The following is a 114,903-nucleotide window of genomic DNA, read 5'->3' as shown; positions in this document are numbered from 1 at the left end:
CCCTCGTCGTCGGCGACATCGGCATCCCCCTGCCCGCCGATGTCCTGAAGCAGCTCGACGCGAAGCTCAAGGGCAAGAACGTCACCATCCCCACCGAGCTGTGGCTCAACGCCGACCAGCTGCCGGTGCAGGTCGTTTCGGACCAGACCGCGTTCGTGAAGGCCATGGGCGCCCCCGGTGACGGCGTCGCCAAGACCACGGTCAAGTACACCGACTGGGGCAGCCCGGTGAACATCACCGCCCCGCCCGCCGACCAGGTCGGCGACCTGGCGGAGATCATGAAGAAGGCCGGCGGCCGGTAGGTGCGTGCCACCTTCAAGTTCGTCGCGGTGGCCGCGGCCCTGACCCTCGTGGTCACGGGCTGCGGCACCCGTCCGGAGGCGACCCCCGAGAACACCAAGGGCGGCGGCGAACTCGCGCTGGCCAGCCCGTTCACCGACGCGCTCGGCCTCGTCGAGGCCGCTAAGCAGGGGACTCAGAAGGCGAAGTCCTCCACGACGATCATCGACGGCATGCTCGGGGCCCAAGCGGTCACGGGCACGGTGAAGGCGTTCTACGACGGTCCCGCCACGAAGCTCGAGGCGAACATGACCGTCGACGGCGAAACGGTCGGGATGCGCCTGGTGGACCGGATCCTGTTCATCAAGCTGTCCGGCGACCAACGGGCCGAGCTCAAGACAGCCAAGACCTGGGGAAAGATCCCGTTGGACAGCGAGGAACCCCGGAGGAAGGCCATCGGGAAGGCCATGCAGCGGTCGTTCGAGATGGGCGACCCGGCGAAGCAGCTGGAGATGGTCGAAAAGACCGGCAAGATCATCAAGTCGGAACAGACCCAGCTGAACGGCGTGCCGGTGAACCACTACTTCGTGGAATTCGACATGCGGAAGCAGTTCGACCTGTTCCTCGGCGACGACCTGCCCGCGGACCAGCGGGCAGAGGTCGAGAAGCGGCTCGAAGGCAAGGACCTGCGGGTTCCGGCCGAGCTGTGGATCAACGCCGAGCAGCTTCCGGTGAAGATGACCATGGACATGACCTCGCTCATGAAGGGGATGGGGGCACCCGAGACGGTCGAGGCCAAATCGACCTACACCTACAGCGACTGGGGAGCGGCCGTCGATGTCTCCCCGCCGCCCGACGGGGAGGTCGCCGACTACATCGAGCTGATGGGCGGCTAGACCTTCACGCGCTTCCGGACCATCGGACGGTGGAAATTCACGCGATAGGCGCTACGGTAGTGGTACAGACCATTCACCCGAGGGAGTCCCATGCGTGCCACCGGATTCGCCGTCGTCTGTACCGCTCTCCTGCTGCTGGGCGGCTGCTCCGGGGAAGGGAAACCGGCGGCACAGCCGGTGAACGACGCGGCGCAACTGGCCTCGGCCGCCGCCGCGGGCACGCAGAAGGCCCGCTCGTCCAAGATCGCGCTGGAGACCACCACTGAGGACGGCCGCAAGGTCGTGGTCACCAGTTCCGGGCTCTACGAGGGCCAGAACAGCAAGTTCTCCATGGTCGCCGAGGTCGCGGGTGAGAAACGGGACCTGATCTTCGCCGACGGCGTCCTCTACTACCACCTGTCGGACACTCAGGTCCGGGAATTCAAGACCGACAAGGAATGGGTCAAGATCACCGCCGGCGGCAAGGATTCGCTCTCCGCGGCCAACGGCGTGTTGCTGACGAACGTCGTCGAGACGATGGATCCGACGCGGACGATCGACCGGATCTCGAAGTCGGGCAAGGTCACCAAGTCCGAACAGGCCGATGCGGACGGCACGGCCGCCACGCGGTACGTCCTCGACCTCGGCGGTGCCCCGGCCGAGCTGTGGCTGGACGGCGAGCAGCGCCCGGTGCGGGTCACCATCGGCAAGGCCACGGTCAAGTACGACAGCTGGGCTTCGGACGTGGTGATCATCGCGCCGCCGCCCGAGGCGGTCGGCGACAGCCGCTGAGCCGTCCCCCGATCGGGGTGCGGGCCACCGCTGTGTTTCGCTTGGGCGCCCGCCTTTGAAAGCAGGTCCTCATGCGGAGAACGGCCCTGTCCACCGTCGTGCTCGTCGCCGGCGCGCTGCTCGGCGCGTGCGACGGCGGAGCCGTGTCGTTCGCCGACGCCCGCGCGCTCGCCGACGGAGCCACGTCCGCCATGGACGGCAAGGCCGCGAAGTTCGTCACCGAGGTCGCCGCGGGCACGATGCGGTCGAAGAGCCAGGGACAGGCGAGGGTCGCGGGGGCGGGCACCGCGCTGGCCATGTCCACGGACTTCCTCGGCGAACCCCTCGAACTCCGACTCGTCGACAAGATCGTCTTCGCCAAGGTCCCGGAAGCCGCCCGCGAGGACGTCCCCGGCGGAAAACCCTGGGTGAAGGTCTCCCCCGACGGCGCGGATCCGTTTTCGCAGGTCGCCGGCGGCAGCATCGACCAGCTGGCGAAGCAGAACGACCCCGCCCGCGCGCTCGACCAGGTGCGGAAGGCGGGCACGCTCACCGAATCCGGGTACACCGAACTCGACGGGATGCCCGCCGAGCACTACCGGCTGGACGTCGACCTGGCCGCGCTGGGCGGTGATCTGCCCGCCGGGTTGTCGGCCGAGGCCGTCGGCGAATTGCGGGGGAAGGTCGGGAAGATCCCCATGGAGGTCTGGCTCGACGACACGCACCGGCCGGTGCGGATCGTGCTCGACCTCGCGCCGGTCCTCGCCGCTTCGGGTGTCCCGGACAGCGCGACGGCCCGGATCGTCACGCGTTACGGCGAATGGGGCACGCAGGCCGACATCCAGGCGCCGCCGCCGGAGGAGATCGGGGAGATCCCGGCGGGCTGACCCGTCACGTTCCCCGCGCGCGTCTCGTCCCTCTCGTGAAGGCGGGACAGGAGGAGCGGACATGCGGGTGATGGTGATCGGGGCGACCGGGGTGCTGGGGCGCCCGCTGGTGCGGCGTCTGCTGGCCGAAGGCCACGAGGTGAGCGGGCTGGCCCGCGGGGTGGACCGGGTCGCGGCGGTGCGCGCGACCGGGGCGAAACCGGTGCCGGGTTCGCTGTTCGACGTCGATTCCCTGGCAGGCGCGCTGAACGGGCACGACGCGGTGCTGAACGTCGCGACCCGCATCCCGGACGCGCGCCACGCGATGACGTTGTCCGGCTGGGCCGAGAACGACCGGGTGCGGATCACCGGCAGCAGGACGCTGGCGAATGCCGTGCGCCGGGTCGGTGAGGTGGGAATCGTGGTGCAGGAAGGGATTTCGTTCGTCTACGCCGACGGCGGTGACCAGGAACTGGACGAGGACGCGCCCCTCGAGCTGCGCGGCAACATCGCGTCTTCGACGGTGGCGCACGCGAACATCGCGGAACTGGCGGACGAGGGGCGCACCGCGATCCGGTTGCGGATCGGGCTCCTGGTCGCCGACGATCCGATGACCACGACGATGCTGGCGGCCGCGCGGCGCGGTTCGCCGCTGATCTTCGGCCGCCGGACCGACTGGACCGCGGCGATCCATCCGGACGACGCGGCGGCGGGCGCGATCGCGGCGCTGCGGGCACCGAGCGGCGTCTACAACCTGGCCGCGGATCCGGTGCGGAAGCAGGAACTCGGCGAGGCGATGGCCGCGGCGGCCGGTGTCCGCCGTCCGCGCGCGCTGCCGAAGTGGCTGGCGAACCGCCTGGGCCTGATGTCGGTGCTGGCGCGCTCGCAGCGCGTCGTCTCGGCCCGGCTCACCGAAGCGACCGGCTGGCGCCCCGAGCGCCCGGTTCCCGGCCCGTCCTGGTTCTGACGCGTTTCGTCCTCTGAATGCGGTAGTTGCGCGTGCAAGGATCGCATTCAGAGGACGAAACGCGGAGGGGTTACAGGAGTTCCAGCAGGAACGGGAGTTCTTGAGGCGCGTACCAGGCGAGTTCGTGGTCTTCGGCGTCGCCGAGGGTGAACTCCGCGTCCGGGTCGCCGAGGTCGGCTTGGTCGATCACCGCGGCGGCGGCCTGCACGGTCTCGGCGGCCTCGGCCGCGTCGACGTGGATCGCGGCGACGCCGGCGATCTTCACCGGCCCGGACAGCCGGACGACGGCGGCGTCGAGATCCGGGCGCAACGTGACCTCCTCGACGTCTGCCGAGATCACCACGCGCCGCGGCTCGGGCTTCTCCTCGGCCGCGATCAGCCGGAGCGACGCCCTCGCGGCGTCGAGCAGCGCGGCGTATTCGAGTTCTTCGTCGGAACCGCTGGCGTAGGACTCCCGCAGCGCCGGGGTCAGCGCGAATCCCGTGCCACTCCGCGCCCGGAACTCGCCGGTGGTTTCGAGCTCACGGAGCATCGCGATCGTCGCCGGTAGATAGACCCTCACCAGTGCGCACCCTTCAGCTCTTCCAACGATTCCTCGATCATCCCGGCGAGCAGGTCCACATCGGACACGGCCTTGCGGTCGCCGTTCAGTCCGAAGTAGACACCGCCGTGATACGAGGTGACCCCGATCGCCAGCGCCTGATTGCGCACCAGCGGCATGACCGGGAACATCTCCACCATCTTCGCCTGTCCCGCGTAGAGCGGCACCTGCGGGCCCGGTGAGTTGGTGATCAGCACGTTGAAAATGCGCCCCGACATCGACCCGGCCGCCCGCGCGCCCAGCGAATGCAGCGTCGCCGGGGCGAAACCGCCGACCGTCAGCAGCCCGCGCGCGGCGACCGAACGGCCGGAGTCGAGGTGGTCCGCCATCGCGTGGCCGATGTGCTGCAGCCGCAGGACCGCGTTCGGCTCCCCGACCGGGAGATCGACCAGATAGGCGTCGACCTGGTTCCCGACCAGTGCCGGCGTCGAGAACTCGGCCGTCTCGGCGTCGCGGACGGCCATCGGCACCAGCGCACGCACGGTGGTCGTCGCGGTCAGGTTCGAGCCGCGGGAGAGCAGCCATTCCCGCAGCGCGCCGGTGATCGCGGCAAGCACGACGTCGTTGACCGTCCCGCCGTGCGCGGCGCGGACCTTGCGGAAATCCTCCAGCCGCGTACGGACCACGGCGAACACGCGGCCGCCCGAGGTGCGGACGTTGAGCGGCCCGGACGGCGCCGGATTCACCATGGTCTTCAGCGCCGACGCGACGTCACCGACCGTTTCGGTGACCTTGCCCGCCATCGCGGTGGCGTCGTGGGCGATGGAGCGGACGTTCTCCACCAGCTCCGTCGGCCGCTGCACGGTCTCGGCGACCGCGTCGAGGATCAGCTGCGTACGGCTCGGTTCCCGGCGCGGATGCCAGGTGTCGTCGAACGGTTCCGGCTCCTGCGGGGTGGCGTCGAGGATCAGCTGCCCGAGCTCGATGGTGCCGATCCCGTCCACGACGGACTGATGCGTCTTGGTCACCAGCGCGACGCGGTCGCCCGCGAGGCCCTCGACGAAATACGCCTCCCAGAGCGGCCGTCCCGGGTCGAGCCGCCGCGACATCAGCCGCGCGACGAGGTCGAACAGCCGGCCGTCGGAACCCGGCTGCGGCAGCGCGGACCGGCGGACGTGGTAGTTCAGGTCGAAGTCGACGTCGTCGACCCACACCGGCCTGGCGAGATGCCCCGGCACCTCCAGCACCCGCTGCCGGTAACGCGGCAGGAAGGCGAGGCGCTGCCCGATCAGGTCCAGCAGCTGCTCGTGGGTGAAGCCGTCGCGCGGCCGCTCGAAGATCGCCACACCGCCGACGTGCATCGGGGTCGAGTGGTCTTCCACGTACAGGAACGAGGCGTCCAGCGCGGAGAGGCGGTCGGGCATGAGCCGATCCTTACACAGTGGGACACTCGCCGGTGTGGGTGATGAGTCGGTGATCTCGCCGAAGGACCGGTTCCTGACGGTGTACGGGCGCAAACCGGTGCTCGAGGCCTTGGACGACGCGGCGCTCGAGGTGGACAAGGTGATCCTCGCCGACACCGTGCGAGGGCCGAACGCCGCCGAGATCCAGCGTGCCGCCAAGGCCGCCGGGGTACCGGTACAGCGCGCGAGCGCGCATCGCGTCAAGGTGCTGGCCGGCAACGGCAAACAGGACCAGGGCGTGCTGGCCGACGTCGTCGCCCCGCGGATGCGCTCCCTGCACGCGGCCCTGTCCGACGGCAGGCCGCCGTCGCGGGTGCTGCTGCTCGACGGCATCACCACCCCGGCGAACGTCGGGATGATCCTGCGCACGGCGACCGCGGCCGGGCTGGACGGGGTCGTGGTACCGCGGCGCGGCGTCGCCGCCCTCGACCCGATGGTGGTCAAGGCTTCGGCCGGGGTCGCGTTCCGCGCGCCGGTGCTGCGATGCGGCAGCGCGCGCGAGGCGGCCGAGATGCTCACCGAGGCCGGCTACGGGATCTTCGCGATGGGCGCTTCCGCCCGAAGCTCGGTGTTCGACGTCGAGCTGCCGCAGCGCGCGGCCTTCGTGCTGGGCGGGGAGACGAACGGCGTCGGGGCCGAGGTCGGCGAGCTGGTCACGGAGTGGGTGTCGATCCCGATGCCGGGCGAGGTCGAGTCGCTGAACGTGTCGGCCGCCGCGGCGGTGCTGTCCTTCGAGCTGGTGCGGCGCGCTAAGGCGCCGGGAACAAGGCGCTGAGCTCGGTCAGCGTCTCCTCGACGTAGGTGTGGTGCACCCCCGCCATCCCGGCCGCCACCGCCGCGCGGACGTTGTGCGCGGCGTCGTCGACGAACACGCACCGGCCGGCGGGCAGGTCGAGCAGTCCCGCGGTGAGCAGGTAGACCTCGCGTTCGGGTTTGGCCACGCCGACCTCACCGGAGAAGACGAGGGCGTCGAAGAACGGGCCGAGCGACCGTTTGGCCTCGTCGGAGGCGCCGGGAGCGTTCGAGAGCAAGGCCGTTTTGATGCCGCGCTCCCTCGCCGCCCGCAGGAAGCCGTACAGCTCGTCCGCGCCGGCGTCCGTGAGCACCCCGACGTAGTCGATGACCAGCCCTTTCAGCACGGGCCCACCGTACACAAGCGATCGCCGCCCGGTTCATCCTCTCGGGCGGTCCTTGTCGCGGTTCCGCCCGCCATCTGCCCCTTAGTTGCTGGGCGCGGCCGAGGGGGCCGCGGAGGGGGACTGTCAGATGAAGTCGTACGTACTGAGACGGCTTGAACCGTGTGAGCCGCCGTACCGGGTCGCCGGCAGGCCGGACGGCCTGGTGCACCGGGCCGCGGCGCCGGACAACCAGCTCGTGCTGGACCTGCCGCTGTTCGGCGAAGCCGTCGTGGAGGAACCACGGCCGCGACCGGACACCCCCGACGGCCGGCAGGTCGGCAGGCTGCTGACCACCATCCTCGAAGCCTGTGACGGGCGCCGTCCCGCGGTCCAGGTGCGGCCCATCCTCGACCCGGCGCTGCACAGCGCGCTGCTCGACAGCGGCCGCCGCCGTCCCTCGGGCGGCTACCGGCCGAAGTCGGTCCACCTGGGGCATCCGGCGGACGGCGTCGTCGAAGCCTGCGCGACCGTCGAACAGAACGGACGCTGCCTCGCGCTGGCCGCCCGCTTCGAGCGGACACCGTCGGGCTGGGTGTGCACCCGCTTCCACCTGCTGAAGCCGCCGAGACGGGTCTCCGCGCTCGCGGCCTGAAGCGCGTGAAGGCCCCTTCCCTCGGCTGGTCATTCGAAACCGTGGCCGAGGGAAGGGGGCCTTCACGCGCCTTGGGGCCTTTAGCGGCGCGGGCCCTTCTTGCCCTTCTTCTGGGATGCGCGCTGCGCGGCGCGACGCTCCCGGCGGGTTCCGCCCTGGTCGCCACCGGCACTGCCGGCACTGTCCGAATGCGACTCGACGCCGCCGTCCTCGGACGGGCCCGACATCGTCAGCCCGGACCGCGAACCGCCGCCGAGTCCCTTGCCCCGCAAGGCGGACGGCACGGACTCGGTGTCGGTCGCCGGCGCCTGCGGAGGCGTCGGGCGGGCGTGCCGTCCGTCGCCGTTGGCGGCCTGGCCGTTCCCGGAGCCGACACCGGCGGGCAGCGCGGACGCCGACTCCGGCGCCGGGGTGGTGGGCTCGGCCTGCTCGACCTGGAGGTTGAACAGGAAACCGACGGCCTCCTCCTTCAGCGACTCCAGCATCGCGCGGAACATGTCGTAGCCCTCGCGCTGGTACTCGATGACCGGGTCGCGCTGCGCCAGGGCCCGCATGCCGATGCCCTCCTTGAGATAGTCCATCTCGTAGAGGTGCTCACGCCACTTGCGGTCGAGCACGGTGAGCATCACCTGGCGCTCCAGGCTGCGCATCGCGCCTTCGCCGACCTTCGCGTCGATCTCGGCTTCGCGCTCGTCGTACGCGCGGTGCGCGTCTTCGAGCAACGCCTCACGAAGCTTGTCGGCGTCGAGGTCGTCGTCCTCGGTGAGCTCTTCCCAGGTGACCTTGACCGGGTACAGCTGCTTCAGCGCCGTCCACAGCTTCTCGTGGTCCCAGTCCTCGGCGTAGCCCGTGGCGGTCTCTTCGGTGACGTACGCGTTGATGACGTCGACCAGCATGTGCTCGATCTGCTCGCGGAGATCCTCGCCTTCGAGGACGCGCAGGCGCTCGGCGTAGATCACCTTGCGCTGCTCGTTCATGACCTCGTCGTACTTGAGGACGTTCTTGCGGATCTCCATGTTCTGCTGCTCGACCTGCGTCTGAGCGCTCTTGATCGCCTTGGAGACCATCTTGTGCTCGATCGGCACGTCGTCCGGCAGCCGCATGGTGGTCATGACCCGCTCGACCATCGTCGCGTTGAAGCGGCGCATGAGCTCGTCACCGAGCGACAGGTAGAACCGGGACTCGCCCGGGTCGCCCTGACGGCCGGAACGACCGCGGAGCTGGTTGTCGATCCGGCGCGACTCGTGCCGCTCCGTGCCGAGCACGTACAGCCCGCCCGCCGCGCGGACCTCCTCGGCCTCGGCCTTGGTGTCGGCCTGGACCTCTTCGAGCACCTTCGGCCAGGCGGCCTCGTACTCCTCGGAGTGCTCCACCGGGTCGAGGCCGCGGTCGCGCAGCACCTCGTCGGCGATGATGTCCGGGTTGCCGCCGAGCACGATGTCGGTACCGCGGCCCGCCATGTTGGTGGCGACCGTGACCGCGCCCTTGCGCCCGGCGCGGGCGACGATCAGCGCCTCCCGGTCGTGGTGCTTGGCGTTGAGGACCTCGTGCGGGACACCCAGCTTGAGCAGCAGCTTCGACAGGTGCTCGGACTTCTCGACACTCGTGGTGCCGACCAGCACCGGCTGGCCCTTCTCGTGCCTCTCGGCGATGTCCTCGGCGACGGCCTCGAACTTGGCCTGCTCGGTCTTGTAGATCAGGTCGGCCTGGTCGGCGCGGACCATCGGCTTGTTGGTCGGGATCGGCACCACACCCAGCTTGTAGGTCTGGTGGAACTCGGCCGCCTCGGTCTCGGCGGTACCGGTCATGCCCGCCAGCTTGTCGTAGAGCCGGAAGTAGTTCTGCAGCGTGATCGTGGCGAGCGTCTGGTTCTCGGCCTTGATCTCGACGCCTTCCTTGGCCTCGATCGCCTGGTGCATGCCCTCGTTGTAGCGGCGGCCGTGCAGGATGCGGCCGGTGAACTCGTCGACGATGAGGACCTCACCGTCACGGACGATGTAGTCCTTGTCGCGCTTGTAGAGCTCCTTGACCTTCAGCGCGTTGTTCAGGTAGCCGACCAGCGGCGTGTTCGCGGCCTCGTAGAGGTTGTCGATGCCGAGCTGGTCCTCGACGAACGCGACACCCTTCTCGGTGACACCGACGGTGCGCTTGCGGATGTCCACCTCGTAGTGGACGTCCGGCTTCATCAGCGGGGTCATCCGGGCGAACTCGATGTACCAGCGCGAGGACTGGTCGGCCGGGCCCGAGATGATCAGCGGCGTCCTGGCCTCGTCGATGAGGATGGAGTCCACCTCGTCGACGATCGCGAAGTTGTGGCCGCGCTGCACGCAGTCTTCGAGGCTCCACGCCATGTTGTCGCGGAGGTAGTCGAAGCCGAACTCGTTGTTCGTGCCGTGCGTGATGTCGGCGGCGTACTGCTGGCGGCGGACCTCGGGCGTCTGGTCGGCCAGGATGACCCCGACCTCGAGGCCGAGGAAGCGGTGGATGCGGCCCATCCACTCGGCGTCACGTTTGGCGAGGTAGTCGTTCACCGTGATGACGTGCACGCCCTTGCCGGAGACGGCGTTCAGGTACGCGGGGAGGACCTGGGTCAGGGTCTTGCCCTCACCGGTCTTCATCTCGGAGACCTGGCCGAGGTGCAGCGCGGCGCCGCCCATCAGCTGGACGTCGTAGGGCCGCTGGCCGAGCACGCGCCAGGCCGCCTCCCTCGCCACCGCGAAGGCCTCCGGCAGGAGGTCGTCGAGGGACTCGCCGTCCGCGTGCCGTTTACGGAACTCGTCGGTCTTGGCCCGCAGCGCGGAGTCCGACAGATCCTTGACGTCGTCTTCGAGGGTGTTGATGTGATCGGCGATGTGTCGCAGCCGCTTCACCATTTTGCCCTCGCCCGCGCGGAGCAGGCGGTTCAGCACCATCCGGTCGACCTCACTAGCTGATTGTGATCGCACCCGAGCCGGTCCCGGGCAATCTCGTACGCGGTGGCGCCTGGTAACGCACCACCGTCCGCCCCCATCGTAGGGAACACCTCGGTGTTCGCGCACGCACCGTCGGTCGGTAACTGACGGGACGAGGCCGCGTCCCGCCTGATCCGGACATGACGGCGGCCCGCACGGGACGCGTGCGGGCCGCCGTCTGGACGTGGGGCCGGCTAGCTCAGCCGGATGACGCCGTAGTCGAAGCCTCGCCTCCGGTAGACGACGCTCGGGCACCCGGCGTCGGCGTCGTTGAACAGGTAGAAGTCGTGACCGACCAGTTCCATCTCGTAGAGAGCCTGGTCGACCGTCATGGGCTCCGCGTCATGTTTCTTCTCGCGGACGACGCGACCGGGCTGGTGTTCGGTCACCCCGTCGTCCCAGCGCTGCTGCTGGGGCATCTCGAAGTCACCGCCCTCGACAGCGAAACCGTTGGCCATGGGTTCGGCCTCAGGCGCTTCGAGTACAGCGGTACCCGCCAGATGTCGGGTGTCGGTGGTCATTCCACCGGCGGCCGCCATCGAAGTCGCCTCGGCGACGGATTCCGGGCGGCTGCGGCCGTAGTGCACGCGCCGGCGGTCGTGTGTCTTCCGCAACCTGTTTTCGAGCTTGTTCAGTGCGGAATCCAGCGCTGCGTAGAAGTCGCCGGCACACGCTTCGGCGCGTACGGCGGGGCCTCGGCCCTTACCGGTGATTTCGACGCGCTGGCAGTTCTTCGACTGCCGGCGATTGGGCTCGTGGAAGAGCTCCACGTCGTAACGGATGACCTTCTTGTCGTAGCGCTCTAGCCGGGCCAGCTTTTCGCTGACGAGTGCCCGATAGTGGTCGGGCACCTCCACGTTGCGGCCCTTAACGACGATGTCCATACACGACCTCCCTCGCTGAAATGACTGCGAGCTGTAGATGTGTTCACTAGGGCGCCGGTAATGCGGGGACGAAGCCCGGATCGCGGGCGGTGAGGGAACTCGGCATACGGTCACGACGTCTCGTGTCGGATGTCCGAGCGCGGACTCAGCGCGGCTCCGGCGCCAGGGACATGGGCTGGTCACCTCCCTGCCTGCCGGGATTGCTGATAGCGCTGCACGTTAGCTGCATCACGCCGCGAGCAACAGCCCCCGAGCCGGGGGATATCAGGACGTGAGACCTCGTCACCGCACGCGACGAAGATCGTGCGGCCAGCGCGACAATCCGGCCTGTCGGGCGTCGACCCCGTGATTTGTTTTCACGCGGACGGCGCAAGCCTTCGGACAGGAAAATGCGGAGGGTGCCTAGGACACCGTCCCCGAGGGAATCCGCCGCCACCCCGGTGGAGTGGCGGGCCGTCGGAGTGTTCCCCTCAAGCTCCCTCATATCCCGTCAACGCCCTTGTACCCATTCGCGTTCCCGATCATTCATCACTCTTGTAGGTGACAGCACGATCACCCGGCGGCGGCCAGCGCCACCACCGCGGAAACGTGAATTCCGCTTATGTCCAAAAAACGCGTACAAGCGGCGGCGGTCGCTCCGGTTGTGATGACGTCGTCAAGGAGAACGACCTTCTCCCGGCAGGCTCCGGGAGCGAGGCGGATCCGGCCGTCAAGGTTCGCCGACCGCTCGGCCCGGCTGAGTCCCACGGCGTCGCGAACTCCGGACCTCAGCTTGAGGACCGGCGCCACTGTCGCGACTTTTCCCTTGCCTCTCAGTACTTTCACGCATTCTTCGGCAACCCGCCGGACGTGCGGCCCGCCGCGCACACGGGAGGCGTGCCGCCGCGAGGGCACCGGAACGAGACAAGGTTCCGGCTCCGGATCGGGCAGCTGGGCGAGGGCTTCGGCGATCGCCCGCCCCAGGGAAGGCGCGAGGTCGCGGCGGCCGCGTTCCTTGTAGGCGAGGATCAGGCGGCGGGCCTCGCCGGCGTAGGGGGCCAGGGCGTACACGGGCACAAGCCCGGCCGTCGGGCCGCGGATGATCTCGCTGAGCGAACCCCAAGCGGTCTGACAGGTGGCACAGCAGGGCGCGCCCGGTGCTCCGCAGGACGCGCAGCGGGCGGGGATGAGGAGATCAAGGAGCTTGGACATGGGGCGAGTGTCGGCCAGGGCTCCGACAGTTCCAGGGCACGTCGTGTCGTGAGAGGTCCGGTTTGGACCCTTTTCGTCCTAAGGGGACCAGTCAGGACCGCAGTTGGGGAGAAGGCTTCCGGGCGGCTTGGCTTCTGTCCGTGAAGGACTCCTTGCCTACACTCAGGGTAGTGAAGGAGGCCTTCACGGACTTCTGCCGCCACGGATCGCTAGCGCCGCCAGGAAAGCTAGCGGTACTAAAGGTCCCTTGCTCCCCACCGCAAGGGATGGCGCGTTGCGAAAGTGGCTTTCGCGACATGCGGGCGCCCCGAAGTAAGCGAAGTGCTCAGCCTGGGTAGAACGGGTCCGCGTCGGTGACGGTGTGCGCCTGCGGCCGCCAGACTTCGCCCAGCTCGGAGGCGACCCACAGCCCGCCCGCGTCCGCGACCAGGTTCTGCCTGCTCGGCGCCGCGGTGACGCCGTGCACCGGCGGGGTCAGGTTCGAGCTGTTGAACGCGTCCATCCGCTGCCCGTCCAGCGGCACCTTGACCACCGGCAGCGAGGTCGACGACGTCGCGGCGATCAGGTGGTCCTGGGTCGCCCAGTCGACGTCGACCACGTCCTTGAGGTCGCGTTCCTGCAGTTTCCGCGGCGCCCGCAGGGCCACCGAGTCCGCCGTCCGCACGATCGAGGCGACCACCAGCTGCCCGTTGACCACGGCGGCCAGCCGCGATCCGTCGCGCGAAAGGCGCAGTTCGGTGATCTGGCCGAGGCCGGTGAGCATGGTCGCGTCGACGCCGGCCTTCACCCAGCGGCCGTCCGCGGCCAGGGTGACCCTGGCGACGGTGTTGTGGTCGACGACCGTCCAGACCTCGCCCGAGAGCCCGCCGCCACGGGCGACCGGGCGCCAGGTGGGACGGCTCAGGCTGCCGCCGAACAGGTCCACCGAGGCGAGGTCGTGCCCGAGGTCGCCTACCCGGAGCCACTGCCTGCCGTCGCGTTCTTCGACCACCGCGAGCCGTTTCCCGTCGACGGACTGCGCGGCGCTGACCACCTTGTACCCGCCGTTGCCCGCGGGACCACCGACCGGCTGTCCGTCGCCGAGCGACCGGACCCGCCCGTTCACGGTCATCAGTCCCAGCAGTTCCGAGTTGGGCGCGATGTCCACGTTGTAGTTGGGCAGCTCGCTGGCGCGCCAGTATTCGTGGTCCGGCACCAGCGCGGTGCCGTCGGCCAGCAGCCGGATCCGGCTCAGCGTCACCGTCTGCAGCGAGAGGACGATCTGCGCGGCGATCAGGTTGCGGTCCGCGAGGCTGGCCCCGCCGACGCCGGTCAGGTTGATGTCCAGTGTCCCGTCGTCCGTGCTGCGGACGTTGCTTTCGGTGGTGACCTGGTCGCCGAGCAGGTCCTTGACCGCGCCCTTAAGCCCTTCGGACGGTCCCTGCAGCACCAGGTCCATCACCCGGCCGGGCAATCCGGCCTGCGGTTTCGCCGCGACATAGCGGAGGTCGGGGACGAAGGCGCCGGAGTCGGGCGAATAGAAGCTGATCGGCACCCGGAAGTAGTTGAGCGCGAAATCCTCGTCGGTGACGGCGAGTTCCTGCGGCGGGTCCACGATCCGCCACTGGCCGTTCGGCTGCTTCCGCAGTTTGAATTGCTGCGAGTACTCGGCCTTCACCGGGATGAACGCGCTGTCGGGGCTCAGGTTGCCGAGTTTGAACCCGCGGACGTTCACCACCTGCTCGTCCGGGTTCCCCGACGACGACGATGTGTCGTAAACGGTGCCGAAGGTGTCGTCGATGATCGTCAGCCCCGGCGACGGCTTCCAGTTGCGCCGGCCTTCTTCGTCGAGGTAGACCCGCGCGTCGGCGTTCGCCGTGCCCGGGGTCGCGGAGTTGCGGATGAACTGGCGGGTGACGGTCAGCGGGTCGATCCCGGCCGCCGGTTCGGCGACGTCCGCCGGCGCCTGCCCGGCTTTGTCCCCGGAGACGACGGCGGGCTGGGATTCGAGCGGGATGTTCGCGCAGCCCGCGAGCAGCAGCAACACCGCGAGCAGGGGCAGGAGCCGTTTCACCGGCCGACCTCCTCTGGCTCGGCGAGGATCGCGTCGGGGGCGGGGCGGACTTCGAGCAGCCCGGAGGACCCGTGCGTGTCCGTCGGAGTGTGATCGGGCGGGGGCAGGACCAGCGGGCTCTCCCCCATCGGCGTGTCCTGCCGCCGCGGCAGCACGAGCCGGAAACAGGCGCCGTGACCGGTCTCGCCCCACGCGTCGAGCACGCCGCCGTGCAACCGGGCGTCCTCCTGGCTGATCGCGAGGCCGAGCCCGGTGCCGCCGGTCCGGCGGTTACGGGACGGGTCGGCGCGCCAGAACCGGTTGAACACCAGTTCCGCTTCGCCCGGCCGCAGGCCGACACCGTGGTCCCGCACGGTGACGGCGACCGCGGTCTCGTTGACCGCGAGGGTCAGCACCACCGGGTTCCCTTCGCTGTGGTCCACCGCGTTGGCCAGCAGGTTGCGCAGGATCCGCTCGACGCGGCGCGCGTCGACCTCGGCGTGCGCCTCCTCCTCCGGCAGCACCAGTTCGACCGAGCTGCCCGCGTTGCCCGCGATCACCCGGACCTGCTCGACGGCCCTGGTCGCGATCGGCCGGACGTCGATCAGCTCGGCGGAAAGCTCTTCGACGCCCGCGTCGAGCCTGCTGATCTCCAGCAGGTCGCCGAGCAGGGCCTCGAACCGGTCGAGCTCGTCGACCAGCAGTTCGGTGGAGCGCGCGAGCCCGGCCGGGAACTGCTCGCGCGACGCGTGCAGCACGTCGGCGGCCATCCGGACGGTGGTCAGTGGGGTGCGCAGTTCGTGTGAGACGTCCGAGGTGAACCGGCGTTGCAGGCCGCCGAACTCCTCCAGCTGGCGGATCTGCCGCTGGATGCTCGCGGCCATTTCGTTGTAGGAGACGGCGAGTTTGGCCAGGTCGTCCTCGCCGAGCACGGCGAGGCGCTGGTCGAGGTCTCCGCCCGCGAACTGTTCGGCGGCCGCGGCGGCCTGCCGGACCGGCCGGACCACCTGCCTGGTGACCAGGTTCGTGATCCCGGCCAGCAGGAGCAGCAGCACGAGACCACCGACGAGCAGCGTGTTCTGCACGGTCGAGACGGTGTTCTGCTCGCTGGTGAGCGGATACAGCAGGTAGAGCTGGAGCGGGTTGATCATCGTGCTCACCGGGGCACCGACGATCAGGTACGTCGTCTTGCCGCCGTCGGCGTCGGTGACCGTGTGGATCAGGTGGCTGACCTGTTCGGTCTCCACGAACTGGCGTAGCCGCTCCGGGACCCGGTCGTAGGGGCCGGCGAACACCGGTTTGCTCGACTGATCGCGGCCGCCGGCCGCCAGCACCGGTTCGAAGGTTCCGGCGGCCGATCCGGCGCTGTCCTGCGAAGTCGTCGTGCTGGTGATCTTCTTCAGGGCGTTCTTCATCCGCGCGGTCAGCGCTTCGGGGCTTTCGGTGCCGACGCCGATCAGTTCGCCCGCCGCGGTCTCGACGACCGCCCTCGTCTGCGCGATCGCCGCGTTCTGCTTGGTCTCCAGCAGCCGTTCGGTGATCTGGTTCTGCAGCACCATGCCCAGCACGAACACCACGGCCGACGACAGCGCCAGTGTGGACACCGTGACCCGGAACTGCAGCGAATGCCGCCACAGTTCGTTGAACGAGACGGCCTTGCGGCGCACGAAAACCACGATGCGCCGGAAGTGGCGCATCGTGGTCTGGGCAAGCCTTCGCAAGCGTCCGCTCATGGGGTGATCACGGCGGGCCGGCCTTGTACCCGACGCCACGAACGGTCAACACCACCTCGGGGTGTTCCGGGTCCTTCTCCACCTTCGAACGCAGCCGCTGGACGTGCACGTTCACCAGCCGGGTGTCGGCGGCGTGGCGATATCCCCACACCTGCTCGAGGAGCACCTCGCGGGTGAACACCTGACGCGGCTTGCGGGCGAGCGCGACCAGCAGGTCGAACTCGAGCGGGGTCAGCGGGATCGCCTTCCCCTCGCGCGTCACCTCGTGGCCGGGGACGTCGATCGCGAGGTCGCCGATCGTCAGCGACTCGGCGGGCTCGGCCTCGGTGCGGCGCATCCTGGCGCGGACGCGGGCCACGAGCTCCTTCGGTTTGAAGGGCTTGACCACGTAGTCGTCGGCCCCCGACTCGAGCCCGAGGACGATGTCCACGGTGTCGCTCTTGGCGGTGAGCATCACGATCGGCACGCCGGACTCGGCCCGGATCGCCTTGCAGACGTCGATGCCGTTCATCCCGGGCAGCATGAGGTCGAGGAGGACCAGGTCCGGTTTCAGCTCGCGAAGCGCGGGCAGCGCCCGTGAGCCGTCGGCCACGACCGCTGTGTCGAACCCCTCCCCACGCAGCACGATGGTGAGCATCTCCGCGAGAGCAGGGTCGTCGTCGACGACCAGAACACGTGCCTTCATAAACCTATGTTCGCACTAGTTTCCCCGCGCGAGCGCGCGACCCGGCGATGTGACCACCAGAAAGATCATCGAATCGGGCAAATTGCTCCATCCGAGTAGGGTCTTCGGGCCCTAGAGCGCACGTCGGAGCCTGGTGAACGGCCTCGGCGAGTCGATCGCGAACACACCGGCCAGGACGTCGCCGCGGTGATAGGTCGCGACGAACCGCTTCGAAGCGACGTCCCCTTCGGCGATCCGCACGTCTTCCGTGGCCACTCCGGCGAATTGGAGCCGCCGTCCGTACTGATCGGACCAAAAGTAACCGTGTCGTGCGAAATGCGTGACGGTCGATCCGGCGAGCAGATTCGCGACCGCGACGCCCGGCTGTTCCGAGGCCGCCGTCCAATGCTCGGCGCGGACCCGCCCGCCGCGCAGTGGACAGCGGTACCGCGCGACGTCACCCACCGCGATCACTCGGGGATTCGCTGTGACACAGCCGGAATCGACCAGCACCCCGTCGTCGACGGCGAGCCCGGAGCCGGTCAGCCATCCGGTGGCGGGCCGCGCCCCCACTCCGGCGACGACGAGATCGGCGAGAAGCCCGCGGCCGTCGGCGAGCCGCACGCCGGTGACGCGACCGTCACCGTCGAACCCTGCGACAGGCACGCCCGTGATCAGCCGGACGTCGTTCTCGGCGTGCAGTTCCCCGCACACCGCGCCCATCCGCGCGCCGAGGACCGAGGCGAGCGGCACGGGCGTCGCCTCGACCACCGTCACTTCGTGCCCGAGCAGGCGGCACGCGGACGCGACCTCCGCGCCGATGAATCCCGCGCCGATGACGACGACCGAGGAAGGCCCCGCCGCGAGAGCGGCTTTCAGCGTGACCGCGTCGCCGAGGGTCCGCAAGGTGTGAATGCCGGACAGATCCCTTGCCGCGTCGAGGGTTCTGGCCACAGCCCCGGTCGCGATGACGTAGCCGTCGGCGGCGATCGTGGTGCCGTCGCCGAGCGTCACGCCTTCGCGGCCGAGCTTCTCGGCGCGGACACCGAGATGCCATTCGGCGGCCAGCGCGTCGAGATCGTCCTGCCCGGTGAGCGCGAGATCATCGGCGGAAACCTTGCCCAGCAAGAAATCCTTCGACAGCGGCGGCCGGTCGTACGGCGGTTCGGCGCCGATCATCACCAGCCGCCCGTCGAAACCCCGCCCGCGCAACTCCTGTGCCGCGCGAAGTCCCGCCAGCGAGGTGCCGACGACGGCGATCGTTCTCAAGCCACTTCCTGGCGCGCCTCGGTGTCCACGTAGATCACGCCGTCCGCGATCACGACCGGGTATGTGCGCACGGCGTTCTTGGCCGGCAGGCAGTCCGGGGCGCCGGTCCGCAGGTCGAATCGCGCGGCGTGCAGCGGGCATTCGACGTAGCAGCCCTCGATCCAGCCGTCCGCGAGCGACGCGTCCTGATGGCTGCAAGTGTCGTCGAGGGCGTAATAGGCGCCCCCGGCATGGAAGACCGAGACGGGAACGGGGCCCGGCAGGCGAAGGGCTTCGCCTTCGGCCAGTTCGGAGACGGAGCAGGCACGGATCATCGGGGCCTCCGGGGAAAGGACCGACGGTGGTTGATGTTGCGTATTACGAGACAGGATGTGCTCTGCGCAACAATCACCCCGGAGGGACCGGTACGTCAAGGGATTCGCCCACTCAGCCGAGCGAATGCGGGCGAAACGGCTACTGTTGCGTCATGCGGAACCAGGACGCGGGGAACGCAACGCCCAGTCAGGTGCAGTCCGTCGACCGCGCGATCAGCGTGCTGGAACTGCTGGCGCGCAACGGGGAAACCGGGATCACCGAGATCGCGGGCGAACTCGGCGTGCACAAGTCGACGGCGTCGCGCCTGCTGAGTGTCCTGGAGAATCGCGGTCTCGTCGAGCAGCTCGGCGAACGCGGGAAGTACGCGATCGGCTTCGGTGTCGTCCGGCTCGCCGGCGCCGCCACCGGCCGGATGGACCTGGCGAAACTGGGCAGGCAGACCTGCCAGGGCCTGGCGGAGACGCTCGGCGAGACGGTCAACATCGCGATCGCCGACGACGGCGTCGCGATCAACGTCAGCCAGGCCCGCGGCTCGGCCGCGATCACCACGCAGAACTGGACCGGGCAGCGCACTCCCCTGCACGCGACGTCCAGCGGAAAGGTGCTGCTCGCGTACATGGGCGACGTCGAGCGCAAACGTTTACTCCGGCGGAAGCTCGAACGGTTCACGCCGCGGACCACGGTCGATCCTGAGGAGCTGGCCGCCGAGCTGGAGCGGGTCGCCGAGGACGGGTACGCGGCCTGCTTCGAGGAGCTGGAGCTGGGGATGCACGCGGTCGCGGTGCCGGTGCGCGGCCCCGGTGGCGACGTCGTCGCGGCGATGAGCGCTTCCGGCCCGTCGTACCGGCTGTCGAAACAGCGGGTGCGGCAGATCGTCCGGCCGCTCACCGAGGCGTCGGCGGATCTTTCGGCGCAGCTGGGGTACTTCACCGAGTGAAGAGGCCGACCTCTTCGGGCTCTTGACAGCGCGCCCGCACGTGCCGCACTTTGTTGCTGAAGACGGAACAACGTGCCTCATCCGCAACAGCGCCTGTCACCCCGATGCCCTCGTGTCCTTTGTGGATTCTCCAGGGCAGGCAGGAGGTACCCCGCATCATGCCCCCAGGACCCCGCGTCGTCGTGATCGGCGCAGGCATCGTCGGCTGCGCCCTCGCCGACGAGCTCACCGAACGTGGCTGGACCGATCTCACCGTGCTGGACCAGGGCGACCTGTTCACCACCGGCGGGTCGAGTTCGCACGCACCCGGTCTGGTCTTCCAGACCAACTCCTGCCGCACGATGACCGAGTTCGCCGCGTACACCGTCGCGAAGTACGGCGCGCTCGACCTCGACGGGAACCCGTGTTTCCACACCGTCGGCGGGCTGGAGGTGGCCACGACGGCGGAACGGCTCGCCGATCTCAAGCGGCGGCACGGCTGGGCCACCGCGTCCGGCGTCGAAAGCAGGCTCGTCGAGCCGGACGAATGCGCCGCGCTGCATCCGCTGCTCGATCCGGCCAAGGTGCTCGGCGGGTTCCACATCCCCTCCGACGGCCTGGCCAAACCCCTGCGTGCCGCCGAGGCGCAGGCACGCCGCGCGATCGCGCGCGGCGCGAAGTTCCTCGCGCACCAGAAGGTCGTCGGGATCGAAGGGTCGGGCGGCCGGGTCACCGGCGTCACCACCGAGACCGGGAGCTTCCGCGCGGACATCGTGCTCTCGTGCGCCGGGATGTGGGGGCCGTTGCTCGGCGAACTGGTGGACCTCGCGATCCCGCTCGTTCCGATGGCGCACCAGTACGCGCGCACCAGCCCGCTGCCGTCACTCGCCGGCGTGACCGAGGAGGCCACGCGGCCGATCCTGCGGCATCAGGACGCCGATCTCTACTTCCGCGAGCACGTCGATCGGATCGGCATCGGCGCGTACGGGCACCCGCCGATGCCCTTGCCTCCCCACGAAATCGGCGCCGGCGAGGGGATGCCGTCGGAACTCGCGTTCACCCCCGCGGATTTCGAGCCGTCCTGGGCCGCCGCCGTCGACCTGCTGCCGTCGCTGGGCGAGACCAAGGTCGAGGAAGGCATCAACGGCCTGTTCTCCTTCACCCCGGACGGGATGCCGTTGCTGGGCGAACACCCGGAGCTCGACGGGTTCTGGGTCGCCGAAGCCGTCTGGATCACGCATTCGGCGGGAGTCGCCAGGGCCATGGCGCGGTGGCTGGTCGACGGCCAGCCCGGCGTGGACCTGCACGGGTGCGACCTCGCCCGGTTCGAGCAGGTGCAGCTCGCCCCGGACTACGTCATGGCCCGTAGCTGCCAGAGCTTCACCGAGGTCTACGACGTCGTCCACCCCTTGCAGCCCATGGAAGATCCGCGACCGCTGCGAACGAGTCCCTTCTACGAAAGGCAGCAGGAGCTCGGCGCGTTCTTCCTCGAAGCGAGCGGTTGGGAGCGTCCGCACTGGTACGAGGCGAACGCGGACCTTCCGGAGGTCGCTCTCATCCCGGAGCGCAACGACTGGGCCGCGCGGTACTGGTCGCCGATCGGCGGCGCCGAAGCGCTGGTCGCGCGGCAACGGGTCGCGATGTTCGACATGACCTCGCTGAAACGGGTGGAGCTCACCGGCCCCGGCGCGTTGCCGTTCCTGCAGACGATGACCACGAACCAGCTCGACAAGAAGCCCGGTTCGGTCACCTACACGCTGTCGCTCGACGAGGACGGCGGCGTGCGCGGCGACCTGACCGTCGCCCGGCTCGGCGCCGAAAGGTTCCAGGTCGGCGTGAACAGCGCGATCGACATCGACTGGCTGCGGCGGCATCTCCCCGGCGACGGTGCCGCGCAGATCCACGAGACCACGCCGGGTACCTGCTGCATCGGCCTGTGGGGACCGCTGGCCAGAGCGGTACTGCAGCCACTGTCCACAACGGACTTCTCGCACAAGGCGATGGGCTACTTCAAGACGAAGCAGGCGTACGTCGGCCAGGTGCCGGTGACCGCGATGCGACTGTCCTATGTGGGCGAACTCGGCTGGGAGCTGTACACGAGCGCGGACCTCGGCCGCCGTCTGTGGGACACGCTCTGGGAAGCCGGGCAGGCACACGGGATCATCGCCGCCGGCCGGGACGCCTTCTCCAGTATGCGGCTGGAGAAGGGATACCGGCTGTGGGGAACGGACGTCACCGCCGAGCACGATCCATACGAGGCCGGGCTCGGCTTCGCCGTGCGGATGGACAAGGGCTACTTCATCGGGCGGGACGCGCTGGCCGGTCGCTCGGAGGAAACGGTGACCAGGAAACTGACCTGTCTCACCGTCGACGATCCGTACTCCGTCGTGCTCGGCAAGGAGCCGGTGTTCGCCGACGGGCGTCCCGCCGGGTACGTCACGAGCGCCGCGTACGGCTACACCGTCGGCAAGAACATCGCGTACGCCTGGCTTCCGCTGGAGTTCGCCCAGCCGGGCAGGCCCCTGGAGATCGAGTACTTCGGCGAGCGGATCCCCGCCGTCGTCGCGCGTGAACCGCTGTTCGACCCCGGCATGAACCGGATCAGGAGCGCCGCATGAGCCACTACGACGTCATCGTCATCGGCCTCGGCGGGATGGGCAGCGCCGCGGCGTACCGGCTCGCCCAGCGAGGTCAGCGCGTGCTGGGCATCGACCGCTTCGCGCCCGTGCACAACCTCGGGTCCAGCCACGGCGGCTCGCGGATCACCCGGCAGGCGTACTTCGAGGATCCCGCGTACGTCCCGCTCCTGCTGCGGGCGCACGAACTGTGGGACGGGGTCGAACGCGACTCCGGCCGGAAGATCTTCACCCGGTGCGGCGGGATCATGCTCGGCGGCCCCGAGTCCAGGACGGTGTCGGGAAGCCTTGCCAGCGCCCGGAAATGGGAGCTGCCGCACAAGCTGCTGGACGCGGCGGAGATCCGGCGCCGGTTCCCGACGATGAACCCGGACGATCACGAGATCGCGCTGTACGAGGAGAACGCCGGGTTCGTGGTGCCGGAAAGCAGTGTGGCCGCGCATCTCCAGCTCGCCGCGCGGGCCGGGGCGGAGCTGCACCACGAAGAGGAGGTCCTTTCGTGGCGGGAGACGTCCACCGGTGTCCGGGTGGGGACGTCACAGAACTTCTACACGGCGGGACAACTGGTGATCTGCCCCGGCGCGTGGGCGCCGGAACTGCTCGCCGAGCTCGGCATCGTCTTCACCGTCGAACGCCAGGTCCAGTACTGGTTCGCGCCGTCGGGCGGGGCGGAGCCGTTCCGCGCCGGACGGCATCCGATCTACGTCTGGGAAGGCGCGAACGGCCGCCAGTTCTACGGTTTCCCCTCGCACGACGACGCCAGGAGCGTGAAGGTCGCGTTCTTCCGCGGCGGTGAGACCTGCACACCCGAGTCCATCGACCGGACGGTGCACCCCGAGGAGGTCGGCGAGATCTCGGAGTTCGTCCGGCGAAAGATGCCGGCGCTGCCCGGCACCTTCCTGCGCGGGGCGACCTGTATGTACACGAACACGCCCGACGAACATTTCGTCATCTCCCGCCATCCCGCGCACGAACGCGTGGTGGTCGCCTGCGGGTTCTCCGGGCACGGCTTCAAGTTCGTCCCGGTGGTCGGTGAGATCCTCGCCGACCTTGTCGTGGACGGCGCGACCGGGCATCCGGTCGCCCTGTTCGATCCCGCCCGGTTCGCCGGAGTCCCGAGATGACGAGTCTCATTCCCACGCTGAGTGGCGGCTACTACACCGATCCCGCGATCTTCGCTGCCGAGCAGGAAAAGATCTTCGAACGTCAGTGGTTCTGCGCGGTCCGGGCGGCGGATCTGCCGTCGGCCGGCGACTTCCGGACCGTCCAGGTCGGACGGGAGAGCGTGCTCGTCAGCCGCGGACGGGACGGCGGACTGCGGGCGTTCCTCAACGTCTGCCGCCATCGCGGGGCCCGGTTGTGCACCGACGAGTCCGGCACGGTGAAACGCGCGTTCCAGTGTCCGTACCACGCGTGGACGTACGGGCTCGACGGCGAGCTGATCGCGGCGCCGAACCTGGCGAGCCTTCCCGGCATCGACCGTTCCGAATACGGGCTGCACGCCGTCCGCCTGCGCGAATGGCTGGGTTACGCGTGGGTCTGCCTCGCCGCGGACCCGCCGTCGTTCGAGGACGACGTCGAAGGCGCGGTGCGGGAACGGCTGGGCGACCTGGAATCGATCGAGCGGTACGGTCTCGACCGGCTCTCGGTCGGGCGCCGGATCACCTACGACGTCAAGGCGAACTGGAAACTGATCGTCGAGAACTTCATGGAGTGCTATCACTGCGCGACCATCCATCCGGAGCTGACCGAGCTGCTGCCGGAGTTCGCCGACGGCTACGCGGCGCAGTACTACGTCGGGCACGGCGCCGAATTCGGCGAGGCCGTGGACGGCTTCACCATCGACGGCACGACGGGCTTCGACCGGCTCGACGGTGTCGCGGACGAGCAGGACAGGCGGTACTACGCGATCACCATCCGGCCGCAGGTGTTCGTGAACCTGGTGCCGGACCACGTGATCTTCCACCGGATGTACCCGCTCGCGCCGGACCGGACGGTCGTCGAATGCGACTGGCTCTATTCCGAGGAGGTCGTGGCGTCGGGCCGGGACGTGTCCCGGTCGGTGGAGTTGTTCCACCGCGTCAACGAGCAGGATTTCGACGCCTGCGAACGCTGCCAGCCCGCGATGGCGTCCCGCGCCTACCGCGGCGGCGGGGTGCTGATGCCGTCCGAACACCACATCGGCGAGTTCCACTCCTGGCTGCTCACGCGTTTAGAGGACTGAATGCGGTAGTTGCGCGAGCAAGTACCGCATTCAGAGGACTAAGTGCGGAGGAGGGAGGTGGCGAGCGCCGGGGTGTCCACGCCGGCGACGCCGTCGAGGACGTGCCAGGGCGCGAGCCAGCCCGTCGCGGCGAGCTCGTCGTAGACCACCGAGCACCGCTTCTGGAGCGCGTCGTCGGTCTCGAAGGAATCCCGCGCGCGGTCGGCGTCGCTCTCCGCGCGCCGCTGCGCGCGGTCGGCGGCGACGTCGGCGGTGACCCGGAGCAGCAGATGCGCGACGGGCACCGGCAGGCCGAACCGGTCGATCTCCAGCTCCTTGAGCCAGCGCACGAACTCGCCGTCCGCGCCCTGGTGGAGCCGGGCGGCGCCGTACGCCGCGTTCGACGCGACGTACCGGTCGAGCAGCACGACGTCGTGATCGCCGAGACGAGCGCGGATCTCGTCGGCCGCGCCCCGCCGGTCGAGCGCGTAGAGCATCGCCATGCCGTAGACGGAGTCGGCGAGGTCGCCGTGGCCGCGGTGCAGCGCTTCCTTCACGAGGTCGGCGTGCACGCTTTCGCCGTACCGCGGGAAAGCGATGGACGTGACGCTCGCCCCGGCCGCGTTCAGCGCGCCGGTCAGCGCGTCGGCGAGGGTGCGCTTGCCCGCACCGTCCAGACCTTCGATCACCACGAGTCGTCCCACGCGCTCAGAATATGACCAGCACCGCGAAGCGGTTCCGTTGAGGGCGGTGGCGGGGGCATGGATGACGAGGTGGTCGACCGGCGGGCCAGACGGGTCAGCTCACGTCCGGCCCACCGGTCCGCTAGGGGACGCGCCTCTTCGAGTGCAGGAAAAAGCCGGCGACACCGATGAGGAGCAAGCCGCCGAAGATCAGCAGCGGCACGAAGCCGGTGTCCTGCGCGTCGGGCGCGGGGCCGCCGTCGCCGCGCGGCATCACTTGGGCGTTGTAGCCGCCTGCCTTGCCCTCCTGGGCATACGGCGAGTTCGCGAGCATGGCGCCGTACCGGCCGGAGACGGTCTTCTGGTACTCCGCGAGGGTGGCCGAGGCGCCGCTCGCGTAGCCGCTGGCACCCGAGTCGAGCAGGGTCACCCGCCCGTCGCGCAGCGCGTACCAGGCGTCGACCTGGGGTTCGTGGAGCAGCGTCGCACCGGCGGGCAGCCGCCGGGCCAGTTCGCTTTCCCGGTCACCCGACGCGATGTTGCCGACGCGCCAGACGCCGTCGTCGCCGCGGACCGACCAGACGGTCGCGGTCCGCCCGTCGGACGCCGCCACCGGTACCGCGACGTAGGCGAGCCGCCCGGCGACCGCGCCGTCACCGGCGACGAAATCCCTCGAAAGCTCGTAAACCGGGAAGGATTCGTCGACGACGCTCACCGACGGCGCAGTGCCCGAACCACCCGTCTGTGTGAAGAAGCGGCCGATTTCGACACGCAGCGTGGGGTCGTCGGCAGCCGCCTTCGCGGCCGCGAGATCTTCACCGGACAGGTGATCCGCGCGCGCTCCGGGCGCCGAGACCAGCAGTGCGACCGCGACCAGCCCGGCGAGCCCGAGGAACTTCCGCGCGCTCATCGCCGGATCCCGGTGAGCGTATGGGTCCAGGTGAAGGACTTGTTCGCCGAGTAGAAGTCGTAGGTCGACCAGTTGTAGCGGTTGCCGGTGGGCAGTGGATCCCCCCACGAGATCCACTTCCGGCCGGCGTCGTGGCCGTAGAGAACGTGCATGTGGCCGCCGCCCGCGGCCCAGCCGACCCGCGTCTGGACGGGCTTGCCGTCGCCGGTCTGGGCCTGGACGGCGGCGAAGGGGATGCGGCTCTTGAGGTAGTTCCCCGGGGCCGCGAAGCCGAGCTTGCCGAAGGCGCGCCGGACGTCACCCAGCGTTCCCGGCTCGTCGGCGCACTCCCGGCGGCGCTCGTCGTGGGCGATCCGGCAGAATTCGTTCTGAGTGACGGTCACGCCGTGGTGTGCCGCGATGGTGTTGCCGGAAGCCACCCAGCACCACTGGGACTTCTCCTGCGTCTGCATGGCGATGGGGTTCTGGCGGGCAGGCGGCGAGGGCAGCGCGCTCGCCGGGGTCTGGATCGCCAGCCACGCCACGAGACTCGCGGCGCCGGCGGCGCAAAACCTCCTCGAGAACACAGGCACGACGGGCCTCCTGGTCACCATGGCGAACCAATGTGGTCACAACGGTGAACAGCAGGCTCACACAGAGCAAGATGGGCACTCGGCGGAACGGACCGTTCCGGGGCGTTTCCACACCCCGGAACGGTCACTCTTCCGGGGTCAACCACCCCGAACGGGGGACGTAGTGTTCACAGTGCGCTGCTAACGTGAACGTTCCGCGGTGTTCACGCTCAGCGCACACACTGGTCTGGTGAAGGGACGAGCGGTGACACGAGACGGTGCCGATACGTTCTCGGCGGGAAAGCTCGCCTCGACTCGAGCTGACGCGTCCTCGGCGGGAGGGCATGCCTCGAACGACGACACCCCGACGATCATCGACGGCACGCGCCGTCAGCCGCTCGAAGCCTTGCCCAAAGAACTCGTCGAGGCCCTCCGCAGCGGCGAATTCCACCACGCGCTCCGGCAGGCGATCGCCTACCGGGGCCTGTCACTCGCCCGGCTCCGCGCCCACCTCGGGCTCCGCGGCGTCCAAATCGGACAGTCGACGTTGAGCTACTGGCAGCGCGGATTGCGGCAGCCGGAGGTGCCCAAGGCGCTGCCCGCGGTGCGTGCGCTGGAATCGGTGCTGCAACTGCCCCCGGACGCGCTCGTCGTGCTGATCGGACCGCGGACGGCGCGGGCGCGCGGACACCAGATGGCCGCGTCGTTCCACGACATCCGGTCCGGCGACATGGGCTCGATCGTCGACCAGCTGCTGGCCGAACTGGGCGCGTACCCGTCGTCCAATCGCTACAACGCCGACCTCGAGATGCTCTCGGTGCACGACACGATCACCTTCGACGCCGCGCACCGGCAGGTCGGCCTCCAGACCCGGCTGGTGTGCCGGGCCCGGCGGCACGGCCCGGACCGGTACGTCACCGTCTACAACGGCGACCCGGGCTGCAACATCGGCGACGTCGAGCTGATCACCGCCGAGGGTTGCCGGGTCGGCCGGATCCGGCGCAACGCCGGGGCCGAGACGATGGCCACCGAACTGCTCTTCGACCGGAAGCTCGCCGAGGGCGAGATCCACGTGTTCTGCTTCGAGGTCCGCGACGACTCCGGCACCGCGTCGCCGGGGTACTTCCGGATGCTGCGGGACCAGTGCTCGAGCTACCTGGTGCAGCTGAAGTTCGCGCTCGGCGCGCTGCCCGCCCGCTGCACCCGGCAGTTCCGGACGCGCGACGACGCCGTGCCCGTCGAGTCCGAGGAGCTGCCCCTCGACATGGGCGGCGTGACCAGCGGTTTCTTCAGCGACGCCGGGCCGGGGCTGGCCGGCATCGAGGTCGAGTGGCGCTAGCGCGTGCGATGAAAGGCCCCTTCATTGCAAATTTTGCAATGAAGGGGCCTTTCATGGCAGCCGTCAGTACCGGTAGTGGTCGGTCTTGAAGGGACCTTCGACGTCCACGTCGATGTACTCGGCCTGCTCCTTGGTCAGCTTCGTGAGCTCACCGCCGAGCGCGTCGAGGTGGATCTTCGCGACCTTCTCGTCGAGCTTCTTCGGGAGGCGGAAGACCTCCTTGTCGTACTCCTCGTGCTTGGTGAACAGCTCGATCTGCGCGATCACCTGGTTGGAGAAGCTGTTCGACATCACGAAGGACGGGTGCCCGGTCGCGTTGCCCAGGTTCAGCAGGCGGCCCTCGGACAGCACGATGATGCTCTTGCCGTCCGGGAACACCCACTCGTCGACCTGGGGTTTGATGGTGATGCGCCGGATGCCCGGGTAACGCTGCAGGCCCGCCATGTCGAGCTCGTTGTCGAAGTGGCCGATGTTGCCCAGGATCGCCTGGTGCTTCATCTTCGCCATGTGCTCGACGAGCACGACGTCCTTGTTGCCGGTCGTCGTGATGATGATGTCGGCCTCGCCGAGGACGTTCTCCAGCTTCTTGACCTGGTAGCCGTCCATCGCCGCCTGCAGCGCGCAGATCGGGTCGATCTCGGTGACGATCACCCGCGCGCCCTGGCCGCGCAGCGATTCCGCGGCGCCCTTGCCGACGTCGCCGTAACCGCAGACGACCGCGACCTTGCCGCCGATGAGGACGTCGGTACCGCGGTTGATGCCGTCGATCAGTGAGTGCCGGATACCGTAGCGGTTGTCGAACTTCGACTTGGTCACCGCGTCGTTCACGTTGATCGCCGGGAACAGCAGCTCACCGGCCGCGGCGAGCTGGTAGAGCCGCAGCACGCCGGTCGTGGTCTCCTCGGTGACCCCGCGGACGCCTTCGCCGATCTTGGTCCATTTGCCGGTGTCGGCCGCGACGGAGGCGCTCAGCAGCTGCAGGAACACGCGGAACTCGTCCGAGGTGTTCTCGTCCGGGGCGGGGACGACACCGGCCTTCTCGAACTCCGTTCCCTTGTGCACCAGCATGGTGGCGTCACCGCCGTCGTCGAGGATCATGTTGGGACCCTCGCCGTCCCAGGTCAGCATCCGCTCGGTGCACCACCAGTACTCCTCCAGCGACTCGCCCTTCCAGGCGAACACCGGGACACCCTTGGGCTCCTCGGGGGTGCCGTGCGGGCCGACGACGACCGCCGCGGCGGCGTGGTCCTGGGTGGAGAAGATGTTGCAGGAGGCCCAGCGCACCTCCGCCCCCAGCGCGACGAGGGTTTCGATCAGGACCGCGGTCTGTACGGTCATGTGCAGCGAGCCCGAAACCCGGGCTCCCCGCAGGGGATAGACCTCGGCGTACTCGCGGCGCAGCGCCATCAGGCCCGGCATCTCGTGCTCGGCGAGGCGGATCTCCTTGCGGCCGAACTCGGCGGCCTCGAGATCGGCGACGGCGAACTCGATGCCGTTGCGGGTGTCGTGCCGCTTGGCAACGCTTTCGGGGGTCATATGCGCGCTTCCTCCAAGGTTGGATGACATCGGAACAGTACCGTTGTCGGCTCAAAGCCCACTGGAACGGTTTGGAGGCCTTCACCGTGGTCATGCCGGGTCCCGATACCCGCGTCGTCGAAATACGCGTACCCGGGCTAGTGGGCACGAGCGGTGAAAGCCTGCTGGATTCGACGTCGGTGGTCGACGTCGCGGGCGATGGGATCGGCAGGCTGATCCGGCCGTCGGACCGGCTGCGCCGTCCCGCTCCCGGCCCGGTGCTGCCCGCGCTCGGCCGTTCGATCCCGCGCATCCTCGAAGGCTACCTGTGGAGCGGGATGACCTCCGGGGGCGCGGCGAAGGCGACCTGGGCGCTGCTGTTCCCGTTCTCGCTGGCGAACGTCGCGCACTGGATGCTGCCGCCGGTCCCGGAGGGCAGGCGGTTCGCGGCGCTGCTCGGCGCGGTTTGCCGAGGTCTGCTGCGGGTGGCGTCACTGCTGCTGACGATGCTGCTGATCAGCCAGCTCGCGGTGGTCTCGCTCGACCTTTTCGCCGCGCAGTGCCTCGCGCCGGGCTCGACCTGTCTCGAAGGCGCGCCGTCGTTCCTGCGGGAGTTCGCGCCGCTGCGGACGGCGATCGGGGTGCTGCCGCTGCTGGCGCTGATCTTCGTGCTCGACCGGATCCCGTCGTCGGACTGGCGCTCGCGGAACAGGCTGCACCGCGTCCCCAGTTCGAGCCCGCTGCAACCGCAGGACCAGCCGCGGACGCCCGGCCTGCGCACCCTCCACACCGTCGCCGCCTTGACCTGTGTCGCGCTTCCGCTGCTCGGCGGGCCGTTCCGGCTGCCGTCCGCGACGTTCGACCTGATCGTCTGGATCTGCGCGCTGGCGCTCGTCCTCGCCACGCTGGTGGCCTCGACGGTCGGCTTCTCGGCCGGGCCGGTGATCCGGGGCGGGCTGATCGGGGTCGCCGTCGTCCTGGTCGGCATCGCCGTCGTGCGCCGGACGCCGCTGCCCGCGGGGCTCCCTGGCGGTGGGCTCGGTGGAGCGGACGGGACGGTCGAGGCGCTCGGGGCCGCGATGGTCGCGGTGACCGTGCTGTTCGCGCTGATCCTCGTCCCGGCGGCCCTGCTCGGACGGCCGGCGTGGAAGCACCTGCCGCACCGGCTGCGGCCGTGGCTCGGCGGGTGGGCGGCGGCGCCGGTCGTCGCGCTGGCCGGTCTGCTCGGCGGCGGCTTCGGCGCGGGGCTCGCGGTCGCGCTGCGGCAGCTGGTCGGCGCGAACGAACTCCGGCTGCCCGACACCTACGCGCTCGTGACCGTGTTGTGGGGTGCCGGTCTCGCGCTCGCCGTCGTGCTCGGTGTGCTGGGCTTCGCGGTCGCCGTCCCGCTGCGACGGCTGCGCCGCGGCATCCCGAAGATCGTCGCGCTGATGGAGATCGACAAGGCACAGGAAGAGGAAGCCGCGAGTGCCTGGGCGCGTGCGTCGTGGGAACGCAAGCATCTGCACCATCTCGCGCTCACGGTGGCGCTGGCGATGGCGGCGGGCGGCGGGGCGCTCCTGGTGCTGCGCTTCGGTTTCGGCCCGCTGCCGGGCTGGTTCAAGCCTCTCTCCGCGATCGGCGTGTTCGCGCTGGGCGCGATGGCGGCCGGGCTGCTGCGCGTCGTGTTCGCCGCCGCGACGACCCCCAAACGCAGCCGTCACCTCGGCGCGCTGGCGGATCTCGTCTGCTTCTGGCCGCGTGCCGCCCATCCGACCGTTCCGCCGAGTTACGCGCTCAAGGTCGTGCCGGAACTCGCGGACCGGGTCAAGGAACATCTGGCCGATCCGGGCACCAGGGTCGTGCTTTCCGGATACAACCTCGGCAGCCTGCTGACCGTGCTCGCCGCGGCACGCGTGATCGCCGATCTCCCGCCGGAGGACCGCGACCGGGTCGGGCTGCTGACCGCGGGGTCACCGCTGCAATGGGGTTACCAGCGTGCCTTCCCCGCCATGCTGCCGCAGGCGCAGCTGGCCGGACTGTTCGAAGGCCTCGACGGCCGCTGGCGTGCGCTGTGCCGCGGCACGGACATCTTCGGCGGCGGCGTCACGACGTGGCGTCATCGCGTGGTGGCCGGGAAACTGCTGGGCGACGGCTACCTGCCCGGCGGCGGGACCGGACCGCTGGCCGCCGAGGCCGACGATCAGGGCGTCCTGGTCCTCGGCGGCGACCACTGGCTGCCCGACCCGATGCGCGGGCCGACCGGGCGGCACCGCTGGGCACCCGGGGTCCTCAAGCACACCGACTACGTCGTCGACGCCGAATGGGACAACGCCGTCGCGATGGCCGCCGGCCTCGGCAGGCCACGCCCGAAGAACCCTTGGGGCGAGCAAGGATCGCTGTTCGGGGACTTCCCGCAGATGCGCTGAAGGCCCCCTTCACGAGGAAGAGGGCCTTCAGGCGTCAGCTAGCTTCAGTTGGCCTTGCGGCGCAGGCGCAGCAGGACCAGGACGCCGGCACCGGCCAGGACCAGCAGGCCACCGGCCCACAGCAGCCAGGCGTTGTCGAAACCGGTGTCCGCGAGGCCGCCGCCGTTGCCGCCGTTACCGTCGACCACCGGGGCCGGGGCGGTGGTGGTGCTGCTGGGGGCTTCCGACGTCTGGGACGGCTTGTCCGGGGAAGTCGGGGCCGTCGTCGGCGGCTTGGCCGTGGTGGTCTTCGTCGGCTCGGTCGGCTTCGTCGGCTCGGACGGCTTGGTCTTCTCACCGCAGACGAACCAGTGGCTGATGTCCGCCTGCTGGTCACCCTTGTTCAGCGGCGAACGCAGCTGCGTCCACGGCGGGTTCTCGGGCAGCCCCTTCTCCCCGGGCACGTAGACGTTGTAGCCATGGCCGCCCTTGACCACGATCGCCGTGACGGTGACGCCCTTGGCGACCGCGGTGATGTCGAGGTACTTGTCCTGCTGTGTGCCACCGGTGAAGGTCAGGTCCGAGGTGGGCAGGACCTTGCCCGGGACCTTGGCCCCCTCGCAAGTGGTGGCGTTGCGATCCACGACCTGGGTCGCGCGGTCGTCGCTGCGGGTCGCGAGGGCGGTGCCTGCGGTCCCGACGAGGGCCACGGCGGCGAGGGCGACGACGGTGACGGCGGAACGAACACGCCGTCTGGGCTTGGTCTGCATTCGGAGCTCTCCTGTACCGATCGGGGGAACAAACGAGCGAAGCGCGGCGCCACCTCCGAGGGAACGCGGTCAACTCGCGGTACTTCTGCAGGAGTCGCGTTAACCCATCAGGGGGGAAGCAAGGTCCCGGACGGTATCGCACACGGATTTTACGGCGGCACCGGGACCCCGGGTGTTATCACTCCGAGACCGGACGGGCCAGGGACGAAAACGGCCCACCATCCACAAAGGAATGGTGGGCCGCCGAAACGAGAATGATCAGTCCGAAACGGACGTCGGCACCTCGCCCTTGTCCTGCTTGCCGAGCAGTGATCGGCGACGGCTGTAGGCGAAGTAGATGACGACGCCCAGCGCCATCCACGCCAGGAAGCGCAGCCACGTGAGCACGGTCAGGTTCAGCATCAGCCACAGGCAGGCGACGATCGCCAGGATCGGGATCACCGGGACCCACGGCACCCGGAAGGCGCGGGGCAGATCGGGCCGGGTCTTGCGCAGCACCAGCACGCCCGCCGAGACCAGGACGAAGGCGAACAGCGTTCCGACGTTGACCATTTCCTCGAGTTTGTCCGCCGGGAAGAACGTCGCCGCGACCGCGACCAGCCCGCCGACGACGACGGTCGCGCGCTTCGGGGTCCCGTTCGAGCCGGTCTTCGCCAGGCCGCGCGGCATCAGGCCGTCACGCGACATCGCGAAGATGATCCGGATCTGGCCGAGCATCAGCACCATGACGACGGTCGTCAGACCGGCGAGGGCACCGACGGAGATGATGTTGGCCGCCCAGTCGACGCCGTTGGCCGCGAACGCGGACGCGAGCGTCTTCTTGCCGCCGTCACCCGCCGAGGTGGCGAGATCCTTGTAGTTCACCATGCCGACGACCACGAGCGACACGGCGACGTACAGCACCGTGACGATGGCGAGCGAGCCGAAGATGCCGCGGGGCACGGCCTTCTGCGGGTTGCGGGTCTCCTCGGCGGTGGTCGCGACGATGTCGAACCCGATGAACGCGAAGAAAACCAGCGACGCGGCGGCCAGCAGCCCGAAGACGCCGAACGCGCTGCTGCCGCCACCGGCGATCAGCGAGAAGAGCGACTGGTCGACGCCGGTCGACGCCGACTCCGCGGCGGGCTGGGCGTCCGGGACGAACGGGGTGTAGTTCGATCCCTTGATGTAGAAGATGCCCAGCACGATCACGAACAGCACCACCGCGACCTTGATCCCGGTGATCACCATGGAGAACCGCGAAGACAGCTTCGTGCCGACGGCGAGCAGCGTCGCGAGCACCAGCACCACGAGCAAGGCGCCCCAGTCGACCGGGATCGGGCCGAGCTCGAACGTCGTCTTCGTGCCCTTGCCGAAGATGTAGGAGAGCACGGTTTCGAGGTACGCGGACCAGCCCTTCGACACCGCAGCCGCGCCGACCGCGAGCTCCAGGATGAGGTCCCAGCCGATGATCCACGCCATGAACTCGCCGAACGTGGCATAGGAGAACGTGTACGCGCTCCCGGCCACCGGGACGGTCGACGCGAATTCCGCGTAGCAGAGGGCTGCCAGTGCACAGGCGATGGCCGCGAACACGAAGGCGAGCGAGACCGACGGCCCCGCGAAGTCACCGGCCGTCCGCGCGGTGAGGGTGAAGATACCGGCACCGATGACGACGGCGACCCCGAAGACGGTCAGGTCCCACGCGCTCAGGTTCCGCCTGAGCTTGGTCCCCGGCTCGTCGGTGTCCGCGATGGACTGCTCGATGGATTTCGTACGCCACAGACCGTTTCCGGGCACCCTGGACCTCCTACACCTGACTGCGGTTCAAGGGACCCTATCCTCCGCCCGGATCGCCAGCGCGGTGGGAGAGCAACGAAGTACCGGGAGGTCTTGGCGGTGATCGCCGGAGCAAGGAGGGTTGCTCCGGATGGCGGCAGGCGGTTTCCTCTCGCGAGCAGCCGCTCAGTCCGGCACGCGAGCGGCGATTCGGTACTGGTTGACCGGTATTCGAGTCCCGCACCATCGGCCGATCATGGCCGGGACCAGGGCTGTCCGTGTCGATGAAGAATTTGGGACGTTGAGTGTCCTAAATCCTTCATGGACAACTCCGCGCCGGCGACCCCTCACTTTCGTGCGGGTCAGCAGTGAGTCGGCACCTGGCCGGCTCAGACCAGCGCGCGGTCCAGGTCCGGCTCCAGGTAGATCAGCTTCGCCGTCGGCACCTTCGCCCGCACACGCGCTTCGGCGTCGTCGATGGCCTGCGCGATGTCCGCGGTCTCCAGCCCCGGCACCAGCGCGAGCTTCGCGGCCACCAGCATCTCGTCCGGGCCGATGTACAGCGTCCGGATGTGGATGACCCGCTCGACCTTGCCCGCGGCGAGTTCGTCGACGATCACGTCGAGGTCGGACTCGGAGGCGCCTTCGCCGATCAGCAGGCTCTTCATCTCGATGATCAGGATGATCGCGATGATGCCGAGCAGCACACCGATCGTCACGGTGCCGATGCCGTCCCACACCGGGTCGCCCGTGATCACCGAAAGCCCGACACCCGCGAGCGCGAAGACCAGACCGAGCAGCGCGCCCGCGTCCTCCAGCAGCACCACCGGCAGTTCTGGCGTCTTGGCCTGGCGAATGAAGGCCCACCAGCCCGCGTCACCCTTGATCTTCTTCGACTCCTGGATCGCGGTGTAGAAGGAGTAGCACTCCAGCCCGATCGCGACCACGAGGATGCCGACCGCCACCAGCGGCGAGGTCAGGGCCTCCGGCTCGCTGATCTTGTGGATGCCCTCGTACAGCGCGAACACCGAGCCGAGGCTGAAGAGCATCAGCGCGACGATGAACGAGTAGAAGTACCGGTCCCGCCCGAAGCCGAACGGGTGGGTGCGGGTCGCCTTGCGCTGCGAGGTCTTCTGACCCAGCAGCAGGAGCCCCTGGTTCGAGGTGTCCGCGAGCGAGTGCACGGACTCGGCCAGCATCGAGGACGACCCCGTGATGAGGAAGCCGGTGAACTTCGCGGCCGCGATTCCGGCGTTCGCCACGAGCGCGGCGATGATCGCCTTGGTTCCGCCACCTGCAGACACGTGCAACTCCCCATTGGTGTCCCGATATGCCGGGTTCGAAGGCTAGCAGTGCGGATGAGCCCGGACACGGCGGGCGGGACAGGTCGCAGAATTGTCGGGCCTCCTCGCTAGTCTCGCCCCTCTCATGACCTGGGGAGGTGCCCGTGCCGCGATTCGGCGTGCTCGGACCGCTGACGATCGAGAGCCCGCCCGGGCGGCGCACGACGCCGCGCGGCGATCACCAGCGCGCCCTGCTGGCCGTCCTGCTGCTGAACGCGAACTCGTCCGTCCCGGTCGACGCCCTGGTCGAGACCCTCTGGCCGGACACGCCACCGAAGTCGTATTCCTCGAATCTGCACACGTACGTCTCCCGCCTGCGGGCCCGGTTCGAGGGGCTGGAGATAGAGCGGGATCCGCACGGCTACCGGCTGGTGGTCGAGCCGGCCGACCTCGATCTGCTGTCCTTCCGCGAAGCCGCCGCGGCGGGGAAGGCGGCGGCGCGAGCGGGCGATCCGGCGGCCGCCGCCGGGCACTACCGCCGGGCGTTGGCGGAATGGCGCGGGCCGGTCCTTTCCGGACTGCACGTCCCCCGGCTCGACGCGGACATCGCCCGCCTCGAGTCGGAACGGCTCGCCGCCTTCGAAGACTGTGTCGACGCCGAACTGTCCGACGGCAGGCATGGCGAACTCACCGGTGAACTCCAGGCGATGATCACCGAACATCCCCTGCGCGAGCGGCTGGCCGCACAGCTGATGATCGCGCTGCACCGCGCCGGACGGCAGGCCGATTCGCTGGCCGTCCACCGTGATCTGCGCGCCACCCTCGTCGAAGAGCTCGGCGTGGAGCCCGGCGCCGAGGTCCGCCGGGTCCACGCCGCCGTGCTGCGCGGTGAGGATCCGGTGCCCTCGGCCAAGGCGGCGCCGGTCTTCCCGATCTGCCAGCTGCCGCCGGACATCGCGGATCTCGCCGGCCGCGAGAGCGAGATCGCGAAGCTCTCCGCGCTGCTCGGCGACGGCAAGGGCGTCCCGGTCGCGGTGATCACCGGCGAACCCGGCGCGGGCAAGTCGACGCTCGCGGTCAGCACCGCACACAGGCTCCGCCGGTCCTTTCCGGACGGTCAGCTGTTCGTCCCGTTGGCAGGCGCCTCAGACCCCCGCGAACTCGCCGACGTCCTCGGCGACCTGTTGCGCGCGCTCGGCGTCACCGGTCCGGCCATCCCGGACGACGTAGAGGCCAGGGCGGCGGTCTATCGCGGCCGCCTCGCCGATCGGCGGGTCCTCGTGGTGCTCGACGACGCCGCGAGCCCCGACCAGGTTCGCGCGCTGCTGCCGGGAACGCCGGGCAGCGCGGTGCTGATCACCAGCAGGCAGCGGCTTTCCGGGCTCGCGGGGGCGGATCGGCTCCATCTCGCGCCGCTGTCCGGCGCCGAGGCGATGACCCTGCTGGCGCGGCTGGCCGGGCCGGACCGGGTCGGCGCCGAACGCGCGGACGCGGAACGCATCGCCAAGGCCTGCGGCAATCTCCCGCTGGCGTTGCGGATCGCCGGCAGCAGGCTCGCGATGCGGCCTGGTCTTCCGCTCGGGAAACTCGCCGGGAAACTGGAGGACGAGGTCTCGCGCCTCGACGAACTCCAGGTCAGCGATCTCCAGGTCCGCGGCAGTATCGCGTTGAGCTATCAGGCGCTGAGCCCGGCGGCGCGGCGCGCGTTCCGGCTGATCGGTCGCTGCCGCACCCTCGATCTGCCCGCGTGGGCGGTGTCGACGCTGATCGACAGTGCCGACAGCGAAAACGCCGACGAGGCCATCGACGAACTCGTCGAGGCCAGCCTGCTCGAAGCCACCGGTCTCGATCCGACGGGCGAGCAGCGGTTCCGTGTCCACGATCTCGTGCGCTTGTTCGCCACGGAACTCGGCCGGGCGTTGGAGACCCACGCCGAGCGGGTCGCGACGGTCGCGAAGGTGTCGGACGCGGCGCTGTGCCTCGCCGACACGGCGGCCCGCCGCTTGCCGAGGACGGTGCCGATGCCGTTGTCGGATCACGACGTGCCCGCGCAGCCGTTGGCCGGCGAGCTGGTCGAGCGGCTGCTGCGTGACCCCGGCACCTGGTTCTCCGTGGAGCGGGCCAACCTGGTCACCGCCGTCTCGTCGCTGTGCGCCGTCGGCTGGCGGCGGAAAGCGTTGCGGATACTGGAAAGGCTGAGCGCGTACCTGTACTTGCACAGTCATTACACCGACATGCGGACGGCGTACGAGACCTTGCGCGACGCCGCCCGCGAGGCCGGTGACAGGCACATCATGGTCATCGCCGAGGCGAACCTGGCGGTACTGCTGCACGTTCGCGGCGAGTACGAGCTCGCCGCCGAGGGCTACCGCGTGTGTTCGAAGGAATTGGCGGAGCTGGGCGACATTTCCGCGCAGGCGTGGGTCGAGACGAACCTGGCGCGCTGCCTCGTCGGGCTCGGCAGGGCGGGCGAATCCCTGCACGCCGCGACCCAGGCCCGCGAACTGTCCACTGTGGAGGAAAGTGGGGCATACGCGCGGCAGGCGGAGTCCGCGGCGTTGCACCGCCTCGGCAAGATCTCCGAGGCGCTGGAGATCGACAGGCGTAGTCTCGCGCACGCGCGCGAACGCGGCGACGAACGGCAGCTCGGTGTTGCCCTGCAAGGACTTTCGTGGTCGCTGATGCTCGACGGCCGCCCGGAGGAGGCTTTGGCGACGATCGAGGAATCGGTCCGTGTGCTGCGCCGGACGACGGCGAAATCGGCGCTGGCGAAGTCGTTACGCACCCAGGGTGCGATCCTCGCGGGCGCCGGACGGCGGGACGACGCGGTGAAGGCCTACGAGAACGCGCGACGGCTGGCCGGAGCGCTCGAAGAACGACCGCGAGAGCTTTCGTGCACGCGCGCGATCGCCGCGAGCTGGATCGGCGACGGGCGGGCCGATCGCGCGATTCCCGTGCTGCGCCAGTGCCTTGACGAATTCCGCGCCATGGGCGGGAAACCCGCGACGGCCCTCACCCTGCACGTGTTGCGCAGGGCGTACGAGGCCGTCGGGGAAACGAACGCGGCCGAGGCGGCGGGCGAAGAGGCGAAGCGATTGGAAGTCCCCCACGACGCCAACGCTTCGACCCTCGTCCGGTTGCTGTTGTCGCTCACCGAACCCGCCCCGGCCTGACCGGGGGGTGCCCGACCCCTCAGACGGGCACCACCCGGAAATCACCATCAGTCCGGAATCACACCGCGGCGAGCCGTGGTTCTCGCCGTCCGGCGGAGAACCAGGCCAGCACGATCACCAGCACGCCGTTGGCCGCGGCGTCCCACACCGGCGGCGCGGCGGGCCCGAGGCGCGCGACCGCGAACACGTTGATCAGCCCGGCGACGGTCAGCATCACGCGGACGGGCTGGCTGCCGGTCACCACCAGCGCGGCCGTGAGCAGCACCTGCGCGCCGAGCGAGACGAGCACGACCAGCGGAAGGCTCAGCCTGCTCTCCGCGCCGGCGGCGAGTCCGTGCAGGCCGGAGCCCGCGGCCTTGACGGACTCGATCGTTTCGCCCGCCAGCCCCGACAGCGCCTGCGCGGAGCCGACCAGGTCCTGGCCGCTCGGCAGCGGGAGCACCAGGTCGACGACCGGGACGAGCACGGTCACCACGGCGGCTCCGAGCGCGGCGAGGAGGGCGGTGGGGCGCGCGGAGACCGGCACCCGGTAAGCGCGTCCGCTCGCCGTGTCGGGATGGGAAGTCACTACTACTGCTCCTTGGCTATCGACATCCGGGACGAGCCGACGCCAAGCGCCGGGTCACCCCTTCGGGCGATAGTTGCGGAACCCACCACACGGAACGCACACACTTCGGCAAGCGCGCACGCATTCAGTCCTCTGGATGCGGTCCTTGCACACGCAAGTACCGCATCCAGAGGACTGAACGCGAGGAATCAGCAGGTGCCGGCGGTGGCGCGGAACACCTGGGTGCGTTCCCCGGACAACGGACGCACACGGACCTCCGGATCGGCGGCCGGGAGCCACACCGACTGGCCGCGGCGGAGTTCGACCTGCTCGCCGTCGTCGGCCGTCACCAGCAGGCCACCGGCGGTGCACAGCAGGATCTGCGGCCCGACGTCGTGGACGGCGACCTCGCCGCCGTCCCCAGCGTCCCATTCGATCCGCGACAGCTCGAACTCCGGCGCGTCGGTGCGATACACCGACATGCGCTCCTCGCGTTCTCCGCTCTGGACCGGCATCTCGCCACACGCGAAGTCGACGACGCGCAGCAGCTCCGGCACGTCGACGTGCTTCGGGGTCAGCCCGCAGCGCAGGATGTTGTCCGAGTTCGCCAGGATCTCGACGGCGGTGCCGTGCAGGTACAGGTGCAGGTTGCCGGCGGGCAGGTAGATCGCCTCGCCCGCGCTGAGGGTGAGCCGATTGAGCAGCAGCGCCGCGAGGACCCCCGCGTCCCGGGGATGCGATTCGCCGAGCTCCAGGATGGTCCGGCATTCGACGCCGAACTCGCCGCGTTCCTGGACGTGCTTCACACACGAATCGAGGACCTCGGGCAGCAGTTCGTCGAGCGCGGCCTGCGGCAGGGTGATCCACGTGGTGAACAGCGCGCGCAGCCCGGCCGGATCCGGCTGGGCCTCCAGCAGCACCGCGTACTTCGCCAGCCCGGGCGTCTCGATCGCCTTCAGCAGCGCGATCGTGCGTTCCGGGTCGCGGAAGCCCGCCAGCGCGTGGAACTCCGTCAGCGCGCAGACCAGTTCCGGTTTGGCCGTCGGGTCCGGGTAGTTGCGGTTCGAGGCGTCGCGCGGGATCCCCGCCGACTCCTCGCGCGCGTACCCCTCCGCCGCCTGCGCGGCCGACGGGTGCGCCTGCATCGAAAGCGGCTCTTCGGCCGCGAGGATCTTCAGCAGGAACGGCAGCCTGCCGCCCCAGCGGCCGGCGCAGGTCGTGCCGAGCTGACCGACGGGATCGGCTTCGACGAGCTCCAGCAGGCTCCGCTCGGTGCCGTCGGGGCCGATGACGTGGGACGGGTCGCCGGGGTGGGCGCCCATCCACAGTTCCGCCTCCGGATGCGGCGCCGGCACCGGGCGCCCCAGCAGCTCGGGGATCGTCGTTCTGGACCCCCACGCGTAGGGCCGCACGGCATTGCGCAGCAGCTCCACTGTCACCTCAACTCCTCGCCGGGCACGGGTGGTGTCGGCCCTCATTGCTTACGTCGCGCTCGGGACTCACGCCGTTGCAGGCGTGTACCTCCCGGCGCCGCCGATGCTGCCGACGGCCAGCCCCAGGTAGACCGCGGCCAGCTCGAAACGCAGCGCGAGAACGGCCGCACGCACGATCTCGTCCGTTTCGATCTCTTCGGCCGGGGCGATCACGTCGCTGCCGGGCAGCAGGTCTTCCGCCTGATAGCGGGCGGCCTCCGCGGCGGGCCCGGTCCGAACCGAGAGGAGCAGCACCCTCGGCGTCGCGCCGTCCCCCTCCTCAGGGTCCGCGAAAATATCGCGATCCACGCCGCCGGACAACGCCGCCCGCCGCAAAGCGGGCCTGGCCAGTGCCTGGCGGTAGTCCTCCACGTCACAGACGACGGCGGCGTGCGCGGCGAACGCGTGGGCCGCGTGCTCGCCGACGGCGACCGCGACCGGGTCCAGCCCCCACAGCAGCGGCTGGCGCTCGGCCAGCTTCAGCGCCATCGCCTTGGCCGGGTTCGCGAACGAATCCCTGGCCAGGTAATCCTTCTCGGCCTCCGCGTCGAGCTGGTCCGCGAGCTGCTCCAGGTCGGCCACCAGCAGGCCGAGCGCGTTCGCGGTGAGCAGGGCGGCGGCGAGCCCGCGCGGGAACGCCATCTCCGGCGGGACCGGGAGCCTCGGCGCGAGCAGCAGCCCCTTGCCCGCGACGGCGGCCGCGACGGGGCCTTCGCCGGGCGCGGACAGCACGACGGTCGCCCCGAACCGGGCGGCGCGTTCCAGGGAGGCGGCCAGCTCGCGGTCACCGGCGTCGTCCGTGTGCGCGAAGACCACGTCGAGCGCGCCGATCCAGCTCGGCACCACCTCGGCGACGACCACCGGCACCGGGCACGACGGGGTCAGGAGCGCGGCGACCAGCCGGGTCAGCGTCCGGCTGACCCCCGGCCGGTCGATCAGCACGAGCGAGCGCGGGCGCCCGACGTCCAGGCGATCGCTCAGCTCGATTTCGGCCGCGGCTTCGGCGGTCGCCCGGACCTGGGCGCCCGCCATGGCGGCGGCACGGAGAAGCCCCGCGGTGTCGGCCTCGGCCAGCCTCGCGGGATCGTCGAGCAGGGACTCGTCAGGGACCGTCGGCATGGGCGCCATCCGGGGTCGTCGGCTCGGTGGCTTCGTCCAGCAACAGTACCGGAATTCCATCACGGACCGGATACACGCGACCGCATTCCGTGCAGGTCAGCGCGTCGGCCTCCGGGTCGGCCGTCGTCCCCGGCCGCAGCGGCGCGTGATCGGGGGACGGGCAGGCCAGGATCTCCAGCAACTGTGCGTCGAACGTGACGGCCATGGTTACTCCCTACCTGTGGGACGTCTCAATGTGCGTTTTCACGACACATTCGTTACCCACGGACGATCGCCAATACGTCTTCGGTCAGTGCCCGGACGGCCTCGGCGTCGGCGGCCTCGACGTTCAGGCGGAGCAGCGGCTCGGTGTTGGACGGGCGCAGGTTGAACCAGCCGCCGCCGGGAAGCTGCACGGTGAGCCCGTCCAGTTCGTCGATTTCGACGCCGTCGCGGGCGCCGAACGCGTCCTTGACCGCCATCATGCGCGCGACCTGGTCGTCGACGGTGGAGTTGATCTCACCGGAAGCCGAGTAGCGCGAGTACTCCGCTGTCAGCTCGGACAGAGGGCCCGTCTGCTCGCCGAGGGCGGCGAGCACGTGCAGCGCGGCCAGCATGCCGGTGTCGGCACGCCAGAAGTCACGGAAGTAGTAGTGGGCGGAGTGCTCCCCGCCGAAGATCGCGCCGCTCTTGGCCATCTCGGCCTTGATGAACGAGTGCCCGACCCGGGTGCGCACCGGCTTGCCGCCGTGTTCGGCGACGATCTCCGGGACACCCTTCGACGTGATCAGGTTGTGGATGATGGTGCCGCCCGGCTCCTTCTCCAGCTCGCGGATCGCGACCAGCGCGGTGATGGCGCTCGGCGAGACCGGCTCGCCGCGCTCGTCGACGACGAAGCAGCGGTCCGCGTCGCCGTCGAAGGCGAGGCCCGCGTCGGCGCCTTCCTCGCGCACCCTCGCCTGGAGGTCGACGATGTTCTTCGGGTCGAGCGGGTTGGCCTCGTGATTCGGGAAGTTGCCGTCGAGTTCGAAGTACATCGGGACGACCTCGATGGGCAGGCCCGCGAAAACCGTCGGAACGGTGTAGCCGCCCATGCCGTTGCCGGCGTCGACGACGACCTTCAGCGGACGGCTGCCCGAGAGGTCGACGAGCTTGCGCAGGTACGCCGCGTAGTCCGCGAGGACGTCCTTCTCGGTCACCGAACCGCGCTGGCCCTCGAAGGCGGGCACACCCTGCTCGACGGTGTCGCGGATCTCCGCGAGACCGGAGTCCTGGCCGACGGGGGCGGCGCCCGAGCGGCACAGCTTGATGCCGTTGTACTTCGCCGGGTTGTGGCTGGCGGTGAACATGGCGCCCGGCAGGTTGAGCGACCCGGACGCGAAGTACAGCTGGTCGGTGCTGGCGAGGCCGATCGACACGACGTCGAGGCCCTGCGAGGTCACGCCGTCGGCGAACGCGGCGGACAGCTCGGGCGAGGAGTCACGCATGTCGTGGCCGATCACCACGGAGTCGGACTCCGGCTTGATCAACAGGGCGAACGCCGATCCGAGGTCGCGGACGAGTGCCGCGTCCAGCTGCTCACCGACCACGCCGCGAATGTCGTAGGCCTTCACGATGCCCGAAAGGTCTGGCACGCCTGCTCCCCGCCAATAGTCTCGTTACAACGCCCTCTGGCGCGCTCGAAAGCCTACCGGCGAGCCCTCGCGTCAGGCGCGGCCGGGCAGGACGCGCAGGTGGCCGCGCCTGCCCGAGGGGCCCTCGGGTTCGGGCTCGGGCGCGGGCTTGTCGGACCGGCCCGCCTCGCGCACGGCCTCGGCCAGCGCGGTCAGCTCGTCGGCGGACGGGTCCGGGGCGGCGAAGGCCCCTTCGTGCCGCACGACTTCCCAGCCCTTGGGCACGGTCAGCCGGAGGGCGTGCGCCTCGCAGAGGTCATAGGAGTGCGGCTCGCTCGCGGTGGCCAGTGGGCCCACCACGGCTGTCGAATCACTGTAGGCATACGTGAGCGTGGCGACAGCGGGTTCGAGACAACCCGTTCGCGAACACTTTCGTACGCTCCGCACGATCGAGAACGATAGCGCGTCGCGGGCCGGGCGTACCGGCGACACGCGCTTTGAATCGCCGAGCGCGTACCCTTCGGTTCGTGGCGACGGCTCGTGATTCCCGACAGCGACGGCGGATGCGACGGGACCGGCACGGCCGGGGCCTGCGCGGAGCGCTGTATCCGTCGACCCTTCCCGCCGCCGCTAGCAGGGCGGAAAGGTTCGACGCGCTGGTTTTGGACGCGCTCGAACCGATCGAAGCGCGGTGGCGGCACGAGCTGACCAAGCTCGACGTCGCCGTCGACGACGTCCCTGAAGTTCGCTCGGATGGCGCACCGACCGGAGTGGACGGCGTCCTGCACGACGGCGCCGTCCCGCTCTCGCGGCTCGTGCCCGCCGGCGTCGACCGCGCCGGCCTCCCGACGCGGGCCCGCATCGTCCTCTACCGCCGCCCACTCGAAGCGCGCGCGAAGGACCCCGGCGAACTCGCGGAACTCGTCCACGACGTCCTCGTCGAACAGGTCGCGGGCTACCTCGGCGTCGAACCCGACGTCATCGAAGGCGAATAACCCTCACCTCCGCACCCCAGCCCCCGCCCTTCCCCGGGGGGCGTCCCCAGCCCAGTGTATCGCGGGGCGGCGACGGGACCTGCGGAAACAGCGCTGGAGCGCCGAGTTGTCCACAAGGGGAAGGGGCTGTGGGCAACTCTGGGGCCGACGTGTGGGCCAGGTAGCTCAGAGGGTTCCCAAGCCGTGGCGACCGGGCCTACCGTCGGAGGCGCGATGTCGCCAATGCGTCAGTGGGGACGCTGAGCGACCCAAATGCCACATTGGGGACATCAGAGCCCAAACCCAGCGGCAGAAGCCCGGTGACCCCGGCCGAATGTCCTGAAGGCCAGCGAGCCCAAGCGCAGCGGACAGAAGCGCAAGCAGGACCCACCGAGACAAGCGCTCAAGAAACCGGAGAACGCCTCCGCGCAGGAACGGCCGTCAGCAGCGTGAACAGCACCGCGGCCACCTGCGCCAACAGCAGCAGATTCCGCGTGGTCCCCTGGTGCTCCACCACGACCTCCGACGGCGTGGGCGGAACCGAGACCGCCACCTGATGCCCCCACGCCCGCACGATCGGCACCGCCTTGCCGTCCACGCTCGCCTGCCAGCCCGCCTCGAACTCCGCGGCCAGCACGAGCAGCCGCCCGGTCGGTCCTTCCGAGACGCGCACCCGCACGTCCGGCAGCCCGGCCTGCACCGGCGCCACCCCGGGCGACGCTCCGGGCGCGCCCTTCCCGGTCACGGCCGCCTGCGCCAGTTCCGGCGAGATCAACGCCACCTGCCCACCGGCGGGCAGCAGGCGCAGCACCGGACGCCCGTCCGAAGTCGGCGCCGCCGGAGCGACCAGATCCCGCGCGAGTTCGACGAAAGCACCGCCGTCGGCACCGCTCGGCAGGACGACATACGAGACCCCCGAGGCCAAAGCGGCCGCGAAGGCCTGCTTGACGGCGTCCGGCGAGCCTCGCAGGAGGTCCCGGCGCCACGTGGCGAGCCGATCGGCGCTGCCCGGCGTCGGCGCGAACTCGTCGTCGCCGAAAGTCGGCAACCGCCCACCGGTCTGCCGGGCGAGGTCACCGATCACCAGCACCGAGCGGCCGCTCGAAACCAGTTCCGCCGAGATCTCCGGAGCCAGCGAGGGACGCTCACCCGCCCGCAGGGGCCCTTCCCGTCCGGCGACGACCGCACCGGTCGCCAGCGCCAGCAGCACGAGCACCCCCGCCACGGCCGTGACCTTCGCCAGCCACGGCGCGGGATCGACCCCGGACCCGCCTCGCTGCCAGGTCGCCAGCACCGTCCACAGCAACCCCGCGCTGATCACCAGCAGCGGCACCCCGGCGTATCCGGTCGCGTGCGCGCCGCCCGACATCGGCGTCACGGCAACGAACCGCACCGCCACGAGCCCGAGCACACCCAGCACGACGACCGCGACACCGCCGCCGGCGCCCTTCGACGGCCGGACCACCAGCGCGACGATCGCGGCGGCGACCAGCGCCACCCCGATCGGCCAGGCACCGGGACCGCCCGGGTCCAGTCCGGCGAGGTCGGCCCCGGACGCGGCCGTGGCACCGCCACCGAGCCCGTGCAGCAGCAGTTCCGGATGCCGCAGCAGCACACTCGGCCACGGCAGCAGCAACGCCAGCGGCAGGAACACCACGATGCCGACCGAAGCGATCCGCCGCGCGAGCCCGGTCGGCGACGGCAGCACCACGAACCCGATCAGCAACCCGACCAGCGCCAGCGCGTGCGCCAGCGGTGAGAAGGCGCCGATCAGCGCCAGCCCGATCGCGCTCAGCGCGGAAACGTGCAGCCATCGCGAGTCCGCGCGGACGAGCAGCCCGACGATGCCCGCGATCACCAGGGGCAGCAGCAGATGCACGACGACGACGTCGAGCCGTCCCTGCGCGACCGAAGCGGTGGCCGCGGGGAGCACGCCGTACGCAGCCGCGACGACGGCCCGAACCCAGCGACGCACGCGAAGGTGCCGAGTGGCGGCGTACGCGCTCAGGGCGGCGAGCGGGATGTCACCGATCAGCAGGATCGCGACCAGCGCCGCCGGCCCGCCGATCGGGGTGAAGATCGCGCCGAGCGTGCCCAGCACCGGCAACGTCGCGGGCGCGGGGCTCGCCGTCCCGCCCGCGATCGCGTGCCACGGCGCGAGATACGACGACCAGATCTCGCCGAGCCCGCCGACCGGCAGCAGCTTCCCGCCGAAAAGGTCCAGCCCGAGCCGGGAACCGTTGATCACGAAGGCGAGGGCCGTCAGCACCACGAGCATGATCACCGGCGGGGCGAACACGGTCGCGCCCAGGACGCGTTTCCGGTCCACCTCGACGAACACGAGTTCCGGTTCCGGCCGCCGCCCGCCGTCCCGGGGCACCGGCGACGGTTTCGGCCCCTCCTCCGGAGCCGTGGGCTTTTCGGGAACCGCGACCGCGACGACCCCGCTGGGCCGCCGCAGACCCGTCCCCCGCGAGCCGACACCGCGCATCGCCCCCGCGGGCAGCGCGCCGGGACCGACCGGGCGATCCTGTCCGGCCTTCACCGCCTCCGGCGGGATCCAGGCCCCTCCCTGATCGACGCTCTCCGGCACCGTCCCGAGGGCGAAATCCCGTTCCACGCCACGCCGGACGAGACCGACGACACCGGCGCGCACCGCGTTGCGCACCCGCGTCATCCGGCCGGTGAACAACCCGCGGACGTGGCCCGGCCGATCGGTCTCCCGGCGTTCGGCGCGGGCCGCGCGCAGTCCGCCGCGACCGCGCAGCAGGTACCAGGTGGCCCCGAGCTCCGCCCCGGCCTCGCCGGTACGCCGCAGCACCAGGAACGCGAGCGCCCGCAGCACCGCGAACAGCGGAATCCGAAAAAGACCGAACCAAAAGGACAGTGGCGAGCAGTTGACGAGGAAAACGCGCAGCCCGTGCGCGCGGTTCGCCGTCGCGAGGGAAAGACCGAGAGCGTCCGGTTCGCGCTGTCCGGTGCTGAGCGCGCGAGCGTGCCGGAGCCGGGCCGCCGGCACCGAAAGCACGCGGCCGCCCGCGGCGTTGGCACGCCAGCCGAAGTCGAGATCTTCGCGCAGCAAGGGAAAGCGCGGGTCGTAGCCGCCGAGTTCGTGCCAGGCTTCCCGCCGCACCAGCGATCCCGCGCTCGGCACCGCGAGCACGGCGGTGTCGTTCTCGTCCGGTGAGATCTGCTGCCGGTGGCCGATGGCGTCGGTCGACAGCCCGGCTTCGACGATGAGCCGCGGGTCGCTCCAGTCGACCGCGAGCGGGCCGAGCACCGTCGCCTCGGGCTCGTTTTCGGCCGCTGCCAACAGGTTTTCGAGACAGTCGGGTTCCGGCGCGCAGTCGTCGTGCAGCAGCCAGAGCCAGCCACCGGGATCACCCCAGCGTTCGACGGCGTGCTCGACGGCCTCACCTACGGCGGCGCCGAAGCCGACATCACGGGAAAGTGTGAGGATTCCGTCCAAGACCGGGGCTTCGCCGACGGACGCCGCGTCGGCGAGGATCTTCGCCGTCCCGTCGGTGGATCCGGTGTCGACCGCGAGGATGTGCCGCGGCCGGACTCCGCTGCGCCGCAGCGCGGAAAGCGCCAGTGGCAACCAGTTCTCGCCGTTGTGACAGACCACAATGGCCAGAACGGGGACCGTGCGCAACACAGGTGACGCGGCAGTGCGGGACAACGGGCACTCCAGATGTGGCGGCGAAGTCGAGTGCCGCCACCCTACGACGCGACCCTGTCACCCGTTGGTGGCCCCACTAGGTGGAACCGGGCAGGAGCGATCTCCGGCGCGCACAGGCCACCGGAGATCGCCGTCACACAGCTCGCTTTTTCAGTTTCCTACGCTCACGTTCGGAGAGCCCGCCCCAAATACCGAACCGCTCGTCATGCGCGAGGGCGTACTCGAGGCACTCGTCCTTGACCTCGCAACCGAGGCAGATCCGCTTGGCTTCACGGGTGGAGCCGCCCTTCTCGGGGAAGAACGCCTCCGGGTCCGTCTGCGCGCAGAGGGCCCGTTCCTGCCAGTCCTGCTCTTCCGCGGAGGCATCGTCGAAAAGCTCGGTGAGATCGCCCAGTTGCTGCTCCGGGACCTCACCCCAACCCACGACTTGCCCCCATTCCCTTCCATCTGCTTCCAACCGCACGTCCGCCTCCTCGCTGTCCACGCACTCCCCAGGCTGGCGGTGTTGAAACACCATCCGCCGCCCCCTTCCAGCGACGAATGACATCACTGTGATTACACCCGTGTAGTGCGGTCAGGTCAAGCGGAGTAGCGAGTTCGGGGGATACCCGCGCGCGGAAGCGCAAGGGGACACGCCGAGAACTTCACATCGGGCATACGGAAGACTGGAGGGGTGCAGAGATCAGCAGTGCGGCCAAGCCCGATCTTCCTCGGCATCCTCGCGGTCACCGTCCTGGGCGGTGTACTGGCGGCTTTCGGTGACGCGACCACGATTTACACCCGCGACTACGACGTGCTGACCATCGCCGGAGTGGTCCTGCTCGTCGCCGGTGGCTGGGTGGCGTCCCTGACGCTGCACGAGTTCGGCCACGCCGTAGTGGCGTTCCGGGGTGGTGACCACAGCGTCGCCCATAAGGGTTACCTCTCCATGGACGTCCGGAAATACACGGATCCGGCACTGTCCATCATCCTGCCCTTGGTATTCCTCATCATCGGCGGCATCCCGCTGCCGGGCGGCGCGGTCTGGATCGAACACGGACGCCTGCGGTCACGCGGCGTCCAGTCGTGGGTTTCGCTCGCCGGACCGCTGAGCAACCTCGCCGTCGGTGTCCTGCTGACCCTCGTCGTCGCGCTGGTGCCGATGGCGAGCGGCCTCGTGATCGGGCTCTCGTTCCTGGCGCTGCTTCAGATCGTCACGTTCATCCTGAACATCCTGCCGATCCCCGGCCTCGACGGCTGGGGCGCGATCGAGCCGTACCTTTCGCCCGGTGCGCGCGAGCTCGGTGCGAAGGTCCGGCCGTGGGCGCCGCTCGCGCTGTTCGCCGTGCTGTTCCTCGTACCCGGAGCCAGCTCGTTGCTGTGGCAGGGCTCCTACGCGGTCTTCGACTCCGTCGGCGGCTTCTCGCGCGGCGCCCAATATGGACAAGACGCGTTCATGTTCTGGAGGTGAGCTCGCCCTCGGGGTGCTCGGTGAACCACTCGTGCGCCCGCTTCCAGACGCGTTTGAGGCCGGACCGCTCGCCGAGGTAGTCGCCCGCCATGCCGACGACCGGCAGCTTCCCGAGCGCACGGTGGAAAAGACGGCCGCGAGGGCGCTTTTCCAGTTCGTCGACGATGCCGAGCAGACCACGGCCGAGGCGCCACAGCGTGCCGGCGGCCGCCTTCAGGGTGATCTTGCCGTGCTTCTTCTTGGCGTCGTCGAGTTCTTCGGTGAGCTTCGCCGCTTCGTCGTCTTCGGCGGCCTTGTCGTGTTCGGCGTGTTTGCCCGCCGCGATCACCGGATCGATGTCGCGTTCGAAGAGGACCCACGCGATCAGCCGGACGCGGGCGCCGACGTCGGTCACGCCGTACTCCCCCGCGATCGCGCACAGCAACACCCCCTGCGCCGCCGAACCGAGCGCGTCCTGCACGGGCAGCCGGTCGGCCAGCGCTCCGCCGAGGCCGGGGATCGCGGTGATCAGCGCGGTGAACCGGCCGACCCGGTTCACCCACCAGTCTGTCCGCTGGTAGTTCGACATCTCGGCCCACGCCGCGGTGCCGGGCACCTTGACCGAGGTGATCCCGTTGAGCAGCTTGTCCTTCAGCCCGGGCTCGACGCCGTCGAGATCCTCGTGGCGGCGCCCTCTGGCCTGGAGGCCGAACGGATCCGCGTCACGCAGCGCGTCGACCATCGGCCCGCAGGCACGGACGAACGGCCGCAGCACCGCCACGACCTGGCGGTCCGAAATCGCTTCACCCACCGCTGACTCCCTTCGCGGCTTTCGCCGCCCTTCCCAGACCACCACCCAGCGCCAGTGCTCCGGGCAGCGCCCCGCCGCCGATCAGCAGCAAGGCCCGCCAGTCCTGTATCAGCACCAGATCACCACCGGGCCCGGTCGCGCCCATTCCGAGTACGACTAGTACCCAGACGAGCAGCGGAATCACCGAAAAGGAGGGCCGCACCACTTTCGCGGTCGCCCGCACCAGCAGCGGGGTGGTGATCACCGCGAGCACCACGGTCACCGGCATGGGCGCGTCCCCGAGCTTCGGCAGCACGATCCCGTCGAGCCGGAGCGGCAGGAAGAACAGTTCGAGCAGTCCGAGCAGGAACGCGTCGAAGGTCAGCAGGGCCAGCAGCAGACGCTGCCGCGAGGTGAGCGGCGTGTTCACCTCGCGAGGCCCCCGAACAGATCGGCCGCTGTGCCTTCGGCCGGTCCGTATGCGAGCACGAAGTACTCGTCCGGGGTGATCGGCTGCGCGATGTCGTTGCTCAGCGCGAAGTGATCCGCGAGATGCGGCGGAGCGGGCACGCTGACCTGAGTCTCGTGCGCCCGCAGCGCGGCCGCCTTCGCCGGGATGTGCGCGCCGACGTCGAGGACGGTCGTGATGGTCTCGTCCGGCGTCACCGGCAGTTCGCCGTCTTCGGGGACTCGGAACGGGGAGCGCCCGCGCAGCGCGGCGAGGCCCGCCGCGACGGCGTCGCGGGAAGAAACCGTATGGAAGACCCGCTCGACCGACGCGGCCTTCGGCGCCGCTGCCATCGTGACCTCGTGCGCACGGATGTGGTCGGGGTGCCCGTAACCCCCGAAGGCGTCATACGTGACGACGACCTGGGGCCGGACCTCGTCGAGGATCTCGGCGAGCTGAGCCGCCTGCTCGTCGAGGTCGCCGCCGGAGAAGGCCCGCGGGTGGGCCGCCGACGGCGTCCCGGCCATGCCCGAATCACGCCAGCGGCCGATGCCGCCGAGATACCGGTGCCGCGTGACGCCCAGCGCCGCGCAGGCCGACGCCAGCTCGCCCGCGCGGTAGCCGCCGAGCTGGTCCGAGGCCCACGAACCGAGACCGTCGAGGGACGGCGGGATGATCTCGCCTTCCTCACCGAGAGTGCACGTGACAACGGTCACTTCGGCGCCTTCGGCGGCGTAACGCGCGATGGTGCCACCGGTGGTGATGCTCTCGTCGTCCGGATGGGCGTGCACGAGCAGCAATTTGGGCAGATCGGAGATCACGGCTTGAAGACTAATTCGAACACGGCGCGCTTTCCTTTATAGGGTGTCGGGAACGGAAGCCCCGAGCACCGACCTTAGTCGGGCGGCTCTCGGTTATCCTCGCGCACGTCCGAGGCACTCTTTACCGCCGAGGACGCGTTGACACCGTCACGGGCACTGCGCCGTGACTTATAAGTACCCCCACGAAGGGCATCTTGGTGAGCACTGAAGCAGCATCGTCGGACCTCGGCGGCGTGTCGGGTTCGGTTCTGTCCATCTCCGACCTGAGCGTCTCGTTCCCGACCGACGAGGGCGTGGTCAACGCCGTCAAGGGCATCGGTTTCGACGTCAAACCGGGTGAGATCGTCGCGGTGGTCGGCGAGTCCGGTTCCGGCAAGTCGGTGACCTCGATGTCGGTGCTCGGGCTGCTCCCGAAGACGAGCCGGATCGCGGGCGAGCTCCGCCTCGGCGACCGCAACCTGGCCGACCTCAAGGAGAAGGACCTCCAGAAGATCCGCGGCAACCAGGTCGCGATGATCTTCCAGGAGCCGATGACCGCGCTGAACCCGGTCTACACCGTCGGCTGGCAGCTGCGCGAGGCGCTCCGCTCGCACCAGGACATCTCGAAGGAAGCCGCCGACAAGCGCGCCATCGAGCTGCTGGAGATGGTCGGCATCCCGAACCCGCCGCTGCGCTTCAAGCAGTACCCGCACCAGCTCTCCGGCGGTCTGCGGCAGCGCGTCGTCATCGCGATGGCGATCTCGTGCGACCCGAAGGTCATCATCGCCGACGAGCCGACCACGGCGCTCGACGTCACCGTGCAGGCGGAGATCCTCGGCCTGCTGCGCAAGCTGCGTGACACCCTCGACACCGCGATCGTGCTGATCACGCACGACATGGGTGTCGTCGCCGACCTCGCCGACCGCGTGGTCGTGATGTACCAGGGCAACATCGTCGAAGAGGCGCCGGTGCGCGAGCTGTTCGCGTCGCCGTCGCAGGAGTACACCCGCAAGCTGCTCGCCGCGGTCCCCGTGCTCGGCCAGCGTCCGGAAGGCCGCCGCCTGCTCGAGGAGGGCATCTCCGCCGACAGCGACGAGGCCACGAAGATCGCCGAGGAGATCCGGCTCGAGGACTCCGAGCTCGCCGCGGTGATCGAGGAGAACGCGCCCGCGCTCGAGATCAAGAACCTCGTGCTGGAGTACCCCGGCCGTCGCGGCCAGGCGAAGAACCGGGCGGTGGACGACGTCTCGCTGAGCATCGCCAAGGGCGAGATCGTCGGCCTGGTCGGCGAGTCCGGTTCCGGCAAGTCGACCGTCGGCCGGTGCGCGATCCGCCTGCTGACCCCGACCGCGGGCACCGTGTCGATCGCGGGCAAGGACATCACGAACATGTCGAACAAGGAGCTGCGCCCGCTGCGCCGCTACTTCTCGATCGTGTTCCAGGACCCGGCGTCCACACTGGACCCGAAGATGACCATCGGCGAATCGATCGCCGAGCCGATGGTGCTGCACAAGTTCCTGCAGGGCAAGGCCCTGAACGAGCGTGTGGCGTCCCTTTTGGACAAGGTCGAGCTCGGCGGCCACTACCGCAACCGCTACCCGCACGAGCTGTCCGGCGGCCAGCGCCAGCGCGTCGCCATCGCGCGGGCGCTCTCGCTCGACCCGGCGCTGCTGATCGCGGACGAGCCGACCTCGGCGCTGGACGTCTCGGTGCAGGCGCGGGTGCTGGACCTGTTCCTGGACCTGCAGCGCTCGCTGCAGTTCGCCTGCCTGTTCATCAGCCACGACCTCGCCGTCGTCGACCTGCTGGCCGACCGCGTCGCGGTGATGCAGCACGGCAAGCTGGTCGAGGTCGGCACGCGTGACCAGGTGCTGCACTCGCCGCGCGAGGACTACACCCGTCGCCTGCTGTCGGCCGCCCCGGTCGCGGACCCGGTGCTGCAGGCCGAGCGGCGTGCGGCCTGGGAGGCGGGCAAGCTGGCCCCGGTGGCCGACTGACGTTTCCGTGAAGGCCTCCTTCACCGCGCTGGACGCGGTGAAGGAGGCCTTTGTGTATCTGGACGCCACTCGCGTGTCTGGAGCCGTAACTCACGTGATTGAAGGCGGCATTCGCGTGTCTGGAGCCGTAACTCGCGTGTCTCCGGACAGATGTGAGAGTTACGCCTCCAAGCACGCGAGTTACGGCTCTGATCACGCGAGTTACGGCTCCCGGTCCGTGAAGGCCTCCTTCCCTACCCTCAAAGTAGGGAAGGAGGCCTTCGCTCCTCTGGAGTCGCTAGAGGGACCTGGCAGCGTGTCCCGAAAGTGGCTTTCGCGACACCTGTCACGGTGCACGAATGCCCCGCAGCGCGTGAAGGCCCCCTTCCCTCGGCTGAGCCGAGGGAAGGGGGCCTTCACGCGCTAAAGAGGGCCTTACGCCTTCTGGCGGCGCTGCCGCGGGTCGAAAGCGTCCCGCAGGCCGTCACCGATGAAGTTGATCGTCAGCGAGATCAGCACCAGCACGACGAACGGGCCGAAGAACAGCGCCGGCCGCGCCTGGAGCTGCGCGTAGTTCTCGAGGATGACGCGGCCGAGCGACGTGTCCGGCAGTTGCACCCCGAGCCCGATGAACGACAGTGCCGCCTCGATCAGCACGGCCTGCGCGACCGCGAGGGTCGCGTTGACCGTGATGAGGCCGACCATGTTCGGCACCAGGTGCTTGAACACGATGTGGAACGTCCCCGCGCCGGACGCGCGGGCGGCGTCCACGAACTCGCGCTGGGACAGCGACATCGCTTCGGCCCTGGCGATACGGGCGATCGGCATCCAGCCGAAGGAGGCCAGCACCAACGCGACGATGTACCAAGCACCGCCGCCGAACACCTTCGCCAGGATGGCGGCGGCGGCGATCTGCGGGATGATCAGGAACAGGTCCGTGACACGTGAGATCGCCGAATCGGTGAAGCCGCGCAGATATCCCGCCATGGCCCCGAAAACGGTGCCGATGGTGGTGGCGACGAGCGACACGATGAGCGCGATCAGCAACGAGTACTGCGTGCCGCGCAGGATCTGCGACACCATCTCCTTGCCGACCTGTGTCGTCCCGAGCGGATAGTCCGCACTGGGCTTGGCGAACGACGGGAAGGAACTGTCCTCGTAGTCGTACGGCCAGAAGATCGGCATGATCAACACGGTCAGCACCAGGAGCAGCAGCACCCCCGTGCAGACCATCGCCAGCTTGTGCCGCAGGAACTTGCGCAGGACCAGCTTGCCCTGGCTACGCGGCTCCGGCAGGGCTTCGGGGGGAAGCTTGCCTTCGGCGGCGGCGTCATCCGCCTCGATGAGGGAGTTCAAGTCAGCCAACGCGAATCCTCGGGTCCAGGATGCCGTACATCAGGTCGGCGATCAGGTTGGCGACGATGATGCTGGTGGCGATGACCACGAGCCAGCCCATCATCACCTGCGGATCGCTCTTGGTCACGGCTTCGACAAGCAGCTTGCCCATGCCATTCCAGTTGAACACCGTCTCGGTGATGATCGCGCCCGAGAGCACGGCACCGAAGTTGACGGAGAACAAGGTGGTCACCGGAATGAGAGCGTTTCGGAAGGCGTGCCGGAAGATGACCCGCCCATTGGGGAGGCCCTTGGCGCGCGCTGTCCGGACGTAGTCCGCGTTCAGCGTCTCCAGCATCGAAGCCCGCTGGAACCGGCTGTACGCGGCGAAGCTGATCGCCATGATGGACAGCGTCGGCAGCAGGTACGCACCGACATAGCTGGCGAGGAAACCACCCGGACCGTCGAAGTTCAGCGATTCCGGGCTGGTGGTCCGGATCCACGGGTTACCGAGAACATCGGTAAGGCCCAGATCACGGACCCAGCCGTTGACCTCGATCGCGGAGTTCTTCAGCACGATCGCGACGCAGAAGATCGGCATCGAGAACAGCAGGAACGCCACCGTCGTGGCGATGTAGTCGATGATCGAGTACTGCTTGACCGCCGCGACGACACCGACGAGAACGCCGAGTGCCAGCGCGAGCAGTTCCGCACCGATCACCAGCTTGGCGGTGACCTCGAACGCGGCGACGACCTTCGGGAACACCGGGGCCAGCGCGTTGCCCTGGGCGATCGAGATGCCCCAGTCGCCCGTCACGAACGCGCCGAGCCAGTCGAAGTACCGAAGGACGATGTTCTTGTCGAGACCGAGCTGACTGGCGACCTGGTTCAAGGTCTCCTGACTCATGGCAGGATTGCTTCTCAGCTCGCCCAGCGGGTCGCCGGTGCCGGCGACCATGACGAAACACAGGAAAGTCCCGACCAGCAGGACGGGAATCGATATCGCCAGACGGCGAAGAATGTAGATCACCAGGTTCAACGAACTGCTCCTCATCCGGGCCTGGCCGCCGAAGTGCTGGACCGCTGCCCGGTTGTCCACCGTAGTGGCGGTAACCCTACGGTCAACAGCTACTTCCGGCGGGTACGGGGCCCGGCTTTTGGCCGGACCCCGTACCACCTCCGATTGCGTAAGCGAGTGGTGAAAAAGCGGGGCGGAAGCCCTACTTCTTCTGCTCCCACTCACCGACGTTCCACAGGACACCGTTGTACGACTGCATGTAAGTGCGGTCGATGCCCTTGAACGCCCACATGGACGGGGTCTGGAACAGCGGCAGCGTCGCGTACTCGTCCGCGATCGCCTGGTCGGCCTTCTGGTAGTTCTCCAGCTGCACGGCCTCGTCGGTGGCCTTCACGGCCGCCTCGAAGGACGAGTCGATCGTCGGGTTCGACAGCCCCTGGTAGTTCTGGCTGCTGTCGTCGACACGGGTGATGTAGATCGACTTCTGCTCGGCCTTGAACGGAGCGGCGGACCAGCCGAAGAGCGCGACGTCGTAGTCGCCCGCCGCGAGACGGCCACCCTTCAGGAAGTTGGCGTCCGTTTCGTCGGTGATCTCGATACCGGCGAGCTTGGCCTGCGAGATGACGATCTCGACGGTCTGCGTACGACGGGCGTTCTGGTTGTGCGTGATCTTGAACGACGCGCGCTGGCCGTCCTTGGCGAAGATGCCGTCGGCGCCCTTGACCCAGCCGGCGTCGGTCAGCGTCTTGGCCGCGGCCTCGGCGCCCAGACCGGCCTTGCTGCTGTACAGGTCCTTGAAGCCCTGCTCACCTGGCATGAACACGATGCTGTTCAGCGGGGTCGCGTCGGCCTGGACCTCCTTGAGCAGCTTGTCGGTGATCTCCTGGCGGTTGACGACCTCGAAGAACGCCTTGCGCAGCGACTTGTCCTTGAACATGCGCTTGTAGTTCAGGTCGAAGTGCTCGAAGGTCAGCTGCGAGGCCGAACCGTAGGTGATGCCCTGGGCCGCGAGGCCCTTCATGGTGTTCGCCGCGGTGGCGTCCGGCTGGGTCGAAGCGGCGATGTCGATCTCACCGTTCTGCAGCGCGGTCGCCATGGCCTTGGTGTCCTCCATCGCCTTCACGACGATCTTGGAGGGGCCACCCTTGCCACCGATCCAGTTCGGGTTCTTCTCGAGCGTGACGGCCTTCTGGTTGGCGTCGAACGCGGTGATCTTGTACGGACCCGAACCCGGCATGTCCTCGGCCTTGAAGCCCTTGAACCCGTTGGTCCAGAAGTCACCGGCCTTCGTCAGCTGGGCCGCGTCACTGGTCGGGGTCAGCTTGGTGATGTCGGCGACGCCCGAGTTCTTCTCGACGATGTGCGCGGGCATGATCGCCGTCGAGTTGAACAGGCCCTTGTAGTCCAGGTACGGCTCGGTGTACTTGGTCTCGAAGGTCAGGTCGTCCTTGCAGGTCGCCTCGTTGATCAGCGAGTAGCCGGTGGTCGAAGCGGCGAGGAAGGCCTGCTTGCCGTCGGCGGTCTTCGCCTTGCCGGAGTGCGCCAGCCACGACAGGTACATGTCGTCGCAGTCGAACGCCTCGTTGTCCGACCACTTGACGTTCGGCTTGATCTTGTAGACGACGGTCTGCGGCTCCTTGGAGGTGACCTCCCAGGAGTCGAACACGTCGTTGTTCAGCAGCACCTTGTTGTTGCCGTCGAGCACGTCGGCGCCCGCGAGCACGGCGGTCAGGATGTAGGTGTTGTACGACGAGTTGGTGTCAGGCGTGTCGTTGTTGTAGCCCGAGTACCCGTCGTCGATGCCCACCGTGACGGTGCCTTCGTACCCCGGGGTGTCCGCGAGCTTGAAGTTTTCGCCGTTCTGCGCCTTGCCGGTCGCCATGCTCTTGATGTCGGTCGATGACCCGTTGGGGTCGGTACTGCCGCTGTCGCCACCGCTGCATGCGCTCAGCGCAAGCGCGGAGGCCGCGACCAGCGACCAGGCGGAGACTGCCTTGGACTTCCTCATGAAGTGTGCCCTCCTAGCACTGGGTTCCTGAGATCGGAACAGGACCCCACACCGCTCCGGTGAGATGGCCCGGAGCCTATGACACGCCAAGCAACACTCATTTGGCGCACTGCCGGTGCACGCTAGAAAGGAAATGCACGAACAGTCACCAGTTACGGAGGGATCGTGACCAAAGGGTAACTTGCGGCTGACATCAAGAAATACAGTGGTTACCTTGAGGAATCAGTCCACCACTCGAACGTGCCGGGAAACGTCACCCTCCAGGGTCCGACTCGGACTCGAAACGGCTACTTCGGACCCCGTGTCCAGTTCACCGCGGACCCGAAAGGGCCCACCATAGGAGGACCAGCGGTTACTCCGGAAATACCAGAGCCGATGGCGAGGGTATCGGCCAGCTGGAACAACGGAATGGCAACATTCCGACGCCACAATTCCGGTTCCAGGGCCGAAAGCGTGTCGGCCACCGAGGTGGCGCCGGTCAGCGCGGCGTCGATCGGGGCCTGCAGGGCCGGATCGCAGAAGCCCAGCGGGTTCCCCGGGACGACGGCCTTGGTCTTGTCGGTGAGCTGATCCGGACGGCAGCCGAAGGTGGATGCCAGCGCCGAAGCGACGTCCGCACCGCCGGTGACCTGGCCGATCACCGCGATGTCGATACCGACGTTGCCCGCGCCCTCCGGCGTCGTCTGCTGGATCCCGTTGAGCACCGGCATGGCCAGCATCGTCGAGAAGAGCTCCCTCGGCTGCGGGGCGATCGCGTTGACCTCGATCCCCGCGGCCACCAGTTGCGCCGTCAGCTCCTTGGCGATCGTCGCGTACGGCTCCTGTTTGGCGGGCGAGGCCACCACCAGCGAAAGGTTCTTCCCGTTCTTCCGCCAGGTGCCCGCCTCCTTGGTGTATCCGGCGGATTTGAGCAGTTCCTCGCCCTTGGCGGGATCCGCCGCCGACGGCGGGCCGGGGGCCGGGATCGTCGGCTGGAAACCGGGAGCCGACGGGACGCGGACCTGCGCGTCGGCGCGGAGCTTGTCGGACGGCCCGCCGTCGGTCGCCTCGGTGATCAGCTTGCCGCGGTCGATCAGCGCGGTGACGCCTTCGCGCACCTGGGGATCCGACAGCGTCGAGCTCACCGGCCGCAGGAGGATCTGCGCGACCGTGGGACGCGCGACCGTGTGCAGCTGGACGGCGGAGCCGAGCTCGCCGAGCCGTTTGAGGCCGGTGCCGTCGGTCCTGGTCATCGCGAACTGGTCGTTGCCGCTGCGCAGGGCGGCCAGTGTGCCGTCCTGATCGGCCGCACGGAGCACGATCCGGTCGAGGGCGGAGGGTTTCTCCCAATAGCGCTCGTTGCGCTCCAGGGTGATCTCTCCGCGCGCGGTGTCGAGTCCCTTGATCGAGTACGGGCCGCCCACCGCCGGGAACGTCGTCGCCAGCGCGCCCTGCCACCCGTTCGGGGCGTCCTTGAGCAGATGCGCGGGCAGGAGGTTGCCGAAGAGCGTCTGCCAGCCCGGATACGGCTTCGCGAAGGTGACCTCGACCCGCTTGCCGCCTTCACGCGACTGGATATCCGAGATCAGCCGGTAGCCGGCGGCGCCGATGACGCCCGGCTGGTCGCGCATCGCCTCGCGGAGATAGGCGAAGTCCTCGGCGGCGATCGGCGCGCTGTCGGACCAGGAGGCGTCCGGGCGGATCGTGTACGCGACCGTGAACGGCTGCTGCGAGACGACCTCGGCGGACTTCATCAGGTTCTTGTCCAGCTCGAAGCTTCCGTCGTCCTTCGGGCGGAACACCGACGGGAGCAGCAGTTGCGAAAGCGCCGACGTGACCTGGGAGGCGTCGGCGAGGTTGTGCGGGTTGTAGCCGCCGAGGACGTCGTCGACACCCACGACCACCTGGGAAGGCGTCTTCGTGGTCGACGTGCTCACCGGGGAGGCCGAGGAGCTGACCACGGGCGGGGGTGGGGTGTTGCTGCAGGCGGCGAGGAGCACGGCCGCGCACGCCAGCATGGACGCCGCTGTGGTCGGTGACCGCACGCCTGGATCCTCCTGGTTTGTCCCTCGCCTGGTCGCCATAGAGCTATCACGCCGGCCATGGCCTCGGCAGCGAGATTCCCATATCGGCCCGGCCGTCGCCCGACCGGATGCCGTCCTCCTCCGGTGGACGTCCGGGAGGCCCCCGGGGTTCCTGCCGGGCCGAGGCTTTTCGGACGCGCCGAAGCGCGCTCGCGCGGCAATCGGTTCCGCAAACCCGGAACATTCCGGAACGGCCGCCGGAATGTTCGCCGCCGCACGATTGATGACCGAAACGATCGCGACCGGGAGTCCTATCCGGACGCATTTAGCGTCTTTTGTTTCGCGCCCGCCCGGAACCGCGTTCGCCGCCCGGCGCGCGTGGCCGCTCCGTCGCCGTTCCGTCCGGGGTGTTCCGGTGATGTGAACACCGTCCGAAAAGGAGATCGGCTTTCCATCGAAATTGTCGGGAAAGGACCTTTCTTTAACGAAGAACGCCCGTCCGAATACGGTGCGTGACCACATTTGGACCCGAAAACGCCGGAGGGCGCCTGCTCACGGTGAGTGAGCAGGCGCCCTCCGGCGTGGGACGAGCGGGGTCAGCCGCGGTTCTTGTTGCGGTTGCGCTCCTTGGCGCGCTGGTTGACGTCCAGCGTGACCTTGCGGATCCGGACGACGTCGGGGGCGACCTCGACGCACTCGTCGACGGAGCAGAACTCCAGCGCCTCCTCCAGGCCCATCTTGCGCGGGCGGGCCAGCGTCTCCATCACGTCGGCGGAGGACTGACGCATGTTGGTCAGCTTCTTCTCCTTGGTGATGTTGATGTCGAGGTCTTCGGCACGCGGGTTCTCGCCCACGACCATGCCCTCGTACACCTCGGCGCCCGGCTCCACGAAGAAGGTGCCGCGGTCGGCCAGCTGGATCATCGCGTACGCGGTGATCGGGCCGGACCGGTCGGCGACCAGCGAACCGGAGTGACGGGTGCGGATCTCGCCCGCCCACGGGAAGTACCCCTCGAACACGTGGTTCGCGATACCGGTGCCGCGGGTCTCGGTGAGGAAGTCGGTGCGGAAGCCGATCAGGCCGCGCGCCGGGAGGACGTAGTCGAGCTTGATGCGGCCGGTGCCGTGCCCGCCCATGTGCTCCATGCGGCCCTTGCGGGCGGCCAGCAGCTGCGTGATGCCGCCGAGGTGCTCCTCCGGGGAGTCGATCGACAGCCGCTCGAACGGCTCGTGCAGCTTGCCGTCGATCATCTTCGTGACCACCTGCGGCTTGCCGACGGTCAGCTCGAAGCCCTCGCGGCGCATCTGCTCGACGAGGATGGCCAGCGCCAGCTCGCCACGACCCTGGACCTCCCAGGTGTCGGGGCGCTCGGTCGGCAGGACGCGGATCGAGACGTTACCGATCAGCTCCTGGTCCAGGCGCGCCTTCACCAGGCGGGCGGTGACCTTGTCGCCGCCGCTGCGGCCGGCCAGCGGCGAGGTGTTGACACCGATGGTCATCGAGATGGCGGGCTCGTCGACGGCGATCCGGGGCAGCGCCTCCGGGTTCTCGACGTCGGCGAGGGTGTCGCCGATGGTGATCTCCGGGATACCGGCGATGGCTACCAGCTCGCCCGCGCTCGCCTCGGTCGCCGGGACGCGGGTGAGCGCCTCGGTGACCAGCAGTTCGGAGATGCGGACGTTCTGGATGGTGCCGTCCTCGCGCATCCACGCCACCGTCTGGCCCTTGCGCAGGCTGCCGGAGTGGATGCGGATCAGCGCGATCCGGCCGAGGAAGTTGGAGGCGTCGAGGTTGGTGACCAGTGCGCGCAGCGGGCCTTCGCGGTCGGCGAAGGGTGGCGGCACGTGGCGCATCAGGGTCTCGAACAGCGGGTCGAGGTTCTCGCTCTCGGGCACCGCGCCGTCGGCGGGCTGCCCGAGGCTCGCCTTGCCCGCACGCGCGGAGGCGAAGACGACCGGGAGGTCGAGGATCGCGTCGAGGTCGGCGTCCTCGATGTCACCGGCCAGGTCGAGCAGGAGGTCGTGGGTCTCTTCGACGACCTCGGAGATCCGGGCGTCGGGCCGGTCGGTCTTGTTGACGACCAGGATGACCGGCAGGCCGGCTTCGAGGGTCTTGCGCAGCACGAACCGGGTCTGCGGGAGCGGGCCCTCGCTGGCGTCGACCAGCAGCACGACCCCGTCGACCATGGACAGGCCGCGCTCGACCTCGCCGCCGAAGTCGGCGTGACCGGGGGTGTCGATGACGTTGATCGTCACCATGCCCTCGTCGGTCTTGCGGCGGATGGAGGTGTTCTTCGCGAGAATGGTGATGCCCTTTTCCCGCTCGAGCTCCCCGGAGTCCATCACGCGATCGACGAGTTCGGCGCGTTCCTCGAAGGCGCCGGACTGCCGGAGCATCGCGTCGACGAGGGTCGTCTTGCCGTGGTCGACGTGTGCGACGATGGCGACGTTGCGCAGGTCGGGCCGGGTCTTGCCGGACGAGCGGCCGGCATCGACTGCGGTGGCGCTGGCTGCGGGCACGCGAAGGCTCCAAAGGTTTCAAGTTCGGGTGTGGTGCCCGCGCTCGCGCGTTCGAGACACGCCCGGCCGACTTTGGCCATACGCGGACCACACCAGGATACCTGTAGCCCGACTGTGAGCAGCCCCACGCCCCCAGATCGGTTAGGCTCACCTAACGTGTAGAGGTCGCCGACGCCGGTCGGAGAAGGAGCGCGAGTGGGCAAGAAACTACCTGACGACCCGCACAAGCTCGTGCGCAAATGGATGAAGTCCGGCAAGGTCAAGAAGAAATGCTGCCGGTCGAAGTCGAGGTGCGGCAAATGCCCCGTCCTCGCCCTGAAAAAGGCGAAGACGAAGATCGCGAAGGCCGCTTAGAAGATCGTCAATGCACCACCGCCTCGTTGATCGCCCGCAGTTCCGGCGCGGTCCTGGTCGGCGAGAACTCGATCACCTCGTAGGCGGCCATGTGCTTGATCGAGAAGGGGTCGGTCGCGAGGATCGCGTCCAGCTTTCCCCTGGCCATGGGCTTGGTGATGATCACGCCACCGATGCGCGGGTTGCGCCTGCCGGAGGCGAGGAAATTACCGTTCTCGTACTGTTTGGTCAGCCAGTCGGCGTGGTCCGGGAGCACGTAGTCGATTTCTTCGATGGGCGCGGTGTAGGTCAGCAGGACGACAAACATGAGTCGAAGGTAGACCCGCATCGCCAATATGACGGGTGTACTGCCTCGGCCGATATGAAGTGTTGACGCTACGTGCCCGTAATGAGTGAAATCACCCGCGTTTCGTCCTCTGGATGCGGTGGTTCGACGTCGAACCACCGCATCCAGAGGACGAAACGCGGGCCGCTCTGTAGGATGAGCCACATGCGCGCGCAGAACGCCCAGTGGTGGCCGCCCTCCGGCGGCCCCGAAGTCCTGCGCTGAACCAGACGCGCACCACCAGGCCGCCCCACCGGGCGGCCTTTTTCGTGCCCGGACCCGGGGCGGCCCGAATCCGGAAGGAAGAAGGCAGATGATCAGGTTGTCCGGGATCACCCCGTCCGGCCACGTCCACGTCGGGAACCACCTGGGGGCCATCCGGCGCTGGGCGGACGAGGGCGGGCCGGACGACCTGTACTTCGTCTCCGACCTGCACGCCATGACCAACTCGCACAATCCGGCGAAGCTGCGTTCGATGGCCTCCGAACAGCTGGCCGTTCTGATCGCGGCCGGGATCGAGCCGGATCGCGTGTTCGTGCAGTCCGACATCGCCCGCGAGCTGGGCGCCCTCAACTGGGTCCTGGAGTGCACCTGCAACTACGGCGAGGCCGCCAGGATGATCCAGTTCAAGGAGAAGTCGAAGGGCCGGGCCGGGGTGCGGCTGTCCCTGCTGACCTATCCGGTGCTGATGGCGGCGGACATCCTGCTGCAGGGCGCGGACGAGGTCCCGGTCGGCGAGGACCAGCGGCAGCACGTCGAGCTGGCGCGAACGCTGGCGAAGCGGTTCAACTCCACCTACGGCGACGTGTTCACCATGCCGAAGGCGGCGCTGCCGCCCGCCGGCGCGCGGGTCATGGACCTCGCCGAGCCGACGCGGAAGATGTCGAAGTCGACGAAGGAAGAGGCGGGGGTGATCTTCGTCCTCGACGAGCCCGACCAGGTCCGCCGGAAGGTCAAGCGCGCGAAGACCGACGGCGGGTCGACACCGGCCTACGCGCCGGAAACCCGGCCGGGGATGGCGAACCTGCTGGACATCCTCGCGGCGTGCGTCAAGGAGAAGCCCGAGGACCTCGCCGACCGGTTCGGCTCCTACGGCCAGGTCAAGGAGGCCGTCGCCGAGGCACTCATCGAGGAGTTGCGGCCGGTCCGGGAGCGCGCGCTGGCACTGCTGGCGGACCCGGGTGAGCTGGAGCGGGTGCGCAAGGCGGGTGCCGTCCGGGCGGCGGAACGGGGTGAGCACCGGCTCCAGTCCGCGCTGCGGCTCATCGGCGCCGGCTGAAGGTCCGTGAAGGCCTCCTTGAGGGACTCCGGGGCCCGGCGAAGTCGTCTATCCGCTGGTCGAGAGAGCGGTGGAGGACTCGTCACAACGGCCTGACACCTTCTCGACTGTCCACAGGGGACACCTTCGGGATGGCCGTACCCGATTCGGGCGTTTTGCGAAGGACTGTCGTGAGTGATAAAGAGGGTTAGAACCGTCCTTACCACTCACGACCCTCCGCAAAACGTATATATAGGCATCAAACGGATATTCACCTGACATCTGGCGTCCTTTGTGGACATCGCCCGGCACCGGCAGGCGTTTATGCGACTCTGCCGGGCCCCTGACCTTGGCGGCAGGGAAGGAGGCCTTCACGGACTTGCGAGCAGGACGTGCAGGGCGGGCAGAAGGATCCGGTCGGCGGGCAGCCAGTCGAGGTCGTCGAGGTCGTGCGCGGAGATCCACCGGACGTCCTTGTGCTCAACCGCCCGCGGCTCGACCCCCGCGCTGACCAGCGAAGCGGCGTAGATCCGCAGCACCTTCCCCTTCGGCAGCGGCACGTCGTCCCCGACCCGGCCCGCGACCGTCACGGCGACGTCCAGCTCCTCCAGGCATTCCCGGGCCAAGGCGGCTTCGTCGCTTTCGCCGTCCTCGACCCGTCCGCCCGGCAGTTCCCATTGCCCGGCGTGGTCGGCGGGCCAAGCCCGCTGCTGCGCCAGCAGCTGTCCGTTCCGCACGATGGCGGCACCCACGATCACCACACGCTCACCCTACGACCGCACGTGCCCGAACCCGGATCACGCGTGCTTGAGCCCGGATCAGGCGTGCTTGAAGCCGGAAGACAGGTGTTCCGCCTCCAAGCACGTGTGTTCGACATTCAAGCACGCGTGTTCCGTGCCTGGGCACGCGAATCACGCCGAGGCGCCAGGCCGCGCCGCCTGCCAGACGACCTGGAAACGCGCCCCGCCATCGGGTGACTCACCGACGCGGACGCGGCCCCCTCGGCGGCGGACGGCCTCCGCGACCATCGCCAGCCCCAGCCCGGTGCCGCCGGACGACCGGGCCCGCGAATCGGACACGCGGTAGAACCGGTCGAACACCCGCTCCCGGTGTTCGGGCGCGATCCCCGGCCCGTCGTCGTCGACCACCACCCGCACGGTGGACCGCGCCGCCAGCACCGACACCACGATCTGGCCCCGCGCGTACCGGCAGGCGTTGCGCAGCAGGTTGCTCAGCACCAGTTCGACCTCGGCGTGCGTGGCCAGCGCCCACGCGGTCCCGACCGTGCCGCTCACCCGGATCTCCGGCGCGCCGGCGGGCATCCGCGCGACCGCGGCCCGCACCTCGCTCACCAGCTCGACGGGTTCCGCGGGCGGGACCTCCCCCGCGTCCGACCTCGCCAGCGCCAGCAGCCCGTCGAGCAGCGCGGAGAGCCGTTCCGCCTCCTCCAGGATGTCGGCGAGTGTCTCCTGCGAGAGGTCGGGATCGGGATTGGTGACCGCGACCTCGGCCTGCACGCGGATCGACGCGACCGGCGACCGGAGCTCGTGCGCGGCGTCCCCGGTGAACCGGCGAAGCCGCTCGGCGCCTTCCTCCTGCCTGGCCAGCAACGCGTTGAACTCCTCCGCCAGCGCGCGGAGTTCGTCGTGCGAATCCGGGAGCGGCAGCCGCGCGCCGGGCGGGAGCACCCGCACCGACCCGCGCATCCGCGCCACCGGCCGCAGCGCGAACCGCACCAGCAGCCACGTCGCGATCCCCGCACCCACCGCGCCGACGGACGCGACCACGAACAGCCACAGCCCGCCGGAGTGCACAGCGGTCCCGAAGCCGACCAAGCCCGCACCCGCGACGACGAGCCGTTGCTGCCCGTCGGGGGCGGTGACCACGGTGCCCGCCCACCGCCAGCTGTGCTCACCGCCGGTCGTGACGGGTTCGCCCGCCTTCAGCGCGCGGACCTCGGAAGGGCCGAGGTTCGCGGGCGGGAGGCCGTCCACCGGGCCGCCGCCGGTGTCGAGAACGCGGACGGTGACCGCCGATCCCGACGGCGCCCGTCCCGCGGCGACGTCGGCCTTCGCGGTTTCCAGCTGGGCACTCAGCTCGTCGTCGACCGAGCCGATCAGCAGCGGCTGGAGATTGTCCCCCGCGACCGCCGCCAGCCCGAGCAGGAAACCGAGCGTGACCGTAGCCGTGAGCAGGGTGATCCGGACCTCCAGCGATCGGCGGCGCCACCAAGACGGCGAGCCGATCACCCCTGTCCCGCCGGGGCGATCACTTCGTCGAGCTGCGGGTCCGACGCCAGGTAACCGTGCCCGCGTACGGTCCGGACCAGCGCGCCCGCGCCGACCGCGTCGAGTTTGCGGCGCACGTAACCGACGTAGACCTCGACGACGTTCCGGGTCGCGGCCTGCTCGTCACCCCAGACGGCGCGCAGCAGCTCGTCCTTGGTGACGACCGTTCCCGCCCGGCCGGCCAGTACCTCCAGCAGCGCGAACTCACGGGGGCTGAACGCCACCTCGACGCCGTCGTAGCGGACCTGCCGCAGGCTCCGGTCGACTTCGAGCGCGCCGATGCGCAGCGGCCCGCGGATGGCCTCCGGCGAGGCCCGCCGCAGCACCGCGCGCACCTGTGCGACCAGGACGACGAACGAGAACGGTTTCACGAGGTAGCCGTCGGCACCGAGGTCGAGGCCGTCCGCCTGGTCGACCTCGCCGTCTTTCGCCGAAATCATCAGTACCGGTGTGGTGACACCGAGGGCGCGCAGGCGTTCGAGCACGCGGTAGCCGGAAAGGCCGGGGAGCATGATGTCGAGCAGGACGACGTCGAAGGACCCCGTCTGCGCGAGCCGCAGACCGCTGGGGCCGTCGGCCGCCGTGACCACGTCCATGTCCTCGGCGCGCAGCCCCCGCTGCAACGCCTTGCGCACGCCGGGCTCGTCGTCGACCACCAGTACTCGAGGTTTCACGTCCCTCATCATTCACGCTTCGACCAGCTCACGCGCGACCTCTCAGCGCCATCTCAGCTGCGGCGGCGGAGTCTGAGTGGTGTCTCAGCGTTTCCGGGGAAGCGTTGTCGCCAAGACCCGAGCACACTCCGGGTTCGGGGAAACAGGGAGAGACAGCATGGATCCGAAAAGGAAGGCCATCACCGCGGCGGTGGTGGGGACGGCTCTCGGCGTCGGCGGGCTCGTCGTCGTCGCGATGCCGGCCACCGCGGGCGACGCGCCCGTCTTGCCGCAGGTCAGCGCCGAAGAGCTGGTGCAGTCGACGCTCAACGCGAAGCCGTCGGCGTTCGACGGGAAGGTCAAGGTCAGCAACGACCTCGGCCTGCCGCAGGTCGGCAGCACCCTGCCCGGTGTATCGGCGCTTAACATCGACTCGGCGCAGGTTTCGACCGACGGCACGGGCAAGAGCAAGATCTCGCTCACCGAGGGTTCCAGCCAGCAGACCATCGTCCGGAACGGCCAGACCGTCTGGGAGTACGACTCCAAGGACAACTCGGCCACCAAGGTGACCATCCCGGCCGATCTGGCCAAGGAGCACCAGGACAAGGCCCAGACCGTCGACCCGGCCTCGGTCGCCTCGGAACTGCTCGCCAAGGTGCGCGAGAGCAGCACGATCGCCGTCGACGGGACGGCCTCGGTGGCGAACCGGGCCGCGTACGAACTGGTGCTGACCCCGAAGCCGACCGAGCGGACGCTCCTGCGCGAGATCCGCGTCGCGATCGACGACCAGACCCGGCTGCCGCTGCGGGTCACGGTGCTGGCCAACGGCACGTCCGCCCCGGCGTTCGAGGCTTCGTTCAGCGAGATCAACTTCGCGGCCCAGCCCGCGTCGAACTTCGAGTTCACCCCGCCCAAGGGCGCGAAGGTGACCGAGAAGACCGCCGAGGTCGACCCGAAGAACCGTGAGCTGGCCGAGCAGGCGAAGTCCGAGATCAAGGTCGTCGGCGACGGCTGGGACACCGCGATCACCGGCAAGATCCCGGCCGACGCGCTGGCGAAGGCCGGCGAGGCCAAGGACGAGCAGGGCCGCCAGGTCGACCCGAAGGCGCTGCTTTCGCGGTTCGCCAAGCCGGTCAGCGGTGCCTGGGGCAGCGGCTGGCTGGTGACCACCAAGGTCGGCACCGGCGTACTGACCGACGACGGCCGCTACGCCGTCGGCGCGGTGCCGGAGCAGGTCCTCTTCGAGGCCTTGGCCGCGAAGTGACCACCACGTTCGAAGCCGGAGCGGACGCTTCCCAGGAGGCGTCCGCTCCGGCGGTACCCATGGCGGCCCGCACCAGGGGCCTGCGCAAGGTCTACGGCCGCACGGTGGCCGTGGACCACGTCGATCTCGACGTCCCCGAAGGCGCCGTGCTGGGGATGCTCGGCCCCAACGGTTCGGGCAAGACGACGACCATCCGGATGCTGCTCGGTCTCGTGCGGCCGACCGAGGGCGAGGTCGAACTCTTCGGCAAACGGATGCCTGACGAGGCGGCGCACGCGTTGCCCGACGTCGGCGCGCTGGTCGAGGGGCCGGGTTTCCACCCTTTTCTCTCCGGGCGGGAGAACCTGCTGCGCGTGGCCGCGGCCGAACCGCGGCTGGCCTCGGCGGGAATCCCCGGAGCGGTCGACGCGGCGCTTGAGCGCGTCGGCCTGACCGGCGCCGCCACCCGGCGCTACAAGGGCTATTCGCTGGGGATGAAGCAGCGGATGGGGCTGGCGAGCGCGCTGCTCGTGCCAAGGCGGATGGTCGTGCTCGACGAGCCGACGAACGGCCTCGACCCGGCGGGCACCAGGGAGATCCGCCGGATCATCGGCGAACTGCACGCCGACGGCGTCACCGTGCTGGTGTCGTCGCATCTGCTGGCGGAGGTCGAGGCGACCTGCACGCACGTCGCGGTGCTCCAGTCCGGGAACGTGATCGCTCAGGGCGAGCTCTCGGAACTGCTGGAGTCGGGGAACGCGGCGCTGCTGGTGCGGACGCCGGACGCCGAACTAGCGGTGGAGACGTTGCGGGAGAACAGGATCGGCAGCAGGCTCACGCCGGACGGCGTCCGCGTCGACCTGACCGCCGCCGAAGCCCCCGACGTGCTGCGTCATCTGGTGACGGCCGGAGTGGCCGTGCACGAGGCGACGAGGGCGCGGACCGGACTCGAAGACCTGTTCGCCCGGCTGACCCAGCCGGAGTCCACTGTAGACGGTGAGGGGGAGTCGTGACCCACGCTCTGGCCGCGGCACCCGCGGCACGGACCGGGCAGGACACTGTCGGCCTGCTCCGGCTGTATCGCGCCGAACTGCGCTGGATCTTCCGGCGGCCCCGCACGCTCGCCGTACTGGGCCTGCTCGCGTTGATCCCGGTGATCATCGGGGTCGCGCTGACGTTCGTCGACGCTTCGGAAACGAGCGGCGGACGGGATGGCGCGCTGCTCGCTTCCGCGGTCAACAACGGCTTCATCCTGCCGGTCGCGGCACTGACCATGACACTGGGGTTGCTGCTCCCCCTCGCTTCGGCGATGGCCGGGGCGGACGCGATCGCCGGCGAGGCGGCCCACGGGACGCTGCGCGGCTGGCTGATCGCGCCGGTCGGCCGGGGCAGGCTGCTCGCGATCAAGGCGTTCGGCGTCGCGACGGTTTCGACGATCGCCGTACTGGCCATGACGTTCACCGGATTCGTCACCGGCCTGCTCATCAGCGGCACCGACTCGATGTTCACCCTCACCGGCTCGACGCTGAGCGTCTGGGACGCGCTGGGCCGCGTCCTGCTCGTGGCCGCGTGGGTGGTCCTGCAACTGTGGGCGGTCGGCGCGGTCGCGCTCGCGATCTCGGCGTTCACCGAACATCCGATGCTGGTCGTCGCCTCGGTGCTGGCCGGGACGATCGTGTTCACCATCCTCGGTTTCCTGGACGCGGTGTCGTGGCTGCATCCGTTCCTGCTCAACGAGAACTGGTCGCAGGCGCCCGCATCGGTGTTGATGGACCCGGTGGACACCGCGTTGCTCGGCGAAGGGGCACTGCGCGCTACCTGCTACATCGCCATCGGGCTCTCGATCGCCTACGCGCGCCTGACCACCCGGGACGGCTGAAGGATCCACGACCTCCGCGCTCAGTTGAGCGCGGAGGTCGAGCGGACACCGGGCTAACCTTAAGGGAACCCTGTCAGCAGGTAACGAACCACAGACTAATCGGCCACACCCTTGTGCACTCGGTCCGGTTTGTGTCGACTTGTCCCCCATGTTCCAGACAACGTGGCCCCTGCCACATCCCCAGTCCGCATCCGACCAGGTGCTCGCCGCGGAAAGTGGCATGCTGTCGGGGATCGAGAACACGATCAACAGCGTGTTCAAACCGATCTCCGACGCAGTGTCCGGCTTCGTTTTCGCCGAGGTCACCGTCTTCGGCGTCACCTTCCCCTGGATCGTCGCCTGGCTGGTCGTCGCCGCGGCCGCCTTCACCGTCTACTTCGGCTTCGTCCAGTTCCGGGCCTTCCGCCTCGCCACCCAGATCGCCCGCGGCCAGTTCACCCGCCCGGACGAGCCCGGCGAGATCTCCCACTTCCAGGCCCTCAGCTCGGCCCTGTCCGGCACGGTCGGCCTCGGCAATATCGCCGGTGTCGGCGTCGCGGTCACCATCGGCGGAGCCGGTGCCACCTTCTGGATGATCATCTGCGGTCTCCTGGGCATGTGCACCAAGTTCGTCGAGTGCACGCTCGGGGTGAAATACCGCGAGGTGCACGCCGACGGGACCGTTTCCGGCGGCCCGATGCACTACCTGCGCCGAGGTATCGCCGAACGCTTCCCCACCAAGGGCGGACGCACTCTCGGCAAGATCCTCGCGGCGGGCGCGGCGGTGATGATCCTGTTCTTCGGCATCGCCGGCGGCAACATGTTCCAGGCCAACCAGAGCTTCGCTCAGTTGCGCAATGTCACCGGCGGTGACGAAGGCTTTCTCGGCGGCGACGGCGCGGCCCTGATCTTCGGGATAGCACTCGCCGTCTTCGTCGGCCTCGTGATCGCCGGCGGTATCAAGTCCATCGGCGCGGTGACCAGCAAGCTCGTGCCCACCATGGGCGTCGTCTACGTGGTCGCCTGCCTGGTCGTCATCGGCGCCAACATCACCTCGGTGCCCGCCGCCTTCGGCGAGATCATCAGCGGCGCCTTCGCTCCCGAAGGCGTGGCCGGTGGCGCCATCGGCGCGCTGATCGTGGGCTTCCAGCGTGCGGCGTTCTCCAACGAAGCCGGACTGGGCTCCGCCCCCATCGCGCACTCCGCCGTCCGGACCAAGCACCCGATCACCGAAGGTTACGTGGCTCTGCTCGAGCCGTTCGTCGACACCGTGATCGTGTGCACCATGACCGCGCTGACGGTGATCATCGCCAAAACCCAGTTCTGGACCGACGCCAAGGCCACCGTGGCCGCGGGCGGCCCCACCCCGGACGGGGTGACGGTCACCTCCGAATCGTTCGCCAGCGCGCTGCCTTGGTTCCCCTACGTGCTCACCGTGGCCGTGGTGCTCTTCGCCGTGTCCACCATCATCACGTGGGGTTACTACGGACAGAAGGCCTGGACCTACCTGTTCGGCAAGAGCGTGCTCAGTGAGCGGCTCTATCACGTGGTGTTCTGCCTGTTCGTGGTGGTGGGGTCGGTGCTCACCCTCGGCAGTGTCCTGGACTTCGCCGACGCCGTCCTGTTCCTGCTCGCGCTGTTCAACATCATCGGGCTCTACCTGCTCGCCCCGGTCGTCAAACGGGAAATGACCAACTACCGCCAGCGCCGCCGTGAGGGAGAGGTCGTCCGCGTCAAGTGACCCGCGGGTGCGTGAGGCCTTGTCCGGCCTCACGCACCGCGAAGCGGCACCAGGTTTCGGCGCCCGCCACTCCGGGTATTTGGTCCCGACGACCCGAGCCGTCCGGATCTGCCGCCGACGCCGCGCGAAGGCACATAGTCGTGTTGACGCACTGTCCGAGGTAAGGAGCGAATCGTCGTGAACGAGCAAGCGGACAGGCCCGTGGTCGCCGGGGTCGACGGAAACGCGTCCTCGCTACTGGCCGTCCGCTGGGCGGCGGCGGAAGCGCGTCGCCGAGGGGCCGGACTCCGGCTGGTACTCGCGTTCGACAAGGACTCCCTGGAGTATCCACAACCCTTGCCGACGCGCGAAGAGCTCGCGGAAATGGCGGAGATGCGAGGACACCGCCTGCTCCGCGAGGCCGAAGACGTGGCACGGAAGGTGGAACCTTCCCTGAAGGTCGCTCTGGACCTGCGTCACGAGAAGCCGGCGCAGGCGTTGCTGGCGATGTCGGAGGACGCCGGCCTGCTGGTGCTCGGCCCGGAACAGATCCGTCCGCTGGGCAGGCTGCTGGTCGGCTCGGTGTCGATCGCCCTCGCGGCGCACGCGAAGTGCCCGGTCGCGGTGGTGCGCTCTCACGTAGCCGAGGACGACCCGCCCACGGAAGGCCAGGTCGTGGTCGGTGTCGACGGCTCGCACACCGGCGATGCCGCGCTGGCGCTCGCCTTCGAACAGGCTTCAAGGCGCGACGCGCCGCTGGTCGCGGTCCACACCTGGGACGACGTCCTCCCGTCGGCACTGTTCGACGAAACAGAGTGGACGTACAACGCCAGCGACATCGAGGAGCGCGAGAGCGAAGTGCTGGCCGAGCGGCTCGCCGGCTGGCAAGGCCGGTATCCGGACGTCTCGGTCGAGCGCGTCGTCACCCGAGGGAAGCCGGCTGAAGTGTTGCTCGGATACGCCGACCGTGCCCAGCTCCTCGTGGTCGGTACCCGTGGCCGGGGCGGATTCGCCGGGATGCTGCTCGGGTCGACCAGCCAGCAGGTGCTTTCGTACGCGCTATGCCCGGTCATCGTCGCCCGTTCCCCCGAGCGTTAGCGGGAGCCGGGCGACGCCGTCCGGGTCCAGCGCGAGGCACACGGTGTCACCGGGGCGCAGATCGGCGGCGACCGGCGCGACTGCGTCCACAGTGGACAGATCCCCGCCGGGAGCTACCACGAGCCGCACGTGCTCCCGCCGGTGCACCACCGCTACGACCTCGCCCTCGACACCTTCCGGGGCGACCCGCAGACCGTGCGGCCTCAGGCCCAGCCGCACCGCGCCGTCCTCGACGTCGGGCAGCGTGACCTCGCCGAGCACGGTCCGCACCGTCCCGCCCGACGCCTCGCCGTCGACGAAGGTGGTCACCCCGAGGAAACGCGCCACGTCCTCGTCCACCGGCTGCCGCCAGACGCGGCGTACCGCGCCCTCCTGCCGGATCTCACCGTCGTCGAGCACGGCGACCCGGTCGGCGAGCGTGAACGCCTCCTCCTGATCGTGCGTGACCAGCAGCGCGGTGATCTTGCTGCGCCGTAACAGGGCCGCGAGGTCGATCGCCAGCTGTTCGCGCAGCCCGGCGTCCAAACCGGACAGTGGTTCGTCCAGCAGCAGCAACCGCGGTTCCGGCGCGAGCGCGCGGGCCAGCGCCACCCGCTGCGCCTGCCCGCCGGACAGCTCGGTCACCCTCCGCCGCTCGTAACCGGCCAGGCCGACCAGATCGAGCAGCGCCCGGATCCGTCCGGCGTGCTCGGCGCGGGGGACGTCGTGCATCCGCAGCCCGAACGCGATGTTGGCGGCGACGTCCTTGTGCGGGAACAGCTGCCCGTCCTGGAACACCAGCCCGAACCCCCGCCGGTGCACCGGGACACCGGAGAGGTCCTCGCCGTCCCACCGCACGGTGCCCGACGTCAGCGGCTCCAGGCCGGTGATCGCCCGCAGCAGCGTCGACTTCCCCGAACCGGACGGGCCGAGCAACGCCAGCACCTCGCCGTCGGCGATGTCCAGCCCGGCGTCCTTCACCGCCGCGAAGGATCCATAGTGGACGGTCAGATCCCGTACCGACAGCGACACTAGAACTCCCCTACCGAATTCTGCCCACGGACCGCGCCGAACCGGTCGATCAGCACCACCGCCACCACGGTCACGATCATGAGCAGCGCGCAGGCCGCGTAGGCCATCTGGTTGTTCAGCTCCCCCGGCCGCGAGATCAGCGTCGCGACGGCGACCGGCAACGTCGGCGCGTCCGGCCTGGCCAGGAAGCTCGTCGCGCCGAACTCGCCGAGCGCGACCACGTAACCGAATCCGGCCGCCGCGACCAGCGAACGCGCCGTCAGCGGGAGATCGATCTCCCGCCACACCCGGCCCGGGCTCGCGCCGAGCGTCGACGCGGCCTGCCGCAGCCGGACGTCGACCGACCGCAGCACCGGCAGCACCATCCGCACGATCAGCGGGATGATCACCAGCGCCTGCGCGAGCGGCACCAGCAGCGGAGACGTCCGCAAGTCGCCGGGGAGCGCGTCGAGCGTGACGAGATAGCCGAAACCGACGGTCACCGCGGACACACCCAGCGGCAGCATCAGCGCGGCGTCCATCGTCTCGCCCATGCCCCTGGCCAGCCTGCCCGGCGTGCGGCGCAACGCCACCAGCACGACAGAGGCCAGCACACCGACGATCATCGCGAGCGTCGTCGCGTCGAACGCCGTCCGCAGCGACATCGACGCCGCGTCCCAGCCGGAAACCTGAAGGGCGCCACGGGAGCCGTGCCCGGCGAGCGCTTCGTACCCGGCGAGGCTCCAGCCGTCCGAAGTGGACACTGACTCGACCAGCAACGCCACGATCGGCGTCATCAGGAGCGCGACCACCGCGAGCCCGGCGGACACCGCCCACCACTCGCCACCCCTCGGTCGCCGCGCGGTCTCGCTCCGCGAACGCAGCCGGACCGCGTTCTCCCGGCGCCGCCTCGCCAGCGTGCCGACGACCAGCGCGGCGACGACGGCGGCGAACTGCACCAGCGACAACGCGGCCGCGCCGGAGAGGTCGAGCAGTTCGACCGTGCGCAGGTAGATCTCGGTCTCCAGGGTGCGGTACTTCGCCCCGCCGAGGATGAGCACGACACCGAAACTGGTGGCACAGAACAGGAACACCACCGCGGCCGAAGACGCGACGGCCGGGGCGAGCGCGGGCAGCGTCACCGAGCGGAAGGCACGCCACGGCGACGCGCCGAGTGCCCGCGCCGCGTCCACGGTGCGCGGATCGAGATGGCTCCACAGCCCGGAAACCGTGCGTGCGACGACGGCGACGTTGAAGAAGGCGTTCGCCAGCACCAGGGGCAGCAGGCCGCCGTCGGGCCAGAGGGCGCGGAACGCCAGGCCGACCACGACGGTCGGCAGCACGAACGGCACCAGCACGAGCGTCCGGACCAGCGAAACCCCCGGCAGCCGCACCCGCGCGAGCAGGAACGCGACCGGCAGGCCCGCCAGCACCGCCACGATCGTCGAAACCCCGGCACTGGCGACGGTGAATCCGGCGAGCTTCCAGGTCAGCGGGTCACCGATGGCCGTGCCGACCCCGCCGGAGCCGAATCCGCGCGCGACGATCGCCGCGACCGGCCAGGCGAAGAACACCACGAGGAAGCCGAGCGGCAGCACGGCGAGTGCGGCCAGCCCGGCTCCCCGGGAAGTCAGCCTGGAAGTACTCAGCCCTCTAGAAGAGTGCGCCACTGGGCGATCCACTGCTCGCGCCCGGCCTGGATCTTGGCCGGTTCGAGCGTCTTCGGCTGCTGCGGCTGCGGCGCGGCCTGTGCCCAGCCCTGCGGGAGCTCGACGCCCTGACGGGCCGGGTACACGTACATGTTGCTCGCCACCGTCACCTGGAACTGCTGGGACAGCAGGAAGTCCACGACCTTGCGGGCCTTTTCGACCTGCTTGCCGCCCTTCAGCACCCCCGCGTACTCGACCTGGCGGTAGCAGGTGTCCAGCAGTGCCTTCGTGCGCGGCTTGCCGTCGTCACCGATCTCGGCGGCGGGCGAAGAGGCGTAGGAGACGACGATCGGGCGCGGACCCTTGCCCGAGGAACCGGAGAATTCCTTTTGGTAGGCCTCTTCCCAGCCGCTGACCGTCTTGAGCCCGTTGGCCTTCAGCTGTGTCCAGTACCCCTGCCAGCCCTCCTCGCCGAACTGGGCGACGGTGCCGAGCAGGAACGCCAGGCCGGGCGACGACGTCGCGGGGCTCTCGGTGACCATCAGGTCCTTGTACTTGGCGTCGGCCAGGTCCGCGAACGACTTCGGCTCCGGGATCCCCTTGTCCGCGAAGTACCGGGTGTCGATGTTGACGCAGACGTCGCCGAGGTCGACCGCGGAGAGCCGGTGCTCGGGGTCGACGGAGTAGCGCTGCGGGCCTCGATCGGCCTCCGGGCTGGTGTACTGCTCGAAAACGCCCTCGGTGAGCGCGCGCGAGGCGAACGTCGAGTCGATGCCGTACGCGACGTCCCCGATCGGGTTCGCCTTGGTCAGCACCAGTTTGTTGGTCAGCGCGCCCGCGTCCCCCTGTTTGAGCACGGAGATCTTGATCCCGGACTGCCGCTCGAACGCGTCGAGGACCTCCTGCGGGGCGAGCCACGAGTCGTGTGTCACGAGCGTGACCGTCGCCGGCGCCTTCGGGTCGTTCCCCGTGTTCCCGGAGAGCGAGCAGCCCGCGACGAGGGCGGCCACCGTGCCTGCCGCAACGACCGTGCGGAGGGCGCGTTTCATCTAGCCTCCTGCGTTCTTCAAGGGGGGACCCGTGGCAAACGTGCAGCGTAGCCGACGGCGTACCACCATGGAGTCATGGCGGAAATCTTGAACGACCAGCAGGCCGACGAAGCCGTGACCAAGCTCTCCGGGTGGACCCGCGACGGCGTGACGATCGAGCGGACGGCGAAGCTGCCGAGCTTCCCCAAGGCCATCGAAGCGGTGGGCAAGGTGGCCGAATTGGCGGAGGCGGCCGACCACCATCCCGACATCGACATCCGCTGGCGGACGGTGACGTTCCGGCTCAGCACGCACTCCGCCGGAGGGCTGACGGAGAAGGACTTCTCGCTCGCGTCGCAGATCGACGGGGTACTCGACGGCATGTGACGTCCGCGACGATCGCGCCACGACTCCGCTTCTCGGACGTCATCCCGGTAGGGACACAACGAGAAAGGACGAGTGATGACGCAAGCGATCGTGGTGGGGTTCTCGGCGTTCGGCGCGATGGTGGCGGCCGCCGCCGGAGTGCTCTGGTACACGGCGCGCGATCGGCATCACCAGCACGATCAGTGATCTTGGTCACACCGGCGTCCGGCAGGTAACGCGGAGCCTGATCAACGCGCTGTTCCGGGCGGACCTGTCGCTTCTCTCCCCCGGGGAACCGCCGTGAACAACGCCTCCATCACCGCCGCCCAGCGCGCCTGGGTGACCACGTTCGCCGCCGCCATCACGCTGCTGACGATCGTCGTGCTCGGCCTGCTCGGCTAGCTCCTTCTAGCCCGAGTAGGCCTCGCGGGCGGCGACCAGCTCCGGAAGGTGCTTCGCCGCCCATTCACGGCATGCCTCCATCGGCTCGAACAACGTCCGGCCGAGCGAGGTGAGCTCGTATTCCACCCGCGGCGGCGTCTCGTCGTACACCGTCCGCGTGATCATGCCGTCCCGTTCCAGAGCCCTCAAGGTCTCCGTGAGGACCTTCGGCGTGACTCCCCTCAAGGGCACCCGCAGCTCGGAGAATCGGCGCGGCCCTTCTTCCAGGCACAGCACGACCAGGCCCGCCCATTTGTCGCCGATCCTGAACGGGGTCAGGTTCGACGGGCAGCCGGGCGCGAACATGTCGGGACCCAGCGGCTTCACCCGTCCGAAGTTACCCTCGCCCACGCCGCCAGTTCGACCGCGGCGTCCTGGTAGGTGCGCGAACCGACCGACATGGCGATCACCAGGTCGTACGCGTCGTCTTCCGGCGCGTCGAGGTCGTACCCGTTCAGACCGTAGAAGACGAACGTCGCCATCCAGGACAGCCGTTTGTTCCCGTCGACGAGCGGATGGTTGCGCACGACCGACTCCAGCAGTACTGCCGCCTTCTCGTGCAGCGTCGGATAGGCGTCCCGCCCCATCAACGAAGCCTGCGGCCGGTGCGCGGCGGAGTCGAGCAGCCCGAGATCGCGGATCTTGGGCACACGGAGATCCTCCGCGAGCGCCAGGAGATCTTCGACGGTCAGGTACTCGATCACTGAGCGAGACGGTCGAGCAGAGCGGCGTAACGCTCGCGGCCGTTCCGGGACAGCGCACGGACACGATCGTCGCGGACGCGGCGCGCGGCGGCCTCGGTGATGGCGCGAACGGTGGCTTCGTGCTTGCTCACGCCGTCGGCCTCCGCCAGCAGGGCGAGAGCGCGCTCCTGCTCGTCGTTCAACCTCAGGGTCATGGCCATTCGCCGATGATACCACTCTGGTAGCACTCGTCCCTGCGCAAACCCGCGGAGCCACGAATGCCGCTTCCGGGCCGGTGGTCCCGAAATCCAGTGCGCCGGGTCGCCGTGCGGTGAACCGGAAAAAGGGGACGATCGGAGGTTGCCCCGGCGGCCCCGTGACTCTTAGCTACTCGAACGAGTTTCTTCGAGAAGTGAGGGGTGTTCCATGGCAGGTCTGCGCAGACGTGAGGTGCTCGCGGGCGCGGTGGCACTGGCGGGCGCGGCGACGATCGGGCTGAACCCCGGCACCGCCGCCGCGGCCACGCAGCAACGTCCGGGCGCGCAGTTCCCGCCGTCGCTGGAATTCGGCGACTACCCGGTGGTCGCGCGAGTGCGGTCGCGGCGGGCGCTGGAGCACCTGCGGGTGCTCAGCGACAAGATCGGTCCCCGGATCGCCGGCACCGAAGGCGAACTGCGGGCGCGGGACTACATCGCGAAGGTGCTCCGGGACCTGCGCTACCAGGTCACGCTGCAGCCGTTCCCGATCGCCGACAAGTTCCTGGGCAGCCTGTCGATCGGCCGCGACAGCTGGCAGACCGGCTCGTCGCCGCAGGGCGCGCAGGACGTCACGCGCGAGGCCGTCGTCGTCGACGCCGGTGACGGCAGCACGCTGCCCGACGATCTGACCGGCAAGATCGTGCTGATCGCCGCCGTGGCCAACAAGGCCGACGCGTACCTGATGGCCGCGCAGCGCGGAGCGGACGCCGTGCTGCTCGGCCGGATCGGCGCCGACCCGGCACGGAAGCTGTCCGCGTTCTCCCCGACGCTCGCCACCCCGGTCACCATTCCGGTGCTCGGCCTGGCCCAGGTGCAGGTGGAGCGCCTGCGCGAACGGCTCGCCAAGGGCTCGGTCACGGTGAAGGCGACGGCCACCCACCACAAGAACCTGACGTCGTACAACGTCATCGCCGAGCGGCCGGCCACGTTCCCCGGCAAGGACGACGGCGTGGTCATGGTGACCGCGCACTACGACAGCGTCCCCGGCTCCCCCGGCGCCAACGACGACGGCAGCGGCACCGTGCTCTGCCTGGAACTGGCGCGTGTCCTGCGATACCTGCCGACGAACAAGACGCTGCGGTTCGCGCTGTGGGGCTCGGAGGAGTACGGGCTGATCGGTTCGCGGCACTACGTCAAGAACCTGTCCGACCCGGAAGCCAAGCGGATCGCGGGCTGTTTCCAGAACGACATGGTCGCCACCAGCTGGGACCCGGCGATCACCTACTGGCTGCTTTCGGTCGACGGCGCCGACAACGCCACGACCGCCGCCGTCAACGCCGCCGCCAAGCGGCTCGGCTACGACCCGCGGGTCAAGGGCCCGGTGGCGCGCGGTTCGAGCGACCACGTGCCGTTCTTCGAGCGCGGGATCGCTTCGGGCAACTTCAGCTGGCGCGGCGAATCCGGCCCGGCGCTGCTGGAGCCGACCTACCACACGCCGGAAGACACCATCAAGGACAACGTTTCCCTTGAGCGGCTTCAGGTTTCGCTGGAGCTGATCGGCTCGGCGGCGTACAGCCTGCTGCGGAAGTAGTGAGGTGTCGTGAGTGGTGAGGACGGTTCTGATCCAATGTCACGTAGCTTAAGTTGATCTTGGATGGGGGTCTTGACCGTAAGCGGTGAGGATTGCCGCAGGTCACGCGCTCGGTTGCCGTGGCCGACAGGAGCCGACCGCGCCCCTGAGTGTCCACCAAGGACACTTTTCGCTGACTCAATGTCCGATCGATGCCCGGATGGTCGATTGCACGAGGGGGTCGTGAGTGGCGTTTCGGGTTAGAACCCGAAACGCCACTCACGACCAACCCGACCCACGACCAGCCCTTCGTCGCATCAGACACAGAGAAGGGAGCCTTAACCCCACCCGTCAACCCCGCCCAAGATCAACTTAAGCTACGTGACATTGGGTTCCAACCGTTCTCACCACTCACCGACGCCTGGCTCTCGACGCGCCAAGCGAGCCAGCGAAACTTCCCGCGGTCTCCAGTAAGATCGGTGTAATCCGTCCATCTCGCTTCATAGCGGCCGCGCAGCGTGCGGTCGCTGGCAGGTGCCGGGGCGACCTCGGTGCCCCAGTGGAGCTTGCCTGTCAGGACCGCCCCCTCGTACAGACGGTATTGGGCGTCTCGCGTCAGCCTCGACCCGGGCGGGTTCCAGAGACCCGGAACATTACTGAGCAGAATGGCGAGACCGTCGTCGCCCCAACCATTCTCGACGAACCGCTCCAAACGCGATACGTCGAACACGAAATTCCTGCGGACCAGATCCATGGCGGTGTGGTCGCGAAGCGAGAACCACTCAGCGTCCGCCCCCTGCTCGCCTGCCCATCGGGCGGTGGCGTACTTGAACTCCACCAGCGTCCTCCTGGCGCCTGAGCACACGAGATCCACGAATTCACGCCGGTCGCCGGGCTGTCGCATTTCGAGTCGGATCTTCAGCTCGGGCGCCAGTCCGGCAAGTGTTTGCGCGAAGGCGAACCGAAAGTCGGCCTCCGAATGGAAGACCGGACGGACGGCGGACAGCGAAGCCATGACTTCGGACAGCAGGATCCGGTCGGCGATCAGCACGCAGACCAGCGTTTCCATACCGAGGTCGCGCCCGAGCTGTTCCTGACGACTCTGAACTCGGATCGTTTCGTCGCCGATCCGGCATCGCAGCACACCACGGCTCTCCGATGCACACCAGGCTCAAGATTGTCGGCGAACCTCGACACCCTGAAGAAGTGAGGTCTTCACGCAGGTGCACGGCAGGCTGCGACGAGCCGAGTCGAAGCCGTCGAGGGAAGCAAGTCCACGACCATATGCTCCACACTGTTCGGTGTTCGGCCAATACCGAACACCGAACAGTCACTCCATGCAGCGAACCGCGGGCCCGAGTTGCACCCCGACCGATCAGACGTTGAAGCGGAACTCCACGACGTCCCCGTCGGCCATGACGTAGTCCTTGCCCTCCATGCGCACCTTGCCCGCCGACCGGGCGGCGGCCATGGAGCCGTGCTCGATCAGATCGGCGAAGGACACGACCTCGGCCTTGATGAAGCCGCGCTCGAAGTCGGTGTGGATGACGCCCGCGGCCTGCGGGGCGGTCGCGCCCTGCGGGATCGTCCAGGCGCGTGACTCCTTGGGCCCCGCGGTCAGGTACGTCTGCAGGCCGAGGGTGTGGAAGCCGGCGCGCGCCAGCGAGTAGAGACCGGGCTCGTGCTGGCCGACGGACTCCAGCAGCTCGCGCACGGACTCCTCGTCGTCCAGTTCGAGCAGTTCGGCTTCGACCTTGGCGTCGAGGAACACCGCGTCGGCCGGGGCGACCAGCTTGGCCAGCTCCTCGCGGCGCGACTCGTCGGTCAGGATGCCTTCGTCGGCGTTGAAGACGTAGAGGAACGGCTTCGTGGTGAGCAGGCTCAGCTCGCGCAGGGCCTCGAAGTCGACCTCCTTCTGCGCCTGGAAGAGGGTCCGCCCGGCGTCGAGGATCTCCTTCGCCTTCTGGGCGTTGTCGAGCGCGGGCTTGTTCTCCTTCTTCGTCCGCGCTTCCTTCTCCAGCCGCGGCAGCGCCTTCTCCAGGGTCTGCAGGTCGGCGAGGATCAGCTCGGTGTTGATCGTCTCGATGTCGCTGCCGGGGTCGATGCGGCCGTCGACGTGGATCACATCCGGGTCGTCGAACACGCGGATGACCTGGCAGATCGCGTTGGCCTCGCGGATGTTCGCGAGGAACTTGTTGCCGAGGCCTGCGCCCTCGGAGGCACCCTTCACGATTCCCGCGATGTCCACAAAGGACACGACGGCGGGCACGGTCCGCTCGGAGCCGAAGACCTCGGCGAGCTTGTCCAGCCGCGGATCCGGCAGCGGGACGACGCCGACGTTGGGCTCGATCGTGGCGAACGGGTAGTTCGCCGCGAGCACGTCGTTGCGGGTCAGCGCGTTGAACAGGGTGGACTTGCCGACGTTGGGCAGGCCGACGATGCCGAGGGTGAGACTCACGGGCCAGAAGTCTACGTGCCGCCCGCCGCCCCATCCGCCGAGGCCTTGATCGCCGTGTCGGATTTCCGCCAGCCGTGCCTCCGACCTGGTGGCACGATCGATGTCATGACCGAGCAGACCCTGGCCGAACGGGCCGTCTGGCGCGACGCCGAACGGTGTTACCGCGCCGTCGCCGCCCGTGATTCCCGGTTCGACGGCCAGTTCATCATGGCCGTCGCCACCACCGGGATCTACTGCCGTCCGTCCTGCCCCGCGTCGACGCCGAAGCAGCAGAACGTCCGCTTCTACCCGACGTCGGCGGCCGCGCAGGCCAACGGCTTCCGCGCCTGCCGCCGCTGCCTGCCCGACGCCGTTCCCGGCTCCCCCGACTGGGACATCCGGGCCGACCTCGCCGCTCGGGCGATGCGGCTCATCTCGGACGGGACCGTCGAACGCGACGGCGTCCCGGGGCTCGCGCGGCGGCTCGGCTATTCCGAACGGCAGCTCGGCCGCGTCCTCACCGCGGAGCTCGGTGCCGGGCCGCTGGCGCTGGCGAGGGCCCACCGGGCGCACTCGGCGCGGCTGCTGATCGAGATGTCCGGCCTCCCGCTGACCGACGTCGCGTTCGCCGCGGGCTTCTCCAGCGTCCGCCAGTTCAACGAGACGATCCGGGAGGTCTTCGCGACGACGCCTTCACAGCTTCGCGCCGCGAGCCTGCGCCGTCGTAAGGCCGAGGAGCTGCCGACCGGGACACGGTTGAGCCTGCGGCTGCCGTTCCGCAAGCCGTTCGACGCGGCCGGGGTGCTGGACTTCCTGGCCGACCAGGCCGTCCCCGGCGTCGAGCACGTGACGCGCGACGATTCCGGAGTGACCGGCTACGGGCGCACGCTGCGGCTCGCGCACGGCCCCGGCGTCGTGTGGCTGACGGCGAAGGACGACCACGTTCGCTGCGACCTGCGGCTCACCGACCTGCGCGACCTGAGCAGCGCGGTGGCCAGGGTGCGGCGGCTGCTCGACCTCGACGCCGATCCCGAGGCGGTCGCGCGGGTCCTCGGGGCCGACCCCGCCCTCGCGCCGCTGGTCGAGTCGATCCCCGGCATCCGGGTACCCGGCACCGTCGACGGCGACGAGTTCGTGCTGCGCGCGATGCTGTCCCCCGCTGAGGCGGCGTCGCTCGCCGACGCTCTCGGTGAACGCCTGCCCAGCTGCGACGAGTCGCTGGAAGGGCTGACCACGCTGTTCCCGACGGCGGCCCAGGTCGCCGAACACGGCCCGGAACGAGTGGCCGCGGTGGCCCGCGCGCTGGCGGACGGGGTGGCGGTCCACGTCGGCCGCGATCCCGGGGAGCTGCGGGCGGAACTGCTGGACGTCCCGGGAATCGGGCCGGGGACCGCGGACTACGTCCTGATGCGCGTGCTGGGCGCGCCGGACGTCCTGCTGACCGGTGACCCGGCGCTGCGCCGTGGAGCGGCGGCGCTGGGCATCACCGACGACGAAACGACGCTGGCCGAACGCGGACGGGCCTGGCAGCCCTGGTCCTCGTACGCCGGCATGTACTTGTGGCGCGCCGAAAAGGGAGAATGATGAGCATCGCGTACTGGTCCACAATGGACACCAAGATCGGCCCGTTCACCGCCGTGGTGGCGGGCGACGGGGCCGTGCTCGCCTCGGGCTGGACCGGCGACGTCGGCGAACTGACGCCACTGATCTCGCCTTCCCTCACCCCTGGCGAAGTGAAGCAGCGACGGGACCTGGGCCCGGTGAGCACCGCGATCCGCCGCTACCACGACGGCGAACTGGACGCCGCCGCCGATATCGAGGTTCGGCAGCGGTCCGGCGCTTTCCGGGAGCACGCCTGGGAAATCCTGCGGAAGGTGCCCGCGGGCGAACCGGTCAGCTATGCGGAGTACGCGGCGCTGGCGGGGAATCCGGCGGCGGTGCGGGCGGCCGCGTCGGCGTGCGCGAAGAACGCGGCGGCGCTGTTCGTGCCGTGCCACCGGGTGGTGCGGACCGGCGGCGGCGTGGGGAACTTCCGGTGGGGTGTCCCGGCGAAGCAGTGGCTGCTGACGCACGAAGCGGCCTGACCTCCTCACGCAAGTGCTATGAAAGGCCCCTTCATTGCAAATTTTGCAATGAAGGGGCCTTTCATAGCACGGGGCGGCAGGGTCAGGCGGCGTGGATCTCCACCGAAGAGCCCGTACGCGACTTCCGGATCCGCAGCCTCGTCGGGATCCGCTGCCGCAGTTCCTCCACGTGCGAGACCAGCCCGACCACGCGACCGCCGGCGCGAAGCTCGTCGAGGATGTTCATGACGATGTCGAGCGTCTCGGCGTCCAGCGTGCCGAAGCCCTCGTCGATGAACAGCGTGTCCAGCAGCGCTCCGCCGGTTTCGGCGGCGACGACGTCAGCGAGGCCCAGTGCCAGCGAGAGTGACGCGAGGAAGGATTCGCCACCCGAAAGCGTCTTCGCGGGCCGGATGGTGCCGGAGTAGTCGTCGAGCACGTCGAGGCCGAGCCCGCCGCGGGTGCCCCGCGCCCCGGCCGCGTCGGAATGCACGAAGGAGTAGCGGCCTTGGCTCATCGTCCGCAGGCGGGCCGTCGCCGCGACCGCGACCTCCTCCAGCCTCGCGGCGAGGACGTACGAGCGCAGCGACATCTTCCGCGCGTTCTGCCCACGACCGTTGACCACCTCGGCCAGCGCCTTCAGTTCGAGATACTCCTCTTCGACCGGCGCCAGTTCCGCCATCGAGGACGTCATCCGCTCGGCCAGCCCGGTCAGGTCCGTGTGCCGCGTCTTCGCCGTCCGCAGCGCCGCGAAGGCCTGCTCGGCCTCGGCTCGCGTGTCCTGCGCCGTGTCCGCCGAAGCGGCGACGTCGATCTCGTCCTCCGGCGAGATGCCGAACAACTCGGGCTGTGCGAGTTCCTCGCGGGCGGCCCGCTCCATCACCTTCGCGTCGGCGAGGCTGGCTTCCAGTTTCATGATCTGCTCGTCCGGCCGCGCCACGGCGCGCATCTCGTCGAGGTCCACGAAACCCTTGGCCCGCAACGCTTCCTTGACCAGTTTCGCTTGCTCGTCACGGCGCTCGCGGACACCCGCGACGGTCAGCCGCGCTTCGGCCAACGCGTCGAGGCGGGCCGCGAAGCCGAGCAGATGACGCCGCCGGGTGGCGACGTCGGCGAACTCACCGCGCGCGGCCTCCAACCGGCGTTCGCGCTCGGCCAGCCGCTCGGCCAGCCCGCGCACCTCGGTCGCCACCTCGACCGCGCGGCGTTCGGCCGCCCCGCGCTGTTCGGTCAGCTGCTCGATCTTCCGTTCCAGTTCGAGGAGCCGCGTCTCGAGAGCGGGCTTTCGGCGAGCCGTCTCCGACAGCGTCGCGACCAGGTCGCGCGCTTCGGCGAGCCCGGCCCGCAATGTCTCCTCGGTGTGCTCGCCCAGCCGCTCGATCAGGACGGTCAGGCGGTTTTCGGCTTCCTGCATCGCGGCTTTCGCCTTCTCGCGCCGCACGTGCGCCTGCTGCTCCGCGGCTTCGGCGCGGCGCTCGTCCTCGGGGTCGACCAAGCCGCCGGTGTGCGTCGCCGGCGACGGATGCTCCGTCGCGCCGCAGACCGGGCAGTCTTCGCCCGGGTGAAGACCGGCGGCGAGTTCGGCCGCCATTCCTTCGAGACGCCGTTCCCGCAGATCCAGCCGGTGCTGACGGGCCTGCTGATGGCCGTCCACGGCCTCGCTGACCGCCGCACGTGCCCGCTCGACGGCCTGTCGTGTCCTGGGCACCTCTTCGGCGTCACGAACCAGCGCGGTCAGCTCGTCGACACGAGCGCGGGCGCCGTCGAGCTTCGCTTCGGCTTCGGCGGCAGCGGCCGCTTCGGCCCGCAAAGCCGAGACCTTCTCCGGCGCCGCGCCGAGCTCGGCGGCGAAGTCCTCGGCCTGCTTCTTCGCCTTCTCAGCGGCGGCGTTCAGCTGATCGCGGCTGACCAGATCCCGTTGCTGCTGCTCGCTTTCCGCCACGAGTTCGGCGAGCGCGCCCGCTTCTTCCCGCAACCCGCCGGCGCGAGCGCGAAGCTCGGCTGCCGAACTCTCCACCGCGTCCGGCACTTCCCGAGCCCGGAGCGCCTCGGCGGCTTCGGCCTCCGCGAGCTGATCCAGCCTGCGCTCGAGGAGATCCGCCTCCGCGACGACACCCGCCGCACGATGCGCCGCCTCGACTTCTTCCGCCCACTCCGCACGCTGGCCCGCCTGCTCGGCGATCACCGACAACCGCGTGTACGCGGTGCGCACCCGGCGGATCCGTTCGGCGGTGGACCGGTTCTCCTGCCAGACCGCTTCAGCCTTCTTGGCCGCCGTCCGAGCCTTCGTGTCGCGTTCCTGGGCCTCGGCGACGCGCCGTGCCGACTCGGCGAGCACCTCCCCGACCCACTCGGCCTGCCCTTCCTCGGGCGCCTCCTGCCCCGCGACCTGCGCGAACCGCGCGACCCACTCCCGAAGCGTCTGCTGCCGCGCCTGCAACTCGCGGCCGCGTTCGGCACGCAGATTCGCGAACCAGTTCTCGACGTCGGAGAAGCGCTCGGTGCCGAACAGCCGCTCCAGCAGCTCCTCGCGTTCGGCCGTGTTCGCGCGCAGGAACCGCGCGAATTCGCCCTGCGGCAGCAAGACCACCTGGAAGAACTGCTCGTGCGTCATGCCGATGAGCCGCTCGACCGTGCGCGCGACCTCGTCGATCCGCGTGATGCCCTCGGCCACGTGTCCGGCGGGTACGGTGCCGACCCAGCTCAGCACCGCCTTCGCCTGCTGGACGGTCATCCCTTCGCCACGGCGCTTCGGTCGCTGGTACTCGGGGTTGCGCGCGATCCGCATCCGCTGCCCCTGCACGGTCAGTTCCAGGACGACCTCGGTGACCTGGTCGGGCTCGGCGAGGTCGCAGCGCAGCCGTTTGACCTCGCCCCGCGCGCCGGGGACGGTGCCGAACAACGCGAACGCGATCGCGTCGAGCAGGGTCGTCTTCCCCGCTCCGGTGTCACCGTGCAGCAGGAACAGCCCATCGGCGCCGAGCACGTCGAAGTCCACCACCTCGCGGCCCGCGTACGGACCGAAAGCGGCGACCTCCAACCGGTGCAACCTCATACTTCGCGCTCCCTGCCCGCCGCGCCCAGCGCCGCCAGCACCAGCCGCTCTTCGCTCTCCGACGGCGCGGATCCGCGGCAGTCCTCCAGGAAACTCCGGGTGATCTCGACGTCGGATCGCCCGCGGACGGCTTCGGCGTACTTCAGCGCGGCACCGTCGTGCCCGCCTTCAGGCTGCCAGTCCATGTGCACCGCGTAGGGAAACCGCTCACGCAGCTTGCGCATGGCGTCGATCGGGCGGACCCGGTCGGTGACCGTGAAGGAGAGGAAGTGTTCGGTGAGGCCGTCGTGCTCCGGATCGGAAAGGAGATCCGCCAGCTCGCCCCGCAGCATCGCGAGGTGGCGCGGCACCGGTAGTTCGTGGCGCCGGACCTCGGCGAGCCCATCGGCGCCGAGTTCCACCAGCCAGACCGATTTCCGTTGGCGCGTCTCGGAAAACGAGTACGCCAGCGGGCTGCCCGAATAACGCAGGTGCTCGGCGAGGGTCTGCGGGCCGTGGAGGTGGCCGAGTGCGACGTAGTCGACGCCGTCGAACACCGAACCCGGCACCTGTTCGACGCCGCCGACCGCGATGGTCCGCTCGGATTCGGTCGGTTCGCCGCCGGTGACGAAGGCGTGCGCGAGCACCACCGAACGCGTTCCGGACGGCCGTCCCGCGAGATCCGCCCGGACCCGCCGCATCGCCTCGGTGAGGACGCCGGTGTGGCCGCGGGCCTCGGGTACGCCAAGGGCGTGACGCGCGGGCTCCGGTTCGAGATACGGGATCCCGTAGAGCGCGACCTCGCCGTGCTCGTCGGACAGCAGCACCGGCTCGGCGAGCCCGCCGATCGTGGCGCGCAGGTGCAGCCCGCCCGCCGCGGCGAACTCGGCGAACGCGCCCAGCCGCGGCGCGGAGTCGTGGTTGCCCGGTGTCATCACCAGTGCCGCGCCGGCCTGACGGATCCTGCCCAGCGCGGTCGTGGCCACGCGGACGGCCTCCGCCGAGGGCACCGCGCGGTCGTAGATGTCGCCGGACACGAGCACGACGTCGACCGACTCGGCGGCCACGAGATCGGCGAGATGGCCGAGCACGGTTTCCTGCTCGGCGAGCAGATCGGCGCCGTGGAAGGTACGGCCGATATGCCAGTCGGACGTGTGCAGGAGCTTCACGCAGCCCAAGGTAGGGCCGCGCACCGGCAGGAGAGGGGAGGCGCGCCCTTGACGGCACTGCGCTTTCCGACACGCCGGGGACGGTGCAGGTCAGATACGGAGCGCGACCGCGCCGTTCCGTTCTTGTCGGTCGGTTCCGCCATGATGTCCCCGACTCGGATCCGGAGGGGAGGTACCGGTGGCGACGGTGATCACCACCGCGGCCGTCGTGCTCGCGTTGCTGCTGCTCGCGGCCGTCGCGCTGTTGTGGCGGCTGTACAACGACGGCATGCGGAGGGCGGACGCGGCGGCGAAACAGGTCGCCGCCGAGCGGGCGAAGGCCGATCAGCAGCAGCTCGCGCTGCGCCGGTACGAGGTCGCGTTCGCCTCGATCAGCGGCCGGGGCGAGCTGGGCGAGCAGGTCCTCCTGGAGACCGCACGAGCGCTCGGGCTCCGCGAGGAGCTGCACTTCACGCTGCAAACGGACCTGGCGGGCGGCGGCGCCGCGAAACCGGACATGGTGCTGCGGGTCGGCGGCGGCCGGACCGTGCCGGTGGACGCGAAGGCGAGCATGGCCTGCTGGGCCGAGGCCGTCGAGACCGACGACCCCGAAGAACGGCTGGACGCGCTGCGCGTCCACGTCCGGCAGCTCCGGTCGCGGGCGGCCGAGCTGGCTGGCAAGGGCTACCAGCGCTGGGCCGACGCGATCTACGGGACGATCATGTTCGTCCCGTCCGACGCGGCCGTGGTCGCCGCGCTGGACACCGACCCGGAACTGCTGCGCTGGATGCTGGACCGGCGGGTCTTCCTCTGCGGGCCGACGGGGTTCGCCGTACTGGCGTCCGCCGCACTGTTCGCCGCGACCGAACGGGCGCTGGTCGAGGACGTCGAGCAGGTCCGGGCGGGCGCCGCGGCCGCGCACCGGGCCGCGGGCAACGCGGTCGACGCGCTGAACCTGTCGAGCACCCACCTGCAGCGCTTCATCTCGGCCCGGCGGCGGGAGCTGGAGGCGCTCGAGAGCTTCCGGAGCACGGTCTCGCCGCTGACCGACGCCGCGGGCAGCCCGGCGCCGGTCCCGCTGATCAGGAAGACGGACGAACTCCCGGCCTCGTGATGCTCGGGACGGTTCTCACCAGGGGCAAAGGTGGCGTGTCCGAGCCGGTGGGAGCGGCGGGCTCGTTCGGTCGTGAAGGCCTCCTTGCCTACCCTGAAGGTAGTGAAGGGGCCCTTCACGAAATCCCGCGTGACGCGAGGGGCGAAGACGTTTGTCCCTCACCGGCCGGGCCTGGAGTACCACGCCACCTTGCCCGGACCCTCGACACCCGTCCTGACCACTCACGGGCCGGATGCGGACCGCACCGCCCGACCTGCGACTTCCGGAATCGCGAGCTCCGTTCCGGCCAGCCCGGCAACCTTGTGGGTCCTTCACTCGTAGTACTTCCGGTAAGCACCCGGACAGTCCGTCCGGGTGGTCCGGAATGACCACTACCAGGCGATAGACACACCGCCTGTTGGCGGTATGCCCGTAGCTTGGATATACGGTGGGGCCTGTGACCGCGATTCGCGATCGCCAGAGCGATCCTGATGCCGACGACGTCCCCGTTGCCTGGGACGAGCGTCCGCTCGTCGGCGCCAGGCGGGGGCTGCCCTGGTGGGCGGCCGTCCTGGTGGGCTTCGGGCTCGCCATCCTTGGCGCCTTCGTCGACATGATGATGCAGAAGGACCTGGGCCTGCTGTTCAAGGCGTGCTACGCGCTCGGCGCGGTGGCCGCCGTGGTGGCCGTCCAGCGCCGTGGGCTGTTCGGCCCGATGGTGCAGCCGCCCCTGGTCCTCGCCGTGACCGTCCCGGGGGTCATCCTCCTGACCTCGGACGGCAGCAAGGGCACGGACCTGCTGTCGAGAGCCTTCGACGTCGGCACGCCGCTGATCAACGGCTTCCCGACGATGGCCATCACCACCGGCGTCACCTTGGCGATCGGCATCTTCCGGATCTACCGCGAGCGCGATCCCGATGCTCCGGTGAAGGTGAAGCCGGGTACCAAACCCGAGCGTCGCGACGAGGGCAAGCCCGCCGCCCGTCCCGCCGCGGCCGCCGCGCCGGGCCGTGGCCGCCCCGCGTCCCGGACCGGCCAGACGCCGCCCCCGCCTTCCCGCCGCGGTGCTCCGCGTGACGGTGCGCCGCCCCGCCGCCGCCCGGTCGACGACGAGCGACGTCCCCGCCGCGACGCCGAACCCGGCGCCCGCAAACCGCCGCCGCCGGGACGTCAGCCCCGTCGGCCGCGTCCGCCGGAAGACGGCGAACCGCGCCGTCGCGATCCCCGCGGCGAAAGCGCCCCCGGTGCCCCGCGCCGCCGTCCGCCGCGCGCGGACGATCCGCGCCGCGGAGGGCAGCCGCCCCGCCGCCGTCCGTGGGACGACGAGCGGTGAAGCAAGGGACCTTTGCTCTCGCTTGAGCCTCTGACCAGCAGAAAGGGCCGCCCGGGGAACTCCTCGGACGGCCCTTTCGCGTAGCGGGCGTCAGGCCTTCGCGGCCTTGCGCAGCTCGTGCGGCAGCGCGAACGCGATCTTCTCGTTGGCCGTGGTGACCTCGTCGACGTTGTCCCAGCCACGCTCGGCCAGCCACGCCAGCAGGTCCATCACCAGCACCTCCGGCACCGAAGCGCCGCTGGTGACACCGACGGTCTCGACGCCTTCGAGCCACGCTTCGTCGACCTCGTGCGCGAAGTCGACCAGGTGCGACGCGCGCGCCCCCGCCTTCAGCGCGACCTCGACCAGCCGCTTCGAGTTGGACGAGTTCGTCGAGCCGACCACCAGCACCAGGTCGCACTCGGCGGCCATGGCCTTGACCGCGACCTGACGGTTCGTGGTGGCGTAGCAGATGTCGTCGCTGGGCGGGTCGGCCAAGCCGGGGAACTTGTCCCGCAGCTGATCGACGCGCTCCATGGTCTCGTCCACCGAAAGGGTGGTCTGCGACAGCCAGATGACTTTCGACGGGTCACGGACCTCGACCTTGTCGACGTCCTCGGCGGTGTCGACGAGCTGCACCTTGTCGGGAGCCTCGCCGGCGGTGCCTTCGACCTCTTCGTGGCCTTCGTGGCCGATCAGCAGGATGTCGTAGTCGTCCTTCGCGAACCGGTTGACTTCCTTGTGCACCTTCGTCACGAGCGGGCAGGTCGCGTCGATGGTCCGCAGGTTGCGCTCGGCCGCCTCGGCGTGCACCGCGGGGGAGACGCCGTGCGCGGAGAACACCACCAGTTCGCCTTCCGGCACCTCGGAGGTCTCGTCGACGAAGATCACCCCGCGTTCGCGCAGGGTCTCCACCACGTGCCGGTTGTGCACGATCTCCTTGCGCACGTAGACCGGTGCGCCGTAGAGCTCGAGTGCCTTTTCGACGGCGATGACCGCGCGGTCGACACCCGCGCAGTAGCCGCGCGGCTTGGCGAGCAGGACACGTTTGCCACCTGCCGGCACACCGGACTCGGTGATCGTCGGACTGCCGGCGGGCGTGATTCCGGGACTCGCAGAACTCATGACCCCCAGGGTACGGGCTGGCCCGGGGGCTCCTCGCACTCACGTTCAGGTGACCAGGGAACCCCTCTGAAGTATGTGCGTGGAGTCACGTCCTGTGAGCCGACACACCCGTTCGGTTGGGCAGGATGGACGAGATACGGCAGGCTAGGCGTATGAAGCCTCTCCCGCTCCCCCTCCGGGTCGCCGCGGGCCTCGCCGTCACCACCGCCGAGCGGGTTCGCGAACTTCCCAAGCAGCTCACCGGGCTCCCCGTCACGGTGGTCAGCCAGGTGCTCCAGTTCTCCATGCGCGTGCAGCAGCACGTCACCGAACTCGCGATCAAGGGCGACGACGCGCTGTCGGGCCTTCGCCCGGTCGAGGACACGCCCAGCTGGGCCACCTTCGACGAGGATCTCCCGCCGGACCTCGGCGAACGCCGGTACGAGCGCGACTCGTGCGTGATCCCGCTGCGTGAGGACGCCGAAGTCCCCGAACCTCGCGCCGAGAGGAACGGGCACCTCCACGACCTCGAAGCGCTCACCGAGGACCCGTGGGCCGAGGAGGAGCGCGCACTCGCCGAGGACCACGCCGACGGCGAGTTCGACAGCGCGAGCGCGCCCGTGACCTCCGGTCCCGCCGGGCTGGACGACTACGACACGCTCACCCTGCCGCAGCTGCGCGCCCGCCTGCGCCGGTTCGACCTCGCGCAGCTGGAGGAACTGCTGACCTACGAACGGGCGAACGCCGACAGGGCGTCGTTCGTCGGCATGCTCGCGCGGCGCATCGGGAACGTGAAGAAGGCCGACGGCGACGGCGCGGAAGGCCAGTGAGCGCCGAACCCGCCTCCGCCACGGCGGGCCCGTCCACGACCGCCGAGAACCCGTGGCCGGTCCGCACGGTCGCCCGTAAGGTCGGCGAGTGGATCAACCGGCTCGGCGCGGTCTGGGTCGAAGGTCAGGTCACGCAGATCTCGGCCCGCCAAGGCACCAACACCGCGTTCCTGACGCTGCGCGACCCGTCCGCCGACGTCTCGATGTCGGTGACCTGCCCGATGGGCCTGCTGCGCACGATCGAACCTCCGCTGCGCGAGGGCGCGAGCGTCGTGGTGCACGCGAAGCCGACGTTCTTCATGAACCGCGGTTCGCTGAGCCTGCGCGCCAACGAGATCCGCGCGGTCGGCATCGGCGAACTGCTCGCGCGGATCGAGCGGCTGCGGCGGCTGCTGGCCGCCGAGGGCCTGTTCGCGCCGGAACGCAAACGCAAGATCCCTTTCCTGCCCAAGGGAATCGGGCTGATCACCGGACGCGCGTCGGCCGCCGAACGCGACGTGCTGGTGAACGCGCAGGCCCGCTGGCCGCATGTCGCGTTCAAGGTGATCAACACCGCCGTGCAGGGTTCGCTCGCCGTCCCGCAGATCCTCCAGGCGCTGTCCAAACTGGACCGTGATCCGGACGTCGACGTCATCGTGATCGCGCGCGGCGGCGGCAGCGTGGAAGACCTGCTGCCGTTCTCCGACGAAGCGCTGTGCCGCGCCGTGTCCGCGGCCGGGACCCCGGTGGTCAGCGCCATCGGGCACGAGCCGGACACCCCGCTGCTCGACCACGTCGCCGATCTCCGCTGTTCGACGCCGACCGACGCCAGCAAGCGGATCGTGCCCGACGTGCGCGAGGAGACCCAGCGCGTCCGTCAGATGCGCGACCGCGGCCGCCGCGCCCTGCACGGGTGGGTGGACACGCAGGTCAGGCTGCTGAACCAGATCCGCAGCCGTCCCGTGCTCGCCGACCCGCTCGGCCCGATCCAGCGGCGCTCGGACGACGTCGAGATCCACCGCGAACGCGGTCGCCGCGCGATGCTCACCCTGCTCGCGAAGGACCAGGCCGAGATCGCCAGCGCCCGCGCGCGGCTGACCGCGCTCGGCCCGGCGGCGACCCTCGAACGCGGTTACGCCGTGGTGCAGTACACCGACGCGCAAGGCGACCTCCAGGTACTCCGGTCCGTCTCCGAAGTCGCGGACGGCGCGAAACTGCGCGTCCGCGTGGTCGACGGCGCGCTCGGCGCCGTCGTCTCAGGAGAGCCGGAGGAGGGGCGTTGACGGCGAGTTTCCTGCCTTTGACCATCGACGCCGCGAGACGTGCCGACGCGCCCGAGGTCCTGCGCAACGCGCTGCTGACCGACCACGCGGCCGCCGAGTGCTGGACCGTGCTCCTGGCGGGCTGTGAGTTCTCCACCAAACGCGGCCTCGACGCCCAGCTGCGCAAACTCTCCGAAGCGACGGCCGAGCATGTCGGCACCCGATGGTGGTTCGCGGACGGCACCGTGCACCGCAAACGCGTGGCGCGGGCCCAGGAGAACCTGGTCGCGGCGATCGCGGAGAGTGACGGCCAGGAGTTCGCCCTCGCCTTCGTGGGTTACGACAACGCCATGGCCGGCGCGGTAGTGTGCGCGGGTATCGGCAAGCACCGACGTCCGGTAGAAGGAAGCACAGCGTGAGCAAACCCGGTGGTGAGACCGCCGAACTCGGCTACGAGCAGGCCCGCGACAGGCTGGTGGAGGTCGTCCGCGAGCTCGAAGCGGGCGGGCTGTCCCTGGAACAGTCGCTCGCCCTGTGGGAGAAGGGCGAGCAGCTGGCGAAGGTCTGCGAGCACCATCTCGAAGGCGCTCGGGAACGGATCGAGGCAGCGTTGTCCTCCGTGGAAGACGAGACCGGCGACGGTCAGTGACGTTCACCATGCTCCTGAGCCACCGAACCACCGTGGGTATCTGAGAGACTGGGACCCCGCCGAGTTCCTGACCCGGGAGGCCGCATGCCCACCCCCACCTCGTCCGCCAGCTCTTCTCGACGCCCTGAAGCCCCTGATCGCAACCTCGCGATGGAGTTGGTCCGCGTGACCGAAGCCGCCGCGATGGCCGCGGGCCGCTGGGTCGGACGCGGGGACAAGATCGGCGGGGACGGTGCCGCGGTGGACGCGATGCGCCAGCTGGTCTCGACCGTGTCGATGCGCGGTGTCGTCGTCATCGGCGAGGGCGAAAAGGACGAAGCCCCGATGCTGTTCAACGGGGAAGAGGTCGGCAACGGTGACGGGCCGGACTGCGACGTCGCGGTCGACCCGGTCGACGGGACGACCCTGATGGCCAAGGGCATGCCGAACGCGCTCGCCGTGCTCGCGGTCGCCGAACGCGGCGCGATGTTCGACCCGTCCGCGGTGTTCTACATGGAGAAGCTCGCCGTCGGCCCGGACGCCGCCGGCAAGGTCGACCTGGCCGCCCCGATCGCGGAGAACATCCGCCGGGTCGCGAAGGCCAAGAACTCCAGCGTCTCCGACGTCACCGTGTGCATCCTCGACCGGCCGCGGCACGAAAAGCTGATCAAGGAGGTCCGCGAGGCGGGCGCCCGGATCCGCTTCATCTCCGACGGTGACGTCGCGGGCGCGATCGCCGCGGCCCGGCCGAGCACCGGCGTCGACATGCTGCTCGGCATCGGCGGCACCCCCGAAGGCATCATCGCGGCCTGCGCGATGAAGTGTCTCGGCGGCGAACTGCAGGGCCGCCTGTGGCCCAAGGACGACGCGGAGCGCGAGAAGGCGCTGGCCGCGGGCCACGACCTCGACCGCGTGCTCGGCAACGACGACCTCGTCCGCGGTGACAACGTGTTCTTCTGCGCCACCGGTGTCACCGACGGCGACCTGCTGCGCGGCGTGCACTACCGCGCGGGCGGCGCGACGACCCAGTCGATCGTGATGCGCTCGAAGTCCGGCACGGTCCGGATGATCGACGGCTACCACCGGCTGACCAAGCTCCGCTCGTACTCGTCCGTCAACTTCGACGGCCACCTCGACGATTCGCTGGAAGACGACGTAGTTCCCCCTCTCCCCTAAGGAGAAACCGTGCTGAAGCGCGTGCTCATGGTCCTGCTCGCGGCGATGCTCCTCACGCCTGCCGGGCAGGCCACGGGCGCGGGCGACCTCGTCGGCGGCAGAGAGGCCGACGAGCCGTATCCGTTCATCGCGTCCCTGCATTCGGCCTCCGGCAAGGCTTTCTGCGCCGGGACGCTGATCGCGGTGGACTGGCTGGTGACGGCAGGGCACTGTGTCGAGGGCAAGAACCCGGCGAACCTGAGCGCGCGGATCGGCAGCACCGACAACAGCCAGGGCGGCGAAATCGCGAAGCTCGCCGAGATCGTCGTGAACCCGTCCTACAACCCCGAACCCGAGCACGCGGGCGGTGATCTCGCCCTGGTGCGGCTGGCCGCGCCGGTGAAGGCGGCGCCGATCACGATCGGGGCCGTCGTGGCGCCCGGAACGCCGACGCGGCTGCTCGGCTGGGGCCAGACGTGCCCGACTTCGGGCTGCGGCAAGGGTCCGGCGAAGCTGCGGCAACTGGACACGAAGATCGTCGAAGGCACGCGGTGCACCGCGAAGTTCGACGGCGCGGTCGAGTTGTGCACCGACAACCCCGGCGGGAACACGGGTTCGTGCTACGGCGATTCCGGTGGGCCGGAGATCGCCAAGGTCGACGAGAAGTGGGTGCTGCTGGGCACGATCAGCCGCCCGGGCAACGCGGATCCGGTGTGCGCGACCTCGCCGTCGATCGCGACTTCGGTGGTCGCGTACGCGCAGTGGATCGCGGAGAAGATCACGCCGCCTACGCCCGCCTGACGTGCAATGAAGGGGCCTTTCATAGCAAATTTTGCGATGAAAGGCCCCTTCATCGCACGCGCTACTCCGCGTTGCTCGAGTGCCCCGGGAACAGATGCGCGTCCGGGTCCAGCATGACCGCGATGTTGTTCACCGCCGTCGCCGCTTCCCCGAACCCGGTCGCGATCAGCTTCACCTTCCCCGGATACGCCGCGACGTCGCCCGCCGCGTAGACCCGCTCCCGCGGGGTCGCCATGGTCGAGTCGACGGCGATCGCGCGATGGTCGATCTGGAGCCCCCAGCTCTCGATCGGCCCGAGATCCGCGGTGAAGCCGAGCGCGGCGACGACCGTGTCGGCGCGCAGGATCTCGGGTTCGGCGCCCTTGACCTGGATCTCGACCTCGGCCAGCGTGCCGTCACGGTCGAGGAACCGGGTGACCTCGGCGTCGGTGACGATCCGCACGCCGAGTTCCCGCGCCTGCCGCACGATCGACTCGGCCGCACGGAACTTCGCGCGCCGGTGCACGAGGGTGACGTTCGCGGCGACCGGGTGCAGCGCGAGCACCCAGTCGAACGCCGAGTCCCCGCCGCCGACGACCACCACGTGCTGCCCTTCGTGTGCCTTCAACGAGGGCACGAAATGGACCATGCCGCGGCCGAGCCAGCCGTCGCCCGCGGGCAGCGGCCGCGGGGTGAACTCGCCGATCCCGGCGGTGATCAGCACCGCGCCGGCGCGCAGGACCTGCCCGCCGTCGAGGGTGATGGTGACGCCTCCTTCGACGCTTTCGAGTTTCTCGGCCTTGCGTCCGAGCAGATACGCGGGCTTGAACGGCGCCGCCTGGTCGAGCAGGCCCCGCACCAGGTCGCGGCCACGGACCTCGGCGAACCCGCCGACGTCGTAGATCATCTTTTCGGGGTACATCGCGGTGACCTGGCCGCCCGCTTCCGGCAGTGAATCCACGACGGCCATCGAAAGGCCGCGGAATCCCGCGTAGTAGGCGGCGAAAAGCCCTGTCGGACCTGCCCCGATGATGACGAGGTCGTACGACGTTTCCCCAGCGGACTCGCTCATTCGGCACTCTCCCGGCCGGTGGTGGGCGGCGTGATCGAGAACACAATCGATCCTAGCGCTCGCGTGCCGAAAGACACGGAGCGCGCCGAGAGGCGCTGCGCGAGACTTGGGGTATGGCTGAACAGGAATACCGGATCGAACACGACACCATGGGCGAGGTGCGCGTCCCCGTCGACGCCCTCTACCGCGCGCAGACGCAGCGCGCCGTCGAGAACTTCCCGATCTCCGGCCGGGGCCTGGAGCGCGCCCAGATCCGCGCGCTCGGCCTGCTGAAAGCCGCAGCGGCGCGGGTCAACGCGCGGCTCGGCGTGCTGGACGCCGAGGTCGCCGAGGCCATCGCGAAGGCCGCGGACGAGGTCGCCGAGGGCAAACACGACGCGCATTTCCCGATCGACGTGTTCCAGACCGGTTCCGGGACCTCGTCGAACATGAACGCCAACGAGGTCATCGCCACACTCGCGTCGAAGGCGCTGGGCCGCGACGTGCACCCGAACGACCACGTCAACGCCTCGCAGTCCTCCAACGACACCTTCCCGACGACGATCCACGTCGCCGCGACGGAGGCCGTCCTGTCCGACGTGATCCCGGCGCTGGAGTACCTGGCCGCCGCCATCGAGACGCGCGCGGGCGAATGGGCGGACATCGTGAAGTCCGGCCGCACACACCTGATGGACGCCGTGCCGATCACCTTCGGCCAGGAGGCGGGCGCGTGGGCGTCGCAGGTCCGGTTCGGGGTCGAGCGGCTGAAGTCGGGGCTGCCGCGGCTCGGTGAACTGCCGATCGGCGGGACCGCGGTCGGCTCCGGGCTGAACGCGCCGGAGGGCTTCGGCGCGGCGGTCTCGCAGGAACTGGCTTCGGTGACCGGACTCCCGCTGACCGAGGCACGCGACCACTTCGAGGCGCAGGCGACGCAGGACAGCGTCGTCGAGACGTCCGGGCATCTGCGCACGGTCGCGGTGTCGCTGAACAAGATCGCGAACGACCTGCGCTGGCTGGGTTCCGGCCCGCGCACCGGGCTCGCCGAACTCGCGCTGCCGGATCTCCAGCCGGGTTCGTCGATCATGCCGGGCAAGGTGAACCCGGTGATCCCGGAGGCGACGCTCCAGGTGGTCGCCCAGGTGATCGGCAACGACGCGGCGGTGGCCTTCGCGGGCGCGGCGGGCAACTTCCAGCTCAACGTGAACCTGCCGGTGATCGCGCGCAACGTGCTCGAATCGGCGCGGCTGCTCGCGGCCGTCTCGCGACTGCTGGCGGACAAGGTGTTCGCGGGTGTGACGGTGAACGCCGGCCGCGCGCGCGAGTACGCCGAGGGCTCGCCGTCGATCGTGACGCCGCTCAACAAATACATCGGCTACGAAGAGGCCGCCGCCATCGCGAAGCAGGCGCTCAAGGAGCTGAAGACGATCCGCGAGGTCGTGATCGAACGCGGTCACGTCGCGAACGGCAAGCTCACCGAAGCCCAGTTGGACGAAGCCCTCGACGTACTCCGCATGGCGCGCGGAGGCCGCTAAGCGCCGAGAGCGACCACGGCCGCGTGGAGCGGTGAGGCGAGCGAAGCCGCCAGCCCACCCGAAGGCGGTGTCTCGGCGAACAGGTGCAGCCAGGTCAGCACCGGGCCGAGCAGGATCGCGTGCACGAGGGCCGGATCGGGCCGTCGCGAGAGTTCCCCTCTCGTGACGGCCCGATCGAGCATCTGGACCAGATATCCGCGTTCGCGGCCGAGGAACACCTCGCCGAACCGCGTTTCCAGCGCCGGATCCGCCCGGACGTCGGCGAGCAGCGAAGGCAGCGCCTGCCGGAGTTCCACACCGTCCAAAGAGGACTGGATCACTTCGAGGACCGCGGACACGTCACCTCGCAGCGAGCCGGTGTCCGACGGCGGTTCGAGCTCGACGGGATGGATCACCGCGGCGAACACGAGCTCCGCCTTGGACCGCCACCGCCGGTACACCGCGGCCTTGCCGACGCCCGCGCGCGCCGCGACCGCGTCGATCGTGCAGCGCTGGTAACCGGACTCGGTCAGCAACGCCCGCACGGCCGCGCGGACCGCGTCGTCGATTCCTTCTTCCCTCGGCCTGCCTCTCACCATGACCCCAGTTTACGAGACTAACAGTTCCGTATATCGTCCGGGTATGACCTGGACCAGGACCTCCCGCGAAATCCTCCCCTGCCCGCCGTCCGCGCTCTGGGCGCCGCTGGCCGACTTCACCCGGTGGCCCGACTGGGATCCCGACCTCGCCAGCGTCGAACTGCACGGCCCCGCCGCGGTGGGCTCGACCGGTTTCCTCGTACCGGACGGATTCCGCGGCCGCGTGCACTCACGGGTCGCCGAGCCGTTCACGATCACGTCCCTGACCGAGCACCGCGAGATCGCCTTCCGCCAGCCGATTCCCTTGGGTGCCATGGAGCTCGTGCTGAACCTGACCGAGGTCGACGGCGGGACCGAATTCGCCCAGAAGGTCACCTTCGGCGGGCCGCTGCGCTCGGTCATGGTCGCGATCATCGGCGGCGACGTCGTCAAGCACTTCGACGTCAAGTGCGCCAGGCTCGCGAAGCTCGCGGCGGCGCAGGCCGATCACGACGCCTGAGGACACCAGCGCGACCCCGATCACTTGGGAGAAGCGGAAATCCTGCATGCCCAGCAGGAGCGAGACGGCGAGGCCGGAGACCGGCATCAGCCCGACCAGCACCCCGGCCCGGTCCGCGCCCAGCGCCGAAACCGCCGAGTACCAAAGAAGAAACGCGATCGCGGTGACGACGACCGTCAGGTAGCCGAGCGCGATCAGTTCACGCCCGTCCGGCCACGCCCAGGCGCCGGACGGGTCGGCGATCGTCCCGACGACCGCTCCGCCGGCCCCCGCGGCGAAACACCCCCAGGTCGCGGTCGCCAACGGCCCGAGCCTTTCGAGCACGCCGACGGCGAGCAGCGTGAAGAGCGCTTCGCACACCATGGCCAGCGCCGCGAGCACCAGCCCTTGCCAGCGCGCCGCACCGCCGCCGGAGAGCACGGCGATCCCCAGGCCGGCGAGCACCGCCCCGGTCACCGGCGCCCACGAGGGCCGCTTCCCCTTGGCCAGCGGGCCCGCCAGCGCGAGCACGAGCGGCGTGCCGCCGAGGAACGCGGCGACCAGACCGGGTTCGGCGTAGCGCTGCGCGAACAGCAGGCAGGCCTGGAACCCGATCATCCCGGTCGCCGCGAGGGCGATCAGCGACGGCACGTCGCGCGCTCCCGGCAACGGCAGCGGGCGCCCGCTCAGCCGCGCCCACGCCAGCAGGAGCACGCCCGCCAGCGCGTACCGCAGCGCCTGCCCGGTGATCACCGGGTACCCGTCGAGCATTCCCGTCACCGGCACGGACGCGCCGACGATCAGCACCCCCAGTACGCCGATCGTCACGCCTCTTCGTTCGTTGTCCATACCGTCACAGTGGCCGCTTTTTGGACCGAACCGAAGAGCCAAATCGTGCTTGATCGACCGGACCATAAGTGCGCCGAAGGGTCCGTGAAGGCCGGGTCCCCGCCGACGTCGCGAAAGCCACTTTCGGGACACAGCACGCCCTCACCAGCCTGGGTCTGTCAGGACCAGGCACGCATCCCTCGCGTTCCGGGATACTCGACGCCATGACCGAGACGGCCGAACTGGGCGACTTCCTCAAGGCACGAAGGGCCGCGCTGGACCCGGCGGACCTCGGCCTGCCGACGGGGTTCAACCAGCGGCGAGTCGCCGGGCTGCGGCGCGAAGAGCTGGCGCAGCTGGCCGGGATCAGCGTCGACTACTACACGCGCCTGGAGCAGGGCCGGGCGCGCAACGTGTCCGACTCCGTCCTCGGATCGCTGAGCCGCGCGTTGCGACTGCATCGTGACGAGGAGGCCTACCTGCGCAATCTGGCCGCCCCGAAACGCAAACGCGCCGCACGGCCGCGGGCGCGGCGGATCCGGCCGGAACTCCAGCCGATGCTGAACGCGATCCAGACCCCGGCGCTCATCTTCGACCGCTACGGAGACGTGCTGGCCTGGAACTCGCTCGGCTCCGCGCTGTCCTTCGACTTCGCCGCGCGGCCGGCGGGCGAGCGCAACATCCCGAAGATGTTCTTCCTCGACGAACACGCCCGCGAGCTGCACCCGGAGTGGGAAACCGTGGCGAAAGAGATCGTGGCGAACCTGCGCTCCGAAAGCGGGAAGTATCCGGACGATCCGCGCTTCGCCCAGCTGGTCGGCGAGCTCTCCCTCGGCAGCGAGGCGTTCCGGAAGCTGTGGGCGAAGCACACCGTGCGCGAGAAGGCTCACGCGTGGAAGCTCGTGATCAACCCGATCGTGGGTGAACTCCGGCTGCGCTACGAGACGCTCCGGCTGCCCGACGATCCGGGCCAGGCCCTGGTGATCTACACCGCCGAGCCCGGCTCCGACAGCGAACGCGCGCTCCGCTTGCTCGCCAGCTGGGTCGCCGATCCCGCGCACGCCTGAGCCCACATGGCGCCAAGGCCGTGAAGGCCTCCTTCCCTACCTTGAAAGTAGGCAAGGAGGCCTTCACTACGTCGCCGCCCGAGCCCGCTCGGCGCGAAACTGTCGGTGCCCGGGTCCATGATGGACCCATGTTGCTCACCGAGGTGGTGACCGCGTCGGCCGAACTGGCCGCCACGAGGTCCAGGAAGGCGAAGATCGCCACCCTGGCCGCGGTCCTGCGCGCCGCGGGCGAGCTGGAACTGCCCGCGGTCATCGCGTTCCTCACCGGCCAGCCGACACAGGGCCGCATCGGCACCGGCTGGCGGACGCTGGCCGAGCTGAAGGCGGCCCCGGCCGCTGAGCCGTCGTTGACCGTCGCCGAGGTGGACACGGCGTTCGGCACGGTGGGGGCGGCGTCGGGTTCGGGGTCGGTGAAGCTGCGCGCGGAGACGTTGCGGGCGTTGTTCACCAAGATGACCAAGGAGGAGCAGGAGTTCCTGTTCCGGCTGCTCACCGGCGAGCTCCGGCAGGGCGCGCTCGAAGGGATCATGGTGGACGCCATCGCGGCGGCGGCCGAGATCCCGGCCGAAGACGTACGGCGGGCGTTCATGCTGTCCGGGCAGCTCCCGGTGACGGGCCTGGCGGCCATGACAGGCGGCCAGGAGCGGCTGGCGGAGTTCAAGCTGGCCTTGGGCAGGCCGATCCGGCCGATGCTGGCTTCCCCGGCGGAGTCGCTGGACGAGGCGATCACCGAGCACACCGAGACGCTCGTCGAGTACAAAATGGACGGTGCGCGGATCCAGGTCCACCGCGACGGCGACGAGGTGCACGTCTACACGCGGACGCTGCGGGAGATCACCGGCAGTGTCGGCGAACTGGTGGATCTGGTGCGCTCCTTGCCCTGCACATCGGTGGTGCTCGACGGCGAGACGCTGGCCCTGACCGACGACGGCAGGCCCAGGCCGTTCCAGGAGACGATGAGCCGGTTCGGCAGCACACGCGAGGAGCAGGTCAAGGCGCTGTTGCTGCGGCCGTACTTCTTCGACTGCCTGCACCTCGACGGCGTCGACCTGCTGGACGCGCCGCTGTCCGAGCGGAACGCCGCCCTGCGTCAGGTCGCGGGCGAGCACGTCATCCCGGGCGAGATCGCGCCCGCCTCGGCCGAGGCGGTGCTGGAAGCGGCGATGGCCGCCGGACACGAAGGCGTGATGGTCAAGGGCCTCGCGTCGCCGTACGCGGCGGGCCGCCGCGGGCGCGCGTGGCTCAAGGTGAAACCGGTGCACACGATCGACCTGGTCGTGCTCGCCGCGGAATGGGGTCACGGCAGGCGCACCGGCACGCTGTCGAACCTGCATCTCGGCGCCCGCGACCCCGACGGCGGGCCGCCGATCATGGTCGGCAAGACGTTCAAGGGCATGACCGACGAGTTGCTGGCCTGGCAGACGAAGACGTTCCAGGAGATCGAGACCCACCGCACGGATGGGGTGGTGCACGTGCGGCCGGAGCTCGTCGTCGAAATCGAACTCGACGGGGCTCAGGTGAGCACGCGGTATCCGGGTGGGCTGGCGCTGCGCTTCGCGCGCGTAGTGCGGTACCGGCCGGACAAGGAGGCCGCCGACGCCGACACCATCGACACCGTCCGCGGCCTCCTCAAGCCCTGAACTCCCCGCATTTAGTCCTCTGAACGCGGTCCTTGCGCGTGCAACTACCGCGTTCAGAGGACGAAACGCCTCAGTAGCAGCGGTCCGAAGAGATCCGGTAGGTGTAGTTGTTCGACAGGTTGGAGGTCACCTCGAACCGGATCTTGTGATACACCGGCGGCTCCCCGAGCACGCCGTGCTTGACCGTGCGCTCCTTGCCCGGCGCGATCGCCCCGCTCCAGAGGCCCTTGTCGAAGACGTCGTCGATGATCTGGACGAGCATTCCCCGGTAGTCGTGGTTGTGCACGGTGATGTCGATGCTCTGCCCCGCGCTCACCTCGACGACCTTGGTCTTCCCGCCCATCAGCGGCCCGCCCTCACAGACCTTCGACGCCGCCGAAGCGGACGGTGCCATCAGCAGGGTGCCTGCCAGCGCGACCGGGACGACGGCGAACAGCTTCTTCTTCATCGGTTCCCCACAACGGTCTTGACGACATTGGACTGGACGGCCAGGTCGAGGCCGATCTTCATGTTTCCCCCGCAATAGGCCTTCTCGCCGTTCTTGAAATGCACCGTCAGATCCCCGGCGCATTCGAACACCTTGACGTCCCAGGTGCGCGTGCCCGGCTTGAGGCAGATCGCGTCCTTCCCGGCCCGGCGCATCCAGCCGTGGTAGCCGGATTCGCAGGTAATGATCGGATCACTGCCCGAAGCGGGCGCCGGAGCCGCCTGTGCGGCGGTGACCGGCAGGAGCGCCACGGTGAGCGCGGCCCCGGCCAGTGCGGCGACCTTGACGTACGGACGCATGGATTCCCTTTCCGCAATTAATGTGAGAGTGTTTCGGAAAATCCCCATCCGGAATTCCCGGACGCCGATGACGTTAAAGGTCACCGAAGCCACTCCGGAAGCGATTCACGACCGCGAAATGGCCATGGCCGACAGATCAATGTCCATGCAGGTCAGCGCTTTGACCATCGGCCCGGAGGGTCAAATGACGCGGACCGAGAAGAACACCGCGCGGGTGTTCGGCAGCAGGATGTGCCCTTGTTCGTCGGCCATCTTCCAGTACACCTGGCAATGTCCTGGCCGGTCGGGCGCACGCACCTCGACGGAGACGCGCACGCGCTCGCCGGGCGCGGTCTGCGGGACGGGGACGCGGTCGGGGGTGCGGCACTCGCCGGGATTCCCGAACGAACCGGCGCGGACCAGATAGCGGCCGACCCATCCGACCGATCCCGCGTTGCGGAACTCCCAGATCTTCACGAAGGTCGACCCGGCCGCGACCTCGCTGCCGTCGGGCACGGTCACGTCGGCGACGAATTCCGACGCGTCGCCGGCCGGGGCGGCGGGCTCGGAACCGAACGGCGCGGCGAAGACGAACACCAGCGCCGCGACGAGGACGACCGCCACGGCTCCGGCGAGGAGGAACGCCGTCCGGCGCGAACGCTCCGGCGCGGGTTCGGGTGCCGCGCCGGCGGCCAGCGCGTCGCGCGCGCGTTCCCATTCACCGCGCCATTCGTGCCGGACCTCGTCCTCGTCACCGCCGAGCACTCCGGCGGCCAGCACGCGGACGAACTCCCAGGACGTCTCCCAGCTGGGCAGCCGCTCGCCGCGGGCGGCGGCCGAAAGCGCGGACTTCGACGCGAGCGCGCCGTACTCGTCGCGCATGCGGTCGTAGGAAGGGTCACCGGCGGCCCGTTTCAGCTCCCACAGCCGCCGCGCGAACTCGGCGACGGGTCCGCTGTCCTCCGCCGGACCACGCGCGACCCGTCCGCGGCGTCCGGGCCTCCGCTCGACGTCCATCGCTTCCCACGATATGACCCGATGGCCGGGAAGACCCGGCGGCGTCCCGCCCCGATCGAGTGGCGGCGTGCGGTGGTGACGGGACGTCCCCACCCGATCACCCATAAAGTAGGCGAATGCAGGCTTCCAAGATCGCGCGTGCCTGGTTCGGCGCGACGGCGCTGGTGGTGATCGCCGGTCTCGCCGCCCAGATCCCGGTCTCCGCGGGCACCACCGGCGGCACCTTCCACACCCCGGCCGGACGGGTGGCCAACCTGCTGGCCTTCTTCACCATCGATTCGAACATCCTGGTCGGCGCCGGCAGCCTGCTGCTCGCGCTCGGGGTCGCGGGCCGGTCGACCCTGTTCGGCGTGCTGCGGCTCACCGGGCTCGTCGGCATCACCGTGACCGGTGTCGTCTTCCAGGTCGCGCTCGCCGATCTTTACGAACTGCACGGCTGGGCCGTTTTCGCCGACACGATGCTGCACAAGGTGTCGCCGTTGATGTGCGTCGCGGGCTGGCTGCTGTTCGGGCCGCGCGGCCAGTTGTCGTGGCGGATCCTGTGGTGGTCGCTGCTGTACCCGCTGGCCTGGCTCGCGGTCACACTGGTGCGCGGCGCGATCATCGGGTTCTACCCGTACCCGTTCGTCGACCCGGGCATCAACAGCTACGGCGGCGTCGCGTTCAACTGCGTGCTGATCGGGGTGCTGTTCATCGGTCTCGCGGCGGCCGCGGTCGGTTTCGACCGCACGTTCAGCCGACGAGACGAACCCGACGAGAACTGGGACTGGGAGCGCGGCTCCTCCGTTGAGGGTGGCGGCGGGGGCATGGATGGACTAGCCCCGGACCCGCCGGAAAGCGTTGAGCGGATCCGCGACGCCGGCACGTACTAGCGTCCGCACCGCGCCGAGCCGCCGGTCCACCGGTTTCCCGGCGGCCACCCGGTGCATCTGCTGGGTGTGCCACTGGATCTCGAGCAGGCTGTCGGCCAGCCGGATGCCGGTCTTCGGCGCCGTGCGCCGCGCGCGGACGTCCTCGCCGCCCAGCAGGCGCCCGGGCAGCGCCGGGTCGACGATCAGCGGCCTGCCGAGGCCGATGACGTCCAGCGCGCCGGAGCGCAACGCCTCCGCCATGCCTCGCGCGCTGGTGAAGCCACCGGTGACCATCAGCGCGACGTCGGTGACCTGCCGCGCCTTCGCGGCGTAGTCGAGGAAGTACGCCTCACGGCTGAGAGTGCTCGCCTTGGCGGAACCCATCATGGCGGCCTTCTCGTAGGTGCCGCCGGAGACTTCCAAGAGGTCGATACCCGCTTCGCCCAGTTCGCGAACGACTTCGAGCGAGTCCTCCTCGCTGAACCCGCCGCGCTGGAAGTCCGCGCTGTTGAGCTTGACCGCGATCGGCACCGTGTCGCCGACCTCGGCGCGCACGCGGGCGACCACTTCCAGCAGGAACCGGCGCCGCCGGAGCGCGTCACCGCCCCAGCCGTCGGTGCGCCGGTTGGTCAGCGGCGACAGGAACTGCGAGACGAGATAGCCGTGCGCCCCGTGGATCTGGACGCCGGCGAACCCGGCGTCGACGACGGTCCGCGCGGCCACGCCGAACCGGTCGATGATCGCTTCGATCTCGTCGACGGTCAGCGCTCGCGGCGTCGCGAACACCGAGCGGATGCCGCGGTCGCCGAACGGCACCGCCGACGGCGCGACCGGCTGACGGGACAGGAAGCGCGGGCTTTGACGACCGGGATGGTTGAGCTGAACCCACAGCCGGGACTCGGTCCCGTCGGCCGACCGTGCCCACGGCTTGAACCCGGTCGCGTCCGGCTCCCGAGGGACCGCGACGTTGCGCGGTTCACCCAGCGCGGTCGGATCGACCATGACGTTGCCGGTGATCAGTGTCCCGGCACCGCCTCGCGACCACGTCCGGTACAGCTCGGCCAGTTCGGCGGTCGGCCGGTTGCGGCGATCGCCGAGTTGCTCGCTGAGCGCGGCCTTGGCCAGCCGGTTAGGCAGGATCGCGCCACACCGCAGTTTCAGCGGTTCGGCCAGCAGTTCTTTGGGCTCGCTCATCCGCGCTTCCTCCCGCCGTTACCTACTGAGCAGTATCCCTACTCGAAGTAACATACTCGCGGTATGTCGAGCACTCAAGGTGTGCCGACACCGAAGGGGTTGTCGATCACGTAGCGCCAGAGCCCGTCCTGGCCACGCCTCGCGATGACCCAGTCGACGATCAGCAAGGCCAGGTCACCGGCCACGCGCACCTGACGCGGAGCGACCTTGACGGGCTTCCCGAGCGCGAGGATCCCGCCGTTCGCGGCCCGGCGTTCCGCGCCGCTCACCCACGCGCCGTCCCGGCGGACGAACACGGCGTCCGGCTCGTAGACCGTGTCGAGGATTTCGGCGGGGTCGGCGGTCAAAGGCACACTGAGGGACTGCGTCATGCGGACAGCGAAACCGACCGCGAAGCAGGTCACCGAACGGAAACCTTCGACGGCGAACTCGTCCCGGACGCCCGCGGCCGGACGCGGAGGCCGGAGCCGGACCGTCCGGTCGAGGTCGCGCTCGCCTAGCGACCTGCGCACGGCGTTGCCCGGTTTGTCCGCGAAGGTGCTGACAGAGCGCCTCGGCGACCTGACCGCGCGCCGCCTCGCCGTCCGAGAGGAACTGCCGGGCTTCCCGAGCCGGACCAGCTATCGGCTCGCCGAGGCGGGACTCTCGCCGCGGCCGCTGCTGATCGAGCTGTACCGCTCGGGCTCGGCGCTACAGGCCCTCACGCAGTAGGCGCGGCGCGACCGGCTCCACCCGCGCACGCACCTTCACCTCTTCAGCCATGGTCCGCGCCCAAGCCTGCAAACCCGGGATGTCGATCCCGTGCGGCCGGGCCTCGCGGAAGGGCTCGATGTTCTCGGCGCCGCGCTCCAGCAGCGAGGCCGCACCGTTCCCGTTCCCCCTGGCCGCGTGGGTCAGGCCCACGGCGAGCTGCGCGAGCCCGCGCCACAGCTCGCGCTCCGGCCCGTCGGTGGACTTCCACGCGTCCTCGAACACCTCGTGCGCGTGAAACGGGCGGCCCGCGTCGAGCAGGCGCTGCGCCTCGGAAACGGTGTCCTCGGGGCTCCGTTCGATGCCCTCGGGCTGGCGTTCGACACCGTCGGCGCCGTACGGAAGCGGCCTGCCGAGACCATCCCGCGGGCGCGCGTTGCGGGCTCGTCCGGCTTCGTCACGGTCCCGGTCGGTCATGCCGACAGTGTCCCACGCGGGTATCCTGGGGCCTCGTGCGCTTTCTCGACGGGCATCGGCCCGCTCACGACCTGACCTACGACGACGTGTTCCTCCTGCCGAACCGGTCGGACGTGGAGTCCCGTTTCGACGTCGACCTGTCCACTGTGGACGGCACCGGCGCGACGATCCCGATCGTGGTGGCCAACATGACCGCCGTCGCGGGCCGCCGGATGGCCGAGACGGTCGCCCGGCGAGGTGGGCTCGTCGTCCTGCCACAGGATGTCGACGTGGCCGCGGTCGCCGACATCGTCGGCTGGGTCAAGAGCCGTCACACAGTGTGGGACACCCCGCTCGTGCTGACCGGCGGAGACGCGGTGGCCGACGCGCTGAACCTGGTCGGCAAACGCGCCCACGGCGCCGTCGTCGTGGTGGACGAGGACGGCAAGCCCGTCGGCGTCGTCGACGAAGCGGCTTGCGCCGGCGTAGACCGCTTCGCGCGTCTCGCCGACGTCGCGGAGCCCGCGGTCGTCACGGTCCCGCTGGACACGCCGCCGCGTGAGGTGTTCGAGCGCCTGCACGACCACGGAGGCCGTCTCGCGCTCGGCATCGACGAAAACGGCAGGCTCGCCGGCGTCCTGACCGAGATCGCGGCGCTGCGCGCGGAGATCTACACCCCGGCCGTCGACGACGGCGGCAACCTGCGCGTCGCCGCCGCGATCGGCGTGAACGGCGACGTCGCGGCGAAGGCCGAGGCCGTCCTCGCGGCGGGCGTCGACGTGCTGGTCGTCGACACCGCGCACGGCCACCAGGAGAAGATGGTCTCGGCGCTGAAGGCCGTCCGGTCGGTGAACCCGCGAGTCCCGGTCGTCGCCGGGAACGTGGTCACCGCCGAGGGCACGCGCGACCTGATCCACGCGGGTGCGGACGTCGTCAAGGTCGGCGTCGGCCCCGGCGCCATGTGCACGACCCGGATGATGACCGGCGTCGGGCGCCCGCAGTTCTCAGCCGTCGCCGAATGCGCCGCGGCGGCGCGCGAACTGGGCAAACACGTCTGGGCGGACGGCGGCGTGCGGCACCCGCGCGACGTCGCGCTGGCGCTCGCCGCGGGCGCTTCGGCGGCGATGGTCGGCTCGTGGTTCGCGGGCACCCACGAATCCCCCGGCGACCTGCGCTACGACGAGCAGGGCAAGCCGTACAAGGAGTCGTTCGGCATGGCGTCGAAGCGCGCCGTCGGCGCCCGCACGCGCACGGACAACGTCTTCGAACGCGCCAAGAAGGGCCTGTTCGAAGAGGGCATCTCGGCGTCGCGGATGGCGCTGGACCCGGCTCGCCCCGGCGTCGAAGACCTGCTCGACTCCATCGGCTCCGGTGTCCGCTCCGCCTGCACGTACGCGGGCGCGCGCACGCTGGAGGAGTTCCACGAACGCGCGCTGCTCGGGATCCAGTCCGCCGCCGGCTTCGCGGAAGGACGCCCCCTGCCGTCGGGCTGGTGAAACCCGGCGGAGTCCTCTTAGGACTGTCCCAAGAGGACTCCGCCGGTTCCGGTTATCCGTGGTCCTCCAGCATCTCCGTGACGAGCGCCGCGATCGGCGAGCGCTCGGACCGGGTCAGCGTGATATGCGCGAACAGCGGGTGCCCCTTGAGTTTCTCGATCACCGCCGAAACGCCGTCGTGCCGCCCGACCCGCAGGTTGTCGCGCTGCGCGACGTCATGCGTGAGCACGACCCGCGAAGCGGTGCCGAGCCGTGAGAGCACGGTCAGGAGCACGTTGCGCTCCAAGGACTGCGCCTCGTCGACGATGACGAACGTGTCGTGCAGCGACCGGCCGCGGATATGGGTCAGCGGGAGCACCTCGAGCATGCCGCGGTCGAAGACCTCGTCGAGGACGTCCTGGCTGACCAGCCCGCCGAGGGTGTCGAACACCGCCTGCGCCCACGGCTGCATCTTCTCGCTCTCGGAACCGGGCAGATAGCCCAGATCCTGGCCGCCGACCGCGTACACCGGCCGGAACACGACCACCTTGCGATGCTGGCGGCGTTCCATCACCGACTCCAGCCCCGCGCAGAGCGCGAGCGCCGACTTGCCCGTGCCCGCTCGTCCGCCCAGCGAGACGATGCCGACGTCGGAGTCCAGCAGGAGATCGAGCGCCACCCGCTGCTCGGCCGACCGGCCGTGCAGCCCGAACGCCTCCTTGTCGCCCCGGACGAGCCGGATCCGCTTGTCCGCGGTGACCCGCCCCAGCGCGCTCGAACTGCCCGCGAGCAGCCTGAGCCCGGTGTGACAGGGCAGTTCACCGACCTCCGGCATCCCGGATTCCGCCGGATCCACGGAAGACCCGCTGAACAGCGCGTCGACCAGGGTCTGCGGGACGTCCACGTCCGCCATCCCCGTCCAGCCCGAGGGCGTCACCTCCTGCGCGCGGTACTCGTCGGCTTCGAGGCCGACGGCGCCCGCTTTGACACGCAAGGGGATGTCCTTCGTCACCAGCGTGACCGACGCGCGTTCCGCCGCCAGGTTGAGCGCACAGGCGAGGATGCGGTGGTCGTTGGAGTCGGTGCGGAAGCCGACCGGGAGCACCGTGGGGTCGGAGTGGTTCAACTCCACCTGCAGGGTGCCGCCGTGCTCACCGATCGGGATCGGCGCGTCGAGCCTGCCGTGCTGACGACGCAGGTCGTCGAGCATGCGAAGCGCTTCGCGCGCGAACCACCCCAGTTCGGGATGGTGACGTTTCGCCTCCAGTTCACTGATGACGACCAGCGGGAGCACGACCGCGTGTTCGGCGAACCGGGTCACCGACCAGGGGTCAGAGAGCAGGACCGACGTGTCGAGCACGTAAGTGGACCGCTGGGATTCGGGCGAGATCGAGGCTTTCTCCGGGCCAGGGGCACCGGTCGAAGAACGGCCAGAGGCCTTGCGGGGTGAACGCTGCGCAGTCACGACGGCATCTCCCTCGTGGGCGTGGCACCACGCCCGCACTCGCTGGGCCGGGCACTTCCCTGGCTAACCGTTCCTTCCGACGTCTTTCACGTCAGTCGGCACGGCCACGAGGGCCGGGTGCCGGCCCCCTCGTGCATCCACTGGGCGGCTGTGCCGCCCTGTCGACAACCGCCACGACCAGGGCCTCCCGTGAGAGTCCGCATGGGACGCGAACCCTCACTTCCGGAAGGTACCTGCGTCCGGCCGATCGCGCAGGCAGCCACCACGGTGATTCGCCAAACCGTCATCTCACTGTCGGTCGCATGACATCAACGCCTGGTCACCGTCACGGTGTGTAGTGATGATCTCCATTCAGGGACGCTCGTCGACGTGACCCGGAAGGATTAACGCGACACAGGGCGTTCACCTGATGAGACGGAGGGTTCTACCACGCATCGTGGCGGGACGCATTTTGTGCCCGAGACAGAGAACCGGACCGAGTGAAACGGGCCTTTCGTGCCTCACACAATGGGCTTACGAGACGGTCACAAATCCTGAATAGCGAGTAATTTTCTCACTGCGGGACACCCCCACCGGATTCGGTGCCCCCGATCCCTGAACATCTCTACCAAGGAGTGCGAAGTGCTGAAGAAGGCTGGTTTCGTTTCCGCCGTCGCCGCGGGCATCATGATGGTCGGCGGGACCGCGTTCGCCGCCACCGGTGACACCTCGGGCACCCCGGACCCCACGTTCGGCGACGCCTACAACACCTTCATCGAGGGCGGCGGCGCGCTGGGCTACGGCGCCGCTTCCCTGGTCGCCGGCGCCTACACGGGCGTCGCCACCACCCCGGCTCTGATCCTCCACTCGCTGGAGCACCACCACCACTGATCTTCAGTGTCGACGTCGAAGGCCCCGGAGTGCACGCCGGGGCCTTCGTCATGTCACCGGTCAGGAACCGAAGCGCCGGTGCCGCCACGCGTAATCGCGCATGGCACGCAGGAAATCGACCCGGCGGAACGCGGGCCAATAAGCTTCGGTGAACCAGAATTCCGAATGCGCCGATTGCCAGAGCAGAAATCCGGAAAGCCGCTGCTCACCCGAGGTGCGGATAATCAGATCCGGATCCGGCTGACCCGAGGTGTACATGTGTTCGGATATGTGGTCGACGTCCAATATCTTCGCGAGTTCGCGGATCGAGGTGCCCTCGTCTGCGTGCTGGAGCAGGAGTTTGCGGACCGCGTCGGCGATCTCCTGACGCCCTCCGTAACCGACCGCGACGTTGACCTCCATCCCGGTGCGCCCCTCGGTGCGCTCCGCGGCCGCGCTGAGGGCCTTCGCGACCTCCGGGGGCAGCAGGTCGAGTGCCCCCACGATGCGAAGCCGCCAAGGCGTGTGCGGCGCGGCGAGTTCGTCGGTGACGTCGGTGATGATCTTCAGCAAGGGGCTCAGTTCCTCGGCCGCACGGCCGAGGTTGTCCGTCGAGAGCAGCCACATGGTGACGACCTCGACGTCGGCCTCGTTGCACCAGCTCAGGAAGTCGGCGATCTTCTTGGCGCCCGCCCGGTGCCCGTCGGCGACGTCGGTGAAGCCCGCTTCGCGCGCCCAGCGGCGGTTCCCGTCCAGCATGATGGCGATGTGGCGTGGATGGCGCCCCTTGGCCTGCTGGATCAGGCGCCTGCCGTAGGCGCTGTACACGACGTCTGACAAGAAGGACCGAAGACTCACGCCAGTGGAGAGTAGTCACCTCGCGGGCCTCAGTGGGACGCGCCACGGACACTGGCGAAAAACCTACGGTGCCGTAACCTGGGTGAGTGAGCGTAGTGACCGAACCCCGGCCGTCCGGCCCCGCGCCCGTAGTGGACACGCGTCCTCGGTTGCGTGGGCACATCCACTTCTGGTCCTTCTTCGGCGCTGTCGCCGGAGCCGCGACCCTCATCAGCCTCGCGGCGTCCACAGTGTCGGGTATCGCCGCTTTGTCCACTTCGGTCTACGGCCTGACCGTCCTCGGCGTCTTCGGCGTCAGCGCGCTGTACCACCGTCGCTTGTGGAGCCCACGAGCATACGAATGGATGAAGCGCGCCGACCATTCGATGATCTTCCTGTTCATCGCCGGCACCTACACGCCGTTCACCCTTCTGGCGATGTCCCAGCCGACCGGGTACATCGTGCTCGCGATCGTGTGGGGCGGCGCGATCGGCGGCGTCACACTGAAGATGCTGTGGCCGAACGCGCCACGCTGGCTCGGCGTGCCGATCTACATCGCGCTGGGCTGGGTAGCCGTCTTCGTCCTGCCGGAACTGGCCACGCACGCCGGTGTCGCGGCGCTCGTCCTGCTCTGCGTGGGCGGGCTGTTCTACACGCTGGGCGCGGTGTTCTACGCGGTGAAGTGGCCGAACCACTTCCCGGACACCTTCGGGTACCACGAGTACTTCCACGCCTGCACGGTTCTCGCCGCGGTGTCCCACTACATCGCGATCTGGCTGGCCATGTACGCCTAGCCAGGTCGTGAGTGATGTGGGTCGTCGGCAGCGAAGATGCCTTACCACCTACCGGAGCTGACTGACGGCCGGTCGCGGGTCCGCGAAGGCGTCTTGCCCATCCTCAAGGTCATGCCAGGAGCTCAAGAGTGGCATGGTCCTGTTTCTGGCGTGTTTTCCCTGGTCGGATTGGCTTTTGGTGGAGCGATACCGAATCTTGGCGGACCATCGGCGGGGAGCCGTCGTGATCCCGTGGCGCTCGGTCGATCAGAGTACGTGAAGGCCCCCTTCCTTGCGCTAGCCGCAAGGGGCGGATTCCAGGGGTCGTTGCAACACGGGTGGTTAGCTGGTTTCGGCGAGGAGTTTAGCTAGGCGCTCGGCTGGGGTGTCCCAGCCGAGCGTTT

The 114,903-nt window shown here is 69.5% G+C and carries 104 protein-coding genes and 1 pseudogene (1 of these 105 only partly in view); 45 read left to right on the top strand and 60 right to left on the bottom strand.

What is annotated here, in order from left to right; all coding sequences use genetic code 11:
• The 5 genes from AC069H_RS35190 to AC069H_RS35170 all read left to right on the top strand — a co-directional run.
• On the top strand, positions 1-302 hold the final stretch of the coding sequence (locus AC069H_RS35190; RefSeq protein WP_478235209.1) for an SCO4651 family lipoprotein. 601 nt of this gene lie to the left of the window's left edge; 302 of the gene's 903 nt are visible here — the last part of the coding sequence; its start codon lies off the left edge, out of view; its stop codon occupies positions 300-302.
• Positions 303-1,175: an SCO4651 family lipoprotein gene (locus AC069H_RS35185; protein ID WP_478235208.1), complete on the top strand. Its 873-nt coding sequence runs from the start codon at positions 303-305 to the stop codon at positions 1,173-1,175.
• A gap of 90 nt (positions 1,176-1,265) precedes the next feature.
• Positions 1,266-1,946 (top strand): hypothetical protein, encoded by a 681-nt coding sequence (locus AC069H_RS35180; RefSeq protein ID WP_478235207.1) that lies wholly within the window; start codon positions 1,266-1,268, stop codon positions 1,944-1,946.
• Between the two features lie 71 nt (positions 1,947-2,017).
• Complete coding sequence (locus tag AC069H_RS35175) at positions 2,018-2,812, top strand: SCO4651 family lipoprotein (protein WP_478235206.1); 795 nt, start codon at positions 2,018-2,020, stop codon at positions 2,810-2,812.
• A gap of 61 nt (positions 2,813-2,873) precedes the next feature.
• Complete coding sequence (locus AC069H_RS35170; RefSeq protein ID WP_478235205.1) at positions 2,874-3,758, top strand: NAD-dependent epimerase/dehydratase family protein; 885 nt, start codon at positions 2,874-2,876, stop codon at positions 3,756-3,758.
• Between the two features lie 70 nt (positions 3,759-3,828).
• Here the strand turns inward: AC069H_RS35170 and AC069H_RS35165 are convergent, their stop codons facing one another.
• Both AC069H_RS35165 and AC069H_RS35160 read right to left on the bottom strand, forming a co-directional pair.
• Complete coding sequence (locus AC069H_RS35165) at positions 3,829-4,320, bottom strand: DUF6912 family protein (protein WP_478226306.1); 492 nt, start codon at positions 4,318-4,320, stop codon at positions 3,829-3,831.
• Positions 4,317-5,723 carry a WS/DGAT/MGAT family O-acyltransferase gene (locus AC069H_RS35160; protein WP_478226305.1) on the bottom strand — a complete coding sequence of 469 codons (1,407 nt, stop codon included), beginning with the start codon at positions 5,721-5,723 and terminating at the stop codon, positions 4,317-4,319. Before AC069H_RS35160 ends, AC069H_RS35165 begins: the two co-directional genes overlap by 4 nt.
• A gap of 34 nt (positions 5,724-5,757) precedes the next feature.
• Here AC069H_RS35160 and AC069H_RS35155 point away from each other — a divergent pair, with 34 nt between their 5' ends.
• Positions 5,758-6,537 carry a TrmH family RNA methyltransferase gene (locus AC069H_RS35155; protein ID WP_478226304.1) on the top strand — a complete coding sequence of 260 codons (780 nt, stop codon included), beginning with the start codon at positions 5,758-5,760 and terminating at the stop codon, positions 6,535-6,537.
• Here AC069H_RS35155 and AC069H_RS35150 read toward each other — a convergent pair.
• Positions 6,512-6,916: an HAD family hydrolase gene (locus AC069H_RS35150; RefSeq protein WP_478235204.1), complete on the bottom strand. Its 405-nt coding sequence runs from the start codon at positions 6,914-6,916 to the stop codon at positions 6,512-6,514. The two genes, AC069H_RS35155 and AC069H_RS35150, sit on opposite strands and share 26 nt — an antisense overlap.
• 112 nt (positions 6,917-7,028) lie before the next feature.
• Between AC069H_RS35150 and AC069H_RS35145 the strand changes: the two genes are divergently transcribed.
• On the top strand, positions 7,029-7,532 hold the full coding sequence (locus AC069H_RS35145) for an Rv3235 family protein (protein WP_478226302.1): 504 nt from the start codon (positions 7,029-7,031) through the stop codon (positions 7,530-7,532).
• Between the two features lie 80 nt (positions 7,533-7,612).
• Here the strand turns inward: AC069H_RS35145 and secA are convergent, their stop codons facing one another.
• The 8 genes from secA to AC069H_RS35105 all read right to left on the bottom strand — a co-directional run bounded on the left by secA (position 7,613) and on the right by AC069H_RS35105 (position 18,570).
• A complete protein-coding gene (gene secA, locus AC069H_RS35140) occupies positions 7,613-10,444 on the bottom strand; it encodes a preprotein translocase subunit SecA (RefSeq protein ID WP_478235203.1) in 2,832 nt (943 codons plus the stop codon).
• Positions 10,445-10,677: 233 nt separating this feature from the next.
• Entirely contained in the window at positions 10,678-11,367 is a 690-nt protein-coding gene (gene hpf, locus AC069H_RS35135) for a ribosome hibernation-promoting factor, HPF/YfiA family (RefSeq protein WP_340687160.1), read from the bottom strand.
• A gap of 552 nt (positions 11,368-11,919) precedes the next feature.
• Positions 11,920-12,558: a ComF family protein gene (locus tag AC069H_RS35130; protein WP_478235202.1), complete on the bottom strand. Its 639-nt coding sequence runs from the start codon at positions 12,556-12,558 to the stop codon at positions 11,920-11,922.
• A 325-nt stretch (positions 12,559-12,883) separates the two neighbouring features.
• Positions 12,884-14,611: an LpqB family beta-propeller domain-containing protein gene (locus AC069H_RS35125; RefSeq protein WP_478235201.1), complete on the bottom strand. Its 1,728-nt coding sequence runs from the start codon at positions 14,609-14,611 to the stop codon at positions 12,884-12,886.
• Positions 14,608-16,323: an MtrAB system histidine kinase MtrB gene (mtrB, locus tag AC069H_RS35120; protein WP_478235200.1), complete on the bottom strand. Its 1,716-nt coding sequence runs from the start codon at positions 16,321-16,323 to the stop codon at positions 14,608-14,610. The genes AC069H_RS35125 and mtrB overlap by 4 nt, the downstream gene beginning before the upstream one ends.
• Positions 16,324-16,330: 7 nt before the next feature.
• Positions 16,331-17,008: an MtrAB system response regulator MtrA gene (gene mtrA / locus AC069H_RS35115; protein ID WP_005150760.1), complete on the bottom strand. Its 678-nt coding sequence runs from the start codon at positions 17,006-17,008 to the stop codon at positions 16,331-16,333.
• A gap of 111 nt (positions 17,009-17,119) precedes the next feature.
• Positions 17,120-18,256, bottom strand: a complete 1,137-nt coding sequence (locus AC069H_RS35110; RefSeq protein ID WP_478235199.1) for an NAD(P)/FAD-dependent oxidoreductase — start codon at positions 18,254-18,256, stop codon at positions 17,120-17,122.
• Positions 18,253-18,570 carry a bifunctional 3-phenylpropionate/cinnamic acid dioxygenase ferredoxin subunit gene (locus AC069H_RS35105; RefSeq protein WP_478226296.1) on the bottom strand — a complete coding sequence of 106 codons (318 nt, stop codon included), beginning with the start codon at positions 18,568-18,570 and terminating at the stop codon, positions 18,253-18,255. Before AC069H_RS35105 ends, AC069H_RS35110 begins: the two co-directional genes overlap by 4 nt.
• A 152-nt stretch (positions 18,571-18,722) precedes the next feature.
• Here AC069H_RS35105 and AC069H_RS35100 point away from each other — a divergent pair, with 152 nt between their 5' ends.
• The 4 genes from AC069H_RS35100 (at position 18,723) to AC069H_RS35085 (ending at position 24,347) form a co-directional block, all read left to right on the top strand.
• Positions 18,723-19,508, top strand: coding sequence for an IclR family transcriptional regulator (locus AC069H_RS35100; RefSeq protein WP_478235198.1), 786 nt, complete (start codon positions 18,723-18,725; stop codon positions 19,506-19,508).
• A 158-nt stretch (positions 19,509-19,666) separates the two neighbouring features.
• Entirely contained in the window at positions 19,667-22,105 is a 2,439-nt protein-coding gene (locus tag AC069H_RS35095; RefSeq protein ID WP_478235197.1) for a GcvT family protein, read from the top strand.
• On the top strand, positions 22,102-23,247 hold the full coding sequence (gene solA, locus AC069H_RS35090; RefSeq protein ID WP_478235196.1) for an N-methyl-L-tryptophan oxidase: 1,146 nt from the start codon (positions 22,102-22,104) through the stop codon (positions 23,245-23,247). Before AC069H_RS35095 ends, solA begins: the two co-directional genes overlap by 4 nt.
• Entirely contained in the window at positions 23,244-24,347 is a 1,104-nt protein-coding gene (locus tag AC069H_RS35085; protein ID WP_478235195.1) for an aromatic ring-hydroxylating oxygenase subunit alpha, read from the top strand. The genes solA and AC069H_RS35085 overlap by 4 nt, the downstream gene beginning before the upstream one ends.
• Before the next feature lie 38 nt (positions 24,348-24,385).
• Here the strand turns inward: AC069H_RS35085 and AC069H_RS35080 are convergent, their stop codons facing one another.
• The 3 genes from AC069H_RS35080 to AC069H_RS35070 all read right to left on the bottom strand — a co-directional run bounded on the left by AC069H_RS35080 (position 24,386) and on the right by AC069H_RS35070 (position 26,485).
• On the bottom strand, positions 24,386-25,018 hold the full coding sequence (locus AC069H_RS35080) for a dTMP kinase (protein ID WP_083650100.1): 633 nt from the start codon (positions 25,016-25,018) through the stop codon (positions 24,386-24,388).
• A gap of 133 nt (positions 25,019-25,151) precedes the next feature.
• Positions 25,152-25,919 carry a hypothetical protein gene (locus AC069H_RS35075; RefSeq protein WP_478235194.1) on the bottom strand — a complete coding sequence of 256 codons (768 nt, stop codon included), beginning with the start codon at positions 25,917-25,919 and terminating at the stop codon, positions 25,152-25,154.
• Positions 25,916-26,485 carry a papain-like cysteine protease family protein gene (locus AC069H_RS35070; protein ID WP_478226413.1) on the bottom strand — a complete coding sequence of 190 codons (570 nt, stop codon included), beginning with the start codon at positions 26,483-26,485 and terminating at the stop codon, positions 25,916-25,918. The genes AC069H_RS35075 and AC069H_RS35070 overlap by 4 nt, the downstream gene beginning before the upstream one ends.
• Before the next feature lie 355 nt (positions 26,486-26,840).
• On the opposite strand from AC069H_RS35070, the gene AC069H_RS35065 reads away from it, so the two are divergent.
• Positions 26,841-27,809: a hypothetical protein gene (locus AC069H_RS35065; RefSeq protein ID WP_478226412.1), complete on the top strand. Its 969-nt coding sequence runs from the start codon at positions 26,841-26,843 to the stop codon at positions 27,807-27,809.
• A 63-nt stretch (positions 27,810-27,872) separates the two neighbouring features.
• On the opposite strand, the gene ahcY is transcribed toward AC069H_RS35065, so the two are convergent.
• On the bottom strand, positions 27,873-29,345 hold the full coding sequence (gene ahcY / locus AC069H_RS35060) for an adenosylhomocysteinase (RefSeq protein WP_478235193.1): 1,473 nt from the start codon (positions 29,343-29,345) through the stop codon (positions 27,873-27,875).
• Positions 29,346-29,437: 92 nt separating this feature from the next.
• Here ahcY and AC069H_RS35055 point away from each other — a divergent pair, with 92 nt between their 5' ends.
• The gene (locus tag AC069H_RS35055) at positions 29,438-31,732 is read left to right on the top strand and encodes a hypothetical protein (protein WP_478235192.1); all 2,295 of its coding nucleotides are present in this window, start codon (positions 29,438-29,440) and stop codon (positions 31,730-31,732) included.
• 44 nt (positions 31,733-31,776) lie between these two features.
• Here the strand turns inward: AC069H_RS35055 and AC069H_RS35050 are convergent, their stop codons facing one another.
• The 3 genes from AC069H_RS35050 to AC069H_RS35040 form a co-directional block, all read right to left on the bottom strand.
• Entirely contained in the window at positions 31,777-32,481 is a 705-nt protein-coding gene (locus AC069H_RS35050) for an LPXTG cell wall anchor domain-containing protein (RefSeq protein WP_478226289.1), read from the bottom strand.
• A gap of 258 nt (positions 32,482-32,739) precedes the next feature.
• Complete coding sequence (locus tag AC069H_RS35045) at positions 32,740-34,260, bottom strand: amino acid permease (RefSeq protein WP_478226288.1); 1,521 nt, start codon at positions 34,258-34,260, stop codon at positions 32,740-32,742.
• Between the two features lie 368 nt (positions 34,261-34,628).
• Positions 34,629-35,543: a cation diffusion facilitator family transporter gene (locus AC069H_RS35040; protein WP_478235191.1), complete on the bottom strand. Its 915-nt coding sequence runs from the start codon at positions 35,541-35,543 to the stop codon at positions 34,629-34,631.
• A gap of 143 nt (positions 35,544-35,686) precedes the next feature.
• On the opposite strand from AC069H_RS35040, the gene AC069H_RS35035 reads away from it, so the two are divergent.
• Positions 35,687-38,695 (top strand): AfsR/SARP family transcriptional regulator, encoded by a 3,009-nt coding sequence (locus tag AC069H_RS35035; RefSeq protein WP_478235190.1) that lies wholly within the window; start codon positions 35,687-35,689, stop codon positions 38,693-38,695.
• 58 nt (positions 38,696-38,753) lie between these two features.
• On the opposite strand, the gene AC069H_RS35030 is transcribed toward AC069H_RS35035, so the two are convergent.
• The 6 genes from AC069H_RS35030 to AC069H_RS35005 all read right to left on the bottom strand — a co-directional run bounded on the left by AC069H_RS35030 (position 38,754) and on the right by AC069H_RS35005 (position 43,872).
• Positions 38,754-39,263: a hypothetical protein gene (locus AC069H_RS35030; protein WP_478235189.1), complete on the bottom strand. Its 510-nt coding sequence runs from the start codon at positions 39,261-39,263 to the stop codon at positions 38,754-38,756.
• Positions 39,264-39,451: 188 nt separating this feature from the next.
• Positions 39,452-40,675 carry a mannose-6-phosphate isomerase, class I gene (manA, locus tag AC069H_RS35025; RefSeq protein ID WP_478235231.1) on the bottom strand — a complete coding sequence of 408 codons (1,224 nt, stop codon included), beginning with the start codon at positions 40,673-40,675 and terminating at the stop codon, positions 39,452-39,454.
• A 66-nt stretch (positions 40,676-40,741) separates the two neighbouring features.
• Positions 40,742-41,833: a hypothetical protein gene (locus AC069H_RS35020; RefSeq protein WP_478226284.1), complete on the bottom strand. Its 1,092-nt coding sequence runs from the start codon at positions 41,831-41,833 to the stop codon at positions 40,742-40,744.
• Positions 41,817-42,038 (bottom strand): Trm112 family protein, encoded by a 222-nt coding sequence (locus AC069H_RS35015; RefSeq protein WP_240599820.1) that lies wholly within the window; start codon positions 42,036-42,038, stop codon positions 41,817-41,819. Before AC069H_RS35015 ends, AC069H_RS35020 begins: the two co-directional genes overlap by 17 nt.
• Positions 42,039-42,090: 52 nt before the next feature.
• Positions 42,091-43,446: a phosphomannomutase/phosphoglucomutase gene (locus AC069H_RS35010; RefSeq protein WP_340687141.1), complete on the bottom strand. Its 1,356-nt coding sequence runs from the start codon at positions 43,444-43,446 to the stop codon at positions 42,091-42,093.
• A gap of 72 nt (positions 43,447-43,518) precedes the next feature.
• Positions 43,519-43,872: a DUF3499 domain-containing protein gene (locus AC069H_RS35005; protein WP_073848429.1), complete on the bottom strand. Its 354-nt coding sequence runs from the start codon at positions 43,870-43,872 to the stop codon at positions 43,519-43,521.
• A gap of 116 nt (positions 43,873-43,988) precedes the next feature.
• Between AC069H_RS35005 and AC069H_RS35000 the strand changes: the two genes are divergently transcribed.
• Positions 43,989-44,420: a metallopeptidase family protein gene (locus tag AC069H_RS35000; RefSeq protein ID WP_007028954.1), complete on the top strand. Its 432-nt coding sequence runs from the start codon at positions 43,989-43,991 to the stop codon at positions 44,418-44,420.
• A 382-nt stretch (positions 44,421-44,802) separates the two neighbouring features.
• On the opposite strand, the gene AC069H_RS34995 is transcribed toward AC069H_RS35000, so the two are convergent.
• Together AC069H_RS34995 and AC069H_RS34990 are read right to left on the bottom strand one after the other, a co-directional pair.
• Positions 44,803-48,081, bottom strand: a complete 3,279-nt coding sequence (locus AC069H_RS34995) for a glycosyltransferase (protein WP_478235188.1) — start codon at positions 48,079-48,081, stop codon at positions 44,803-44,805.
• A gap of 133 nt (positions 48,082-48,214) precedes the next feature.
• The gene (locus AC069H_RS34990) at positions 48,215-48,598 is read right to left on the bottom strand and encodes a WhiB family transcriptional regulator (protein WP_007028952.1); all 384 of its coding nucleotides are present in this window, start codon (positions 48,596-48,598) and stop codon (positions 48,215-48,217) included.
• A gap of 171 nt (positions 48,599-48,769) precedes the next feature.
• Between AC069H_RS34990 and AC069H_RS34985 the strand changes: the two genes are divergently transcribed.
• On the top strand, positions 48,770-49,531 hold the full coding sequence (locus tag AC069H_RS34985; RefSeq protein ID WP_478235230.1) for a site-2 protease family protein: 762 nt from the start codon (positions 48,770-48,772) through the stop codon (positions 49,529-49,531).
• Here the strand turns inward: AC069H_RS34985 and AC069H_RS34980 are convergent.
• The 3 genes from AC069H_RS34980 to mshB are packed head-to-tail and all read right to left on the bottom strand — an operon-like array spanning position 49,515 to position 51,569.
• Entirely contained in the window at positions 49,515-50,321 is an 807-nt protein-coding gene (locus AC069H_RS34980) for a hypothetical protein (protein WP_378443474.1), read from the bottom strand. The genes AC069H_RS34985 and AC069H_RS34980 overlap by 17 nt on opposite strands.
• Positions 50,314-50,730, bottom strand: coding sequence for a hypothetical protein (locus AC069H_RS34975; RefSeq protein WP_478235187.1), 417 nt, complete (start codon positions 50,728-50,730; stop codon positions 50,314-50,316). Before AC069H_RS34975 ends, AC069H_RS34980 begins: the two co-directional genes overlap by 8 nt.
• A complete protein-coding gene (gene mshB / locus AC069H_RS34970; RefSeq protein ID WP_478235186.1) occupies positions 50,727-51,569 on the bottom strand; it encodes an N-acetyl-1-D-myo-inositol-2-amino-2-deoxy-alpha-D-glucopyranoside deacetylase in 843 nt (280 codons plus the stop codon). The genes AC069H_RS34975 and mshB overlap by 4 nt, the downstream gene beginning before the upstream one ends.
• Before the next feature lie 197 nt (positions 51,570-51,766).
• Between mshB and AC069H_RS34965 the strand changes: the two genes are divergently transcribed.
• A complete protein-coding gene (locus AC069H_RS34965) occupies positions 51,767-53,545 on the top strand; it encodes an ABC transporter ATP-binding protein (protein ID WP_478235185.1) in 1,779 nt (592 codons plus the stop codon).
• 414 nt (positions 53,546-53,959) lie between these two features.
• On the opposite strand, the gene AC069H_RS34960 is transcribed toward AC069H_RS34965, so the two are convergent.
• From AC069H_RS34960 to typA, 5 genes are all read right to left on the bottom strand, one after another.
• Positions 53,960-54,889 carry an ABC transporter permease gene (locus AC069H_RS34960; RefSeq protein WP_478235184.1) on the bottom strand — a complete coding sequence of 310 codons (930 nt, stop codon included), beginning with the start codon at positions 54,887-54,889 and terminating at the stop codon, positions 53,960-53,962.
• Entirely contained in the window at positions 54,882-55,898 is a 1,017-nt protein-coding gene (locus AC069H_RS34955) for an ABC transporter permease (protein WP_478226408.1), read from the bottom strand. The genes AC069H_RS34960 and AC069H_RS34955 overlap by 8 nt, the downstream gene beginning before the upstream one ends.
• Before the next feature lie 181 nt (positions 55,899-56,079).
• Positions 56,080-57,885, bottom strand: a complete 1,806-nt coding sequence (locus tag AC069H_RS34950; RefSeq protein ID WP_478226278.1) for an ABC transporter family substrate-binding protein — start codon at positions 57,883-57,885, stop codon at positions 56,080-56,082.
• Between the two features lie 287 nt (positions 57,886-58,172).
• The gene (locus AC069H_RS34945; protein WP_478235229.1) at positions 58,173-59,882 is read right to left on the bottom strand and encodes an ABC transporter family substrate-binding protein; all 1,710 of its coding nucleotides are present in this window, start codon (positions 59,880-59,882) and stop codon (positions 58,173-58,175) included.
• Positions 59,883-60,484: 602 nt separating this feature from the next.
• Positions 60,485-62,407, bottom strand: coding sequence for a translational GTPase TypA (gene typA / locus AC069H_RS34940; RefSeq protein WP_478235183.1), 1,923 nt, complete (start codon positions 62,405-62,407; stop codon positions 60,485-60,487).
• A gap of 195 nt (positions 62,408-62,602) precedes the next feature.
• Here typA and AC069H_RS34935 point away from each other — a divergent pair, with 195 nt between their 5' ends.
• On the top strand, positions 62,603-62,761 hold the full coding sequence (locus AC069H_RS34935) for a hypothetical protein (RefSeq protein ID WP_007028942.1): 159 nt from the start codon (positions 62,603-62,605) through the stop codon (positions 62,759-62,761).
• A gap of 7 nt (positions 62,762-62,768) precedes the next feature.
• On the opposite strand, the gene AC069H_RS34930 is transcribed toward AC069H_RS34935, so the two are convergent.
• Positions 62,769-63,068 carry a YciI family protein gene (locus AC069H_RS34930; protein ID WP_478226277.1) on the bottom strand — a complete coding sequence of 100 codons (300 nt, stop codon included), beginning with the start codon at positions 63,066-63,068 and terminating at the stop codon, positions 62,769-62,771.
• 331 nt (positions 63,069-63,399) lie between these two features.
• Here AC069H_RS34930 and trpS point away from each other — a divergent pair, with 331 nt between their 5' ends.
• A complete protein-coding gene (gene trpS / locus AC069H_RS34925) occupies positions 63,400-64,365 on the top strand; it encodes a tryptophan--tRNA ligase (protein ID WP_478235182.1) in 966 nt (321 codons plus the stop codon).
• A gap of 350 nt (positions 64,366-64,715) precedes the next feature.
• Here the strand turns inward: trpS and AC069H_RS34920 are convergent, their stop codons facing one another.
• The 3 genes from AC069H_RS34920 to AC069H_RS34910 form a co-directional block, all read right to left on the bottom strand.
• Complete coding sequence (locus AC069H_RS34920) at positions 64,716-65,105, bottom strand: (deoxy)nucleoside triphosphate pyrophosphohydrolase (RefSeq protein ID WP_478235181.1); 390 nt, start codon at positions 65,103-65,105, stop codon at positions 64,716-64,718.
• A gap of 150 nt (positions 65,106-65,255) precedes the next feature.
• Positions 65,256-66,593 carry an ATP-binding protein gene (locus tag AC069H_RS34915; RefSeq protein WP_478235180.1) on the bottom strand — a complete coding sequence of 446 codons (1,338 nt, stop codon included), beginning with the start codon at positions 66,591-66,593 and terminating at the stop codon, positions 65,256-65,258.
• Positions 66,590-67,318, bottom strand: a complete 729-nt coding sequence (locus AC069H_RS34910; protein WP_478226273.1) for a response regulator transcription factor — start codon at positions 67,316-67,318, stop codon at positions 66,590-66,592. The genes AC069H_RS34915 and AC069H_RS34910 overlap by 4 nt, the downstream gene beginning before the upstream one ends.
• Positions 67,319-67,463: 145 nt before the next feature.
• On the opposite strand from AC069H_RS34910, the gene AC069H_RS34905 reads away from it, so the two are divergent.
• From AC069H_RS34905 to AC069H_RS34885, 5 genes are all read left to right on the top strand, one after another.
• The gene (locus AC069H_RS34905; RefSeq protein WP_478235179.1) at positions 67,464-68,549 is read left to right on the top strand and encodes a LolA family protein; all 1,086 of its coding nucleotides are present in this window, start codon (positions 67,464-67,466) and stop codon (positions 68,547-68,549) included.
• Entirely contained in the window at positions 68,546-69,541 is a 996-nt protein-coding gene (locus AC069H_RS34900; protein ID WP_478235178.1) for an ABC transporter ATP-binding protein, read from the top strand. The genes AC069H_RS34905 and AC069H_RS34900 overlap by 4 nt, the downstream gene beginning before the upstream one ends.
• Positions 69,538-70,407: an ABC transporter permease gene (locus AC069H_RS34895; RefSeq protein WP_478235177.1), complete on the top strand. Its 870-nt coding sequence runs from the start codon at positions 69,538-69,540 to the stop codon at positions 70,405-70,407. Before AC069H_RS34900 ends, AC069H_RS34895 begins: the two co-directional genes overlap by 4 nt.
• 148 nt (positions 70,408-70,555) lie before the next feature.
• Positions 70,556-72,127 carry an alanine/glycine:cation symporter family protein gene (locus AC069H_RS34890; RefSeq protein WP_478235176.1) on the top strand — a complete coding sequence of 524 codons (1,572 nt, stop codon included), beginning with the start codon at positions 70,556-70,558 and terminating at the stop codon, positions 72,125-72,127.
• A 177-nt stretch (positions 72,128-72,304) separates the two neighbouring features.
• Positions 72,305-73,204: a universal stress protein gene (locus tag AC069H_RS34885; protein ID WP_478226269.1), complete on the top strand. Its 900-nt coding sequence runs from the start codon at positions 72,305-72,307 to the stop codon at positions 73,202-73,204.
• Here the strand turns inward: AC069H_RS34885 and AC069H_RS34880 are convergent.
• From AC069H_RS34880 to AC069H_RS34870, 3 genes are read right to left on the bottom strand one after another with little or no spacing between them, the layout of a single operon-like run.
• The gene (locus AC069H_RS34880) at positions 73,166-74,215 is read right to left on the bottom strand and encodes an ABC transporter ATP-binding protein (protein ID WP_478235175.1); all 1,050 of its coding nucleotides are present in this window, start codon (positions 74,213-74,215) and stop codon (positions 73,166-73,168) included. The genes AC069H_RS34885 and AC069H_RS34880 overlap by 39 nt on opposite strands.
• Positions 74,215-75,864, bottom strand: coding sequence for an ABC transporter permease (locus AC069H_RS34875; RefSeq protein WP_478235174.1), 1,650 nt, complete (start codon positions 75,862-75,864; stop codon positions 74,215-74,217). Before AC069H_RS34875 ends, AC069H_RS34880 begins: the two co-directional genes overlap by 1 nt.
• Complete coding sequence (locus AC069H_RS34870) at positions 75,840-76,892, bottom strand: thiamine ABC transporter substrate-binding protein (protein WP_478235173.1); 1,053 nt, start codon at positions 76,890-76,892, stop codon at positions 75,840-75,842. Before AC069H_RS34870 ends, AC069H_RS34875 begins: the two co-directional genes overlap by 25 nt.
• A gap of 75 nt (positions 76,893-76,967) precedes the next feature.
• On the opposite strand from AC069H_RS34870, the gene AC069H_RS34865 reads away from it, so the two are divergent.
• Positions 76,968-77,258 carry a 4a-hydroxytetrahydrobiopterin dehydratase gene (locus AC069H_RS34865; protein WP_478235172.1) on the top strand — a complete coding sequence of 97 codons (291 nt, stop codon included), beginning with the start codon at positions 76,968-76,970 and terminating at the stop codon, positions 77,256-77,258.
• A gap of 387 nt (positions 77,259-77,645) precedes the next feature.
• Here the strand turns inward: AC069H_RS34865 and AC069H_RS34860 are convergent, their stop codons facing one another.
• Genes AC069H_RS34860 through AC069H_RS34850 form a run of 3 tightly spaced genes read right to left on the bottom strand, consistent with a single transcriptional unit; the run spans position 77,646 to position 78,582 of the window.
• Entirely contained in the window at positions 77,646-77,984 is a 339-nt protein-coding gene (locus tag AC069H_RS34860; RefSeq protein ID WP_478226406.1) for a winged helix-turn-helix transcriptional regulator, read from the bottom strand.
• A gap of 17 nt (positions 77,985-78,001) precedes the next feature.
• Positions 78,002-78,382: a type II toxin-antitoxin system death-on-curing family toxin gene (locus AC069H_RS34855; RefSeq protein ID WP_478235171.1), complete on the bottom strand. Its 381-nt coding sequence runs from the start codon at positions 78,380-78,382 to the stop codon at positions 78,002-78,004.
• Positions 78,379-78,582: a CopG family transcriptional regulator gene (locus AC069H_RS34850; RefSeq protein WP_478226264.1), complete on the bottom strand. Its 204-nt coding sequence runs from the start codon at positions 78,580-78,582 to the stop codon at positions 78,379-78,381. Before AC069H_RS34850 ends, AC069H_RS34855 begins: the two co-directional genes overlap by 4 nt.
• A 205-nt stretch (positions 78,583-78,787) precedes the next feature.
• Between AC069H_RS34850 and AC069H_RS34845 the strand changes: the two genes are divergently transcribed.
• Complete coding sequence (locus AC069H_RS34845) at positions 78,788-80,149, top strand: M20/M25/M40 family metallo-hydrolase (protein ID WP_478235170.1); 1,362 nt, start codon at positions 78,788-78,790, stop codon at positions 80,147-80,149.
• A gap of 346 nt (positions 80,150-80,495) precedes the next feature.
• On the opposite strand, the gene AC069H_RS34840 is transcribed toward AC069H_RS34845, so the two are convergent.
• Entirely contained in the window at positions 80,496-81,272 is a 777-nt protein-coding gene (locus AC069H_RS34840) for a hypothetical protein (protein WP_478235169.1), read from the bottom strand.
• Between the two features lie 231 nt (positions 81,273-81,503).
• Positions 81,504-82,586: a redox-regulated ATPase YchF gene (gene ychF / locus AC069H_RS34835; protein WP_378443118.1), complete on the bottom strand. Its 1,083-nt coding sequence runs from the start codon at positions 82,584-82,586 to the stop codon at positions 81,504-81,506.
• A 105-nt stretch (positions 82,587-82,691) separates the two neighbouring features.
• Between ychF and AC069H_RS34830 the strand changes: the two genes are divergently transcribed.
• Together AC069H_RS34830 and AC069H_RS34825 are read left to right on the top strand one after the other, a co-directional pair.
• A complete protein-coding gene (locus tag AC069H_RS34830) occupies positions 82,692-84,149 on the top strand; it encodes a DNA-3-methyladenine glycosylase 2 family protein (protein WP_478235168.1) in 1,458 nt (485 codons plus the stop codon).
• Positions 84,149-84,649 (top strand): methylated-DNA--[protein]-cysteine S-methyltransferase, encoded by a 501-nt coding sequence (locus tag AC069H_RS34825; protein ID WP_478235228.1) that lies wholly within the window; start codon positions 84,149-84,151, stop codon positions 84,647-84,649. The genes AC069H_RS34830 and AC069H_RS34825 overlap by 1 nt, the downstream gene beginning before the upstream one ends.
• A gap of 82 nt (positions 84,650-84,731) precedes the next feature.
• Here the strand turns inward: AC069H_RS34825 and AC069H_RS34820 are convergent, their stop codons facing one another.
• Both AC069H_RS34820 and AC069H_RS34815 read right to left on the bottom strand, forming a co-directional pair.
• Entirely contained in the window at positions 84,732-87,683 is a 2,952-nt protein-coding gene (locus tag AC069H_RS34820; protein ID WP_478235167.1) for an AAA family ATPase, read from the bottom strand.
• Entirely contained in the window at positions 87,680-88,831 is a 1,152-nt protein-coding gene (locus tag AC069H_RS34815) for an exonuclease SbcCD subunit D (RefSeq protein WP_478235166.1), read from the bottom strand. The genes AC069H_RS34820 and AC069H_RS34815 overlap by 4 nt, the downstream gene beginning before the upstream one ends.
• 178 nt (positions 88,832-89,009) lie before the next feature.
• Between AC069H_RS34815 and rmuC the strand changes: the two genes are divergently transcribed.
• Both rmuC and AC069H_RS34805 read left to right on the top strand, forming a co-directional pair.
• The gene (rmuC, locus tag AC069H_RS34810) at positions 89,010-89,924 is read left to right on the top strand and encodes a DNA recombination protein RmuC (protein ID WP_478226258.1); all 915 of its coding nucleotides are present in this window, start codon (positions 89,010-89,012) and stop codon (positions 89,922-89,924) included.
• Positions 89,925-90,360: 436 nt separating this feature from the next.
• Complete coding sequence (locus tag AC069H_RS34805) at positions 90,361-91,236, top strand: DUF6542 domain-containing protein (protein ID WP_478235165.1); 876 nt, start codon at positions 90,361-90,363, stop codon at positions 91,234-91,236.
• A gap of 90 nt (positions 91,237-91,326) precedes the next feature.
• On the opposite strand, the gene AC069H_RS34800 is transcribed toward AC069H_RS34805, so the two are convergent.
• A complete protein-coding gene (locus AC069H_RS34800) occupies positions 91,327-92,340 on the bottom strand; it encodes a 4-hydroxy-3-methylbut-2-enyl diphosphate reductase (protein WP_061986082.1) in 1,014 nt (337 codons plus the stop codon).
• 152 nt (positions 92,341-92,492) lie between these two features.
• Here AC069H_RS34800 and AC069H_RS34795 point away from each other — a divergent pair, with 152 nt between their 5' ends.
• The 6 genes from AC069H_RS34795 (at position 92,493) to AC069H_RS34770 (ending at position 96,974) form a co-directional block, all read left to right on the top strand.
• Positions 92,493-93,149, top strand: coding sequence for a lipid droplet-associated protein (locus tag AC069H_RS34795; RefSeq protein WP_478235164.1), 657 nt, complete (start codon positions 92,493-92,495; stop codon positions 93,147-93,149).
• Positions 93,146-94,411: an exodeoxyribonuclease VII large subunit gene (gene xseA, locus AC069H_RS34790; RefSeq protein ID WP_478235163.1), complete on the top strand. Its 1,266-nt coding sequence runs from the start codon at positions 93,146-93,148 to the stop codon at positions 94,409-94,411. Before AC069H_RS34795 ends, xseA begins: the two co-directional genes overlap by 4 nt.
• Entirely contained in the window at positions 94,408-94,809 is a 402-nt protein-coding gene (locus AC069H_RS34785) for a hypothetical protein (protein ID WP_478226254.1), read from the top strand. Before xseA ends, AC069H_RS34785 begins: the two co-directional genes overlap by 4 nt.
• Entirely contained in the window at positions 94,806-95,039 is a 234-nt protein-coding gene (locus AC069H_RS34780; protein WP_192743439.1) for an exodeoxyribonuclease VII small subunit, read from the top strand. The genes AC069H_RS34785 and AC069H_RS34780 overlap by 4 nt, the downstream gene beginning before the upstream one ends.
• 84 nt (positions 95,040-95,123) lie before the next feature.
• Entirely contained in the window at positions 95,124-96,194 is a 1,071-nt protein-coding gene (gene glpX / locus AC069H_RS34775) for a class II fructose-bisphosphatase (RefSeq protein ID WP_034305363.1), read from the top strand.
• Between the two features lie 9 nt (positions 96,195-96,203).
• Positions 96,204-96,974 (top strand): S1 family peptidase, encoded by a 771-nt coding sequence (locus tag AC069H_RS34770; protein WP_478235162.1) that lies wholly within the window; start codon positions 96,204-96,206, stop codon positions 96,972-96,974.
• A gap of 61 nt (positions 96,975-97,035) precedes the next feature.
• Here the strand turns inward: AC069H_RS34770 and AC069H_RS34765 are convergent, their stop codons facing one another.
• Positions 97,036-98,025, bottom strand: coding sequence for an NAD(P)/FAD-dependent oxidoreductase (locus tag AC069H_RS34765; RefSeq protein WP_478235161.1), 990 nt, complete (start codon positions 98,023-98,025; stop codon positions 97,036-97,038).
• A gap of 113 nt (positions 98,026-98,138) precedes the next feature.
• Between AC069H_RS34765 and AC069H_RS34760 the strand changes: the two genes are divergently transcribed.
• Positions 98,139-99,536 (top strand): class II fumarate hydratase, encoded by a 1,398-nt coding sequence (locus tag AC069H_RS34760; protein WP_340687108.1) that lies wholly within the window; start codon positions 98,139-98,141, stop codon positions 99,534-99,536.
• Here the strand turns inward: AC069H_RS34760 and AC069H_RS34755 are convergent.
• Positions 99,533-100,114: a TetR/AcrR family transcriptional regulator gene (locus AC069H_RS34755; protein ID WP_478235160.1), complete on the bottom strand. Its 582-nt coding sequence runs from the start codon at positions 100,112-100,114 to the stop codon at positions 99,533-99,535. The two genes, AC069H_RS34760 and AC069H_RS34755, sit on opposite strands and share 4 nt — an antisense overlap.
• Here AC069H_RS34755 and AC069H_RS34750 point away from each other — a divergent pair.
• Entirely contained in the window at positions 100,113-100,613 is a 501-nt protein-coding gene (locus tag AC069H_RS34750) for an SRPBCC family protein (protein WP_478235159.1), read from the top strand. The genes AC069H_RS34755 and AC069H_RS34750 overlap by 2 nt on opposite strands.
• On the opposite strand, the pseudogene AC069H_RS34745 reads toward AC069H_RS34750, so the two are convergent.
• A pseudogene (locus tag AC069H_RS34745) lies at positions 100,611-101,441 on the bottom strand (DMT family transporter); the annotation flags it as partial. The gene AC069H_RS34750 and the pseudogene AC069H_RS34745 sit on opposite strands and share 3 nt — an antisense overlap.
• Before the next feature lie 203 nt (positions 101,442-101,644).
• On the opposite strand from AC069H_RS34745, the gene AC069H_RS34740 reads away from it, so the two are divergent.
• Together AC069H_RS34740 and AC069H_RS34735 are read left to right on the top strand one after the other, a co-directional pair.
• Positions 101,645-102,487: a helix-turn-helix transcriptional regulator gene (locus tag AC069H_RS34740; protein WP_478235158.1), complete on the top strand. Its 843-nt coding sequence runs from the start codon at positions 101,645-101,647 to the stop codon at positions 102,485-102,487.
• A 128-nt stretch (positions 102,488-102,615) separates the two neighbouring features.
• Positions 102,616-104,127, top strand: a complete 1,512-nt coding sequence (locus tag AC069H_RS34735; RefSeq protein ID WP_478235157.1) for an ATP-dependent DNA ligase — start codon at positions 102,616-102,618, stop codon at positions 104,125-104,127.
• A 70-nt stretch (positions 104,128-104,197) separates the two neighbouring features.
• Here the strand turns inward: AC069H_RS34735 and AC069H_RS34730 are convergent, their stop codons facing one another.
• The 3 genes from AC069H_RS34730 to AC069H_RS34720 all read right to left on the bottom strand — a co-directional run bounded on the left by AC069H_RS34730 (position 104,198) and on the right by AC069H_RS34720 (position 105,909).
• Positions 104,198-104,575, bottom strand: coding sequence for a hypothetical protein (locus AC069H_RS34730; protein WP_125791894.1), 378 nt, complete (start codon positions 104,573-104,575; stop codon positions 104,198-104,200).
• Entirely contained in the window at positions 104,572-105,006 is a 435-nt protein-coding gene (locus AC069H_RS34725) for a hypothetical protein (RefSeq protein WP_478235156.1), read from the bottom strand. The genes AC069H_RS34730 and AC069H_RS34725 overlap by 4 nt, the downstream gene beginning before the upstream one ends.
• An 87-nt stretch (positions 105,007-105,093) precedes the next feature.
• Entirely contained in the window at positions 105,094-105,909 is an 816-nt protein-coding gene (locus AC069H_RS34720) for an NBR1-Ig-like domain-containing protein (protein ID WP_478226245.1), read from the bottom strand.
• A gap of 116 nt (positions 105,910-106,025) precedes the next feature.
• On the opposite strand from AC069H_RS34720, the gene AC069H_RS34715 reads away from it, so the two are divergent.
• Positions 106,026-106,781: a Pr6Pr family membrane protein gene (locus AC069H_RS34715; protein WP_478226244.1), complete on the top strand. Its 756-nt coding sequence runs from the start codon at positions 106,026-106,028 to the stop codon at positions 106,779-106,781.
• Here AC069H_RS34715 and AC069H_RS34710 read toward each other — a convergent pair.
• Together AC069H_RS34710 and AC069H_RS34705 are read right to left on the bottom strand one after the other, a co-directional pair.
• Positions 106,725-107,954, bottom strand: a complete 1,230-nt coding sequence (locus AC069H_RS34710; RefSeq protein ID WP_478235155.1) for an NADH:flavin oxidoreductase/NADH oxidase family protein — start codon at positions 107,952-107,954, stop codon at positions 106,725-106,727. The two genes, AC069H_RS34715 and AC069H_RS34710, sit on opposite strands and share 57 nt — an antisense overlap.
• A 74-nt stretch (positions 107,955-108,028) precedes the next feature.
• Positions 108,029-108,325, bottom strand: coding sequence for a Cif family virulence factor (locus AC069H_RS34705; RefSeq protein WP_478235154.1), 297 nt, complete (start codon positions 108,323-108,325; stop codon positions 108,029-108,031).
• Here AC069H_RS34705 and AC069H_RS34700 point away from each other — a divergent pair.
• Positions 108,324-108,665, top strand: coding sequence for a winged helix-turn-helix transcriptional regulator (locus AC069H_RS34700; RefSeq protein ID WP_478235153.1), 342 nt, complete (start codon positions 108,324-108,326; stop codon positions 108,663-108,665). The genes AC069H_RS34705 and AC069H_RS34700 overlap by 2 nt on opposite strands.
• Here AC069H_RS34700 and AC069H_RS34695 read toward each other — a convergent pair.
• Entirely contained in the window at positions 108,645-109,121 is a 477-nt protein-coding gene (locus AC069H_RS34695; protein WP_478226240.1) for a DUF309 domain-containing protein, read from the bottom strand. The genes AC069H_RS34700 and AC069H_RS34695 overlap by 21 nt on opposite strands.
• Before the next feature lie 35 nt (positions 109,122-109,156).
• Here AC069H_RS34695 and guaB1 point away from each other — a divergent pair, with 35 nt between their 5' ends.
• Positions 109,157-110,596 carry a GMP reductase gene (gene guaB1 / locus AC069H_RS34690; protein ID WP_478235152.1) on the top strand — a complete coding sequence of 480 codons (1,440 nt, stop codon included), beginning with the start codon at positions 109,157-109,159 and terminating at the stop codon, positions 110,594-110,596.
• Positions 110,597-110,648: 52 nt separating this feature from the next.
• On the opposite strand, the gene AC069H_RS34685 is transcribed toward guaB1, so the two are convergent.
• Complete coding sequence (locus tag AC069H_RS34685) at positions 110,649-111,935, bottom strand: PhoH family protein (RefSeq protein ID WP_478235227.1); 1,287 nt, start codon at positions 111,933-111,935, stop codon at positions 110,649-110,651.
• Between the two features lie 726 nt (positions 111,936-112,661).
• Between AC069H_RS34685 and AC069H_RS34680 the strand changes: the two genes are divergently transcribed.
• Positions 112,662-112,910: a hypothetical protein gene (locus AC069H_RS34680; RefSeq protein ID WP_219148427.1), complete on the top strand. Its 249-nt coding sequence runs from the start codon at positions 112,662-112,664 to the stop codon at positions 112,908-112,910.
• A 60-nt stretch (positions 112,911-112,970) separates the two neighbouring features.
• On the opposite strand, the gene AC069H_RS34675 is transcribed toward AC069H_RS34680, so the two are convergent.
• Positions 112,971-113,747 carry an isoprenyl transferase gene (locus AC069H_RS34675; RefSeq protein ID WP_061986121.1) on the bottom strand — a complete coding sequence of 259 codons (777 nt, stop codon included), beginning with the start codon at positions 113,745-113,747 and terminating at the stop codon, positions 112,971-112,973.
• Positions 113,748-113,878: 131 nt separating this feature from the next.
• Here AC069H_RS34675 and trhA point away from each other — a divergent pair, with 131 nt between their 5' ends.
• Positions 113,879-114,520: a PAQR family membrane homeostasis protein TrhA gene (trhA, locus tag AC069H_RS34670; RefSeq protein ID WP_037342457.1), complete on the top strand. Its 642-nt coding sequence runs from the start codon at positions 113,879-113,881 to the stop codon at positions 114,518-114,520.
• The last annotated feature ends 383 nt before the right edge of the window (positions 114,521-114,903 follow it).

The organism is Amycolatopsis sp. NPDC043887, from assembly GCF_056435665.1.
The sequence above is the reverse complement of the archived record's forward strand: the minus strand, read 5'-3'. Positions and strand labels throughout refer to the sequence as shown.

Bases quoted from the DNA above. Each gene is read 5' to 3' on its own strand.
- AC069H_RS35180 (WP_478235207.1), top strand. From the start codon at position 1,266: ATGCGTGCCACCGGATTCGCCGTCGTCTGTACCGCTCTCCTGCTGCTG.
- AC069H_RS35175 (WP_478235206.1), top strand. From the start codon at position 2,018: ATGCGGAGAACGGCCCTGTCCACCGTCGTGCTCGTCGCCGGCGCGCTG.
- AC069H_RS35170 (WP_478235205.1), top strand. From the start codon at position 2,874: ATGCGGGTGATGGTGATCGGGGCGACCGGGGTGCTGGGGCGCCCGCTG.
- AC069H_RS35160 (WP_478226305.1), bottom strand. From the start codon at position 5,723: ATGCCCGACCGCCTCTCCGCGCTGGACGCCTCGTTCCTGTACGTGGAA.
- AC069H_RS35145 (WP_478226302.1), top strand. From the start codon at position 7,029: ATGAAGTCGTACGTACTGAGACGGCTTGAACCGTGTGAGCCGCCGTAC.
- secA (WP_478235203.1), bottom strand. From the start codon at position 10,444: ATGGTGCTGAACCGCCTGCTCCGCGCGGGCGAGGGCAAAATGGTGAAG.
- hpf (WP_340687160.1), bottom strand. From the start codon at position 11,367: ATGGACATCGTCGTTAAGGGCCGCAACGTGGAGGTGCCCGACCACTAT.
- AC069H_RS35130 (WP_478235202.1), bottom strand. From the start codon at position 12,558: ATGTCCAAGCTCCTTGATCTCCTCATCCCCGCCCGCTGCGCGTCCTGC.
- mtrB (WP_478235200.1), bottom strand. From the start codon at position 16,323: ATGAGCGGACGCTTGCGAAGGCTTGCCCAGACCACGATGCGCCACTTC.
- mtrA (WP_005150760.1), bottom strand. From the start codon at position 17,008: ATGAAGGCACGTGTTCTGGTCGTCGACGACGACCCTGCTCTCGCGGAG.
- AC069H_RS35105 (WP_478226296.1), bottom strand. From the start codon at position 18,570: ATGATCCGTGCCTGCTCCGTCTCCGAACTGGCCGAAGGCGAAGCCCTT.
- AC069H_RS35100 (WP_478235198.1), top strand. From the start codon at position 18,723: ATGCGGAACCAGGACGCGGGGAACGCAACGCCCAGTCAGGTGCAGTCC.
- AC069H_RS35095 (WP_478235197.1), top strand. From the start codon at position 19,667: ATGCCCCCAGGACCCCGCGTCGTCGTGATCGGCGCAGGCATCGTCGGC.
- solA (WP_478235196.1), top strand. From the start codon at position 22,102: ATGAGCCACTACGACGTCATCGTCATCGGCCTCGGCGGGATGGGCAGC.
- AC069H_RS35085 (WP_478235195.1), top strand. From the start codon at position 23,244: ATGACGAGTCTCATTCCCACGCTGAGTGGCGGCTACTACACCGATCCC.
- AC069H_RS35075 (WP_478235194.1), bottom strand. From the start codon at position 25,919: ATGAGCGCGCGGAAGTTCCTCGGGCTCGCCGGGCTGGTCGCGGTCGCA.
- ahcY (WP_478235193.1), bottom strand. From the start codon at position 29,345: ATGACCCCCGAAAGCGTTGCCAAGCGGCACGACACCCGCAACGGCATC.
- AC069H_RS35055 (WP_478235192.1), top strand. From the start codon at position 29,438: ATGCCGGGTCCCGATACCCGCGTCGTCGAAATACGCGTACCCGGGCTA.
- AC069H_RS35050 (WP_478226289.1), bottom strand. From the start codon at position 32,481: ATGCAGACCAAGCCCAGACGGCGTGTTCGTTCCGCCGTCACCGTCGTC.
- AC069H_RS35020 (WP_478226284.1), bottom strand. From the start codon at position 41,833: ATGCCGACGGTCCCTGACGAGTCCCTGCTCGACGATCCCGCGAGGCTG.
- AC069H_RS35015 (WP_240599820.1), bottom strand. From the start codon at position 42,038: ATGGCCGTCACGTTCGACGCACAGTTGCTGGAGATCCTGGCCTGCCCG.
- AC069H_RS35000 (WP_007028954.1), top strand. From the start codon at position 43,989: ATGCGACGGGACCGGCACGGCCGGGGCCTGCGCGGAGCGCTGTATCCG.
- AC069H_RS34990 (WP_007028952.1), bottom strand. From the start codon at position 48,598: ATGGTGTTTCAACACCGCCAGCCTGGGGAGTGCGTGGACAGCGAGGAG.
- AC069H_RS34950 (WP_478226278.1), bottom strand. From the start codon at position 57,885: ATGAGGAAGTCCAAGGCAGTCTCCGCCTGGTCGCTGGTCGCGGCCTCC.
- AC069H_RS34945 (WP_478235229.1), bottom strand. From the start codon at position 59,882: ATGCTGGCGTGCGCGGCCGTGCTCCTCGCCGCCTGCAGCAACACCCCA.
- AC069H_RS34930 (WP_478226277.1), bottom strand. From the start codon at position 63,068: ATGTTTGTCGTCCTGCTGACCTACACCGCGCCCATCGAAGAAATCGAC.
- trpS (WP_478235182.1), top strand. From the start codon at position 63,400: ATGATCAGGTTGTCCGGGATCACCCCGTCCGGCCACGTCCACGTCGGG.
- AC069H_RS34910 (WP_478226273.1), bottom strand. From the start codon at position 67,318: ATGATGAGGGACGTGAAACCTCGAGTACTGGTGGTCGACGACGAGCCC.
- AC069H_RS34905 (WP_478235179.1), top strand. From the start codon at position 67,464: ATGGATCCGAAAAGGAAGGCCATCACCGCGGCGGTGGTGGGGACGGCT.
- AC069H_RS34890 (WP_478235176.1), top strand. From the start codon at position 70,556: ATGTTCCAGACAACGTGGCCCCTGCCACATCCCCAGTCCGCATCCGAC.
- AC069H_RS34870 (WP_478235173.1), bottom strand. From the start codon at position 76,892: ATGAAACGCGCCCTCCGCACGGTCGTTGCGGCAGGCACGGTGGCCGCC.
- AC069H_RS34865 (WP_478235172.1), top strand. From the start codon at position 76,968: ATGGCGGAAATCTTGAACGACCAGCAGGCCGACGAAGCCGTGACCAAG.
- AC069H_RS34860 (WP_478226406.1), bottom strand. From the start codon at position 77,984: ATGTTCGCGCCCGGCTGCCCGTCGAACCTGACCCCGTTCAGGATCGGC.
- AC069H_RS34850 (WP_478226264.1), bottom strand. From the start codon at position 78,582: ATGGCCATGACCCTGAGGTTGAACGACGAGCAGGAGCGCGCTCTCGCC.
- AC069H_RS34845 (WP_478235170.1), top strand. From the start codon at position 78,788: ATGGCAGGTCTGCGCAGACGTGAGGTGCTCGCGGGCGCGGTGGCACTG.
- AC069H_RS34830 (WP_478235168.1), top strand. From the start codon at position 82,692: ATGACCGAGCAGACCCTGGCCGAACGGGCCGTCTGGCGCGACGCCGAA.
- AC069H_RS34825 (WP_478235228.1), top strand. From the start codon at position 84,149: ATGAGCATCGCGTACTGGTCCACAATGGACACCAAGATCGGCCCGTTC.
- AC069H_RS34820 (WP_478235167.1), bottom strand. From the start codon at position 87,683: ATGAGGTTGCACCGGTTGGAGGTCGCCGCTTTCGGTCCGTACGCGGGC.
- AC069H_RS34800 (WP_061986082.1), bottom strand. From the start codon at position 92,340: ATGAGTTCTGCGAGTCCCGGAATCACGCCCGCCGGCAGTCCGACGATC.
- AC069H_RS34795 (WP_478235164.1), top strand. From the start codon at position 92,493: ATGAAGCCTCTCCCGCTCCCCCTCCGGGTCGCCGCGGGCCTCGCCGTC.
- glpX (WP_034305363.1), top strand. From the start codon at position 95,124: ATGCCCACCCCCACCTCGTCCGCCAGCTCTTCTCGACGCCCTGAAGCC.
- AC069H_RS34765 (WP_478235161.1), bottom strand. From the start codon at position 98,025: ATGAGCGAGTCCGCTGGGGAAACGTCGTACGACCTCGTCATCATCGGG.
- AC069H_RS34760 (WP_340687108.1), top strand. From the start codon at position 98,139: ATGGCTGAACAGGAATACCGGATCGAACACGACACCATGGGCGAGGTG.
- AC069H_RS34750 (WP_478235159.1), top strand. From the start codon at position 100,113: ATGACCCCAGTTTACGAGACTAACAGTTCCGTATATCGTCCGGGTATG.
- AC069H_RS34755 (WP_478235160.1), bottom strand. From the start codon at position 100,114: ATGGTGAGAGGCAGGCCGAGGGAAGAAGGAATCGACGACGCGGTCCGC.
- AC069H_RS34740 (WP_478235158.1), top strand. From the start codon at position 101,645: ATGACCGAGACGGCCGAACTGGGCGACTTCCTCAAGGCACGAAGGGCC.
- AC069H_RS34735 (WP_478235157.1), top strand. From the start codon at position 102,616: ATGTTGCTCACCGAGGTGGTGACCGCGTCGGCCGAACTGGCCGCCACG.
- AC069H_RS34730 (WP_125791894.1), bottom strand. From the start codon at position 104,575: ATGAAGAAGAAGCTGTTCGCCGTCGTCCCGGTCGCGCTGGCAGGCACC.
- AC069H_RS34720 (WP_478226245.1), bottom strand. From the start codon at position 105,909: ATGGACGTCGAGCGGAGGCCCGGACGCCGCGGACGGGTCGCGCGTGGT.
- AC069H_RS34715 (WP_478226244.1), top strand. From the start codon at position 106,026: ATGCAGGCTTCCAAGATCGCGCGTGCCTGGTTCGGCGCGACGGCGCTG.
- AC069H_RS34710 (WP_478235155.1), bottom strand. From the start codon at position 107,954: ATGAGCGAGCCCAAAGAACTGCTGGCCGAACCGCTGAAACTGCGGTGT.
- AC069H_RS34700 (WP_478235153.1), top strand. From the start codon at position 108,324: ATGCGGACAGCGAAACCGACCGCGAAGCAGGTCACCGAACGGAAACCT.
- AC069H_RS34705 (WP_478235154.1), bottom strand. From the start codon at position 108,325: ATGACGCAGTCCCTCAGTGTGCCTTTGACCGCCGACCCCGCCGAAATC.
- AC069H_RS34695 (WP_478226240.1), bottom strand. From the start codon at position 109,121: ATGACCGACCGGGACCGTGACGAAGCCGGACGAGCCCGCAACGCGCGC.